Source organism: Luteibacter sp. UNC138MFCol5.1, from assembly GCF_900110505.1.
GTDB lineage: Bacteria > Pseudomonadota > Gammaproteobacteria > Xanthomonadales > Rhodanobacteraceae > Luteibacter.
This window is the reverse complement of the sequence record NZ_FODZ01000003.1, coordinates 105062-213120: the sequence shown is the minus strand read 5'-3', so window position 1 is coordinate 213120 and position 108059 is coordinate 105062. Positions and strand designations below refer to the sequence as shown.

Here is a 108059-nt window from a genome sequence, read left to right as displayed (position 1 = left end):
GTTATGGACGCGCATTATTCGGCACTCCCGTCGGTGGCCCACGACGCGATTTCCATCTTCTGGTCGCTGGTGAGCTGTTCCTTCGTTTCGATCATGGCGATGAGGTCGTTGACCGACTTGTTGCCGGTCTCCACGGCCATGCGCCACGCCGTCTTCTTCTTCTCGAACGTCTCGTCGCTGCAGGTCGGAAGCTCCTTGGCCCGCGCGGTCGTCTCGCCGCCGCTCGACTTGCCCGCCTGCTCGGCCTTGTTGTCCATGACGCTCTTCCACGAGGACTCGCCGTCGCGGATGGCGCCGTAGATGCCGCGCAGGTCCACGAGCTCGGCGGGGGAGCAGGTGTCGAGGGAGTGGCCGAGGTAGTTCGCGAGATCAGCGGCCTTCACGCCGATCTCGGCGAAGGCGTCCGCCATGCGCTTCCGCTCGGCGTCGGGATCGCGCGCCGCTTCGTCCAGGCGGATCGACTTGATGATCTCCTCGGCTTCGTCCTGAAGGTCGCCGGGGATGATGCGCAGACCGAGGGTGCGAATCGCCTTGGACACCTGGGCGGCACGCTTGTTGAGGATGTCGTCCTCGGTGCCCAGAACGGTGTAGACGTTCTTGCCGTAGCTGTTCTTGCGCATGCTGATGTAGCTGCCGTCGCTATCGGGCTTGGCGCGCTCCACCGTCTTCGTCACGCGAACGTCGAGCGGGTACGTGACGTTCGATTCCAGGTCGGTGACCGAGACGCGGTGCACTTCCTTGGATTCGTCCTCGAAGATCATGCTGGTTTCCACCAGCACGTTCGTCATGCAGCGCAGGGCCACCTCGACGAATCGAATGCCCAGCCCCTCGACGCCCTGGCCGATTGGCTTCCGGTAGTAGGCCGACTTGTTGTGCGCGAAGCTGGGGCGGCGGCACTCCTTGAGGAGGTCCTGCCGCACCTGATCCCACTGGCGCGGGCGGCGGAGCGCCATCACGTAGCGCGCCTCGACCATGGCCTTCGCCTGCGCGGCGACGGCGGACGATGCGGTTTCGGGGGCGGCGAGCGTCGTGCTGGAACCGCCGAAGTCTTCGCGAACGGCGATGGCGTTAGCCTGGGCGTTCATCTGTATTCCTTCGCCGGCGAGCACCGGCATGGTGTGAGAGGGGTAGGAGCGGTCAGCCTTCGAAGTCGACCCGGCGATACGGGTGCTTCTCGGTGGCGGGCTTGATGTGCTGCCCGAAGTGCTTGCCGATGGACTCGGCGTCACGGAACGCGGCGAAGTCGGCGGCGGTGAAGTTGCTGTAGTGGTAGAGCGAGGACGCCTCGCCCTTGTAGTTCTTGAAGCGGATCGCGAGGGTGTTCGTCGCGGCGTCGTGGCCGATGCTGTGGATCTGCGAGGACTCCACCGGGTTGAGGGCAATGCGGGTGTTCGTCGTCATGTCGAATTCCTTGCCGGCGCTGCCGGCGTTACGAGATCAGTGACCGGTCGCCAGCGCGATCAGCGCGGCGACGGCAACCAGGCCGAGGTAAACGCCGATGCACTGCAACTCGGCGCGCGTGAGAGGCTTCCGCGCATTCGCTGCCGCACGGATGTGCGCCATGTAGTCGTCGTAGTTGCTCATTCGGGAACCTGCTGAGACTTGAGCGCTTCCCGGATCGCAGTGACGATGCGTTCGAGGTAGCTCTCATCTTTCCGCTTAGGGCCGAAGCGACCGGTCAGGTAGTCGACATCGCAGGCGAGAAAGAACTGCTCCAACGTGCAGTTGCCCATCGCCCCCCAGTAGGCCGTCCACGCCTGGTCGTAGCACTGGACGATCACGCGCCCCTTGCCCAGTTCCTCGTTGATCCACACCACGACAACGGGGTCGAGGCGCGGGGCGTGGATGCGCATGCAGCGCACCGGCATCTTGTCGATGACGTCGCTCATGCCGCAGTGCTCCCCGTCGGCACGAAGTCGCGGAAGCGACGGCCGTACTCGTACGACACCGACTCGGGCGTGCGTTCCGTCAGAAGCGGAATGCCTGACTTAATCGCGGCGCGCATCTCGGCCTCCGTCACACCGTTCTGGCGGCCGTAGCGGCGGATGCGGCGGGCGTACTGCATGTGGGTGGGCGGGACGACGGTGCTCATGCGGCGTACTCCATGTGGATGGCGTGCTGGTGGTCGAGGAACATGTCGACGCGGCTGTGCGGCTGACCGGCCTGCGTGCGGTAGGCGAAGGCGCGGAAGGCGTCGCTGAACATCTCGCGCTGCGCGTCGTAGGCGTCAGCGAGTGCGTCGTCGCGGTGGTCGCGGGTGCGGAGCGGGAGGTCGCGCACCATCAGGAGGCTGACCAGCTGCGTCGGATCGGCTTCCCCTTCGAACAGGAAGTCCTCGACGTAGCGGTGCATGCCCATCATTTCCTCGATGGCATCCTCGCGCTGCTGGTCGGTATAGGCGCTCATGCGGCACCGCCGTTGTGGGCAGCATCGAGCATGCTGTCGAGGGGAAGCACGCCGCCGGCGGCTTCAGCGGCCATGGCCGTGTAGTGGCCCTTGGCGCGGGCGACGTCGATAGCGCGTTCGAAGAGGTGAAGCGAAGCCTGATTCAGCAGCTCGTAGGCCAAGCGCACGTTGACCAAGACGGAATCGGGCGTAGCCGTATCGGCCTCAAGCTCGGCGAGCAGGTCGTTGACCTTGACCGCCTGGCCGCCGATGCGCACGCCGGCGGCGAAGGCCGGGCTGTTGGCGCTGACGAAGGTGAGGGACATGGTGCTCTCCAAGCCGGGAGGTCCGGCGTTGGAGATAAAGTTACCTCGGAGGTATAACCATGTCAATACCCGGAAGGTAAATTTAAATTACCTCTTTGGTCGCGCGATCTGAGACGTCGCCACGGCATGCTTGGCTTCCACCTAGGAGGCAGCATGGAAACGCACTACATCGTTCAGGGCTTCACGGCGGGAAAGCGGGGCAGGGTTGAGGCACTCCCGCCAGCTGCATACAAGACGGAGGAGGAGGCGCGGCGCCGCGCGACCAAGCTCGGCGAGACGTGCCTAGGTGTAATTGCCTTCGCGCAGACGGCGGACCCTGAGGCAGGGGAGTACGCGGATCCAATTGTGCTTGAGCAGCACGGAACCGTTCCCGACCTCGCTTGAAAAAAAAGCCCCGCTCGGCGGGGCTCAGGTTCGCGGGATTCGGAGCATCAGCTTCCGATATGCGTTGCGAGCGCTCGTTGAACCTCGAGGATATTCGTGCCCGCGCTAAATGATCTCTCGAAGGGCAGTTCGCGCCCGCTGACCCAGATCTTCAATTCACCCTCCAGATCGAAATGTCCTGCGGTTTCGACGCTGAAGTGGGTCACGGATCGGTAGGGTACAGAGTGGTACTCCACCTTCTTTCCGGTGACGCCCTGCTTGTTCACCATGAGCAGCCGCCAGTTGGTGAACACGAAATAGTCGCGAACCATCTTGTAAGCGTGCGCGATCGTCTCGTTCGGGGACAGCACCGCTTCTAACTCCTTGGCGATGTCCTCGACTGCCGTCTTCGTGCTGATGTTGAGCAGGTCAAGCAGGCCCATGCCGGATCCTCGTCAGAACTCTCTGAGCGTCCACGCGGCAAGTGCGCGCCCGCCGATCTCGATCTCGTCGATTGGTGCATCGATCGAGGGATAGTCTGGATTCTTGCTGAGGATGCGCAGCATCCCGCGCCCTACGAATTGCAGCCGCTTCACCAGCACGCGGCCCTCCCAGCGAAAGCAATACGCGGAGTCCTGGTCGAAGGTGCGAATCCTGGTGTCGATGAAAATCAGATCGCCGTCGTTGTACTGGCCCCGCATGCTGTCGCCGCGGCCGGTGATGACGCGGATCGCTTCAGGGGGCACGCCGGGCAGCTTGCGCTCGACCCACTCGCGCGACACGCGGAGGCTCTCGACTACTTCGGGGTAGTCCGTTACGTAGTCGCCCTTTCCCATGCCTGCGAATCCCTCCAGAAGTGGGAATCGAACATAGCTCCCGTCAGTCTCAAATCTCGGTACTTGCTGAGATCGAGTCGACGGGTCTGGCTGGGTCGCGTCTTCGTCCGCAGGCCAGTGCGGCTGATCGAGCCATCCTTCTGGATGCCCAAACGCCGCATCGATCTCGCGGGCGATCTTCGGGCCGATGTTCTTGACGCGCTTCTCGCTGGCGAAGTGATTCACCTGCGCAGGCTGCTTGCCCAAGCGCTCTGCAAGCATCACGAGTCCGCCGGCGCGCGCGCCAGAACGGCCGGCCTCGCGCTCCATCTGCGCGATGAGCGATCTCAGGTTGCGGTAGCGAACTTCGTAGACGTCCATGACCGCAATGGTGAATGGAGTTACCACCACGGTAAATATCCGCCGGGGTATCTATACCCTTGCGGTAAGTATACCTTTGAGGTAAGTTTGCGCGCATGGACGCCAAAACCTACTTCGTGAAACAGGACGGCCGGCTCTCCCGCGAGGGGAAAGAGCTCCGCCGCGTCGCGGACTTCTGCGAGGTCTCTCCGTACTACCTCTACATGGTGGTGACGGGTCACAAGCATCCGAGCCCAGAGCTGGCGGCCAACCTGGAGCACGCGACGCACGGCCAGGTCGATCGTCGCGTCACCCTTCCGACGTTTCGCTGGGACGCCCCGACCCGCACGCGTCCCACGAAGAAGGCGGCCTAGCTTCGCTGCACCAGTTTTCCCCTGCGTCCCTGTCTCCATGGCGCACACCTTACCGGCGAATCACCGCCGAATCTTCATGAACACCAGGGCTGATCTCATGCACATCCTCGACGCCGCGCTCCAGACCGTCACCGACTACCCGGGCGGCGCCGCGTCGCTTGCACCGCGCGTAGGCCTGACGGCGGGCATCCTCAGCAACAAGGTCAATCCGAACTGCTCGACGAATCACCTCAGCCTCGTCGAGGCGAACAGGATCATGACGGTAACCGGCGATCACGCGGTGCTACAGGCGCTGGCGTCCGAGCACGGCTACGCGCTCGTGAAGATCGAAAACCCGGACCAGGCGAAGGGCGTGCTTCACGGCATGCTCGACCTGGGCGTAGCGGAAGGGGAGTTCTCGCGCGAGCTGCACGATGCGCTCCTCGATGGCGTGATCACCGACAACGAGATGTCCGGGCTTGGCAAGGCAGCGCTCGCCTACCAGGGGACGCTCATCGGACTGTTGCGTCGCCTGCGCGACGAGCATGCGAAGACCTCGCGGAACGCTGCCGGGGTCTGACGTGGTCGACGTAATTCGCCAAGAAGCATCGTGGGATCGCGCGGTCGCCCGCATTCCGGCCGCGCGTTCGAACGACCCCGAGACATCGCATATCGCTGCCGCTGAGCACACCGCGAGCGGCAAGCGCGGAACAAACGTCGGTCTCGTCATCGACCTCGTACGCCGACTCCCAGGGCTCACCAGCGCCGAACTCGCACGCCACTCGGCGCTGACGCGCCACGAGATCGCGCGCCGGCTGCCGGAGGCGGAAGAGGCAGGTGCGCTGCGCCGCGGCGAGAAGCGGCGTTGCGCGCAGAACGGAACGCTCGCCATGACGTGGTGGCCCTCTACGTGAGCACGGCGCTGATGGCCCTCTGCTGGCCCCTCCAGATGCCTCCGACGCCGAAGGCCGTACTGATCTCGCTCGCCGACAACGCGAACGATCACGGGTACTGCTGGCCGTCCCTCACGAAGATCTGCGAGCGCACCTGTTTCGGCCGTACCGCGGTCATCGAGGCCGTGAAGTGGCTCGAAGCGCACGGCGCCGTTCGCGGCGATCGGAGCGATCGATACCGCACCACGTACGTCGTCACACCCGCCAACTATGCGGCAGGAGAACTAGTTCGCGAGGCGAACCAGTCCGGCAGGCGTACTAGTTCGGATGACGGCGTACTAGTCCGTCTGGCGGACGACGAAGTCCGGCAGCCGGACGACGAAGTCCGGGAGGCGGACACTAACCGTCAAGAACCGTCAGTAACCGTCAAGAGAAGCAACCGTAAGGCCGCGCCGATGACCGCCGCGTCGCTCGACCTGAGCTCGTGGCCCGAGGCCCCCAACCCCGACCTCGTCAACGGCTGGTTGAAGGTCCGGAAGGCCAAGCGTGCCGACGTATCCGAGATCGTGATCTCAGCGATGGCGAAGCAGCTTCGGCTGGCCGCCGCGATGGGCTGGTCCGTCGACGAGTGCCTGACGGAGTGCGTCCTGCGGAACTGGCAGGCGCTGAAGGCCGAATGGCTAGAGCCGAAGCGGGCAGGGCACGGCGATCAGCCGCCGCCGAACGCACCGCAGTCCCGAACGAACCGCGCCGCCCAGAACATGCAGGAGACCGCCGATGCCCTCATCCAACGCGCCACCGCCCTGGCTCATCAGGGAAATCAACACGGGCCTGATGAAGCTCCTCACGCTGAGCTTGGATGGGCAGCCGGCGCATGACGTGACCGGTCCCACGCTAGCTACGTGGACCGAAGCTCTGTGCGTGGACCGCGTGTGGGACGAGAAGCGGGATGTGCCTCGTTTCCGCAAGGCGTTCCGTACGCTAATGACGACTTGTGAGCGCTGGCCTTCGCCGAAGAAGTTCCTCGATGCGCTGCCGAGCTCGGTGGTCCCGTTCCGTGCCGGACCGCGCCTTGAGCACGAGGGAACGCGTCAGGCACGCATGCAGTCCTTCGCCGAGGTCCGTCGGAAGCTCGGCATCCCCGAGCCCGACGACGAACCCGAACCGCCGAGGGCCGCGTGATGCGCGCCGAGAACATGCCTATCCGGATCCTCGCCGCGGTTCAGCTGCGGCCCATGACTGTGCGCGAGATCGCGTGCGCTCTCTCGGCGACGGACGAACGTGTCCGCCTGTCCGTGCTGAAGATGGAGGCCGACGGCCGCCTCATGCGCGCGGGCTTCGGTGCCAAGGCGTCGCGTCGCGGCACCACGCCGTATCTGTGGAGGGCCGCATGACGGGCGCGGTCGTGGTCAACAGCGTGGAGCGCTTGCAGTCCATCCTCGGTGACATTCGTGAGGCATGGGGGAAGCACCACTACCTGCGTGTCACCATCAAGACAGGGAAGGACCGCACGCTCGATCAGAACGCGATCTCGCACGCCTGGTACGAGCAGATCGCGCGTGAGCTTCGCGAAGACACCGCCGAGGGCGTCAAGGCGGAGTGCAAGCTCCGCTTCGGTGTTCCGATCCTGCGCGCTGGCGACGAAGAATTCCGCGAGATGTACGACGCCTCGATCCGTGGCCATTTGTCGTACGAGCAGAAGCTCAAGGCGATGCGATTCATCCCGGTGACGTCGCTGATGACGACTTCGCAGCTGAGCCAGTACCTCGAAGATGTCCAGCGCGAGTACGCGGGACGTGGCGTCATGCTCGAGTTCCCGGAAGACGCGCGGCCGCGCCGGAGGTTCGCATGAAGCGGGGCGGCGAGTTGCAGCGCGGTTCGGGGTTGGTCCGGCGATCGGCTCTCGGCCGTGTGCCGAAGATGGGCCGCGCCGACGGCGCGCGCGAGGCGATCGAGGCCATGGCCTTCCCGAAGCGCAAGTCGATGAAGCGGTCGCGCTCGGTGATGACCCCGCTGCGGAAGTCCGCACAGGGTGAGGGATGCACGATTCAAAAGGTCGGCGCGTGCCTGCATGACCCGAAGACCGTGGTTCTCGTGCACATGCGCTGGCTCGGCGACTGCGGCGGCTCGCTGAAGCCGACCGACCTGCAGGCCGTGTATGCCTGCTCCGGATGCAACCGCTGGACGGACTCCCCAACGCCGGCAGAGACGGCAGACCGCGCCGCCTACGAGGCGGAGCGGGATTTCTATTGCCTCCGTGCCCTCGTGCGCACGCAGCTGCGCATGGTGGCGAAGGGGCTCATTACGGTGAAGGGGATTGCGGTATGACGCACGACGAGTTGGTAGAGCGCGCGGGAGGCTGGCTGCGCCGCGTCGCCGGATGCAAGGTCGTCATGACCGAACTCTCGGCTGTGTGCCGGTCGGGCGAGATACCCGACGCCATCGGCTGGCGTGAGGCCGGAACGGTGCTTGTCGAAGCGAAGGCAAGCAGGGGCGACTTCCTCGCGGACCGCAACAAAGCCTTCCGTCGGGACCCTTCGCGGGGCATGGGCGCGCTGCGGTACTACATGGCGCCGGCTGGACTCATCAAGGTCGAGGAGCTTCCCGATCGTTGGGGGCTTCTCGAAGTGAATGGGCGCCGCGTCATGATGTCGGCGGGTCCCGATCCGCGCAGGTGGGACGCAAGCCGCAGCGAGTTCTGGCATGACCAGCGCGCCACCGACTGCGAGACCTCCATGTTGCTATCCGGCCTGAACCGGATTCGCATCAGCATGGGCGACGGCGAGTTCCGGCGCGTGCTGCACATGCGGTTCCAAGATCGTCAGGCCGAGCTTCTGGCCGGCCGCCAGGAGGCCGCGTGAGGTACGCCGCCCGCGTCGACGACAACCACGCCGAGATCGTGCGCGCGCTGACACGCATCGGCGCCTATGTGATCGACTGCTCGCACGTCGGCGCCGGCTTCCCGGACCTGCTCATTGCGTACCGCGGCCGCTGGACGCTGATCGAGATCAAGGACGGGGCGAAGCCGCCATCGCGCCGGAAGCTGACGCCGGCACAGACGATCTTCCATGCGGAGGCGGTCGCCAAGGGCTGCAAGGTCCACGTCATCGAGACGGTGGACCAGGCGATCAGGCTGGTCGGTAGCATCGGGACGGCGAGGGCAGCAGCATGATCCGCTTCCTGATGCTCGCGGTCGGGGTGTTTCTGAACTGGTTCGGATCGACGTCCGCTGACCGCGTCGCCGCAGCGGTGTACATCGTCGGCTTCTTCCTCCTCAACGAGATGCGGAGGCGCAATGGATGACCGTATACAACCACCTCTCGCACGCGCTGCGGATCATGCAGCAGGAGCCGGACTACAGGAAATGGGGGCCGCTGCTGGATGCGCTGACGGAGGAGCAACAGGCGGAGTGCCGCCCATGGCTCAGGGAGCATGCGCGCATGTTCCTCGCCCCCGCCCGCTCACCGGATTCGAGGGTGTCCCCACCGGCCTCCTCGGCGACCTCCTCACAAAAGCCAAGAACGACATCAAGGGCGCCCAGAGCCGCGCGGATCTGATCCGCCGCGAGTTGAAGCGTCGAAAGAAGCACACCACCCGTTGACCGAGAGAAGGGGAATCATGAATAAGGCAATCCAGAAAGACCGCGCCGGGTTCCTCGAGCGCCTCGGACAGCTGGCGGGCACCACGGCCTGGCGTGAGCCGGGCAAGGTGGGAGGCGGCACGCCGTACGCGGCACGCGGGATGACAACCGAGAACTCGCTCGCGCTCGCGCTGGCGATGGCCAGGAAGAACGAGCGAGACGTGGGCCCTTGGGTCGCGTACGCGATGGCCACGGGCGTCGAAGATCACGCCGGCGACATCATCACGTGGCTCGCGGACAAGCTCGTCGCCGGCACCCAGCACATCGGCGCGAGGAACAAGGACCGCATGCTGATCATCTCCGCGGTCTGCTACCGCAACGTGATCCGTAACGAGTCGCGGTACGACGCGCCGAAGAAGGGCGCGAAGGATTTCGACCTTCTGGTCAACATCGGGGTCGGTTGGTTGTGGATGACCATGGAGGCGGCGGTCGAGCGCGCGGAACATGCGCTGCGCGGACCGGCGCGAGTGGGATCGCGCGCGCACGCGAAAATGTCGCCACAAGCCGCTTGACGTCAAGGGGGTAAATGCGTAGATTTCGCTACACCTCGGAATCCCACCGAAGAAAAGCCCGGCCAACCGCCGGGCTTTTTTGTTTCCCCTGGTCAGGCCCGCTACATGCACTCGGACGCTCCGGCGTGAGCCGCTGCGGTGCTGCCGTCGTGCGCGCTACTCCCCTGGCGCGCCTCCACTCCATGGACACGGCCGGCCGTGCCTGACCACCTTACACAACGGGCCGCAGCGCATGGCGCGGGCCCATTTCGCACGTGATGCCGATGACCGCCTCGAACTTCCCCGCCAGCCTGAAGCTCACGCTGGCGTACGAGGGCGGCTACTCGAATCACCCGCTCGACCCGGGCGCCGCGACGATGCGCGGCGTGACCCAGGTCGTGTACGACGAGGATCGGCGCGATCGGCGGCTGCCGACACGCGACGTCCGGATGATCACTTCCGCCGAGATCGACGCCATCTACAGGCGCCGCTACTGGGACCTCGTGCACGGCGACGATCTGCCGATCGGCAGCGACTACGCGGTGTTCGACTTCGCAGTGAATTCCGGCGTCCGGACGGCGTCCCGCAAGCTGCAGGAGATCGTGCAGGCAAAGCCGGACGGCGTGATCGGTCCGAAGACAGTCGCGGCTGTGCAGGAGTTCGTCGCGGCCTACGGCGGCGTGATGCTCTCGGATTCGGTCTGCAACGCACGCATGGCTTTCCTCCGGAGCCTCGACACCTTTCCGACGTTCGGTAAGGGTTGGACGGCTCGCGTCATGGGCTTGCTCGCCGGTCGCCAGTTCGACGATACCGGTGTCATCGACCGCGCCGCGGCGATGGCGAAGGGCGGGGCGGTCGTCGCTCCCGCCATGGCGGTCTACACGCCGAAGACCTACAGCGCGGTGGTGGTGTGATGGGCCCGGAGGATCCGAACCAGGGATGGCTGCAGGGCGTGGCCTTCGCCGCGTTCGCGATGCTCGCCGGCGTGCTCGGCCGTGTCGTCCGCGACATGAACGAGAACCACCCCGTGAAATTCTGGCCGACGTGCGTGCAGGGGCTCGCGTCTGGCTTCGTAGGGCTCCTCGTGATGTGGCTATGCCAGATCGCGGGACTCAGCCTGCAGTGGACGGCCGTGACGGTCGGGGTCAGCGGGTGGCTCGGCGCGGAAGCGTCGATACAGGTCATCCAGCGCCTCGTCTGGAAGCAGCTGGGCCTCAACCGGAGTCGAGACAATGACAACCCTCCTGGCTAAGGGCTGGGCCTTCGTGACCTCGAAAGCGCGGCTGTTCTTGGAGTACGGGCTCATCATCGCCGTGGTGGCGCTGGGCAGCTGGTCGGTGGCCACCTGGTGGCAGAACCGGGCGACGGTGCAGGGCCTGACGGAGAACGTCACCGACCTTTCCGGGCGCCTCGGTGGTGTCAGCCACGACCTACAGGCCGCGGTGAACGCCAACAAGGACCAGGACGACGCGATCGCGGAGCTCAAGCGGCTTCGCGCGATCGACAGCAAGGCCCTCAACGAGTTGCAGGGCGAACTGGCGAAGGCCGATACCAAGGGCGAGACGGTTCGCCGGAAGCTCGCCGAGCTGGAGAAGAGCAATGCGGACGCAAAAGCCCTACTGGACACTGCTGTCCCTCCTGCTCTTGCCTGCGTGCTCGACGGCTCCCCGTGCGCCGGACCCGCAGGTGATCAGCCGGACCGTGGTGGAAACCGCCAAGCCAGGTGATGGCCTCCTGAAGCTGTGCGAGGCGCCGGTGTTCAAGCCCACCTTGGTGGTGGGAGATATCCAGGAGAACAAGCTCCGGGCCGAGGTCGCCTACGACAAGTGCGCGGCCCGAATGCGCTGCCTGGTCTGGTGGATCAGGACGGCGGGAAAAGAGGCTGCCCCCGGCGAATGCATGGCTCCAGGAGAAGCGGCGCCTGAGACACAGTCGGGGCCGTCGCGCGGACCTTAGATGGTACGAAGAGGGAACAAGCGCCAACGATCGCGCCAGCGACGAAGGCTAGGACTGCAAGGTATCCGGCTCCGTGCATGAGGCGATCCCTTGTCTTGTTGTCTACCCGGTTCGAGTCATTGCTAAGGAGCTCGTCTTCGTCGATTTCATCATCGAAGAAGCGACGAAGATCAGCGTTGTAGCCGAGGGCTAGGCCAGCGAAAAAGTGATATCGGATGATGGATAGCACGATAACCAGTGTTATACCCACCCCGAAGAACACCAGAGCCCACTTAGCCAGTAACAGCTCCCGTGCTTCGGGCGAAGCACCCATGAAGCTCAGCACTGCGACGGCTCCCCCCGCGTTCACCAAAAAGACCTGCTTGATAACGGCGTCCGTTGCTTCCTTGGTGAGGGCGATCAGCTGAGTCGATCTCGCTTGGCAAAAGTCATGCGTGAACTTGCGGTAGTCATCTGGCATCTCGCTGAACTTCATGTTCCTCTCCGGTCGCATGTCGGCTAGATCGGACGGGACGATAGCAGGCAGTGCACCGTAGAGCATCCGTAAATGGCTGGTGGTTTTGGCATGGCACAAGAAACTAGGAAGATGCCTGACTGGGAGCGCATCGAGTCCGACTACAGGGCGGGGCTCCTCTCGGTCCGAGAGATTGCAGGCGAGCACGGGATCAGCCACACGGCGATCAACAAGCGCGCCAGGACCTACGGATGGGAGCGGGACCTCTCGGCAGCCATCAAGGCCAAGGCCGACGCGCTGGTTTCCAAGCGTGAGGTTTCCAAGGAAGTTTCCACGGAGCGGGTGGCAACCGACCGGGCGATCATCGAGGCCAACGCCGAGGTCATCGCCAACGTCCGTATCCAGCACCGGCAGGACATTGGCCGGGCCCGGGCGCTCGCCATGGGCCTGCTGGCTGAGCTGGAAACTCAAACGGTGGACCGGGCGCTATTCGCCCACGTGGCCGACCTTCTGGCAGGGAAGGGTAGCGACGAGGACTCGTTGGCCCTGCCCGACAAGATGATCGAGGTGTACCGGGCGGTGACCAGCCTGCCGGGCCGCACCAAGACCATGAAGGATCTGGGCGACACGCTGCACAAGCTCATCGGGCTGGAGCGAGACGCCTACAACATAAGCTCCGCCGGCGATGCTCCGGCGGGTGGTGGTCAGGTGGTGGCAGTCGATGCGCAGCAAGTCGCTACCGCTCTCGCCCGGCTCCGATCCGAGTTCTGACGACCCGGTCTTCCGGGAGGTGCTCAAGCAGGAGTGTGAGCGCGACCACCTGATGTTCACCCGGGTGTTCTTCAAGCACCGGCAGGGCATCAAGTTCCGCGTGAACTGGCACCACGTGCTGCTGTCCGACGAGATCGAGAAGGTCATCACCGGCGAGACGCTGAACCTGGTCATCAACGTGCCTCCGGGCTCGTCGAAGACCGAGATGGTGGCGATCAACCTGATGGCGCGCGGCATCGCGCGGAACCATCGGGCGCGCTTCCTGCACATCTCCTACTCGGACGACCTGGCGCTGCTGAACTCGCAGACGGCCAAGGAGCTGGTCCAGTCGGATGAGTTCCAGGCGCTGTGGCCTCTGGCAATCGCCGACGACGCGAAGGCGAAGAAGCGCTGGAACGTGGTGGTCGATGGCAAGAAGGCCGGCGGCGTCTACGCGGTGAGCCTTGGCGGTCAGATCACCGGCTTCCGCGCCGGACATATGGATGACGGCTGGCAGGGCGCCATCGTCATCGACGATCCGCTGAAGCCGGAGGATGCCTACAGCAAGCCGAAGCGCAGCGCGGCCAACCGCCGCCTGCTATCCACGGTGAAGAGCCGAAAGGCGAACCCGCGCACGCCGATCATCGTGATCATGCAGCGCCTGGCCGATCAGGACGTCTCGGGCTTCATCGCCGCTGGCAACCTGCCGGGCGATTGGCGGCACGTGGTCATCCCGGCCCTGATCGACGACGCCTACGTCGCCGACCTGCCGGAGCACATCCGGGAGCTGGTCGACAGCAGCGAGCGCGACGAGAAGGGGCGCTTCAGCTACTGGCCCTACAAGGAGCCGCTGGCCGACCTGCTCGCGATGGAGAAGGGCACAGGCGCGGACCAGGACGGCGCGAAGGTCTCGCGCTTCGTCTTCAATGCGCAGTACCAGCAGCGGCCCACCGCGCTGGGTGGCGACATCATCAAGACGTCCGGGTTCGGGCGCTGGACGGTCCTGCCCCGGATCGTCTCCCGCAAGATCTTCGCCGACACGGCGCAGAAGACGGCGGAGCGGAACGACTTCAGCGTGTTCCTCTGCGTTGGGCTCGGCGACGACGGGAAGCTGTACCTGCTCGACCTGATACGCGGCAAGTGGGAGGCGCCGGAGCTTCGGCGTCGCGCCTTCGACTTCTGGGCCAAGCACAAGCCCTATGACCACAAGGTCGGCGCGCCGCTGCGCGAGATGATGATCGAGGACAAGGCCAGCGGCACCGGCCTCATTCAGGACATCAAGAAGGGCGAGCCGGGCAAGGGTCCGATCCCGGTCGAGGGCATTCAGCGCGCGAAAGACAAGCTGACCCGCGTCATGGACGTGGTGTCCTACATCGACTCGGGGTTCGTGCTGGTGCCCGCTGACGCGGAGTGGGTTAGCGACTTCCTCGCCGAGTGCGAGGCATTCACCGCCGACGACACGCACGAGCACGACGACCAGATCGACCCGCTGGCCGACGCGATCAACGACATGCTGGCAAACGGCAGCAAGAACTGGAGTTGGGTATGAGCCGACGCAACCGCCGTGGCGGACAGAAAGCCGCTGCGGCGCCGTCGGCATCGACGACGGACAAGCGCCGGACTTCAGCTGCGGACAGCCTGCAGAACCTTGTGGCCGGCCTCGGCGACGCGCGCGACAAGGCGAGCTACAGCCGCTACGTCATGGGTCGGGTCATCGACCAGTCCGAGCTGGAGACGCTCTACCGGACGAACTGGCTCGCCGGCAAGGTCGTGGACATCCCGGCGTCTGACATGACGCGGGCGTGGGTTACGCGCAAAACCGCGCTGACCGACGAGCAGATGAAGCCGTTCTACGCCTTGGAGAAGAAGCTCAAGCTGAAGGCGAAGGTCAGGGACGCGCTGGCTTGGGGCAGGCTCTACGGTGGTGCCGCGATCTTCATTCACGTGAAGGGGCAGGATCCGAAGTTGCCTTTGGACCCGGCAACCGTCCAGCAGCGTGCGCAGATATCGCTGCACGTCTTCGATCGCTACCGCGCACCGCGTGGCGCGGGCGCCGTGGTGCAGGATCCTATCAGCGAGATGTTCGGCCAGCCGGATAACTTCCAGATCGCTGGCACTCCGCTGCAGGTCCACCACACCCGCATGATCCAGTTCAGCGGCGCGGAATTGCCGTGGCAGCAGTTTGTCAGCAACGGTTACTGGCACGACTCGGTCCTGCAGCGCCTCTACGACTCGCTGACGCGCTACGACACCGTCACGCAGGGCACGGCCTCGATGTTCTTCGAGGCGGTGGTCGACGTGCTGAAGGTGGCCGGTCTGGGCAACATGCTCGCGACCGACGAGGGCACCGAGCTCGTCAAGAAGCGCTTCGGCCTCGCGGCAGTGATGAAGTCCTTCAACCGCGTGCTGCTGCTCGACGGCGACGACGACCACAGCCAGAAGACGAACAGCTTCTCGGGTGTCAAGGACGTCATCCAGCAATTCATGAGCGACATCGCTGGCGGCGCAGATATCCCGGCAACCCGCTTGTTCGGCAAGTCGCCGGACGGCATGAATGCCTCCGGCGACAGCGACACGCGCAACTACTACGACCGGATCAGCTCCGATCAGGAGGACCAGGTGCGGCCGCCATTGGAACGGCTCGACGAGATCCTGATGCGGGCCAGCATCGGCACGTACCCGGACGATCTCGAACTGACGTTCAACCCGCTCTGGCAGATGTCGGACCCGGAAAAGGCGGCCCTGGAGAAGACGCGCGCGGAGCGCGACGCCGTCTACCTGACGAACGGCGTCGTCACCGAGGGCGTGGTCGCTGCCGAGCTGATGGAAAACGGCACGTACTCGAAGATGACCGCGAAGGATGTGGAGCTGGCCAAGCAGTTGGCCGGCCCGCTGGATGATCCCCATGCTGACCCTGCCGCAACTGCTGAAGTATCGGGGGCGCAGGATCCGCCGTCGCAAGTTGCGGCCGACCCGACCCAATCGGGCGGCGGAGGCGGCTTACCGGGATGACCTCCTCGCGCTCGTCGCGCAGATGCGTACGGCAGTTGACGCGGAGGTGCTCCCAGTGCTCCGCGCGGAGCCCGCGCTAACGCGCGACGCTCCAGCGGATGGTGGCGGAACCTTCGGGATCAGCTTTGCCGAGGCGGTCGAGAGATCGCTCACCGCGGCGTCGCGCCGGTTCGGCGGCATCGACCAGTGGGCCTCGCGCGTAGCCGCTGCGGCGGCTGGCCGGGTGGACAAGCAGACCACCGGGACGATCGTCAGCTCCGTGCGTAGCGCGTTCGGCATCGACATCGGCCCGATGATGGCCATGTCAGACGTGCGCGCCACGATCAACCTGGCGAAGGCGGCGAACGTCCAGCTGATCAAGTCGGTGCAGAGCACGTATTTCGACCGGATCGGCAGCGCGGTGCTGTCGGGTGTAACGCAGGGCAGGCGGGCGTCAGACCTCGCCGACGAGATCCAGCGGATCACCGACGTCACGGAGTCCCGGGCGAAGTTCATCGCCCGGGATCAGACGGCGAAGATGAATAGCGCCATCACCAAGGCGCGGCACGTTGAGCTGGGGCTGACGGAGTACACGTGGCAGACGTCCGGCGATGAGCGCGTGCGCGCTTCTCATGCCGAGCACGACGGCAAGGTTTACCGGTGGGACGACCCGCCGAAGGAAACGGGACACCCCGGCGAAGACTTCAACTGCCGGTGCGTGGCGATTCCCTACGTGAAGATCGAAGACGACGAATGAAGCTGACCCTCGATCTTCTCAGCGCTCGCCGGATGACGGCCGAGGGCTACCTGGTCGTGCCGGCGCGCGTCGCGCGCGTGGGCATTCAGGAGTACCTCGCCGGCGAGATCGGGCTCGAAGGTGACCCGGACCGGCTGGTCCTCGTCTACCGCTCCGAGGCCGAGGTCTTCAACCCCGCCGCCATGGCGTCGTTCGATGGCATGCCCATCACCGACGACCATCCCGGCGAGTCGGTCACGGCTGAGAACTGGGGGCAGTACGCCGTCGGCTTCGTGCGCAACCCGCGCCGCGAGGGCGACTACCTCGTCTGCGACCTCTACATCACGCGCCGGAGCGCGATCGACAAGATCAAGGCGGGCAAGGCCGAGCTCTCCGCTGGCTACAGCGCCGCCTATATCGACGAGCCTGGCGTCACGCCGGACGGGAAGCCGTTCGACGCGCAGCAGGCGGACATCCGCGGCAACCACGTCGCCATCGTGGACGCCGGTCGCTGCGGCCCTGCTTGCCGGGTGTCGGACAGCAAACCACAACCCCGAACGGGAGAACCACCCATGGCAAAGCGCCGCATTACCGTGGACGGCATCAACCTCGAGCTCGAAGAGACCGAGGCCAGCGCCGTCGAAAGCATCGCCAGCAAGCTTCAGGCCGCCAACGCGCAGGTGGGCCAGCTGGAGTCCGACCTCGAGACGGCCACCGCGCCGACGGATGTCGACGGCACGCAGATGACCCCGCAGCAGATGGCGGCGGAGATCACGAAGCTTCGTGCCGAACTGGCCAAGGCCAACGCGACCGACGAAGACCCGGCCATGCGCGACGCCGCGATCGCGGCCGCTGCCAAGGTGATCGGCGACGCCAAGCGCCTGCTGCCCGCGGTCGTCACCGATGGGAAGCCCCTGGCGGCGATCCGCCGTGAGGTGGTCGTCGGCGCCTACGGCACGCAGAAGCCGATGCTCGACGCACTGCTCGGCGGCAAGGCGCCGGCCGACGCCGACCAGGCGCATATCGACACCGCGTTCAACGTGCTCGCGGCAGCCGCTCCGGCCTCGGCGGCGCACACGGACGACGCCGGTGACGCCGTCGCCCGGGCTCTCGCCAGCCAGCAGCACGCCACCGCCGATGCGGAAGACCCGCGCGCGGCGTATGCCAACCGCCTGACCACCGCCTACAAGGGCAAGTAAGGAGCAACCACCATGGCTCGTCCCGATCTCAACACCTACGGCGGTCGCCTCCTCGACGAGGGCTACGCCGGTCAGGTCCTCGACCTCAACACGCACAGCATCTTCAACTACCGGAACGAAGGCGCCGCAGGCATCGACTTCGGCCTGTTCGTCGCTCGCGGTGCCGCTGCCGATACCTGCAAGCTGCCCGGCTCCGCTGCCGACAAGATCGTTGGCGTCAGCGTCCGTCATTCGGTGGGCGTCGCCGACATCTCGGGCAACGTGCTCTATCTCCAGAACGCCATGGTTCCGGCGCTGGAGATCGGCCGCATCCGCGTGGTCTGCGAGAACGGCTGCAACCCGGGCGATCCGGTGTTCGTCCGCTACGCGGGCACCGGCACGCTCGGCGCGGCCCGATCGGTCACCGTCGCCAACGAAACCGTCGCCTTCACCAACGCGGAGTGGGTCAGCACGACCGCCGCCGGTGGCCTCGGCGTCATCCGCATCCTGAAGTAAGGAAAACCTGCCCATGAACCACCTCGAACTCCGCCGCCGGCAGGTGACCGATGCGGTCGCGCGTGCTCTCGCTGGCTCGCCTGGCCTGACCAATGACGCGCCGGAGGCCATGGCCTTCGTCGTTTCGCAGCTCGCGCACGTCGAGTCCACCGTCTACAAGCGGGAACACCAGCCGCTCCAGTACGAAGAGCTCGTGCCGATCGACACGTCGGCCGGCGACTACGCGACCTCCGTGGTCTACGAGATGTACGACTACGCCGGCCGCGGCAAGCGCCATAGCGGCCGTGGCAAGGACATCCCGAAGGTCGACGTCGCCTACGCGCAGAAGACCGTTCCGGTCGTGCTGGGTGTCATCGGCTACGACTACTCGACCGAAGAGCTGCGGCAGTCGGCGTTCCTCCGCAAGCCGCTCGACACCGCTCGCGCCGAAGCCGCGATGGACGCCTACGAGCGACACATCAACGACGTGGCGCTGTTCGGCGAGAATGAGCTGACGGGTCTCTTCAACAACCCGTACGTCCCCGTCGTGGCGCCGAGCGTGACCGGATGGATCGGCAAGGATCCGGATGTGGTCAACGCCGCGTTCAGTGCTCTCATCACGCAGGTCTGGACGAACAGCAAGTACGTCGAGATGCCCACCACGGTCCTCCTGCCGGGCACGGTGATGGCGTGGATGGTGTCGACCCGCGTGCCGAACACCACGATGAACCTGCTCCAGTACATCAAGGCCAACAACATCGCGAAGTCCGAGAAGAACATCGATCTCGACATCCGCACCGGCTACGACCTGGACACGGCAGGCGCCGGTGGTACGAAGCGCGCGATGGTCTACACGAAGAACCCGAGCAAGCTGAAGATGCACCTGCCGATGCCGATCAAGTTCCTCCCGCCGCAGGCGAACGGCCTGCTGTTCGAGGTGCCCGGCGAGTACAAGTACAGCGGCGTCGAGTTCATCTACCCGAAGTCCGCGCTCTACGCCGACGGCCTGTAAACCCACCACAACGATGCGACGAAAGGCGGCTCCGGCCGCCTTCGTCGTCTCTGGAGCATCGAAATGGCAACTGTGACCCTGCGTAACAACCGCCTCGGCGATCTGATCGTCGGCGACGTGATCATCCCGCGAGACGGAGGCACCGCCGAGATCGACGTCGAAGCGCTGAAGGAAGCCAAGAAGAACCCGGCGGTCAAGGAGTGGTTCAAGTACGGCTGGCTCGTCTCCTCGAAGGAAGACAAGCCCGAAACCGGTGGCGGCGCTTCGGGTGCTGGCGCCGGTAGCAGCTCCGGCAGCTCGGGCAGCCACTCGAATTCCGGGGCCGGCTCGAACGGCGGGTCCGGTAGCGGCTCGAGCACCTGACCATGGCGACGCTGACGGTGGAGGCGTTCCGGGCCCGATACCCCGAGTTCGCCCCGCCGGCGGCGTCGGATACCCAGGTGCAGACTGCGATCGATGACGCCGTCCCATGGCTATCGGTCACGCGCTGGGGCGCGTTCTACACGCAAGGCCTGGCCGCGCTGGCGGCGCACTTCCTGAAGGGCTCGGTTGCGTCGGGCCGCGGTCAGTCGGGCGCGGCCGGCGCGGTCACCTCGAAAAGGGCGGGCGACATCCAGCTGACGTATGCGACGCCGGCGGCTGGCGACGCCGCTGACGTATGGCTGGCATCCAGCGCTTACGGCCAGCGTTTCCTCGCGCTGCGCCGGCTCGCTGGCATGGGCGCGGTGGTCGCGCCATGAAGCCGGTCACGATCCTTCGGGACATCGACCCGAAGAAGTTCGAGGCGCTTACGCGTCGCTTCGCGGAGCTGGCCGGGCACTCGGTGATGGTCGGGATTCCGGAGGCCGAGAATGGCCGCACGGACGAGGGAGAGATCGGCTCCGCCGGGATCCTCGCCGTCCACGAGTTCGGCGCGCCGGAGATGGGTATCCCTGAGCGGTCAGTCGTGCGGCGGTCGATCCGCGAGAACGTCGGCAAGTACCGGAAGCTCAACCTGCAGAACCTGCGGAAGGTCGTCCGGGGCGAGATGTCAGTCGCGCAAGCGCTCGGCATCCTCGGCGCGGTCGCGGCTGGCGATGTGCAGCTCACCATCCGCAACGCCGACCTCGCGCCGCTGAAGCCGGAGACGATCCGGCGGAAGGGATCGAGCAAACCGCTGATCGATACCGGTCAGGTGATCCAGTCCATCACGTTCGAGGTTCGCGATGCTTGATGTAAGCGAGATCTTCGCGGACCCGGAGTTCGCTCAGGCCGTCTCCGTACAGCGAGGGCAGGGCGCCTACCTTGCGGACGGCACGTGGTCGCAGGGATATCTGGCGGGAACGCTCACCGCGATCGTGCATCCCGTGAAGCCGGACGACCTCCAGCTCCTCCCGGAGGGTGAGCGGCATCTGCCCTGCAAGAAGGTCATGAGCCAGGACCCGGTCGCGATCGGCGACCTCATCGAGTACCAGGGCCACACCTGGCGGCTCTCGCAGTTATCCGACTGGTCCGAATATGGCTACTACAACGGTATCGCGGTTCGACATGAAGGAACTGCGCAACCTGGTGCGCCGTCTTTTGGCGTTACCTGACGGCGTTGTCCGTCCGGCGAATCAGCCAGCGCCGACGGGCCGCGAGCCCTTCGTCACGGTGAATCGAACTCGAACCACTGCGGCCGGCGCCGAGACGCGCGCCTTCGACGGCGGCATCGAGAAGGAGTTCATCCACAGCTCCTACCTTTCCACCGTGAGCATCAACGCCTTCGGCACTGAGGCGTACGAGCTTCTCCTCAAGCTTCGCTCCGTGCTGGCTTCGTCGGCCGGTATCGCCGGCATGAAGGCGCTGGGTGCCGGCGTTGTCGTCGCCGGCGAGGTCATCGACCTGAGCGCGATCGTCGGCGCTGGCTACGAGGAGCGAGCGCGCGTCGAACTGCAGATTTCCCACACGCACACCGTGGTCACCGACCAGCCCCGTATCGACGAGGTCGAGGTCGACACCACCACCAACACCGGGCTCACCCGCTCGGTGGACATCATCCCCATGGAGAGCACGTAATGTCGCTGCCCCTTTCCAAGATCGTCAACGTGCAGTTGAACGTCCCGCCCGTGTCTGCGGCGCGGCGTGACTTCGGACTGCTCGCGCTCTTCACGCCCGACATCAGTAGCCCGTTCGCCGGCGCCACCGGCCGATATGTCTACGCTGCCTCGCAGGCCGAGGTCGAGAGCCTGTTCGGCACGAACTCACAGACCGCGGCGGCGGCTCGCCGGTTCTGGGCGCAGACGCCGAAGCCGAAACAGATGCTCATCGCGCGGTGGAACAAGGCCGAGCGCAACATCGCTGCCACGGCATCGGTCCTGCGCGGCGGCATCGTCACCGCGACGCTCGCTGCCTTCAAGGCGATCACGGACGGCCGGTTCCGCATCACCGTCGGCGCCAACACGGTGAACGCGAGCGCCATCGACTTCTCCGGTGCTGCTGACATGGCCGCCGTCGCCGCGCTGATCTCGGCCAAGGTCGCCGGCACCACGATCACGTGGGATGCCGTCGGTAAGCGCTTCGTGGTCACCGCGACCGCGGCGGGAACCGCCAGCAACATCGGTTTCGCCACCGACCAGGGTGGCGCCGGCACGTACATCGGCTCCACGGCCATGCTGCAGGACGGGCAGGCGTCGGCGACGCCGGGAAGTGCCGCCGTCACGATCGCCGCAGAAACCCTGCCGGCGGCCTTTGCCGCCCTGCAGGACGTTGTGCCGGGCTGGTACGCGGCCGCTGTCGCGGATCCGGGCCTGACCGACGACGAGATCGAAGCGGCCTCGGACTGGATTCAGGCCGCGGCTGGGAAGGTGATCGGTTTCACCATCACCAACGCGGACCAGATCGAGGATGTTCCGGCGAACGTCTATCGGCAGCTCTTCGACAAGCGCAACGACCGTACGGTAGCGATCTACGACAAGACGGATTCCTACGGGATCCTCTCGTACCTCGCCCGCGCGCTGTCGGTGAATTTCGCGGCGAACAACTCGACGATCACGATGAAGTTCAAGCAGCTGCCCGGTGTGGCAGCCGACGAGCTCACGTCGACCGAGGCGGCGAAGTGCACGGCGCTCGGCATCAACTACTACGCCTATTTCGACGAGTCGCCGATGGTGGCCGAGGGAACGGTCATCGGCGGCCGCTTCTTCGACGAGGTGCACATCCTCGACTGGTTCGTGGACGCGGCACAGAAGGAGGTCTTCTCGGCGCTCTATGCGAGTCCCACGAAGGTGCCCCTGACCGATGCAGGCAACCACGTGCTGATCGCTCGTGTCCAGAAGGTCTGCCGGGAAGGCGTCAAGAACGGTGCGTTCGCACCCGGCGTCTGGAACGGCGACGGCTTCGGCGCGCTCGCCACCGGTGATCGCCTGGAAGACGGCTTCTACGTATGGGCGAACACCGTCGACAACCTCTCCACGTCGGACCGCGAGGCCCGCCGCACGACCCCGATTCAGGTCGCCCTGAAACTTGCCAGCGCCATCCACTCGGTGGACGTGCTGGTGAACTTCGACCGCTAAGGAGCACCGCATGTCTCGTTTCGACCCCAAGCAGGTCTCGGTGCTGATCAATGGCGTGCTGATCGACGACTGGGCCGACGGCTCCGACGTGATCGACGTCAAGAACGCCACCGACGCCGGCGCCCTCACGGTGGGCGCCAACGGAACCGGCGTGTTCGTCGCCAACCCCGACAAGTCGGGCACGGCCGCGCTGAAGATCAAGCAGCACTCCGCCAACAACAAGTACCTCGCCGGCCTCATGGCGCAGCAGCGTAACTCGCTGAAGGCCTTCACGCCGCTCACGCTGGAAATCCGCGACCTGCTCAACGAAGACGTCGTGACAGGCGCGGAAGGCTACTTCACGACCCCGCCTGGCTACACCCGAGGCAACGGCCACAACCCGGAAGTCTGGACGATGGTTTTCGTCCAGCTGGACATCAAGCTCGAGAGGGGGCTCGGTAACTGATGGATCGCGAACTGAAGTTCAGCATCGACGGCGTGCAGTACGTGATGACGCCGGCCAACGCGATGGCGTCGTGGAAGGCCCTGAAGGGCGCGGCCTCGCTGTTCAAGGGCGTGGATATCGAGGAGGTGAAGAGCGGCGGTAAGGAAGGCCGAACCTCCATCGCGATCGGCACGCTCCTCTCGAACCTTGGCGAGCCGGCCGTCGCCGACATCGAGGCGATCGTGTTCTCCAGCACCGCCGTGCAGGTGACCGGTCAGCCGCCATTCCGCCTGTCCGACAGCCTCGACGCCCATTTCAACCAGCACCGTGCGCACCTCCTCAAGGTGCTGGTGGAGGGGGTGAAGTACCAGTACGCCGATTTTTTCGGTGGCGCCATGGCGGCGCTCAAGGCTCTTTCGCCGGCGCAGGCCTGACGACCGAGCACGACACCGACTGGTTCATCTGGGCGCCCGTGATGCGGCGCCACTGTACGCCGCACGAGCTGCGGACCGTCTACAGCCTTTCCGACCTCTGCGACTTCCACACGGCGATGGCCGAGTGGGACGAGATGCAGCGCGTAGCGAGCGAGAAGCCCCATGATCATCGATGAGTTTCTCGTTCGGCTGGGTGCGCTGGTCGACGACTCCGGCATCGCGAAGTTCGCCGGTGGTCTGGCCGGTCTCGGCGGCGTCGCTGCCGCGGCGAGCGCGGCGATCGGCGGCGCGCTGGCGAAGATCAACGACTTCGTCGGCGACGCTCTGGGTGGACTCGACGACCTCAACGACCTGGCCGACAGGACCGGGCAGAGCCTGGAGTTCGTGCAGGAGTTCGGCTACGCCGCGCAGCTGAACGGCTCCTCGGTAGAAAAGGCCAACGCCTCGATCGAGGGCCTTTCGCAGGTGATCGGTGAGGCGGCAAACGGCCTTGGCCGCGGCGCCATGACCTTCGAAAAGCTCGGCATGTCGGCCCGCAACGCCGATGGATCGGTCAAGACCGTGCGCCAGGTGATCGGCGAGGTGCAGGACAAGATCAAGGCCTTGTCCGCGCAGCAGCAGCTGTCGATCCTCTCGAAGCTGGGCATCGACCAGTCGATGATCCAGACGCTGCGCCTCGGGCGCGACGAGTTGGCGAAGTTCTATCAGGAAGCGCACGACCTCGGCCTGATAACGGCCGAGGGTGCCGACGCCGCCGGCGATTACAACGACGCCATGGACCGGCTGCGGATGGTGCAGAGCGCGCTGCGCACGAACATCGCCGTCGGCCTGGCGCCGACCTTTATCCACCTGATCGACACCCTGAAGGCGTTCCTGATCACCAACAAGGACGTGATCAGGGATGGCGTCAGCCGACTGGTTGCGATCCTCGTGTCGGCAGGGACGGCGCTCTGGAACTTCTTCCGGGCAATCGACCGGGTGATCTCGAAAACGGTGGGATGGAAGGCCGCTCTGACCGCGCTGGCGGTCACGCTGGGCCTTATCTTCGCCACCAACCCCGTGGTGCTGTTCGCAGCGGCGCTGGCCGGGATCGTGGCGCTCGTCGACGACTTCATGACGTACATGGACGGCGGCGAGTCCCAGTTCGGGCCGTTCTGGCAGAAACTGATCGCCTTCGCCCGCGAGGCAAAGGACCTCATCGACGGCAACGCGGGCGCCTTCAAGGCCTTGGGCGTCGTCCTCGCGGGTCTCGCGCTGGGCAAGGTGGTGGCCGGCTACCAGGCGATCATCATCGTCGTGGCGAAGCTCATCGGCGTGCTTACTGGACCCCTGATCGCCGCCATCCGCACGGCTGCACTCGTGTTCCGCGCCGCCTTCGCGTCGAACCCGATCGGCCTGATCATCTCGCTGGTGGCGCTGCTCGCCTACGTCATCTACGAGAACTTCGACAAGATCAAGGAGTGGATCGGCGCGGCGTGGGACTGGATATCAGAGCGCACACAGGCGGCGTTCGACGCCATGCTCGCGGTGTTCGCGCCCACCATCGACTACTTCAAAACGCTCTTCGGTGTCGTCGCAGACGTCCTGACCGGGAACTTCTCGGGCGCCTTCGAGAAGATCGAGGCGTTCTGGCAGCGCACGGTTGGCCGGATCATGGCTGGCGTCGAGCGCGTGAAGGGCTTCTTCCGGTCGATCGGCAAGACGCTCGGCGTGGTGAATGAGGATGTCGCTGGCGTCACCCAGGCGGTCAACGACAAGGTCGCCGGCGCGTCCACGGTGGCGACTCAAGCCGCGGCGAACGGCGCCGTGCCAGTGGGCGGAAACACGACAGTGACCGTCCAGCAGGACGTCAAGATGGACGTTCGCACGGACGACCCCACGCTCGCCGGCAACACAGCGGCGAACAACCTCAAGCGCGAGGCGCAGTTCGCCTCCAGAAACGCACGCGGCGCGGTGGCATACTGATATGGCGACGACCCTCACCAGCCGACGGATCGGCACCATCACGCTGGACGCTGTGACGGAAGAGACCCACCAGTCGGACCTGGCGGTAACGGAGAACCCCGTGGAGTCAGGCGCGCTTGTGGCCGATCACGCGGTGCTCGATCCGCAGCAGATCACGGTCGCCGGCGTCGTCGTCGACTACGAGCCCCCCGTCCTGTCTCCTGTTCCGGGGGATGACTCGTTGATCGGGGAGGCGGATGCGCTCATTGATCGCGCGGATCTCCCGGGGCCCGTGGCGGCGTTCACTCCGCAGACGCTGGTGAGGGCGCAGCGGGAGCTGAGTTCCTACGTCGATCAGGCGAGGATTCTTCAGTACCGCGCCCAGAGCGCGGCGCGCGCGATCGCGGAGTGGCTACCAGGCGGCGGCGCCGGTGCCGCTGATGCATCGTCGAGCGAAGACCGCGTGAGCCGCATCCACGCGCAGCTGAAGGCCCTGCAGAAGGCCGGCGGCACCATCGACGTACAGACCGGCCTGCAGCTGTACGAGAGCATGCTGATCACCTCTATCGCGGCGCGGCAGACCATGGACGGCTCCGCCGAGTTCGTCATCACGCTGCGGGAGCTGTTCGTCGTCGAGACGAAGACGATCAAGGGTGTCTCGCTACCGGCGAAGAAGAGGGGCAGGGCATCAGCCCAGGGCGATGCGAAGTCCCAGAAGGGCAAGACGTCGCCCGAGGATGCTGGGGAGAAGAACCAGTCGTTGCTGAAAAGGTTGGGAGGGCTGTTCTGATGTGGCTAATCCCGACCGATCAGGCGTCGCTGCAGGAGCAGACGTTCGACGTGGGCGATCAGTCCCTCCGGCTGACGTTGCGCTGGAACTCGGTGGGTCAGCATTGGGCTGCCGACGTTTACAGCGTCACGGACGGTGCGTGGGTCGCCCAAGGCGTGGCCCTCTGCGTGGGCGTGCCCATCCTGTGGCGCTCGCCGGTCCCGTTCTTCTTCTGGCTCACGGACGAGAGCGGCGTCGACCTCGACCCCATGGTCCAGACGGACCTCGGGACGCGCTGTTTGGTGTACGTCGGGCCCAAGGCTGAGGTGGTTCCATGAAGCAGTTCGGTCGCCGGTTCCGCCTGGAATTGGGGACGGCCTCGGCGGGGATCGAGATCGATGCCCTACGCGTTGCGTGGGACATCAAGAAGACCAGCGACGCAAAGCCGAACCCCGGAAAGATTCGGGTCTGGAACCTGTCCCGAGAGCATATGAACTTGCTCGTGAGCAAGCAGTACACGCGCGCACGTCTCTTCGTCGGATACAGCGAGCTACGACAGATCTTCGTCGGCGACATCATTCATGCGTCGGCGGTGCGGGACAACCTCGATTTCATCACCGAGCTGGAATGCGGTGATGGCGACGCCGCCTACAAGAACTCCCACGTCTCGCTGTCGCTCGCGGCAGGCGCGACCGACCAGCAGGTCTTCGGCGAGCTCGCGAAGACGATGCAGGGAGTTGGGCCCGGCACCGCGGGGTTCAGCAGGAAGCGGGCGCTGCCGAGGGGAAAGGTTCTCTCTGGCAACACGCGTGACCACCTCGGCGCGCTCGCCGCCAACCACGATGCAGAGTGGTCGATTCAGGACGGCGAGCTCGTGATGCTACCGGCGAGCCAGGTCCTCTCTGATGAAGCCGTCGTTCTCTCGGAAGACACGGGCATGATCGGATCGCCCGAGGCGACCGACGATGGACTGGAAATCACCTCGCTGGTGAATCCCGACCTGCGTATCGGTGGGCTGGTCAAGGTCGACTCCATCGTCTCCGCATACAACGGCGTCTTCAAGGTGACGTCCATCGAATACAGCGGCGACCTCGCCGGCAGCGAATGGTTCAGCAAGGTGACCTGCGTTGGCGGGGCCTTCCAGAAGGTGAAGCGCGATGGCGAATGAATGGAACAACGCTGACCTAGGCAACGCCGCCGCGGCGTTCGCCGACGAGTCGGCGAAGCGGCTTCGTGTCGCCATGCCGGGCGTCATCGTGTCCTTCGACAAGGACGCGCAGACGGCGACGGTCCAGCCGCTGATCAAGCAGGTAATGGCGGACGGAACGACGCGGCTGCTGCCGGTGCTGCAAGACGTTCCGGTGAGCTTCCCGCGTGGCGGTGGGTTCGTCCTGACGTTTCCGGTGGCCGAGGGCGATGAGTGCGAGCTGACGTTTCACGACCGCTGCATTGATGGATGGTGGGCTTCCGGCGACGCCTCCGAGCCGCTCGACTATCGAATCCACGACCTCTCCGACGCGACGGCAAGGGTGGGCATCTCATCCCTGCCGAACGTTGTGCCCGCCTTCGACGGTGGCGCGACAGCGCTTCGCAAGCTCGACGGGTCGGCATTCGTGAAGATCGACGCCGCCGGCGTGGTTCGTATCGCGGGCACGAAGCTCGTCGTCGACTGCCCCATCGAGTATGCGGGCGGGATTACTGGCATCGGCGACGTGGTGGCTGACACCGTCAGCCTGAAGCATCACAAGCACGGCGGGGTCGCGGCCGGCTCGACGACGACACAGGAGCCGGTGCCATGAGGGTCCGTCGAATCGACAGCGATGGCGACTGGACCTTCGGCGCCGGCCGGGCCAGCTATGCCGACCGCACGGAGTCGGTAGCGCAGCGGGTCAAGACCCGTCTGCTCTCGCTGCAGGGCGACTGGTTCCTCGACCTGTCGCATGGCCTGCCGTGGTTCGACCTCATCGAGCGACCGGCCGACCTCGCGAAGGTGGAGCGGGCCGTGAAAGCGCAAATCCTGCGGACCGACGGCGTTCGCCGCATTACCGCTTTCTCCATGTCAGTCGACCCCGGCACGCGAGCCATGGCCATCACCACCTCGATCGTCGACATCTACGGCATCGAAACACAAATCAGCACCGGAGCCTGACCATGGGACAAGTAACGGCGGCCGGCTATGTCGCCGACCGGCTGGACGCCATCAAGGCGAAGCTGGACGACGGCTTCCGGAGCATCTACGGAAACGACATCGACATCGCGCCGGACAGCCCGGACGGGCAGATGATCGGACTTCTGGTACAGATTCGAACGGACATCGAGGAGCTCGGCGAGCAGGTCTACCGGGCACTCGATCCCGACTATGCCGCCGGAGCTTGGCTCGAGCAGCGGGCGGCCTACGCCGGGCTTCTCCGCCGGCTGGCCAGCTACAGCTATCTTCGCGACGTGATCCTCAGTGGCCGTCCGGGATCGATCATCCCGGCGGGCTCGATCGTCGCTGACGCCAACGGAATTCGTTGGCGCGCCGTGTCCGACGCGGTGCTGAACAGCGACGGCTCGGCGCGGGCCGACTTCCGAAGCGAGGATCTGGGTGCCTTTGCGGTGCCCGAGGCGACGATTCTCGCGATCCAGACGGTCGTGCTCGGCTGGCAATCGGCAACCACCCTCACGGCGGCGGAGATCGGCACGGAGGAAGAGACGGATCCGCAACTGCGCGCACGGTTCTTCCGCAGTCGCGCACGGCCGGCCACGGCCAGCGCTGAAGCGATCGAGGCGCGGGTCGGGGAGCTCCCGGACGTTCGCGAGGTGGTCTGCCTTGAGAACTACACCGACGTCGTCGATGCAGACGGCGTACCGGCGCACGGCATCAATGTGGTGGTCGACGGCGGCGACGAGGATGCGATTGCGCTGGTGATTCGCCAGAACAAGCCGGCGGGCACGAACATGCGCGGCCTGGTGGTGGTGAACGTTCCGGTAGGCACCGGAACGCGGCCGATTCGATTCGATCGGCCGACGATCAAGGCATGCGCGGCGAAAGTGACGGTGAAGCGTGCCGCCAACTTCACCGCCATCGACGCGGAAGGCATCAAGGCGGCCATCGCGGCCGAGCCGTTCGTCATAGGCGAGGACGTCCTCCTGAGCCGCCTGTACACGCCGATCAACACGGTTCCCGGCTTCTGGGTGCAGGAGTTGCTGATCGGTCCTGTCGGAGGGGCGCTCAGTACGGCAAACATCGATGTCGACGCCCGCGGTCTGGCACGGTTCGGCGTTGAAGATATCGAGGTGGTGATCGCGCCATGAGTTACCGCGACCTCCTTATCTGGCAATACCAGGGCAAGCCGCGCGCGACCGCTACGGCCGATCTCCTCGCCTCGACGTTCGGGGACGGTTGGGCGGGACTTTCCGCCCTTCGCGGTGTGCTCGACATCGACACCGCCGCCGGTATCAACCTCGACTTGGTCGGCAAGCACGTCGGCCAGTCGCGGATACTGCCCATGATCACGCCGCGTGGTCTGTTCGGGTTTGAAGGGGCGGAAGGTGCGAAGGGTTTCAGCCTCGGCGGCGATGGTGGCGGCCGATGGTATCGGCTCGGTGACCCGATCGCGGACTCGGTCGTGCTGAACGACGACGACTATCGCTTCCTCATCCGGTGCCGTGTCACGCGGAATTACACCGTCGGCACAATGCCGAACGTCGAGGACGCGCTTGCCTTCATCTTCGGTCAGGGCGCCGAGGCATACGACCAGTTCGACATGTCGTTCACCGTGGTGCTTCGCGACGTCGCCATCACCGACTTCAAGCGGCACGCCATCACAACGCTGGACATCCTGCCGAGGCCGGCAGGGGTCCGGATCCGATTCGTCCTCGCCGCCGACGCCAACCCGTTCGGGTTCTACGGCGTGCCCGGTGCGCGCGGTTTCAACAGCGGCAAATTCGCGAGGTTCCTATGACGATTTACGACCGCCCCGACGAGAAGGTCACGGCGGAAGGCGCCCATGCGGGTGAAGTTCTGGACTTTCCCGACATCTTGCGTGGATGGGGAATTGCGTTCGACCAGACTGGCGGCATTCCGCCGGTCGAGTGGGTCAACGGCCTGCATCGCCGTGCCGACCGAGCGATTCGATACTTCATGCAGCGCGGACTTCCGGAGTGGTCGGATACCGAGGATTACCCGCAGGGTGCTTACGTTCAATATGCAGGGGGCGCGTACCTCTCGAAGCGAGCGAACACGAATAAGGCACCGAATGCGAACGCAAACGACTGGGGTCGCTGGTCGGTCACTCGCGACGAATTCGACGCCAGCACGACGGGACGTCTGCTGAGTATCCAAACGTTCGCAGCCGCTGGTACGTTCACCTTCAACCCTGGGGCCAGCACCAAGCGGGTGCGGGTTACTGTCGTAGGCGGCGGCGGTGGTGGTGGGGGCGTAAGCGCCACTGGATCCGGGCAGGTGGCGTCCGCGTCTGGTGGATCGGGAGGCGGCTTCGCACAAAGCCTTCTGTCCGCTGGATTCGCAGGTGCAACGGTAGTCGTCGGAGCCGGCGGATCGGGAGGGGCCGCTGGCACCAACAGTGGATCGGCCGGTGGGACCTCGTCGTTCGGTGCCGCGCTATCTGCAACTGGTGGTCCGGGCGGTCTGGCATCCGCTGCGGCAGCCTCTGGCATCGTCGGCGGCCTGCGCGGCGGCGTCGGCGTCGGCGGCAATGTTGTGAACGGCGAGGGCGGAACAGGCGGGTTCGCGTTCTCCGTTACATCGATTGCCGTCATTGCTGGGTACGGTGGATCGTCGATCTTCTGCGGAAACACTCAGGGTAAAGGTGCGGTGGCAAGTGGAACGAGCTTCGCTGGCATCGCCGGAGCGTCCGCCGGCGGCGGCGGCGGCGGTGCAGTCGCGTCGAACAGTGCCGCAGCGCAAGCGGGTGGTAATGGCGCATCGGGAATCGTCATTGTGGAGGAGTTTGCTTGATGAAGACGTATGCGCGAATCGACAGCGAGCAGGTCGTCGAGATCATCACTACCGACGGGGACATCTCCGAAATGTTCCACCCTTCGATCACGTGGGTGGACGTGACGTCTATGGAGCCGGAGCCCGTTGAGGGCTGGTCTGCAACGAATGATAGCGGCGAGTGGATACTCTCGCCGCCGGTTCCATATCAGCCCACTCACGAGGAGATTCGAGCGGCAAACATTGCTCGCCGGAACGAACTTCTCGCGCGAGCGGCCCTGGCGATGGCACCTCTTCAGGATGCCGTGGAATTGGGCGAGGCAACCGAAGCCGAAAGCGCGCTTTTGACCCGCTGGAGGCAGTTTCGAGTCGCCGTTAGTCGTGTGCCCCTTGATGCTGCAGACCCGGAATGGCCGGCGTTTCCGGACCCGTCGTATGCGATGAACACGCTCCCCGAACAATCAGCGTGAGGGGTGATCCCGAAGTCGAACAGATCCGGCAGGATGTGGCTCTCTGAGGTGCCAGGCGTTCGGCTCTCGGTATACTCTGCCGAAGCTCGGGAGCCAGAAATGCAGAAGGACAAAGCAGCCGATGGCCTTCGTGGCATAGCCGCACTTAACGTGCTGCTGTGCCACATGCTCATCGCGATCTTCCCCTTGGGGTTCGCCGCCATGTATCCGGGAACGGCTTTGCCGGGCGCGCCGAACGGTCGCGCCGAGCATATTCTTGCGATGCCGATCGTTCCGATTTTCCTTAACGGGCACTTCGCGGTTTGTGTGTTCTTCGTGCTCAGCGGCTACGTTCTGACGAAGAAGTTCCTGGTAACTGGCGACCTCAATATTCTCAAGCTGCGAGCGGCGCGCCGCTATGTCCGTCTCGGTGTGCCGATATTGGGAAGCGTACTATTTGCCTATGCATGCATGTCGATTCATGCATCGTGGGGGCATGTCGCTTCCGAGCTGACGCGGTCGTCGTGGTTGGGTTTCTTCTGGCACTTCGATCCGCACTTTCCATCAGCGATAGCTGACGGCGCCTACGGTGCGATCCTCACCGGAACGTCGTTGTACAACATGTCGCTCTGGACTATGAAGATCGAGCTCATCGGCTCCATGATTGTCTTTGCCTATGTGGCGCTCCGACTTTCGGGTATCGGCGGATGGATCTGGTTCGCGGTGGTGTCAGCGCTTCTTTTTCAAGTTTTCCCAGCCGACTGGCCCTACTACATGGCGTTCCTGATCGGCAGTCACGTCGGCGTGGCGCAAACGACACGCTCGCCTTGGGTGATCGCGCTATGCCTGTTGGGAGTGGTCATCGGCGGCTCGTTCGATCTGTCGCCGCTGTACGACTGGACGTTGATCATCCCGTTGGACGTCGTGCCGCGTGAGTCGGTGTTCCATGTGGCCGCCGGCGCGCTGCTGCTGTATGTGGTGCGATGTGGCTTTTTCGACGCCGTGTTTCTAAGTCGTGGCGCCCAGTTCCTTGGGCGGATCTCCTATTCGGTGTACCTCGTGCACCTACCGATTCTTCTGACCGTGTATTCGGCGTTGATCGTAGGGCTGTGGCATGCCGGACTTCCGCGAGTCGCCGTAGCGGCCATCGCTATGGCCATCACGATCCCGGTCGTGCTTCTGGTGGCGATGGCCTTTGATCGCTACGTGGACCGGCTTGGGATTCGGCTGTCGAAGCTCATCGGGGCGAACAGTTCCGCGGCAAGGCGTGAGGCGCCGGTCGAGCAGACGGCCTGACGCCGCCGTCACGGCGCGGCGGTATGCTGCGCCCATGTGCGGCCGCTACGCCACCTTCGGACCCGTCAGCCTGAGCCGTGAGGCTCGCGAGGTGCTGGACCAGCTCGAACTGGACATCATGAGCGAGATCCACCTACGCGAGGACCAGTTCAACATCGCGCCGACCCAGAAGGCGCTGGTGGTCGCGCACGGCCGGCACGGCTACGAGGCGAAGGCGTTCCGCTGGGGCCTCGTCCCGTCCTGGGCGAAGGACCTGAAGCTCGGCGCGAAGACGATCAACGCGCGCGCCGAGACGGTGGCCACAAAGCCCTCGTTCCGGAACGCGTTCAAGAAGCGCCGGTGCCTGGTGCCGGCGAGCGGCTACTTCGAGTGGAAAGGGGAGTCGCCGAACAAGCAGCCGTACTTCATCCACGACCCCGCCGGCCACCTGCTGATGTTCGCCGGGCTGTGGGAGGGCTGGCGCGCCTCGGACGCCGAGGACTGGTCCCACACCTTCACCATCATCACCGGCGAGCCTGGAAAGGTCTCCGGCGACATCCACGACCGGCAGCCCGTGATCCTCCCGCCCGACCTCTGGGAGGTGTGGATGGACGGCTCGCCTGAGGATGCCAGCGCAACGCTGGCTGCGGCCCCTGAGGCCGACCTCGTCTACTACCCCGTGCCGAAGGCCGTGGGCTCCCCGAAGAACAAAGGTCCGGAGTTGGTAAGGCCAGTCAACCTTTAGAAAACTTTCGCGAAGAGTCGACGGCTGGATCGGGACGCTCAGGACCACTACGGGAGAGGTCATCATGAGCGACGACAAGAGTAACCGCGGGCCCGCCGACGCGCAGCGCATCAACGTGAACGAGGACTACGAGGTCCAGTACTGGACCCGCGTGCTCGACGTATCGGGAGAGGAGCTTCGCGCGGTCGTGAAGCGGGTCGGAGTCATGGCTGCGGACGTGCGGAAGGCGCTCGGCAAGGCATGACGGACGTAGTCATCTACGTGGCTCGTCCCACGACGGATCGAGGGTTATGGCGGGTGACGATGAACAAGCGCGCCGAGCACTTCTACGCGTCCGAGGACGACGCGATCACCGCGGCCGTGGTTCTCGCGCAGTTCTTCGAGAGCGCGGGCGAGGAAGTGATCGTGAAGTCGGAGCAGGCGGACGGCTCCTGGAGCGTCCTGCGCTCCTGACGGTCGTCAGAGCGGATCGAAGCCGACCGCGTCGAGAGCGATCGCGAGGCGGTTCATGGCCTCCCCGTACCCTGGTTCTGGAATGCTGCCTGGATCACCCAAGGCCTCAAGGAGAAGCGCAGCGGCGAAGGCTACGCCAGCCAATCCGGCACGGTCAGCCTTCGCTGCAGCCAGCTGGGTGCGGAATCGAGCCTCTTCGAAGTCGCGCGCGAGAGCGGCGTCGCCCGCGGCGACTGCGTCGCGAACGATCTCGGCGATGGTGAGGGCGTGTTCTTCCCGCAGCGTCATTCGCGAAGTGTAGCCGCCGTCAGGCCTTACGGCCGAGTCCTCGCGTAGCCGGTGCGCGCCGTCCACATTTCTGAGATTCGGCCGGCGTATCGTCCCGCGCCATGTCCTCCGTCACCTGGTACAAGCCGTCCGACGCCCTAAGTGCGCCGCTGCCGCAGATCTACGGCGCGGCGGAGAACGGCGTGCCGTTCGTGATGATCCGCGAGCTGGCGCATGGGACGCAGTGGCGCGTGAGCCTTTTCCCGGACGGGGATCGGGACGCGTCGATCGAGGCGCGGGTGGGCTCGGAGCGGCAAGCAAAACGCATGGTGGAGCGGTGGGCCGCCTGCCGGCGGATCGAGCCTAAGGCGATGGACCGGACGCGCCGTGTGACGCCTCAGGGGCTGCCGCCGCGGAAGCCGAAGGGAGCGGAAGACCGCTCCTGAAAAAGGGATATTTCCGCGTGACCAAATGTTGACCAAACCCAGCCCAAAACAGACCAATCCAGACCAACATACAAAAAAGCCACCTAAGCCTTTTCAGTGACTTAGATGGCCATATTGGTGGAGGTGGCGGGAGTCGAACCCGCGTCCGAAGGCGCTTGATCCCCGGATCTACATGCTTAGCTCACCGTTGGATCTCGTTTGCCGACAGCACGGCGTGCTAAGCGCGCCGACAAACCAGCCTGTTAGGTCTAGTCGTAGGCTGAGAGGCGACAGCCATTGACGATCTCGTGATAGTGACCCTACACCGACGAGCACGAGCACAAGTCGGTTCGGGGCTTACGCCTTAAGCGGCGAGAGCGTAGTTGTCGTCGTTGGCAACTATGAGTTTGCTGCTGGATTAACGAGGAAAGCGGCCCCCTCGGCATGCACCAAGCAATCGCACTACCCCCGTCGAAACCAGTACACCCCCGGGGAAAACGTTGTGTGACTACCTTCCCAGTATAGGGTCGGGGGCAGGGCGCCACAATGGGCGGCCTGCCCGGTGTTCAGGTCAGCCGAGCTTGTTGTGGGCGCGCATGACGCGCTGCTTGTCGACGGCCCACTCGCGCTCCTTCTCGGCGTTGCGCTTGTCGTGATCCTGCTTGCCCTTGGCCAGGCCGATTTCGCATTTGACCTTGTTGTTCTTCCAGTAGAGGGCGGTCGGCACCAGGGTGTAACCCTTGCGCTCGACGGCGCCGATCAGCCGGTCGATCTCCTCGCGGTGGAGCAGCAGCTTGCGCGTGCGCCGGTCGTTGGCCACCACGTGGGTGGAGGCGCTGATCAGCGGCGGGATCTGGGCGCCGACGAGGAACACCTCGCCGTGCTGGATGATCGCGTAGCAGCCTTCGCCGAAGTTGATCCGGCCGGCACGCAGCGATTTCAGCTCCCAGCCCTGCAGGGCCATGCCGGCCTCGAAGCGCTGGTCGATGTGGTATTCGTGGCGCGCGCGCTTGTTCAGCGCGATGGTGCCGCGACCTTCCTTTTCCGTGTCCTTTGCTTTCGGTTTTGCCATGTCCGTTAAAATCGGTCTATCGGGTCCCTGATACAAGCCCGGCGTATCCATGCGCCGGCGAGATGAGACGAGGTCTTCACGTGATTGAAATCCGCCGCAGTGCGATCGTGCCGTTCACGCCCGCGCAGATGTTCGACCTGGTCAACGATGTGGAAGCATACCCAAAGCGGTTCGGCTGGTGTGACGCCGCCACGGTGGTGGAGCGGACCGACGACGAACTGGTCGCGCGGCTGGATCTGAAATTCGCGGGCATGAAGCAGCATTTCACCACCCGCAACACGATGCAGCGGCCGGAACGGCTCACGATGAAGTTCGTGGAGGGGCCGTTCCGCTCGCTCGATGGCGTCTTCACCTTCCAGGCCCTCGGCGACATCGGCTGCAAGATCGCCCTCGCGCTGGATTTCGACTACGCGGGCCTGGGCGGCAGCGTGCTGAAGATGGGCTTCCAGCAGCTGGCCAACCGCATGGTCGACGACTTCTGCGACGAGGCGCGCCGCCAGTATGGCTGATGTCGCGATCGAGGTGGCTTACGCCGGGCCGGAAGGGCAGGTGGTGCTGCCGTTGACGGTGCCCGCGGGCACGACGGCCTGGCAGGCCGTGGAGCTGGCGTTGCCCGCGCTGCCGGCGGGCGTGTCCCCTGATCCGGCGCGGCTGGGCGTCTTCGCGAAGAAGGTGGCGGCCGACCGGGTGATGGAGGAGGGCGATCGTCTGGAGCTCTACCGCCCGTTGATCCTCGATCCCATGGAGGCCAGGCGGCGCCGCGCGGCGCGCGGTGCCTGATTGCCCGTTCTTACTTCTTGTCGTCGGACGAGCCGCCACCGAAGATGCCGCCGTCGTCGGCGTCCTTCTTCGGGCTGGTGTTCTTGTCGCCTTCGGCGCCGCCCGTCGGATTGGCCTTGTACTTCTCCGAATCCTTCAGCAGCTCCTTGGCGTCCTCGGCGAAGAAATCGCCTTCGGTGCGGACCAGGGTGTCGTTGTTGAAGGTCAGGGTCAGCGTGCGGGTGGTCATCTTCTTGCCGCGATGGGAGAAGGTGGACACGTAGTCCCAGCGATCCTGGTCGAAGGGCGAGATGACGGACGGGGTACCCAGCAGCACGAGCACCTGGCGCTTGGTCATGCCGGGCTGCAGCTGGTCGACGTTCTTCTTGTCGAGCAGGTTGCCCTGCTGCACGTCGGGGGTATAGACGAGGCCACAGCCCGCGATGGCGGTCGCCATCATGGCCAAACCCAGCGTGCGGATGAGCTTATGCATGCGTAGTAACGTCCGGATCGTGAAGCCTGTGATGATACACTAAGCGCCTTATGGCACCGCGAGGGGTCTGACATGGACCAGGAAACCAAAGAGCTCCGCAAGGCGGGCCTGAAAGTCACGCATCCGCGGATGCGCATCCTCCAGATCTTCGAGGAGGCCGACCAGCCCCACCTTACGGCTGAAGACATCTACAAGCGGCTGCTCGCCCATCAGGAAGACATCGGGCTGGCCACCGTGTACCGCGTGCTGACCCAGTTCGAAGCCGCCGGCATCGTCATGAAGCACAACTTCGAGGGCGGGCAGGCCGTTTACGAGCTCGACCGCGGCAAGCACCACGACCACATGATCGACGTGGACAGCGGAAAGGTGATCGAGTTCATCAGCGAGGAGATCGAGCGTCTCCAGCACGAGATCGCCGACCGGCACGGGTATGTGATCGAGGATCACAGCCTGGTGCTCTACGTGCGGCCGAAGAAGAAGCGCTGAGCGCTGGAATCATTGAAGACGAGAGGGCCCTTCGGGGCCTTTTTTGTGGGCCGAGCCGGTCCGGGGAGCGGGTCGCGAGAAGATGTCGCGCGCAGGGCGCGCTCCTACTGGTAGCGCACATAAAAACGCCGCCGGTGGACTCCTGTCCACCGGCGGCTTGATCCGGCGTTTCCATGGCCCGTGGACCGCGAGTTGCTCGCTGGTACACGGGGTGCCATGTCGCACCGGCGAGGCCGACATCCTGTCGCCTCATCAGGCCGATCGTCCCCACGACCGACCTGGGCTCACCGTCTCTCGACGGCGGCTCCCCCACATCGATAATGGGATGCTAACGAAGCGTTCATGCCCCCGGTATCGGAAAATTTCCTATGTCAGAACCGATACTTGTGCTGCGCAGCAGCACCCGCAGGTGAAGCCCCACGGGCTCCGGGCGGATTCTGAACAGCCCGCCGAGGGCGGTGATCCGGTCGCTCATTCCCTGCAGTCCCCGGCCTCCGCCATCGGTTCTGACGGGTCGGGGCGTTGACGGAAGGCCTGCGCCGTCGTCACGAATGTCGAGGATGGCGACGGGCCCGCTGTCGCGTAGCCCGATGCGCAGGCGCAACATCATCCGACGCGCACCCGAGTGGCGGACGACGTTCGTCGCGCTCTCCTGGACCACACGGTAGATCGCCGTGAGAGTGTCGTCGTCGAGCAGGCGGGGGTCCCCGCGCAGGTCGGTCACGTAGTGGATACCTGCGGCGGTGAGCATGTCGCGGATCGGGCCCTCGTCGAGCGCGCGCAGCAGGCCGAACTCGTCCAGCACCGAGGGGCGCAGGCTGTCGAGCATCTTGTGGAGCGCCCGGCGCATATGGCCGAGGATGCCGTTGATGGACGTGCCGATGTCGTCCAGGCCCGCGTTGCCCAGGCGATTCTGCGCGAGCTTCAGATGGGTCTGGATGGCGGTGAGGTTCTGGCCGAGCTCGTCGTGCAGCTCCGCCGCCATGTGTCTGCGCAGGTTTTCCTCGGCCTGGAGGTTGCCTCGCGCGGCATCGCGCAGCTGGCGCGCCAGCTGGTCGAGGCGCTGGTTGGCGGCGGCCAGGTGGGTGTTCTGCTGGGCCACGCGCTCGCTGCTGCGGCGGAGGGCGTCGGTGGCGGCGCCGAGCATCAGCGTGCCGGTGCCGGCCACGGCGAGGAACAGGTGGGCGGCGGCCGTGGGCGCGCCCCGGCCGATCATGTCCTCGGTGACGTTGAGGCCCACGCTGGTGATCAGCATCGCCAGGCCCGCGCCGCGCCAGCCGTGACGGAAGGCGAAGAACAGCACGGGGGCCAGCGAGAGCACACGGGCGAACTGCGGTTGCGGCGAATACTCGGCCAGCGTGATGAGGATCGCCAGCGAGGGCAGCATCACCAGCAGGCCGTCGAGCAGCAGTTCCGCCATGGCCGTCTGCGTCGGCCGCTCGCGGAACACCAGCACCATGACCGGCACGACGAGCAGCACGCCGAGATAGTCGCCGAGCAGGTCGCTGCCGAAGGTGGTGCCGAGCATCTCCACCGGGGCGGCCGGGTGCATCGAGGCCATCATCGCGGCGTTGCCCGCGGTGGCGACCGTGGCCGTGACCATCGCCGAGAGCAGCAGGCGCGCGACGTCCTCGGGGGTGTTGAGGCTGGCGTGCAGGTGGGCGCGCCGCAGCAGCCAGAGGCAGGCGGCCACCATCAGCGGCTCCGGCGCGTCGCCGAGCACGAAACCCGCGCCGCCGATGGGCAGGCCGCTGCGCCATTCGCAGAACGCGCTGGCGAACATCTCGGCGCCGAGGATCCAGAACCAGTCCCGCGTGCGCATCAGCAGCAGGGCGCCGAAGCGAAGGCCGAACGGCAGCACCCAGTAGGGCTGCTCGGTCGGCCAGAGCATCACCCAGGCGAGCGCATAGGCGATGGCGAAGAGGGGGCCGGCGAAGCGGGAGGGGCCGAGTAAGCGCATTCCAGAATGTTACACGGCGCATGAGGCGGGCTGACGCATCGGGCGAGCCCATACGCACGCGTCGGGAGAGCCTGCTACATTCTGTCCATGCCAAGAATCGTCCTTGTAGATGACCATGCCATCGTTCGAGAGGGTTTCAAGCGGCTCATCGAGCTGGAACCCGATCTGGACGTCGTCGCCGAAGCCCGCAACGCCGACGAGGCGGTCGACGCGGTCACCCAGCACCGGCCGGATCTGGTCGCGGTGGATCTCTCGTTGCCGGACGGCAGCGGCCTCCCGCTGATCGAGCATCTGGGCAGCATCGCGCCGGGCATGAAGATCGTCGTGCTGAGCATGCACGACGGCGAGCCTTACGTGTCCGAGGCCTTGCGTCGCGGCGCGCGCGGTTACGTGACCAAGGGCGTCGCGCCGGAGGAACTCGTGGCGGCCGTACGCTCGGTGCTCGGGGGCGATCAGTACCTGAGTTCGGACCTGCGGGAGCGTCGTTCGGGCCGCACCACCGCCGACCTCGATCCGTTCAACCGGCTCACGGCGCGCGAGCGCGAGGTGTTCCTGCTGCTGGCGGCCGGCCGCGCGCCGAAGCAGGTGGCGGCCGAACTCGGGATCGGCCAGAAGACGATCTACATCCACCGTGCGGCGGTGATGAACAAGCTCAACGCCGGGTCGGAGCTGGATCTGTACCGGATGGCGCAGGAGCGCGGCCTGATCCGCGCCTGACCACCATGTGGGAGCGGACCTGGCCGCGACCGCTCTTCGCCGAACGGAACAGGCCCTGAAGCGCTCCGCGAAAAGCTGTCGCGGCCAAGGCCGCTCCCACAAGGGAGGGGCTTCAGCCTTGCGCCTTGTCCAGCATCTTCTTCGCGTGCGCGCGGGTTTCCTTCGTGATTTCCACGCCACCGAGCATCCGGCTGAGTTCGTCGCGGCGGCCGGCGGCGTCCAGCGAATGGATGCGCGTGCGGGTGGCTTCGCCGTCGCTCTCCTTGGCGACCTTCAGGTGCGAATGACCCTGCGCGGCGACCTGTGGCAGGTGCGTGACGCACAGCACCTGCACGCGCTCGCCGAGCGCCCGCAGTTTCTGGCCGACCACTTCGGCCACGGCGCCGCCGATGCCGGTGTCGACCTCGTCGAAGATCATGCAGCCGATGTTGTCGTTGCCCAGCGTGGCGACTTCGATCGCGAGGCTGATGCGGGCGAGTTCGCCGCCGGAGGCCACCTTGCGCAGCGGACGCGGAGGCTGGCCGGGATTGGCGCTGACCAGAAGCTCGCAACGCTCGCGGCCCTGCGGATCCGGATCGTCGGCTTCGGCCGGTTCCAGCGAGACCTCCAGGCGGCCGCCGGCCATGCCGAGTTCGCCCATCAGCGATGCGACGGCCGTGCCGAGGCGCGAGGCGGCGTCGCGGCGGGCGGTCGACAGGGCGGTGGCGGCGGTGTCCCACGCCGTGCGCAGGCGGTCGCGCTCGCGCCCGAGGCGTTCGAGCGCGTCGCCCGCGCCTTCGAGCTCGGTCAGGCGCCCGCGCAGTTCCTCGGCCTTCGCCGTCAGTTCCTCGATCGGCAGCCGGTAGCGGCGCGAGAGATCGTGCAGATGGGTGAGGTGGGTGTCGACCTCGGCGAGGCGCTCGGGGTCGAGTTCGACGTCCTGCGCGTAGCGGCTGAGGCCGTCGACCGCTTCGCCGACCTGGATCTGCGCGCTGTCGAGCAGTTCCAGCGTCGGGGCGAGCGTGGCATCGAGCTCGGCCAGCCGCGAGAGCTCGGCGTGGGCGCGGAGCAGGGCGCGGCCGATGGCGAACTCGCTTTCGCCGTCGAGCATCTCGACCACGCCGTTCGCGCCCTCGGCCAGGCGACCCGCGTTGGCGAGGCGGCGATGCTGCGTCTCGAGGTCTTCCAGCGCGGCGGGCGCGAGCGCCCAGCGGTCCAGTTCCTCGAGTTCGTGGCTGAGCAGGTCGATCTGGTGCTCGCGATCGTCGCCACCCGACAGCGCGCGGATGCGCGACACGGCCTCGCGCCAGGCGCGCGCGGTCTCGCGCACGTCGGCGAGCAGGGCCTCGTTACCCGCGTAGGCGTCGAGCAGCGCCATCTGGTGCTGGCGCGAGAGCAGCGCCTGGTGTTCGTGCTGGCCGTGGATCTCGACGATCAGCGCCGCCAGTGCCGACATCTGCGCGAGGCTCGCCGGGCGGCCGTTGATCCAGCCGCGCGAGCTGCCCTCGGTGCGGATCACGCGGCGCAGCTGGCAGGTCTCGCCGTCGTCCAGTTCTTCCTGGCGCAGCCAGTCGAGCGCTTCGGGCAGGCCGGCGAGGTCGAATTCGGCGGCCAGCTCGGCGCGATCGGAGCCCGCGCGGACCATGCCGCTGTCGGCGCGCGCGCCCGCGAGCAGCATCAGGGCGTCCACCAGCAGCGACTTGCCGGCGCCGGTCTCGCCGCTGACCACGGTGAGGCCCGGGCCGAAGGCCACCTCGGCTTCTTCGACGACGGCGAACTGGCGGACGTAGAGCGAGGTGAGCATGGGCACCGGTGGTGGCGGATGGAATCGCGCCGATTGTAGCGGCAGCGGCGTCGCAGAAGCCGAGACTTGCAAGCCGGAGCCCCAGACCTTATTGATAGCGCGACGATCCGATCCCTCCACCACCCGCCCAGGCGCATGAATCCGTTCTCCGGTCACGACATCGATGCTCGCGCGCGCCGGCTGCTGCGGACCCTGATCTCCCAATACCTGTCCGACGGCGAACCCGTCGGCTCGCGCACGCTGGCGCGGTCCTCCGGCCTGGAAGTCAGCCCGGCGACCATCCGCAACATCATGGCCGACCTCGAGGACGCCGGGTTGGTCGCGTCGCCGCACACGTCGGCGGGCCGCATCCCGACGCCGCGCGGCCTGCGCCTGTTCGTCGACAGTCTGCTGGAACTGAAGCCGCTGCCGCGCGACGAGATGGCCCGGCTGCAGGGCGGACTGCCGCCGCACCAGACGACCACGCGCGACCTGCTCGGCAACGTCTCCAACCTCCTTTCGGCGATGACCCACTTCGCCGGCGTGGTCACCGTGCCGCGCCAGGGCGACTTCCCGCTGCGCCACATCGATTTCGTCTCGTTGCCCGACGCCCGCGTGCTGGTGATCCTGGTGTTCTCCGACAACCAGGTCCAGAACCGCGTGGTCCAGCTCGCCCGGCCGATCGACGCCAGCGAGCTCGAGCAGGCGGCCAACTACCTCAATGCGCAGTTCGCCGGCTTCCGCCTGGCGGACATCCGCGCCCACCTGGCCTCCGAACTGCGCGAGGCGGGTGGCGAGCTGAACCGCATGCTGGCGGCCGCCGTCGAACTGGCCACCGCCTCGTTCGCGAGCGATGACGCCGACGACGTCCTCGTCAGCGGGCAGACGAACCTGATGGGCTATTCCGAGCTGGCCGACATCGACCGGCTCCGCGACCTCTTCGACGCCTTCCAGCAGAAGCGCGACCTGCTCCAGCTGATGGAAATGTGCGTCAAGGCGCCCGGCGTGCGCCTGTTCATCGGCGAGGAGTCCGGTTTCTCCGCCCTCGACGGATGCAGCATCGTCACCGCCACCTACGGCACGAACGGCCGCATGCTCGGCGCGATCGGAGTTATTGGACCGACGCGTATGGCATATGAGCGGGTGATTCCGGTGGTCCAGGCCACGGCGGGATTGCTCAGCGACGCCTTGAATCGCGCCGCGGCGACCTCATAAACCGCCTCGGGAGGCGGGTTTAGTAATTTCCCGCGAATGTTCGGCCGCTCCATGGAGCGGCCGGTAAGCTGACATTTGGAGTAAGCATGCAGAACAACGATCCCCACGTGCCGGATCCGGCGCAGGACGGCGGCGCGGCCGAAGGCATGAATGCCGATCTCGACGCGCTCACCGCGAAGCTTGGCGCCCTCGAGTCCGAGCTCGCCAGCGCGCGCGAGACCGTGCTGCGCGAGCGGGCGGAGATCGAGAACCAGCGCCGTCGCCTGCAGCGCGACCTCGACCAGGCCCGTCGCTTCGCCAACGAGAAGCTGCTCGGCGAGCTGCTGCCGGTGTACGACGGCATCGCGCTCGGCCTGACCAACGAGTCGGCCGATGCGAAGACGCTGCGCGAAGGCCTGGAGCTGACGCTCAAGCAGCTGGAGAAGGTCACGCAGGGCAACGGCCTGAGCGTGGTCGATCCGCTGCACCAGCCGTTCAACCCGGAACACCACCAGGCGATCAGCTCGGTCGAGTCGAACGAGCACGCGCCGGGCACCGTGGTGGCCGTCGTCCAGAAGGGGTTCGTGCTCAACGATCGTCTGCTGCGTCCGGCGCTCGTCGCCGTGGTGCGCGACAACTGAACGAAGTCCCGCGCGTCGCGTGTTCCGCGCCGCCGGGGAGTCTCACAAGGTATTGAATCGATGGGGCCGGGCCCCACTTCACAAACAGCCGCGGCCGCGGGGGCCGCTTAGGAATACGGAGTAACTTCAATGGCCAAGATCATCGGCATCGACCTCGGTACGACCAACTCCTGCGTCGCAGTGATGGAAGGTACGACCGCGCGCGTCATCGAAAACGCGGAAGGCGATCGCACCACGCCGTCCATCGTCGCGTTCACCAAGGACAACGAGGTCCTGGTCGGTGCGCCGGCCAAGCGCCAGAGCGTCACCAATCCGAAGAACACCTTCTACGCGGTGAAGCGCCTCATCGGCCGCAAGTTCACCGACGCCGAAGTGCAGAAGGACATCAAGCTCGTCCCGTACGCGATCGTCGCGCATGAGAACGGCGACGCGTGGGTGCAGACGGCCGACGGCAAGAAGATGGCGCCGCAGGAGATCTCCTCGAAGGTGCTGATGAAGATGAAGAAGACGGCCGAGGATTTCCTCGGTGAGGCCGTCACCGAGGCGGTCATCACCGTCCCGGCGTACTTCAACGACAGCCAGCGCCAGGCGACCAAGGACGCCGGCAAGATCGCCGGTCTCGACGTCAAGCGCATCATCAACGAGCCGACCGCGGCCGCGCTGGCCTACGGTCTCGACAAGACCGCCACGGGCGATCGCAAGATCGCGGTGTACGACCTCGGCGGCGGTACGTTCGACGTCTCGATCATCGAGATCGCCAACGTCGACGGCGAGAAGCAGTTCGAAGTGCTCTCGACCAACGGCAACACCTTCCTGGGTGGCGAAGACTTCGACAACCGCGTCATCGACTACCTCGTCGAAGAGTTCAAGAAGGAGCAGGGCATCGACCTGCGCCAGGACCAGCTCGCGCTGCAGCGTCTGAAGGACGCCGCCGAGCGCGCGAAGATCGAGCTGTCGTCGGCGCACCAGACGGACGTCAACCTGCCGTACGTGACGGCCGATGCCTCGGGTCCGAAGCACCTCAACATCAAGCTGACCCGCGCCAAGCTCGAGTCGCTGGTGGAAGACCTCGTCAAGGGCACGATCGAACCCTGCCGCACCGCGCTGAACGACGCCGGCCTGCGCGTATCGGACATCAACGAGGTGATCCTCGTCGGTGGCCAGACCCGCATGCCCAAGGTGCAGGAAGCCGTGAAGGACTTCTTCGGCAAGGAAGCGCGCAAGGACGTCAACCCGGATGAAGCCGTCGCCGTCGGCGCCGCGATCCAGGGTGGCGTGCTGGGCGGTTCGGTCAAGGACGTCCTCCTCCTCGACGTGACCCCGCTGTCGCTCGGTATCGAGACGATGGGCGGCGTGATGACCAAGCTCATCGAGAAGAACACCACGGTGCCGACCAAGGCCTCGCAGGTCTTCTCCACGGCCGATGACAACCAGACCGCGGTCACCGTGCACGTGCTGCAGGGCGAGCGCGAGCGCGCCAACGCCAACAAGTCGCTCGGCAAGTTCGACCTGCAGGGCATCCGCCCGGCGCCGCGCGGCACGCCGCAGATCGAAGTGACCTTCGACATCGACGCCAACGGCATCCTGCACGTGTCGGCGAAGGACAAGGACACCGGCAAGGAACAGAAGATCGAGATCAAGGCCGGTTCGGGCCTCTCGGAAGACGAGATCCAGCGCATGGTCGCGGACGCCGAGGCGAATCGCGAGGAAGACAAGAAGTTCCACGACCTCGTGCAGGTGCGCAACCGTGGCGACCAGCTCGTCCACGCCACGCGTAGCCAGCTGAAGGAGCACGGCGGCAAGATTCCCGCCGACCAGCTCGCCACCATCGACGGCGCCGTGTCCGACCTGGAGAAGGCGCTGACGGGCGAGGACAAGGAGGCCATCGAGTCGAAGATCGCGAACCTCGAGCAGGCGGCCCAGTCGCTCGCGGCGGCAGCCCAGTCGGGCGGCGCGCAGGACACCGCGCAGCAGTCGGCGCCGGGCGGCGGTTCGGCCCAGCCGGACGACGTGGTCGATGCCGAGTTCACCGAGGTCAAGGACGACCACAAGTAAGTCGTCCGATCAGCAACGAAGCGCCGCGGGTGGATGCCCGCGGCGCGTGGCCAACAGTTGACCGGACCGATCGCGCCGAGGGGTTTCCCGTCGGCGCGTTCGTCCGTCCAGGGAAAGCACACCCGCGATGAGCAAGCGCGACTACTACGAAGTCCTCGGTGTCGAACGCACCGTGACGGAGGGCGACCTCAAGAAGACCTTTCGTCGCGTCGCGATGAAGTACCACCCCGACCGCAACCCGGACGATCCGGAAGCGATCGACAAATTCAAGGAAGCCAAAGAGGCCTACGACGTGCTGTCCGATGCGCAGAAGCGCGCGGCGTACGACCAGTATGGCCATGCCGCCTTCGAGAACGGCGGTTTTGGCGGTCGCGGCAATCGCGCCGGATTCGGCGACGTCGGCGACATCTTCGGTGACATTTTCGGCGACATCTTCGGCGGTGCGGGCGGCGGACGCCAGCGCGCGCGCCGCGGCGCCGACCTGCGCTACATGATGGACCTCGATCTCGAGGAAGCCGTGTTCGGCGTCGAGAAGAAGATCGAGGTGCCCACGCAGGTCAACTGCCACCACTGCAACGGCACGGGTTCGGAAGACGGCAAGGTGTCCACGTGCACGACGTGCGCGGGCCATGGCCGCGTGCGCATGCAGAACGGCATCTTCTCCATCCAGCAGGCGTGCCCGACATGCCACGGTTCGGGGCAGAAGATCGACAAGCCCTGCAAGAAGTGCCACGGCGAAGGCCGCCTCGAGGAAGAACGCACGCTGTCCGTGCGCATTCCGGCGGGCGTCGACAACGGCGACCGCATCCGCCTCACGGGGCAGGGCGAAGCCGGTCCGGCCGGTGCGCCGGCGGGCGACCTCTACGTCGAAGTGCGCGTGCGCGAGCATGCGATCTTCCAGCGCGACGGGTCCGACCTCTACTGCGAAATGCCCATCCGCTTCGCCCAGGCCGCGCTCGGCACGGAGCTCCAGGTGCCGACGCTGGAAGGCGAGGTCGCGGTGAACGTGCCGCCGGAAACGCAGACGGGGCAGCAGTTCCGCCTGCGCGGACGCGGCGTCAAATCCGTTCGCGGCGGCCGTACCGGCGACCTGATCTGCACGGTGGTGGTGGAGACACCGGTGCGCCTGACGAAGGAGCAGCGCGAGATCCTCACGCAGCTCGAAGCGACGTTCGTGGGCGAGGAAGCCGCGAAGCACACGCCGCGCTCGAACACCTTCATGGACGGCGTCAAGGAATTCTGGTCGCGCGTCACCTCCTGAGCCCGCCCCCGTAGGAGCGCGCCCTGCGCGCGACATCTCTTGGGGCCGTGAGCAGCAGGGCCTGTCGCTCACGGCGCAAAGATGTCGCGCGCAGGGCGCGCTCCTACGTGTGGCGCGCCTGCTACGATCCTCGTTCATCCTGATCGGAAGGCCACCGCATGACCCGCCCCATCCGTCTCGCCATCAGCGGCGCCTCCGGCCGCATGGGCCTCGCGTTGCTCGACCTCTTGCGCGGCGACGATCGCTTCGAACTGGTGCAGGCGATCGTCTCGAGTGGCTCGCCGCGTCTGGGCAAGTCGGCGTACGGCGACGTTTCGGCGCTGCGCTTTTCCGACTGGAGCGAGTCCCAGTCCGCCGACGTGGTCATCGATTTCAGCGGTCCCGACGGGCTCGGCGCCGCGCTCGCGTACTGCGAATCCAGCGGGGCATCGCTCGTCACCGGCACCACGGGTCTGTCGGCGGAGATCGAGGACCACCTGGCGAAGGCCGCCGAGCGCATCGCCGTGCTGCGTGCGGCCAACTTCAGCCTCGGCGTGGCCGTCCTCACCCGTCTGTTGCGCGAAGCCGCCGCGGCGTTGCCCGGCTGGGATCTCGACATCGTGGAAGCGCATCACGGCCGCAAGGAAGACGCGCCGTCCGGCACCGCGCTGGCGCTCGGCCACGCCGCGGCGGCGGGACGCGGCGCCACCCTCGACGAACTGGCCGTCTACACGCGCGAAGGCCGGCCGGGCGCGCGCAAGGCGGGCACGATCGGCTTCGCCGTCGTGCGCGGCGGCGACATCGTCGGCGAGCACCAGGCGTGGCTGATGGGGCAGGGCGAGCGCGTCGAACTCGGTCACCGCGCGACGGATCGCTCGATCTTCGCCCGTGGCGCGCTCGAAGCGGCCGCGTGGATCGCCGGCCGGGCGCCGGGCGCGTGGACGATCGAGGATGTGATCGCCGCGAAGGTGTGAGCCTTCCGCGAACGGACCCGCTCCCGCGGGATCGCCGATGCGATCGGCTCCCACGGCGTTGCGAACGCGTCTCACGGCATCCTGCAACCCGTGCTACCATCCGCGCCGATGTCATTGGGGAGTAGCCATCCTCGTTCCCCCTGAGGAGTTCGCGTCAACAGACTTGGCGGCCTTGTGCCCCATGGCGCGAACAGCAGCGTCGCACGATCCGTGCGGCGCCGGCCCGGCGAGACCTTTGGCCATCGACACGCTTACCCGGGCCGGGCGAGCGGTGTCGTTGTGCCATCGGTTCTGCGCGCTCGCCCGGCCTCGAAGCTGAACATGCTGCTGACGTGTTTCCTGTTCCTGGTGTCCGCCGGGGCCATCTATTTCGCCTGCGAGTACTTCGTCAACGGTGTCGAATGGTTCGGGCGCAAGCTCAGCCTCGGCGCCACCACCACCGGCACGGTGCTCGCCGCGTTCGGCACGGCGCTGCCCGAGAGCGCGGTGACCTTCGTCGCCGTCATCTTCGGCAAGACGCCCGAGGCGCGCGACATCGGCGTCGGTGCCGCGCTGGGTGGTCCGCTGGTGCTCGCCACCATCGCCTATGCGGTGGTCGGATTCGCTTTATATGCGGGTCGTAAGCGGCTGAAGCGCAAGGACACGCGGGTGCGCGTGGACAACCGCCGCCTCGCCCGCGACCAGTCCTGGTTCCTGGCGATCTTCGTGGTGAAGGTCGGCCTGGGCCTCGTGGCGTTCGCGTGGAAGCCGTGGCTCGGCGTGCTCTTTCTCGCCGCGTACGCGTTCTACGTATGGCGCGAGATGCGCGACGACACCAGCGGCCCGGAGGACGAGGAGCTCGAACCCCTGACGTTCCGGCCGCGCGATGCGGACCCGGCCATGAGCTGGGTCGTCCTGCAGACCGTCCTCGCGCTGCTGGTCATCGCCATCGCCTCGCGCACCTTCGTCTGGCAGCTGGAGGCGCTCGGCACGCACTTCGCCCTGTCGCCGCATCTGATCGCGCTGGTGCTCAGCCCGGTGGCCACCGAGTTGCCGGAGACCGTCAACGCGCTGATCTGGGTGCGCCAGGGCAAGGAGCGGCTGGCGCTGGCCAACATCTCCGGCGCCATGATGATCCAGGCCACCATTCCGAGTTCGCTCGCCCTGTTCGCGACGCCGTGGCTGTTCGACACGCCGCTGATCGTGGCCGGTGCCGTGACGATGGTGGCGGTGATCGCCCTGTGGACGATGTTCCGCCGCGGCGCGGTCGAGGCCCGCTGGCTGATGCCGATCGGGCTGCTCTACGGCGTCTTCGCGGTGTTCGTGGGGTGGTACTTCGGGGTGCGCTGAGGGACTCCGGATCGCCGATACGATCGGCTCCCACCCGTTGGTAGCTACCGGAGGGTGGGAGCCGATCGTATCGGCGATCCCGCGTCAGCGGGAAACCCGCGACGACGCTCAATCCGGATGCGAGGCGTTCCGGTCGCGGTCGGCGCCGACCCTGCGATCGAGCTTGCCGAAGATCTTCTTGAACACCCGCGAGAACTTGCCGCGCTTGGTCTTGCGGGCCTTTTCCTCCTCGGAGGTGAGCCAGGCCACCTGGATCACCCGGCGCTCGCCCTCGTAGGGCAGGTGCCCGTGGAAGGAGTTCTCGGCCCGGCGGAAGACGGCGAACTCGCCGTACAGCGGCTTCAACTCGGGCGCGACGATGTCGTCGATGTCGTTGATCGACTTGAGGAATCGCAGGCAGCCATCGCTGGTGTCGGGCCACATCGGGTTGAGGTAGATCAGCGCGGTGGCGATCTTCGACTTGCTGTCGGTGTGGATCGTGCCGTGCCGGCGGTTGAGCAGGCGGCAGAGGGTCACGAGGGTGGGGTAGTTCTCGAGCCCGTCGATGCCCAGGTGGCGGCCGATCGCGGCGGAGAACTCCCGCGAGGTCATCTGTTCGACCAGCTCGTTGACCGACGGCCCGCAGTCGCTCGCATCGTACGGGAAGAAGCCGGCGCTGCTGTACTGGGGGAAGTCCCGGTCAAGGTCGCCGCGGGCGTCGTCCGGCAACTGCCCATGGGCGATCATGAACGAAAACGGCTCGTGCCTGATGTCGGTGTCGGGACGTTCCAGGCGGGCGGGGTCCAGCAGCATGCGGGCGGTTCTCGGATGGGCTACCACGGCGGGCATTGTATCGTGTCAGGCCGGGTTCCCCGCGACATTCGCGCACGTTTCATTCAGCGATTCCCGGTGGACAGGAAGGGCGTTCGCACCTATCATTCTTACCCGCCCTACGATTCCTTATCCCCAAGGCCCACGAGCCGCATTCCTGCTGGCTTGCGGGCTTTGCTGCACCTGAAGGCGGCCATCCCATGCGTACTCCTGCTCTGCTTGCTCTCGAAGACGGCAGCGTTTTTCACGGCCACGCGGTCGGTGCCCGCGGTGAGACGGTTGGCGAGGTGGTGTTCAACACCGCCATGACCGGTTACCAGGAAATCCTGACCGACCCGTCGTACTCCCGCCAGATCGTCACCCTGACGTATCCGCACATCGGCAACACCGGCACCAACGAGGTCGACGTCGAAGCCGACCGCGTCCACGCCGCCGGCCTGATCGTGCGCGACGTGCCCCGACTGGCGAGCAACTGGCGCAGCGTCGAACCGCTGCCGCAGTACCTCGAACGCCACGGCATCGTCGCCATCGCCGGCATCGACACGCGCCGCCTCACGCGCATCCTGCGCGAGAAGGGCGCCCTCAACGGCTGCATCGTCGCGGGCGACGCGATCGACGCCGACGCGGCGGTGGCGAAGGCGAAGGCCTTCCCGGGCCTCAACGGCATGGACCTGGCCAAGGTCGTCAGCACCACGAAGACCTACCAGTGGTCCGAGGGCGTCTACGACCTCGACAAGCAGGCCTTCTACAACGCGCCGAAGAAATTCCGCGTGGTGGCTTTCGACTACGGCGTGAAGCAGAACATCCTGCGCCTGCTCGCCGGCCGCGGTGTCGACATCACGGTGGTGCCGGCGCAGACGCCCGCCTCCGAGGTGCTCGCGATGAATCCGGACGGCATCTTCCTGGCGAACGGCCCGGGCGATCCGGCCGCGTGCGATTACGCGATCGAAGCGACGAAGCAGATCCTGGAAACGAAGATCCCGACCTTCGGCATCTGCCTCGGCCACCAGATCATGGCGCTCGCGATCGGCGCGAAGACGCTGAAGATGAAGTTCGGCCACCACGGCGCGAACCACCCGGTGAAGGACCACGACACCGGCCGCGTGCTGATCAGCTCGCAGAACCACGGTTTCGCGGTCGATCCGGCGACGCTGCCGGGCAACGTGCGCATCACGCACACCTCGCTGTTCGACGGCTCGCTGCAGGGCTTCGCCCTGACGGATCGCCCGGCGTTCTGCTTCCAGGGCCACCCGGAAGCGAGCCCCGGTCCGGAAGACGTCGGTTACCTGTTCGACACGTTCATCGCCTCGATGGAAGAGCACAAGGCGAAGCGCGCGTCCTGACGCGCCGCTCGTCCCGTACCGCTCATCCATCCGCATAAGCACGCGAGAGAAACCATGCCAAAGCGCAGCGACATCAAGACCATCCTCGTCATCGGTGCCGGCCCGATCGTCATCGGCCAGGCCTGCGAGTTCGATTACTCCGGCGCCCAGGCCTGCAAGGCGCTGAAGGAAGAGGGTTACCGCGTCGTCCTGGTCAATTCGAACCCGGCGACGATCATGACCGACCCCGAGACGGCCGACGCCGTCTACATCGAGCCGATCAACTGGCAGACGGTGGAACGCATCATCGCGAAGGAGCGCCCGGACGCCGTGCTGCCCACCATGGGCGGCCAGACGGGCCTCAACTGCGCGCTCGACCTCGCCGACCACGGCGTGCTCGACACCTACGGCGTCGAGCTGATCGGCGCGTCGCGCGAAGCCATCCGCATGGCGGAAGACCGCGACCTGTTCCGCAAGGCCATGGCCGACATCGGCCTGGAATGCCCGAAGGCCGAAGTGGCCCGTTCGATGGAGCAGGCGCTGGAGATCCAGCAGACCGTCGGCTTCCCGACCATCATCCGCCCGAGCTTCACGCTCGGCGGTTCGGGCGGCGGCATCGCCTACAACAAGGAAGAATTCGTCGAGATCGTCGGTCGCGGCCTCGAGCTCTCGCCCGTGCACGAAGTGCTGGTGGAAGAGTCGGTGCTGGGCTGGAAGGAGTTCGAGATGGAAGTGGTCCGCGACAAGGCGGACAACTGCATCATCGTCTGCTCGATCGAGAACTTCGATCCGATGGGCGTGCACACCGGCGACTCGATCACCGTGGCGCCGGCGCAGACGCTCACCGACAAGGAATACCAGCGCCTGCGCAACGCCTCGATCGCCGTGCTGCGCAAGATCGGCGTGGACACCGGCGGTTCGAACGTCCAGTTCGGCATCAACGCCGAGGACGGCCGCGTCGTCGTCATCGAGATGAACCCGCGCGTCTCGCGTTCGTCGGCGCTGGCGTCCAAGGCCACCGGCTTCCCGATCGCGAAGGTCGCGGCGAAGCTCGCCGTCGGCTACACGCTCGACGAGCTCAAGAACGACATCACCGGCGGCCTGACCCCGGCGTCGTTCGAGCCGTCGATCGACTACGTCGTCACCAAGATCCCGCGTTTCGCGTTCGAGAAGTTCCCGGCCGCGGACGCCCGCCTCACCACGCAGATGAAGTCGGTGGGCGAGGTGATGGCGATGGGCCGCACCTTCCACGAATCCATGCAGAAGGCGCTCCGCGGCCTCGAGATCGGCAAGACGGGCCTCAATCCGACCGGCCTCGACATCGGCAGCGAGGAAGGCTTCCTGACGCTCAAGCGCGAACTGCGCGAGCCGCGTCCCGACCGCGTGTTCCACGTCGCCGACGCCTTCCGCGCGGGCCTCTCGCTGCAGGAAGTGCATGACCTGACCCGCATCGATCCCTGGTTCCTCGCCGCGTTCGAGGACATCGTGATGACGGAAGGCGAAGTGCAGCGCCAGGGCCTCACGGCGCTGGACGAAGGCCGCATGCGCGAACTCAAGCGCATGGGCTTCGCCGATGCGCGCCTGGCCGAACTGGTCGGCACCGACGAAGGCGCCGTGCGCCACCTGCGCCGCACGCTCGGCGTGCGCCCGGTGTACAAGCGCGTCGACTCCTGCGCCGCGGAATTCGCCACGACCACCGCGTACATGTATTCCACGTACGAGGAAGAGTGCGAGGCGAATCCGACGGACAAGGACAAGATCATCGTCCTCGGCGGTGGCCCGAACCGCATCGGCCAGGGCATCGAGTTCGACTACTGCTGCGTGCACGCGGCGCTCGCCCTGCGCGAGGATGGTTTCGAGACCATCATGGTCAACTGCAATCCGGAAACGGTCTCGACCGACTACGACACCTCCGACCGCCTGTACTTCGAGCCGCTGACGCTGGAAGACGTGCTGGAGATCGTCGACCTGGAGAAGCCGAAGGGCGTGATCGTGCAGTACGGCGGCCAGACGCCGCTGAAGCTCGCGCGCGCGCTCGAAGCCGCCGGCGTGCCGGTGATCGGCACCAGCGCCGACTCGATCGACCTTGCGGAAGATCGTGAGCGTTTCCAGAAGATGATCCAGAAGCTCGAACTCAAGCAGCCGCCGAACCGCACCGCCCGCAACGCGGACGAAGCGCTCGCGCTGGCGCGCGAGATCGGCTACCCGCTGGTCGTGCGTCCGAGCTACGTGCTCGGCGGACGTGCGATGGAAATCGTCTACGCCGATGCCGACCTCTCGCGCTACATCCGCGAGGCGGTGCAGGTGTCGAACGAATCGCCGGTGCTGCTCGACCGCTTCCTCGACCACGCGGTCGAGGTCGATGTCGACATCGTCGCCGACGCCGACGGCAACGTGCTCGTCGGCGGCATCATGGAGCACATCGAGGAGGCCGGCGTGCACTCGGGCGACAGCTCGTGCTCGCTCCCGCCGTACTCGCTCAGCCAGGAAGTCCAGGACGAGATGCGCCGCCAGGTGAAGCTGATGGCGCAGGAGCTGAAGGTCGTCGGCCTGATGAACACGCAGTTCGCCATCCAGGGCGACGACGTCTTCATCCTCGAGGTGAACCCGCGTGCGTCGCGCACCGTGCCGTTCGTCTGCAAGGCCACGGGCATGTCCCTGGCGAAGATCGCCGCGCGCGCCATGGCCGGTCGCTCGCTCGTCGAGCAGGGCGCGACGAAGGAGGTCATCCCGTCGTACTACTCGGTGAAGGAAGCCATCTTCCCGTTCCTGAAGTTCCAGAACGTCGATCCGATCCTCGGTCCCGAGATGCGTTCGACGGGCGAAGTGATGGGCGTGGGCCGTACCTTCGGCGCCGCGTTCGCGCGCGGCCACGAGGCGGCAGGCATCAAGGCGCCGCCGAAGGGCAAGGTGTTCATGTCGGTGCGCGACGCCGACAAGGATCGCCTGCTGCCGATCGCGAAGGACGTCGCCGAACGCGGTTACGTCGTCGTCGCCACGGCCGGTACGGCGAAGTTCCTGCAGGACAACGGCGTGCCGTGCGAGCGCATCAACAAGGTGCTCGAAGGCCGTCCGCACATCGTCGACCTGATCAAGAACGGCGAGGTGGTCTACATCGTCAACACGACGGAGGGCAAGCAGGCCATCTCCGATTCGTTCTCGATCCGCCGCGAAGCGCTGCAGCAGCGTGTCACGTATTCCACCACGGTCGCCGGCGCGCGTGCCCTCGTGCACTCGCTCGACTTCCATGCGGATCCGGAAGTGAACAGCCTGCAGGAACTGCACAAGGAGCTGAAGGCATGAGCGCGACCCGTCCTCCCATGACCCAGAAGGGTGCCGATCGCCTGCGCGACGAACTCGAGTACCTGAAGCGCGTGAAGCGCCCCGAAATCGTCGCTGCGGTGGCGGAAGCCCGCGCGCACGGCGACCTCAAGGAAAACGCGGAATACCACGCCGCGCGCGAGATGCACGGTTTCAACGAAGGCCGTATCGCCGAGCTGGAAGCCGCGCTGTCGAACTCGGAAGTCATCGACACCGAGCGGCTCAGCGTGGGCAAGCGCATCGTGTTCGGCGCCATCGTCGAGCTCGTCGATCTCGACACGGATGCCGAGGTCACCTACCAGATCGTTGGCGACCTGGAAGCGGACATCAAGCAGAACCTCATCGCGGTGTCCTCGCCGATCGCCCGTGCGCTGATCGGCAAGAGCGAGGGCGACGAGTTCGACTTCAAGGCGCCCAACGGCGTGAAGACGTACGAGATCAAGGGCGTGCGGTACGTCTGATCCGCACGCCTGGCGGCATCGTGAAAAGACGCCCCTTCGCGGGGCGTTTTTTTTGCGTGCCTCAGTCGCCCAGCGGCGTGAACCCCTGCAGCCCGCGCACGATGCGCTCCAGTTTGTCCGGATTGCGCTGCACGTGGATGCTGTGGATCGTCTCGCCGTCGGTGACGTACGTCTGCGCGGATTCCAGGACGCCGTCGATGTAGCGCAGCAGCGACCATTCGCCATTGATGCGCACCACACGCACCTGCACGCCCGCGCCGAATCGCAGGTGCGCCGCGTAGAAGAGCTGGGCGATGCGCTGTCCGCCGAGCAGCGGCTTCGGGAAACTGACGACCTTGCCTCCGCCGTCGCCGGAGAGCTCGGCATCCGCCGCCAGCATCGAGCGGATCGCCGGGAAATCGCCGCTGGCCATCGCCTCGGCGAACCGCCGCATCAGCGACAGGTGCTGTTCCGTGGGAACGCGCTGGCGCGCTCGCTCGTTGCGTAGCTGGTCCTTTGCTCGATGCACGAGCTGGCGACACGCCGCTTCGCTCTTGCCGATCGTCGCGGCGAGTTCCGGATAGTCGACGTCGAACACCTCGCGAAGCAGGAACGCCGCGCGCGCCTCCGGCGACAGCCGCTCGAGCAGCAGCAGGAACGCCACGGAGACGTCGTCGGCGAGCTCCCGGATGTCCTCGGGCGAAGCGCCCTCGTCGGTCAGGACGGGCTCCGGCAGCCAGATGCCCACGTACTCCTCGCGGCGCGCCTTGGCGGCCCGGAGGCGATCGATGGACCGCCTCGTCGTCGCGGCGACGAGCCACGCCTCGGGATTGTCCACGCTGCCCGGACACACGCCGTTCCAGCTCAGCCAGATGTCCTGCACGACATCTTCGGCTTCCGCGACGGATCCGAGCATGCGATAGGCGATACCGTGCAGGCGGGGACGCAGCGCGGAGAAAGTGGCCGTGGCTTCTGTCATTCCCATCAGGACGATCCTGATGGGAACTTTGTGACATGTCTTGTGAAAAAAGTACTGGCCAGCCGCCGGCAAGGGGTTACTTGTCCGTCAGCGTGAGGATCGGCGCGCCCTTGTCCTTCAGGAAGAACACGACGAACTTCGCCGGCCTGGTGGCGCTGGCGTTGCGGCCGACGGTATGCAGGTCGTCGGGGCCCTCGTAGTAGACGTCGCCCGGGTTCAGGGTCTTGTTGGGCTGGCCCTTCACACCCATCACGATCTGGCCCTCGATCACATAGACGATGGCCTGGGCGTCGTGCCGGTGAACGGGGTCCACCGCGCCCGGCGGGTATTCGACCGTAATCAGCTCGAGTTCCTTCTTCGGGTTGTCGGCGGCCACCTTGGTGAACAGCTCGGTGACCTTCGCCATCGGCGCGCCGCCGTTGCCGTGTTCGTCGCCGTGGGCGAACGCGCCGAGCGGCGCGAGGGCCAGCAACATCGCGATTGTCTTCATCGTACGCATCGGTTCGATCCTTCTTGCGGTTGGGGAGTCAGGCCAGGTTGGCTCTGTCGAGGTGCCATTCCTTGTCGAGACCGCCCGGCACCGGACGGAAGGCGACGTTCGCGCGGTTCCACGCGTTGATGATCATGATTGAAAAGGTCAGTTCGGCGAGTTCGGCTTCCGAGAACTGACCGCGCACCCGTTCGTAGATGTCGTCCGGCACGCCGTTGACCGGAATCTGCGTGAGCACCTCGGTCCACGCCAGCGCCGCGCGTTCCTTCGGAACGAAAAGGTTCGATTCGCGCCACGCGGCCACATGGTGCAGGCGCAGGGCGCGCTCGCCGTGGATCGTCGCCTCCTTCACGTGCATGTCGATGCAGAAGCTGCAGCCGTTGAGCTGTGAGGCACGGATCTTGACCAGATCCAGGATCGTGTCGCCGAGCGCGCTCTTCGCGGCGACCATGCTCAGTTCCATCAGCTTCTTGGTCAGCGCCGGCGCTTCCTTCATGTAGTCGAGACGCGTCTTCGGCACTACGGGCTGCTGGACGGAGTCGTCGCTCTGCGACGGGGCGGTCTGGGCGTTCATGTCGTCATCCTTCGTCAGGGGTGAGGGTTCCCGCCGCAGGGGGCGGGGCGAGTACAGGCTAGGTTCGCGCCATCGCCGCCGGTAGATCCGTGGGCGTGACCACGGTGTTGCGCAACGGGAACCAATCGGAGGCGTCACAGATCGACCGGCTGCTTCGTCTGATCGATATGGACCCGATGCATTCCACGTACGAGCGGCTGCGACGAGAGCTGGCGAGCCGCCAGCCGGAACCGGCCGTGTGGCTAGGGCTCCTCGATGCGCTCGACCGGCTCCCGGCGGATGCCCGCCTGGCGCTGCTGTTGAGCGACGTGTTCGAAGCGAGCATCGACGACGTGGCGGCTTTGCTGCACAGGGACGCGGCCGCCTGCCGGCGACTGGTCGACGAGGCGCACGAACGAATCCATGCGGCTGCCGCGACGAGGAAGTAAGACATGTCCATCCACCCCATCCATCCCTCGCGGCCGAATGCCCCGGATGCGCTCGCCTCCTCGTTTTCAGCCAGTTATGCCGGTGTGATCGCGTTCATCGCCGTGGTCACGGAAGGCAGTTTCGCCCGCGCCGCGGATCGTCTCGGCATCGGCCGGTCGGCGGTGAGCCGAAGCGTGCAGAAGCTGGAACAGCAGGTGGGTGCGCGCCTCTTTTCGCGCACCACGCGCAGCACCGCGCTGACCGCCGAGGGCGCGATCTTCTTCGAGAATTGCAACCCGGGTGTCGAGCGCATCGCGCAGGCGCTCGACGACATGCGCGAACTGCGCGACGGGCCGCCGCGAGGCCAGTTGCGCATCGGCGCGCCGGTCGGATTCGGCCGCCAGGTGGTGGCGCCGCTGTTGCACAGGTTTCGCGACGCGTTTCCCGAGATCGGCATCGACCTGGTGCTCGACGACCGTCCGGTCGATTTCACGGGTGACCGCATCGATGTCGCGTTCCGCGACGGTCGCATGGAGGACAGTCAGGTGATCGCGCGGCAGATCGTCCCCATGCAGATGTTCGTCGTGGCGACGCCCACGTACCTGCGCGATCGCGGCGACATCGACCAGATCGACGACCTCCTCGCGCGGCCGGCGGTGCATTACCGCACGGCGTCCGGCCGCATCGCGGACTGGGAGTTCAAGGTCGAGGGTCGCCTGCGCAAGGTGCTGCCGCCGTCGATGGAGGTGTTCAACGATGCCGACCTCGTCCTGCAGGCGGTGCTGGAGCATCGAGGCGTCGCCCAGCTCGCCGGTTACCAGGTGTGCGAGCACCTGCGTGCGGGACGGATCGTCGCCTGCCTGCCGGAGTACGCGCCCGACGATCGTGGCCACTACCTCTGTTACCAGAGCCGGCAGCAGCTGCCATCGCGCATCCGCGTGTTCATCGATTTCATGATCGCCGCCATTCGGGAGCTCGATCTCGAATGCGGAACCACGCTTCCGATTGTTGCCACTTCGGCAACACGGTGAGCCATGCGCCGGGGCTACTGGCTACAAGCCACCGGTCCTAGCATTCCTGTACGCCAGTCAAGAAAGGTGATCCACCATGAAGATCCTCGTCATCGGAGGCACGGGCCTCATCGGTTCCAAGGTAGTCAACCGTCTGCGCGACGCGGGCCATGACGTGACGCCTGCCGCGCCTTCGACGGGCGTGAACACGCTCACGGGCGAAGGGCTCGACGCCGCCATGGCCGGCGTCGATACGGTCGTCGATCTCTCCAACTCGCCGTCGTTCGCGAAAGACGACGTCATCGCGTTCTTTACCACCGCGGGCAGGAACATCGCGGAAGCCGAGAAGAGGGCCGGCGTGACGCACCATGTCGCGCTGTCGGTCGTCGGCACCGACGATCTCGATCGCCTCGGCAGCGGTTACTTCGCCGGCAAGGTCGCGCAGGAGAAACTCATACGCGCCGCCGGCGTGCCTTACACCATCGTCCATTCCACGCAGTTCATGGAGTTCGTGCCAGGCATCGTCGCATCGGGCGAGAAGGGCGCGGACGTCCACATGCCGACGGCCAACATCCAGCCGATCGCTGCCGACGATGTCGCCAGGCTGGTCGCGGACGCGACGCTCGAGCCGCCGACGACGCAGGTCGTCGAGATCGCGGGCCCTGCGAGGTTCAGCATGGCCGACCTCGTGGCCACGTATCTGACGAAGACGGGCGATGCTCGCCGCGTGATCGGTTCCGCGGGGACACCGTACTTCGGTGCGGTGCTGGAGCCGGACACTCTTGTGCCCCGTGGGGACGCGCGCCTCGGCACGATCGGGTTCGACGAGTGGTTCGCCGCGCGAACGCCCGCGGCCGCGGCCTGAGGAAGGACGTCCACGGTGAAGCCGACACCCCCGCCGCTTTCCTTCCTCGACAGGTATGGCGGCCCGGACTTCCAGCCGCTGTACACCGCGAGCGTACGCGTCACCGGCGGCGAGGCGCGGCACGGTCGCGCCTCCGGAAGCGCACGCTCGACCGACGGCCACCTGGACGTGGCCTTGCGCCTGCCGACGGAGCTCGGCGGACCGGGCGGCGGCACCAACCCGGAGCAACTGTTCGCGGCGGGCTTCGCCGCCTGCTTCCACGGTGCCCTGAACCTGCTGGCGGCGCGCGAGCGGGTAGACATTCCGGATGCCGAGGTGACCGCTGAGGTGACGTTCGGCCGCGATCCGATGGACGGCCTGTTCACCCTGGCCGCCAGGGTCCGTATCGCGCTGCCGGGCGTCGAGCGGCGCGTCGCCGCCGCGCTGGTTCGCAACACGGAACGCCTTTGTCCTTACGCGAAGATGGCCCGTCAGGGTATCGACTGCGTCGTCTACCTCGACGCCTAACGCGTGCCTCGGACGATGCCTGTCGTGCCAGGTATCTGATCCGCCATCACATTTCCTTTCGTCCCCGGCCGAGTGGCCTACTACTCGACGCGCTCTCATGGGGCTATGATCCGTGCGCGGGCGGCCTCGAGGGGAGGCTGGCAGGGTGGGCCGGGCGCGCTCCCGGCTCAAGGGGCGGGTAGATGTCGAAACTGATCGAATTCCTCGAGCGCGTCGGCAGCGATGCGACGCTTCGCCATGCCGATGCGGAAGCGCTCGAAGCAGCCCTTGCCGACATCGACATCGACGATGAAACGCGGACCGCCTTGCGAAACGGCGATCGCGACGCGCTGCATCGCCTCATCGGCGAACGACCCTTCATCGTCGCGCAGATGCAGATCGGTCCGGACAGCGTGGAGACGCCGGACGACGAGACGGACGGCGACAACGACAAGGACGACGATGGCACCTCGATTTCACGCACGCCGGTCTCGGGCGAGACGCTCTGACGCCGTGATGCGCCTCGCGCGCCATGCGCTGCTCCTGATGGCTGCCGCGGCGCTCGCGCTGGCGACGGCGGCGCAGGCGGACGAAACCGAAGCGAACCCTTCCTCGCCGGCGGCGATCCTTTCCCGCGCCGATGCGATCAAAGGCTCCGATCCCGCGACCGCCGGGAAACTGATCGACCAGCTGCTGCCCATCGAAGCCAAGCTCGCGCCGGAGGAGCGCTGGCGGCTGCACTACATCCAGGGGTGGCGCGCCACGTGGCTCGGCGATTACGACCTGGGCAGGAAGGCGCTCGAAGACGTCGCCGACAACGCGAACAACCTCGTATTGCGCTTCCGCGCGACGGCGACGCTCATCAACCTGCTCGGCATCGCGCATCGCTACGAGGAGGCGTTCAAGCGCCTCAACCAGCTGCAGGAAATGATGCCCTCGATACGCGATCGCAAGGCGCGTTTCATGGGGCTGGGGGAGGCGTCGCAGTTGCTCAGCTCGGCCGGCCAGTTCGAGCAGGCGGAAGCGTACGCGCAGGAGATGGTGGACAACCCGCCGCCCGGCGACACGATCTGCAAGGGCGCGGAGCACCTCCTTCGCGCGCGCCGTGAAGCCAACCGCTTGCAGTCCATCGATCCGATGTTCGAACGCGCCATCGAGGTCTGCATGAACGTCGGCGACGACGTGTTCGGCCAGACGATGCGCGCGGACATCGCCGCGTTCCACCTCGACAAGGGGCGTCCCGAGGAGGCGGTGAAGTTGCTCACCGCGAATCGCGAGGCCATGCGCGCGCTGAGCTATCCAGTGCTGCTCGCCGAATTCGACGCCACACTCGCGAAGGCCTATCTCCAGCTCGGCGACCTCGTCAACGCGCGCCGGTACGGGCTTTCCGCCGTGGCCAACGCGAGCCAGGAGGAATTCATGGATTCGCGGCGGATCGGCTACGAGGTGCTGTACGAGGTGGAGCAACGCGTGGGCAACGCCGCCGCCGCGCTCGCGTACCACAAGCAGTACATGGCGGCCGACAAGGCCCATCTCGACGACGTGAGCGCGCGTAGCCTGGCCTTCCAGATCGTCGACCAGCAGCTCGTCGCGCGCCGTGCCGAAGTCGAAGCGCTCAACCGCCAGAACGAGATCCTGCGTCTGACCGGCGCGCTCGATCGCAAGGAGGCCGAAACGAGCCGGCTGTACATCGTGGTGCTGCTTGCCAGCCTGGCCGCCATCGTCTGGCTCGTGCTGTGGCTGCGCCGTTCGCAGCTGCGTTTCATGAAGCTGGCGCGCCGCGATGGCCTCACGGGGATCTGCAATCGCGAGCACTTCGTCGAGCAATCGGAGCGCGTGCTCGCGTACGGCGCGAGGTCCGATCGCGGCGCATGCCTGATCCTGTTCGACCTCGATCACTTCAAGAACGTCAACGACACCTACGGCCACGCGACGGGCGATGAAGTACTCAAGCGCGCGGTGGACGTCTGCCGTCGCGCTCTGCACGCATGCGACGTGTTCGGGCGGCTGGGCGGCGAGGAATTCGCGGTGCTGCTCCCGGACTGCAGCCCGGCGCAGGCGCGTGCGCGCGCGGAACAGCTGCGGCTGTCCATCGCGGCGACATCCGCCACGCAGGCGAAGCCGGACCTCGTCGTGACGGCGAGCTTCGGCATCGCCAGCACCATGCCCTGCGGCTTCGAACTCCATCGCCTGCTGGTCGTCGCCGACGCGGCGCTCTACCGCGCCAAGCGCGCGGGCCGCAACTGCGTGTTCATGGGCGACACCGGCGACATTCCGGATTCCCCGTATCTGACGGAAGCGCGGGGGTAGGCGACACATCGCGACCGATCGCCCCGCCGTGACGCACCGTCATACCGGCGCACGCCGGTATCCACGTCCTCGGTGCACGGCCTTCGCGAGGCGCCACACGCCGGAAGCGTCATCGCGAAAACCGATCGCCTCGCCGTGGACCCCGGCGTACGCCGGGGCGACGAGCCGTCGTACCGCCGGTATCCACCGCCCTGGTGTACGGATGTCGCGAGGCGCCGCACATTGAGCACATCGTCGCGAAATCGACCGCCCCGCCGCAGACCCCGGGGTGACGAGCCGTCATACCGGCGCACGCCGGTATCCACGTCCTCGGTGCACGGTTTTCGCGAGGCGCCACACGCCGGAAACGTCATCGCGGAACCCGATCACCTCGCCGTGGACCCCGGTGTGCGCCGGGGTGACGCGCCGGAGAGTCGCGGCACCCCTTGCCGTCATACCGGCGCACGCCGGTATCCACGGCCTCGGTCTGCGATTTTCGCGAGGTGCCACACATAGAGCGCGCATCGCGAAAACCGATCCTCTCGCCGTGGACCCCGGCGTGCGCCGGGGTGACGAGCCCGGTATCGACAGCAGCGATCCCGGAATTCAGGCGAAAAAAAAGGCCGCTTTCGCGGCCTTTTCTTCAGAACCCGTCGCAGCCGATCAGCGCTGACGAGCCTTGAAACGCGGGTTGCTCTTGCAGATCACGAACACTTTGCCGCGACGGCGAACGACTTTGCAGTCACGGTGACGCGACTTCGCGGACTTCAAAGAGGAAAGCACCTTCACGGCCAGCTCCTGAAACTTTAAGGACAAGGAAAAACGGGATTGTAACGACCTGGACGGGCTAGCGCAAGCGCCCGTCGCCATTCGTCTTTCAGCCGAGCCCGAGCTTGGCGCGGGCCTCGCGGACCGTGCGCAGGAAGCTCTCCAGCACGGGGGACGTATTGTCCACGCGCGAGGCCGCCGCGAGCAACAGGTGGGCCTCCGGATCGTCCACGGGAACGAACGCGACGCCGTCGAGCTTCACGGCGCGAAGCGACGCGGGCACGAGCGCGACGCCGATCTCCGCCGCGACCAGCGGCAGCAGGGAAGGGATCTGCTGGGCCTCCTGGCGGATGTTCGGGCGAAACCCGGCCTTGTCCGCGAGCAGTCCAAGGCGGTCGGTCAGGGTGACAGCGTGCGCGCGGGGCGGGGCGACGAAGCGCTCGGTGGCGAGCTCCGTCATCCGGATGGCGTCACGCTTCGCCAGGCGATGGCCGGCGGGCAGGGCGATGACGAGGGGCTCGTGGTCGATCACTTCCACGTTGAGCTGGCGGGCGTTGGCCACCCCTTCCGGACGGGCGCGCAGGAGGCCGACGTGGATCTGCCCCGAGAGCAGGGCGTCGTACTGGGCCCCGGTGAGCATTTCGCCCAGGTGCAGGCTCACTCCGGGTGCCGCATGTGAGAACCGCAGCAAGGTTTCCGGCAGCGCGCGATGGAATGATACGGAGACGGCGTACGCGAGCCGCAGCTGCCCGGTGAAGCCGGCGGCGGCCTCGGTCACTACGGTCCGGGCGCTTTCGGCGCGGGCGAGGATGGCCTTCGCTTCCGCGAGGAACAGGCGTCCCGGCTCGGTCAGCGCGACTCGGCGGCGATTCCGGTCGAGCAGCCTGACGCCCAGGTCGGCCTCGAGCGACTGGATCTGCTGCGACAACGGTGGCTGCGAAATATGCAGGCGCTGCGCGGCCTGGGTGAAACTCAGGGTTTCCGCCACTTCGACGAAGTAGCGCAGCTGGCGCAGGTCGAACATAGTCGTTTTTCGTATAAGTGGTCGCTGAAAGATATATTGGCCGGAAATTCCTAGGAAATCTAATATCGATCCTGACCTACCACCAACCCCTCCCCCTGGGTCGGTAGGTCCCTCGCCCCGCATCGACGCTAACTACCGGCATCTGGCCTACCTCCCCCCCCGAGGCCCATGCTGAGGCGTCCTCTGCGGGGCGACTTTATTTCCGGGCCCCGGTCGCCAGACCGGGGCCTTGTCGTTTCAGCGGGGCGAAGAGCATCGCCGATGCGATCGGCTCCCACCCTTCGGTAGCATGTGCGACGTACTTAATGCAGGCGCGTCTCGAACCGGCAGCCCGTCTTCTCCCGGACGCTGGCCTCGTCCACGCCCGGCGCGAGTTCGATCAGCACGAGGCCCTCAGGAGTCACGTCGAACACGGCCAGCTCGGTGATGATGCGGTTGACGACGCCCTTGCCGGTGAGCGGCAGGGTGCATTCGGTGAGGATCTTGGGCGAGCCGTCCTTCGCGGCGTGCTCCATCACGACCACGACGCGCTTCACGCCGGCCACGAGGTCCATCGCGCCACCCATGCCCTTGACCATCTTGCCGGGCACCATCCAGTTGGCGATGTCGCCCTCGCAGGTGACCTGCATCGCGCCGAGAATCGAAATGTCGATGTGGCCGCCGCGAATCATCGCGAAGGAGTCGGCGCTCGAAAAGAACGACGCGCCGGCGCGGGCCGTGACGGTCTGCTTGCCGGCGTTGATGAGGTCGGCGTCCACCTCGTCCTCGGTCGGGAACGGGCCGATGCCGAGCAGGCCGTTCTCGGACTGCAGCCACACGTCGACGCCGTCCGGAAGGTGGTTGGCCACCAGGGTCGGCAAGCCGATACCGAGGTTCACGTAGTCGCCGTCGGAGAGTTCCAGGGCGGCGCGCTGCGCCATCTGATCGCGGGTCCAGGCCATGGGAGTCTCCTTCAGGCGCGCACGGTGCGCTGTTCGATGCGCTTAGACGGCGCGGGATTGTGCACGATGCGGTCGACGTAGATGCCGGGGGTGTGGATCTGGTCCGGATCGAGTTCGCCGATCTCCACCATGATCTCGACCTCGGCGACGCAGACCTTGCCCGCGGTGGCGGCCATCGGATTGAAGTTGCGCGCGGTCTTGCGGTACACGAGGTTGCCGGAGGGGTCGGCCTTCCAGGCCTTGACCAGCGCCACGTCGGCGACGATCGAGCGCTCCATCACGTACATGTGGCCGTCGAATTCGCGGGTTTCCTTGCCTTCGGCCACCTGCGTGCCGTAACCCGTGCGCGTGAAGAAGGCCGGGATGCCCGCGCCGCCGGCGCGCAGCTTCTCCGCGAGCGTGCCCTGCGGGGTGAACTCGACCTCGAGCTCGCCCGCGAGGTACTGGCGCTCGAATTCCTTGTTCTCGCCGACGTACGACGAGACCATCTTGCGGATCTGCCGCGTCGCGAGCAGCTGGCCCAGGCCGACGCCGTCGATGCCCGCGTTGTTGGAGACCGCGGTGAGGCCCTTCACGCCCGAATCCCGCAACGCCTCGATGAGGAGCTCCGGGATGCCGCAGAGGCCGAAGCCGCCGACGGCGATCGTCTGTCCGTCGGCCACGAGGCCTGCCAGGGCCTCACCGGCCGAAGCGACACGTTTGTCGCGGGAGTGCGACTTCACCTGGTTCATGCGTCATCGATCCTTCCGGACGGTCCGGCCGCCGGTTCGCCCCTCATGATAGCGGAGGGCGGGGCGGCCCCGCGGGTGCCCTTTGGTCCAATCGCATCCGTGCACGATTCCGCCAAGAACTCGCCCGTGGACGGCGCTTTGATGGGCGGCGTTCCATCCTCGGCACCTTAGTCATTGGGAGAACCCACGTGAGCAAGCAGAAGATCGGTGTGATCGGCATGGCCGTGATGGGCCGCAACCTGGCATGGAACATCGAGAGCCGCGGGCACGCGGTGTCGATCTTCAATCGCAGCAAGGAGAAGACCGACGAGGTGATGGCCGAGAGCTCGGGCAAGAAGCTCGTGCCGACGTACACCCTCGAGGAATTCGTCGACTCGCTGGAGAAACCGCGCCGCATCCTGCTCATGGTGCAGGCCGGCAAGGGCACCGATGCCGTGATCGAGCAGCTGCGTCCCCTGCTGGACAAGGGCGACATCCTGATCGACGGCGGCAACACGTTCTACAAGGACACCGTGCGGCGTGGCGACGAGCTGGCCGCCGACGGCCTGCACTTCATCGGCACAGGCGTGTCCGGCGGCGAGGAGGGCGCGTTGAAAGGGCCGTCCATCATGCCGGGCGGACCGCGCGACGCGTACGATCTCGTGGCGCCGATCCTCACCGAGATCGCGGCCCGCGCACCCGACGGCGAGCCCTGCGTCACCTACATCGGCCCGGGTGGCTCGGGTCACTACGTGAAGATGGTTCACAACGGCATCGAGTACGGCGACATGCAGCTGATCGCCGAAAGCTACGCCGTGCTCAAGCACGTGCTGGGGCTGTCGAACGAGGAACTGGCCGACGTCTACCGCGAGTGGAACGAGGGCGAACTGGACAGCTTCCTCATCGAGATCACCTGGAAGATCTTCCGCCGCAAGGACGAGAAGACCGGCAAGATGCTGGTCGACGTGATCCTCGACCGCGCGGCCCAGAAGGGCACCGGCAAGTGGACGAGCCAGAGCGCCCTCGACCTCGGCGTGCCGCTGACGCTGATCACCGAATCCGTGTTCGCCCGCGTGCTTTCGTCGATGAAGGACGAGCGCGTGGCGGCGAGCAAGGTGCTCGCGGGACCGGCGGCGAAGCCATTCGGTGGCGACCGCAAGGCGTTCATCGAATCGGTGCGCCGCGCGCTTTATATGAGCAAGATCATTTCTTACGCCCAGGGCTTCGCCCAGCTGCGTGCCGCCTCCGACGAGAACCAGTGGAACCTCCACTACGGCGCCATCGCCAAGATCTTCCGGGCGGGTTGCATCATCCGGGCGCGCTTCCTGCAGAAGATCACCGAAGCGTACGACCGCGACGGCGCGCTGAAGAACCTGCTCCTCGATCCATACTTCCGCGACATCGCGCAGGATTACCAGGCGGCGCTGCGCGAGGTCGTCGCGGCGGCCGTGGGTACCGGGGTGCCGGTACCGGGTTTCTCGGCGGCCGTGGCTTATTACGACAGCTACCGGGCGGACACGCTGCCGGCGAACCTGATCCAGGCCCAGCGCGACTTCTTTGGCGCCCATACCTTCGAACGCGTCGACGAGAAGGGCAGCTTCCACGCCGAATGGGCGGAATGAGATCCTGAACGGCCGTCCGGAAAGCCCGCCCGCGGCGGGCTTTCCGGGTTCGCGCCGTGTCGTGGTGCGAATTGCGCCACACCGTCTTCACGCGACGCTGGCGCTGTAACAACCCTCCCTTTAGAGTTGGCGCATTCGGCGGCACCCCAGGGTGTGCCGACCGGGTCCAACGAGGGAGTACGTTGTTTCATGTTGAGAAGTTCGCTGATCGGCGCCACGGCGCTCGCGGTCGCTCTTGCCGGATGCACGACGCTGCCGCAGCCCCGCGACGATGGGTCGCTGCAGCGCGAGGCGCTCGCAGGCACCGAAAAGCCCGTTCCCCGGCCGCTCACGGTCGGCACGACCAATCCGCCGGTTCCGCCGGCCGCCCAGCCCGACGTCACGACGGGCACGGGTGAATTCGTCAAGGCCGTCGGCCTGCCGAAGGCGAAGCCGGTCGACGCGGGCGCGGGCACGGTCACCTTCAATTTCGAGAACCAGCCGGTCGAGTCGGTGGTCAAGGCCATCCTCGGCGACCTGCTGCACGAGAATTATTCGATCGTGCCCGGCGTGCAGGGCAACGTGTCGTTCTCCACGTCGCAGCCGGTCACCGCCGAGCAGGCGCTGCCGATCCTCGAGACGCTGCTCTCGTGGACCGGCAACGCGCTCGTCCGCTCGGGCGACCGTTACGTGGTGCTGCCCGCGAAGGACGCGGTCGCGGGCAACCTCGTGCCGAGCATCGGCGCGTCGGCACCGCCCGGCGGTCTGCAGGCGCGGCTGTTCCCGCTGCACTTCATCTCCGCCACCGAGATGCAGAAGCTGATCAAGCCGTTCGCGCGGCCGGACGCCACGCTGCTGGCGGACCCGACGCGCAACGTGCTTGTGATGGCCGGCACCCCGAGCGAACTGGAGAATTACCAGCGGACCATCGCGACGTTCGACGTCGACTGGCTGCGCGGCATGTCCGTAGGTGTGTTCAGCCTGCAGCGCGCGGAAGTGAAGGACCTCACGCCGACGCTCGACAAGCTGTTCGGCGAGAAGGGCAACACGCCGATGGCGGGCCTGCTGCGCTTCATTCCGATCGAGCGCACCAATTCGCTCGTCGTCATCAGCCCTCAGCCGGCCTACCTCGACGAGGTGAAGAGCTGGATCGACCGCATCGACCGCGGCGGCGGCAACGAGCCGCAGCTGTATGTCTACGACGTGCGCAACGTGCAGGCGGCGGATCTGGCCGATTACCTCTCCGACATCTATGGCGGCGGATCGGGCGGCGGCCGTTCGGGCGATCGCGGCGGCCGCGTGGGTCCCGGCCTCACCTCGGGCACGCTCGGCGGCGGCGACAGCGACCTGGGCAACCGCGGCGGCTCCGGTCTCGGCAGCACCACCGGTTCGTTCGGCAACAGCACGTCGAATTCGTCGGGGCTGCTCAACACCACGAACAACAGCGGTTTCGGTAGCGGTTCCTACGGTTCGAACGGAAGCATGGGCTCGTCGTTCGGCGCGGGCGGCTCGTCGGGGGGCGGCTTCGGCGACGACGACTCGTCGCGCCGGCAGCACAGCGGTCCGGTCACCACCGATGAAGGCGTGCGCATCACCTCGGTGGATGCGAACAACCAGCTGATGGTCCGCGCGCGTCCGTCGCAGTGGGCCGAGATCGAACAGGCGATCAAGCGTCTCGACGCCGTGCCGCTGCAGGTGCAGATCGAGACCCGCATCCTCGAGGTCGCGCTCACCGGCAGTTTCGAGTTCGGCGTGCAGTGGTACCTCGAAGGCCTGGTCGGCGGCACGAACGGCTCGGTCGGCCAACCCGGCAACAAGCAGCAGTGGGCGCTGGGCGACGGCGGCAACGTCTTCACGCAGGGGAAAGATGCGTTCTTCTATTCGTTCGTGAACAACAACCTCGCCGTCGCGCTGCGTGCGATCGAGAAGAGCGGCAATACGAAGACGCTGTCCGCGCCGTCGCTGGTGGTGCTGAACAACCAGAAGGCGCACATCCAGGTCGGCGACCAGATTCCCATCACGCAGACGTTCGTGAACACGAACGCGAACTCGGACAACACGATCGGCCAGGTGGAATACAAGGACACCGGCGTGATCCTCAACGTGCGTCCGCGCGTCAATCCGGGCGGCCTCGTGTACCTCAACATCAACCAGGTCGTGAGCGCGCCGGGCCCGAGGGACATCAACACGACCAACTTCCCCATCCAGCAGCGCGAGGTCTCCACGCAGGTGGCGGTGCAGAGCGGGCAGACGGTCCTGCTCGGCGGCCTCATCAAGCAGCAGGAAGGCACGTCGGATACCGGCATTCCGGGACTGAACCGCATCCCGGTGTTCGGCCGCCTGTTCGGCTCGACGGTGCGCAACCGCGACCGCACGGAGCTGATCGTGCTGATCACCCCGCGCGTGATCAGCAATGGCGACGAAGCGAAGCAGGTCACCGACGAGTACCAGCAGAAGTTCGAATCGCTGCGGCCGTTCCGTGCCGAGGCGCCGGCCGGCACCCGTCCGGCGACGGTCGTGTTGCCGCTCAACAAGCCCTGAGGCGGCGGCGGGCGCACGTCAGCGCGCTCCCACCCGAAGGCACGCGGGTGGGGGCGGCCCCGGTCGGGGAGGATGCTCGCGGCAGGGCCGTGGCTTGCCGGAGCCACCGTCACACAAATTCGGCAGCGTCGAACCGTGACGCAGGCCGCACACGCCGTACTCACGGAAGCCGTCGCAGATTGGGCCAGCGACTCCTGTGGGGAGAATCCGGTGATCCAAGACCTGGCTGGCTGGTCGAAGGTGCTCGAACTGATGCCGACCGCGATGTTCATTCGCGACGCCAGGCACCGCTGGGTGCTGGTCAACCGGATGGGCTGCGAGTATTTCGGCATCCATCCCGACGAAGTGATCGGGCGCAGCGACAGCGAACTCTTCCCGCCGGACCAGGCCGCGCGTTTCGCCGCCGGGGACGATGCCGTGCTGCGCAGCCACGAGGTGGTCGAGACCGAGGAAACGGTGACCGACATGCAGGGGCGGGTCCGCACCCTGCTCACGCGCAAGACCTGCGTCGAACTCGAGGGCACGCCGCATGTGCTGGCGTCGGTCACCGACATCACCGAACTGCGCGAGTCCGAAGCGCATGTGCGCTGGCTCGCCTGTCACGACGCGTTGACCGGCCTGTCGAACCGCACGGCGCTGTTCAGCCGTCTGGATGCCGCGATCGCACGAGCCGCCGGGGGCGGTGGCAAGGCCGCGCTGTTCTACCTCGACCTCGACGGCTTCAAGCGCGTGAACGACACCTACGGCCACCTCGCAGGCGACGAGTTGCTCGTGCAGTTCGGCACGCGCCTGCGTAATCTCGTCGCGCCGGGCGACACCGTCGCGCGCATCGGCGGCGACGAGTTCGCGCTGCTGGTGGAAGACGGGGGCGACCTCGACATCGAAGCCGTCGCCGAGAAGATCCTCGTCCTCGCCAGCATGCCGTTCGACGTGCCGGCCAACACCGCATTCATCGGAACCTCCGTCGGCGTGGTGCCCATCGACACGGATGCCGTCGCGGCCGGCGAAATGGCACGCAAGGCCGACAGCGCGCTCTACGAGGCGAAACGCGCGCGCAACCGCCATGTGATCTACACCAACGAACTCGACAACGCGCTCGCCCATCGGCGCAAGGTCGAGATCGCCCTGCGCCAGGCCCTGCGCACGGGCGAGGGCCTCGACTGCTACTACCAGCCGCTCGTGCGCGCGAGCGACGGCAAGGTGATCGGATTCGAAGCCCTCGCGCGCTGGCGGCATGCCGAGCTCGGCGCGGTGCCGCCGGTGCAGTTCATCGGGGTGGCGGAAGAGACCGGGCTGATCGGTGCGCTTGGCGAGTGGATCCTGCGTACCGCCTGCATGCGGCTGGCGCCGATGGGCGACATGTTCGTGGCGGTGAACGTCAGCGCGGTGCAGTTGCGCGATGACCGTTTCGCCTCGATGGTGCTCAACGCGCTGGCCGAGTCCGGCCTGCCGCCGCACCGCCTCGAGCTCGAGATCACCGAAACGGCGATCGTCAACGCGGACAGCACGACGGTGCGCCTGCTGAAGAACCTCCGCCGCGACGGCGTGCGGATATCGCTGGACGACTTCGGCACGGGTTATTCGAGCCTGACGCTGCTGAAGGACCTCGACGTCGACAAGGTCAAGATCGACCGCTCGTTCGTGCAGATGGCGCCGTTCGCCGACGATTCCGCCGCGATCGTGCGCGCCGTGTCGAACCTCGGCGCGGCGCTGGGCCTGTGCGTGGTGGCGGAGGGCGTGGAGACGGAACAGCAGCGCGCGTTCCTGCGCGAGGCCGGCTGCGACGAACTGCAGGGGTACCTCTTTTCCGCCGCGGTGCCGCAGGAGGGGATCGACCGGGTCCTCGGTTTCTTCCCTGCGAACGAGCCGGTCTATTCGGCGGGGTAAGCCTCGGCCGGCATCGGCCAGGTGCGGCGCAGGTCGGGCATGCCGGGCACGGTGGTCGGCTGCGGGAGCGGCAACGGCATGCGCATGCCGAGGATGCCGCCGGTGGCGTCGCCGACGATGGCGATCACGCAGCCGCCGCTGTCCTGCGACGTGCCGAACGACAGGCGCCCCCAGGGCATCTGCATCACGAGATAGCGGTTGGGCAGCATCGACGGGGCGGCGGGCAGCTTCGTCTCGGACGACGGCGCGTGGAAGGCTTCGTCCACCTCGGCGCGCTGGAAGCAGGGGCGCTGTTCGAGCTGGATCGAGGTGAAACGGACCATCGGGACGTCGCCGCCTTCGTTGAAACCTCGGGCTTCGAACGCCGTGATCCGGTAGCCGTCGCGGGTGACGAAGGGCTGGCTGCGCACGATCTGCGGCGGGGCGTCGGCGGTCGCGTGCAGGCCCCCGGGCAACTTGTTCGCGAGCGCGTCGACCGCGTTGGGTAACGTGCCCATGGTCCCGTTGATGATCTCCACCAGGGTCTTGTCGCTGCGGGGCACGCTCACCGGCACGGCGCCGACGGACATCGCCAGCGGCGCGACGAGCAGGGGAGCCAGGAAGCGGAGGTGGCGCATGGAGTCCGGAGCGGCGGGTTCGGGGGCGCTAGTGTGCACGAGTTGGCGATTTTCTACGCAGGGCGGATGGCATGGCGCGCCGCGCGGCCTTGCACTTGGCCCGATCGCCCGGATATTCCCCATAACGCCCCCAGCCCCGCCCCGATGACATCCCTGCGCTTCGACAACGCCTTCGTCCGTGAGTTGCCCGCCGACCCCGATCACCGGAACGTGCCGCGTCAGGTCGCCGGCGCGGCCTATTCGTTGGTCGACCCGACGCCGGTCTCCGACCCGCGGACGATCGCGATCTCGGACGAGGTGGCGGCGATGCTGGGCATCGCGCCGGAAGCGCCGGACTTCGCGCAGGTGTTTTCGGGCAACGTGCGCTGGCCGGGCATGACCGGGTACGCGATGGCGTACGGCGGGCACCAGTTCGGACACTGGGCCGGGCAGCTCGGAGACGGCCGGGCGATCGGGCTGGGCGAGGTGGTCACCGCGCAGCACGGGCGGCAGGAGCTCCAGCTGAAGGGGGCCGGGCGGACGCCTTATTCGCGAGGCGCGGACGGGCGCGCCGTCCTCCGCTCGTCCATCCGCGAGTTCCTCTGCAGCGAGGCGATGCATCACCTGGGCGTGCCCACCACGCGTGCGCTGTCGCTGGTCGCGACGGGTGACAGCGTGGTGCGCGACATGCTTTACGACGGCCATCCCGCGCCTGAACCCGGCGCCATCGTGTGCCGTGTCGCTCCGTCGTTCGTGCGCTTCGGCTCGTTCGAGCTGCCGTCCTCGCGCGGCGACGTGGCGCTCCTGCGACAGCTCGTGGACTTCACCATCGTCCATCACTACCCGCAGTTCGCCGATCTTCCGGGAGAGGAGGGCTACGCCGCGTTCTTCGCCGAGGTCTGCGAACGTACCGCGCGGCTCATGGCGCACTGGATGCGCGTGGGCTTCGTGCACGGCGTGATGAACACGGACAACATGTCGATCCTCGGGCTGACCATCGATTATGGCCCGTATGGCTGGATCGACGATTTCGATCCGGACTGGACGCCGAACACGACCGACCGGCAGCAGAAGCGCTACCGTTTCGGCCAGCAGCCGCAGGTCGGCTACTGGAACGTGCAGCGGCTCGCGCAGGCGTTGTCGCCGCTCTTCAGCGGCGTCGAGGCGCTGCACGCGGGCCTGGCCCGTTACGTCGAGGTGTTCGAGGCGTCGGACGCGGCGTTTTCCGCCGCGAAGCTCGGGCTCGCGCAGCCCGACGCGGGTGACGATGCCCTGATCGCCGATCTCCGCGGGTTGCTCCGTGCGGGCGGCATGGACATGACGATCTTCTATCGCGACCTGGCGGCGCTCGATCCGCACGCGCCGCACGTGGACACGGTCGGAGCGTCGTTCTACGACGACGCGGGGCGCGTCGCGGTCGAGGACGCGCTGCAGGCGTGGCTGCGGCGTTACGCGGAGCGCGTGCGTGCCGACGGCGCCGCGGAGAGCGGGCGCCTGGCATTGATGCACGCGGCCAATCCACGGTACGTGGTGCGCAACTACCTCGCCCAGCAGGCGATCGATCGCGCGGAGCAGGGCGACGAAACCGGCGTGCACGAGTTGCTCGATGTCCTGCGCCGGCCGTACGACCTGCAGCCCGGCAAGGAACACCTAGGCGGTCGCCGTCCCGACTGGGCGCGCGAGCGTGTCGGCTGTTCGATGTTGTCGTGCAGCAGCTGAGTCGGTGGGACTGTCGCTCTTCCGGGCGCCTCGCCGTGGGCACCGGCGTACGCCGGTGTGACGGGTAGGCGGGCGCGACGTTCCCGAACTACCCACGCACCCTCATCGTCGCACCGGTGCAACGGGCTAAGGGGGCGCGACGTTCCCGAACCACCTAAGGGCCCTCACCGTCGCACCGGCGTACGCCGGTGCCCACGGCGGGGCCTACGTCCGGGCGACGGCGCCTCACGCGCCAGCGCTTCTCGCGCAGCGTCTGGCGAACGTCAACGACCGGGGGTCGCGTTATCCGGCGGTAGTTCGGGCGTCGCCTTCCTCAGCGACTGCTTCACCGTGCCGACGTCGGCGGTGTCGTCGCTCATGTCGCTGGCGGTGGCGTGGTCCTGGCTCATGCCGTCCGCGCCGGTCATCTTGATCGAGCGTGTGCCGGTGAAGCGCATGGCGTCGTTCGCGGCTTGCTGGTTCGCCGCCGCCTTCGCGGGGGCGGACGGTGCCTCCTGCGCGAACACGCTACTGGCCAGCAGGCAGCCCGCGAGAAGGACAAGGATGGGTGTCGTGCCGCGCATGATCTGTCTCCCCGGGCGGTGAGGGCCGCCGTGTCGTCGCTGCCAGGGAAGAACGTATGCCGATGCGCCCCACGTTTCTTGTAGATAGCCCCAATTTTGGCCGGAAAGCGCGCCCATGAAAAAACCCGGCGCCTCGCGGCACCGGGTTTCCTGTCATGCGCTGCGCATTACATGCCGGAGGTGGAGGACTTCGCCGGCTCGGCCGTCTTCTTGTGCTTCTTGTGGGTCGACTTCATCGACTGGTTTTCCATCGAGTCGTTACCCATGGAGCTCTTGGAGGCGTGATCCTGGCTCATGCCGTCGGCGCCGCTCTGCTTCATCGAATCGGTGCCCGCATGTTTCATCGAATCGCTGGTGGAATGCGTCGGGGTGGCGGCGGTCGAAGCCGGCGTGGGAGCCTTCGAAGCGTCCTGTGCGAGAGCGGCACCGCTCACGGCCATACAGCCGGCCAGCATCGCGACGATCAGTTTCGTGTTGCGCATGACGAGTCTCCTGAAAAACTTATGGCGCCTGGGTAGCAGAGCGATGCACGGCGCAGAGGCATCGCTTACCGGTAGACCGGTCGGGTGGGCAAAACCTATCGCTTTTCGATGACGGACGCTCCTGCATAGCAGCAATTTTCGCAGCCACCGTTCAGGCAGAAATTAGGCGTGGTTCAGTGATGCCGCGGCGGGAGATGCGTGACGGCAGGCATCACTAGTGGAAGTCCCGCGAGACGGAACCCAGCGCGGGCAGCAGGTCGCTGAAATCGTGCAGTCGGCTGGCGACGAGGTGGCGGACGCCGTCGATCGATTGCCACTGTCCGTCCACGGCGAGAAGCACGGCGTCGAGGAGCGCATGGCGGCAGGCTTCGGCGACCCTGGGCCGTACGATCACGTTGACCTGCCCGGTTTCGTCTTCGATCGTGACGAACGTGATGCCGCTGGCGGTCTGCGGGCGCTGGCGCACGGTGACCAGCCCGGCATGGCGCAGCCACGTGCCGTTGCGTTCGTGTTCGAGGTCGGCGGCGCGACGCGCCCGGCGCGCCTGCAAGTTCTTGCGAATCAGTTGCAGGGGGTGCGCGGTGAGCGACAGGCCGTGCGTGGCGTAATCGGCGAACACGTTCTCGGCGAGCGTGGGCGGGCGCAGGGTGGGACGTTCCTCGGCGACCGCGTCGATCAACGGCAAGCCGCGTTCGATGCCGGAGCTTTCCCAGCGGGCGCGGTGGCGGTGGCCGCTGAGCACGCGCAGGGCGCCGGCGTCGGCGAGACGTTCGCGCTCGAAGCGGTTCATGCCGGCGCGGCGCGACAGATCGGCGAGGTCGCGCAGTGGCGCGGCGGCGCGCGCGGCGACGATGCGTGCGCCGAGATCGGCCGAGAGGCCGCCGACGAGGCGCAGTCCCAGCCGTAGCGCGTACCCGCCATGGGTCTTCGGCTGGGGTTCGAGCGTGCAGTCCCAGTCGCTGGCGGTCACGTCGGGCGGGCGCACTTCGACGCCATGCCGGCGCAGGTCCGCGACCAGCTGCGCCGGCGCGTAGAAACCCATCGGCTGGCTGTTGAGCAGGGCGCAGGTGAAGATCGCCGGGTAATGGCACTTCATGTACGACGACGCATAGGCGATGAGCGCGAAGCCGGCGGCATGCGATTCGGGGAAGCCGTAACTGCCGAAGCCCTTGATCTGGTCGATGATCTGCTGGATGAATTCGGTGGAGTAGCCGTTCTTCGCCATGTTGCGGCGGATGCGCGGCTCGAACTTCTCCAGCCCCCCGCGACGCTTCCAGGCGGCCATCGAGCGGCGCAGGTCGTCGGCCTCGCCGGCGCTGAAATCCGCCACGACCTGCAGCAGCTTCATCACCTGTTCCTGGAAGATCGGCACGCCGAGCGTGCGCTCGAGCACGGGTCGCACGCCCTTCTCGTAGACGATGTCTTCCTTCGGCATGCGCCGCCGCTCGAGATAGGGATGCACCATGCCGCCCTGGATCGGGCCGGGGCGGACGATCGCGACCTGGATCACGAGGTCGTAATACTCCTTCGGCAGCAGGCGCGGGAGCATGGACATCTGCGCGCGCGATTCGATCTGGAAGACGCCGGTGGTATCGGCCTTCTGGATCATCGCGTACGTCCGCGGATCCTTGTCCGGGATGTCCGCGAGCCGGCGGAAATCCGGACCGCCCTGGGCGCGCAGCATGTCGATCGCCTTGCGCATGCAGGTGAGCATGCCGAGCGCGAGGCAGTCGACCTTGAGCAGCTTCATCGTTTCCAGGTCGTCCTTGTCCCACTGGATGATCGTGCGATCGGCCATCGCCGCGTTCTCCACCGGCACGAGGTGGTGCAGCGGCGTGTCGGAGATGACGAAGCCGCCGACGTGCTGCGACAGATGGCGCGGCATGCCGGACAGCTGGTCGACCAGCAGCATGAGCAGGCGGACCGTGCGGCTGCCGGTGTCGAAGCCGCGCTCGCGCAGGCGTTCGACGATGGAGACCTCGCCATGCGCGTGGGAATACGCGCGGCTGAGCTGGTCGAGCTGGTCCTCGGACAGGCCGAGCGCGCGACCGACGTCGCGCGCGGCGCTCTTGTGCCGGTAGCTGATGACGGTGGCGGCGAGCGCGGCGCGTTCGCGGCCGTACTTGTTGAACACGTATTGCAGCACTTCCTCGCGGCGTTCGTGCTCGAAGTCGACGTCGATGTCGGGCGGCTCGTCGCGCTCGATGGAGATGAAACGCTCGAACAGCGTCGATATCTGCGAAGGGTTGACCTCGGTGATGCCGAGGCAGAAGCACACCACGGAGTTGGCCGCCGAGCCGCGACCCTGGCAGAGGATGTCCTTCGAGCGCGCGAAATGGACGATGTCCTGCACGGTGAGGAAGAACGCTTCGTATTCTTTTTGCGCGATGAGGGCCAGCTCGTGCTCGATGCGATCGACGAGGGTGGCCGGCGTGCCTTCCGGGAAACGCCGCGCGGCCCCTTCGTAGGTCAGGCGGCGCAGGTGCGTGGGAGGATCGAGGCCTTCGGGCACCAGCTCGTTGGGGTAGACGTAGTTGATCCGGCGGATGTCGAAGCCGGTGCAGCGGGCGGCGACGACGAGCGTCTCGTCGATGATGTCGCGCGGGTAGATGCGCGCGATCGTCTCGCGCGGGCGCAGATGGCGTTCGCCATTGGGGAAGAGCGCGTGGCCCGCCTCGGCGACGGACGTGTTCAGGCGGATCGCCGTCATGACATCCTGCAGCGCGCGGCGATGGCGCACGTGCATGTGCACGTCGCCCGCCGCGACGCAGGGCAGGTCGTGGCGGGCGGCGAGGTCGCGCAGCGCGGCGAGGTCGGCGCCGTCGTGCTGGCCGCGATGCAACTCCACGGCGAGCCATGCCCGCCCGGCGAAATGGGCGGCGATCCAGGCGGCGCGGTCCTCGTGCGTCGCGGGCTCGGTGTCGGTGTACGCGCCCGGCGCCCAGAGCACGCTCAGTCCGTCGCCGAGGGCCTCGATGTCGCGCCGGTGCAGTTCGTACGTTCCCTTCGGTGCGCGGCGGCGTGCCAGCGTGATGAGGCGGCAGAGTTCGGTGTAACCGGCCTGGTCTTCCACCAGCAGCACGACGACGGTGCCGTCGGACAGGTGGAACTCGCTGCCGACGATCAGCGGCACGCCGGTCTCGATCGAGGCTTCGAGGCCGCGCACGATTCCGGAGAGCGAGCACTCGTCGGTGATGGCCAGCGCGCCGTAACCGAGGACCTTCGCGCGCTCGAACAGCTCGCGCGCGCAGGAGGCGCCGCGCTGGAAGCTGAAATCGCTGAGGACGTGCAGCTCGGCGTAGGCCGGAACCTCGCTGTCCTCGTCGTTGGCGGGGACGAGGTGGGACGGGTCGAGGCGCATGTCAGGCGAACCAGCCGTGGAGCATCCAGCCGTCGAGGGTGCCCGGGGGGAGATAGGCCCATGCCTGCTGGCCCTGCGCGGTACGGACGATGTAGTAATCGCGGCGCGCGTCCTCGCCGTCCCACCAGCCGCTTTCGATACGTTCGGGGCCGGCCAGCACCATCGCGGGCTCGGGGCGCATGGGGATCGGTCGCGGCAGCAGCCACAGCGGACGGCGCCGGCGCGGCGGCGAGACGACGTTGCCGGGGGTGCCGTAACGCGAGGCGCGCTCGGGACGGTGATCGGCGACCAGCGCGATCTGCCGCAGCGCCGCGTCGCCGAGCCGTGCGCGCAGGCGTTCGTCGAGCGTGGGCCAGTCCAGTCCGTCGCCGCGGATGGGCTCGAAGAGATCGCGCAGCGGCGGGCGGAACGTCGGCAGCTCGGCGGCGTCGATCTCGATCGAGCGGGCGGGCGCGGGCAGCGTGGCCCGCTCCAGTCGCGTGCGCGCCAGTTCGAACAGGCGCTCCGCGTCGCGCTGCGGTGCCGCCATGGCGACGACGATGCGCGTGGATTCGCCGCGCGCATGCTCCAGCGTGAGCGTGAACCGCTGCACGCCGCCGTCGCGCGCCGCCAGCAGGTTGGCGAGCGAGCGAGTAAGGCGGCGCAACGGGAAGAGCAGCGGCTGGCTGCCGTCGAGTTCCATGTCGAACTCGATCTTCTGCACGAAGTTGGCCGGCGGTTGCCAGGCGGGCAGGGCGTCGGCGGCGTCGCCGCGCAGACGGTCGAGCCAGTTCACGCCGTCACGCCCGATGCGTCGCGTGAGTTCGGGGCGGGGCAGGCGGAAGATCTCGCCGAGACGGCGAAACCCCATGGCCTGCAGCGACGTCACCGTGGCGGCGGGCAACCCGGCCTGTGCCAGCGGCAGTTCGCCGAGCATGCGGCGCACGCCCTCGCGTTCGCCGATGACCATGCCGTCGGCGCTGGCGGCGAAGACCCAGGACGCGGCGGCGAACGGCGTGGCGGCCATCGTGTGCGCGTGGCCCTGTTCGGCCAGGCCCGCGCGCAGGCGTTCGGCGAGCACGGGCCAGCCATCGAACAGGCGCAGGCTGGCGCCGACCTCCATCAGGATCGCGTTGTAAGGCACCAGGCTCACGTGGCCGCTGAACTGGTAGCACCACGCGGCCAGCTCGGTCAGCAGGCGGTTCTCCGCCGCGGGATCGCGGGGGCGTACCTCGAGCGAGGGACACAGCGCCCGCGCGGCGGCGAGGCTCTGTCCGCGACGAACGCCCTGCGCGCTGGCATCGGCGTTCGCGGCGGCGATCAGGCGCTGGCGCGCCTTGTGATCGAGAAGAGCGGAGGGGCCTGCCTCCGGGCTCGCGGCGAAGGCGGCGGAGAACGCCAGGCCGGGAAAACGGAGACAGGCCCAAAGCATGGCTGTGCAGGAATGGCGAAGACGACGCGTCCGTCATGACGGCGTGGGACACGCATCGTCACGACGACGTCCATCAGGCCCGCATGCGCAGCAGCGGAGCGGTGGTGGTCAGCAGACCGCGCGACTTGAGCACCTCGACATAGGTGGCCTCGTCGCTGTTGCTGACCTTCAGGCGGAGAGCCGCGGGGCTGTTCTGCGCGGCGTGTCCGGCGGGGCGGAAGATCATGGCGCAGGCGTCGCCGCTTTCCGCGGCCAGCTGCAGGCGGCGCAGGCTGCGGTAGTCGATCTCGGGCAGCCAGCCGACCACGGCGCCGCAGCAGCCGGAGCGCAGGCACTGCTCCATGCTCCAGGCGGCCTCGGTGCTGCCGGCATGGATCTCGTGCAGGAAGCGCAGGTCGACGCCGGCCGCGGTGAGCGCGGGCGCGTAGGGAAGGTAAGGCGGCGCCACGAAGATCACGCGGCGGTGTTCCTGCGTCAGCGCGGCGAGCGCGGGCATGACCAGATCCAGCTCGCCCAGGCCATCGTGTTCGAACAGGATCTCGCTCAGCGCGCCCTGCGGCCAGCCGCCGCCGGGAAGTTTGGCATCCAGCGAGGTCCAGCCCGTGGACAACGCGCGCACGCGCGGCTGCCGATCGGCGGAACGGCGCCAGATACCGGGATGGTCGAGCACCTGGGCGAGGTTCGGGGAGGCGATGGCGTTCATGGTCAGGTCCTGCGGATGATGCCGACGTAACGCCCTTCGATGGCGAACGCGTGGCGACGGGGGTCGACTTCGATCGGCGAGAAGTCGGGGTTTTCGGGCAGCAACAGGAGGCGGTCGCGTTCGTGCTTCAACCGCTTCACGGTGACTTCGTCGTCGAGGCGGGCGACGACGATCTGGCCGTCGTTCGCGGTGGCGGTCTTGTGCACGGCGAGCAGGTCGCCGTCGAGGATGCCGGCGTCGCGCATGCTCATGCCCACCACGCGCAGCAGGTAGTCGGCGCGCGGGCGGAACAGCGCGGGATCGACCTCGAGCTGCGACTCGATGTTTTCCTCGGCGAGGATCGGCGAACCGGCGGCGACGCGGCCGATCAGCGGAAGATCGTTCGCGGCGCCGCGCAGGAGCGCCGCGTTGCCGGCCGGGAGGCGCAGGCCGCGATGCTGCGGCGAACGCTCCAGCACGCCCTTGCGGACCAGCGACTCGACGCAGGCCTGCGCGGAACTGTGGCTGGAGAAGCCCAGCGCGTCGGCGATTTCGCGTAGCGTAGGCGGCAGGCCCTGGGCCTGCAGGTATTCCTGCAGGAAGGCCAAGGTCTTTTGCTGACGCTCTGTAAGGGTTGGGCTCGACATGTGTACATTTGTACAGCGGTCGGCGCGGCGGTGCAAGCGGGATTCGTGATTGCACGTTTATGCACGATTGCGTACATTGGTGCGCATTCCGATGCCCGATGGAGCACGCATGCGGCCCGCACGAGCCACCCGACTGATCTTCCTGTTATCCGGCATCGGCATGGCCAGCTGGGCGCCCATGGTTCCGTATGCGAAGGCCCGCCTCGGCCTCGACGACGCCACGCTCGGCCTGGTGCTCCTGTGCATGGGCTGCGGCGCGGTGGCGGCGATGCCGCTCGCCGGCTTCCTCACCCATCGTTTCGGCAATCGCGACGTCATCGGCGTCAGCGGCCTGCTCGTGTGCGTGGCGTTGCCGCTGCTGACGATCGCGCCGGACGTCTACTGGCTCGGCGCGGCGCTGCTGTTCTTCGGCGCGTCGCTCGGCGTGGTCGACGTCGCCATGAACGCGCACGCGGTGGACGTCGAGAAACACGCGGGCAAACCCATGATGTCCGGCTTCCACGGACTCTTCAGCGTGGGTGGCCTGGTCGGTTCCGCCGGCATGGCCGCGCTGCTGAAGGCCGGTGCGCCGCTCACCGGCAGCGCGCTGGCCGTGTCGGCCGGGTTGCTCGCGATCGTCGCGACGCAGTGGCGGCACTTCATGGTTCGCCTCGAGGAAGGCGAGCATGCGTCCACCGGGTTCCGCATGCCGTCGGCCACGGTGTTCCTGCTCGGGTTCCTGTGCCTCGTCGTCTTCCTCGCGGAAGGTTCGATGCTCGACTGGAGCGCGGTCTTCCTGCGTTTCTCGCGTGGTTTCGACGCGTCGTCGGCGGGGTTCGGTTACGCCGCGTTCTCCGTCGCGATGGCCGTTGGCCGCCTGCTGGGCGACCGCATCACGGCGCACGTCGGACCCGTCACCATCGTCCGTGGCGGCGCCTTCATCGCGGCCCTGGGATTCTTCGTCGCCACGCTCGTGCCATGGGGACCGGCCGCGATGGCGGGTTTCGTCCTCGTGGGCCTCGGCGCGTCGAACATCGTGCCGGTGCTGTTCAGCGCGGCGGGTCGCCAGCCGGGCACGTCGGCCGGCATCGGCATCGCCACCGTCACCTCGCTGGGCTACGCGGGCATGCTCGCCGGACCCGCGGCCATCGGTTTCGCCGCCCACCTGAGCAGCCTGTCGGCGGCGCTGTTCGGCGTGGCCGTGCTGCTCGTCGTCGTTTCCGCCTGCGCTTCCATCGTTCGCCGCTGAGGGCCTGACCATGCACAACAAACGCGATGTCGTGATCTTCGATTTCGGCGGTGTCCTGATCGACTGGAACCCGCGTTACCTCTATCGCAAGCTGTTCGGCGACGACGAGGAGGCGATGGAAACCTTCCTCGCCGAAGTCACCACGCCGGAGTGGAACCTGCAGCAGGATGCCGGCCGTTCGTGGGACGAAGCGGTGCGCCTGCTCACCGCGGAGCATCCCACCAAGGCCGACCTCATCGCCGCCTACCAGCACCGCTGGGAGGAGACGCTGGGCGGCCCCATCGACGACAGCCTGCACATCCTGCGCGATCTCAAGGCGGCGGGGCATCCGCTCTACGGCCTCACCAACTGGTCGCAGGAAACCTTTCCCTTCGCGCGCGAACGGTTCGATTTCCTGGCCCTGTTCGACGGCATCGTGGTGTCGGGCGAGGAGGGGATGATCAAGCCGGATCCGCGCCTGTACCGGACGCTGCTCGAGCGCTACGACATCGATCCGTCCCGCGCGGTGTTCATCGACGACAACCGGGCGAACGTCGATGCCGCCAACGCGCTGGGCATCCACGGCATCCACTTCCACGATCCGGCGCAGCTGCGCAGGGATCTCGCGGACCTCGGTTTCCTGCCGTGAACGGCATGCCCGACACCACGCTTCCGCGCGAGCGGCAGCAGCTGATCCTCGATCGGCTCCGCCGCGACGGGAAGGTCGTCGCCGCGGACCTGGCGCAGGAGTTCCGTGTGTCGGAGGACTCCATCCGTCGCGACCTGCGCGACCTCGCCGCCCAGGGACTGTGTCGCCGCGTCTACGGTGGCGCGCTCCTGGCCGCGCAGGTCGCGCCGCTGGACGAGCGCCACCATGAGCGCGCCGAGCTGAAGCGATCGCTGGCGAGGGTCGCCGCCGGACTGGTGGGCGAGGAGCAGATCCTCTTCATCGACGCGGGCTCGACGAATACCGCGCTGGCGCGCGCGTTGCCCGAGCATCGCGGGCTGACGGTGGTGACGAACGCGCCGGACGTCGCCATGGCCGTGCTCGGCCGGCCCGGGTTCGACGTGATCCTGCTGGGTGGCCGGGTCGATCCGCGCATCGGCGGCGCGATCGGATCGCGCACGGTACGGCAGGCGCAGGACATCCGCGCCGATCTGTGCTTCCCCGGGGTGTGCGCCATCGACCCGGAGCGCGGGTTGTGGACCTTCGACGAGGAAGAGACCGTCTTCAAGCAGGCGATCATCGAGGCCAGCGGCGAGACGGTGGCGATCGCCACGCCGGACAAGCTCGTGGCGTCGGCGACGCATCACACGGCGCCGATCGGGGCGATCACGCATCTGGTGGTCGCGGCAGATACCGACGGGGCGATGCTGACGCCGTATCGCGAGGCGGGCGTGTCGGTAAATATGCCGTAGGAGCGCGCCTTGCGCGCGACAGCTTTTCGCGGTGAGCAACGGATCCTGTCACTCACGGCCTCAAAAGATGTCGCGCGCAAGGCGCGCTCCTACGATGGATGGAGCAGCAGCGGGCGTCAGCCCGCCTTCTTCTTCGCCAGGCGCAGCCAGGTATCGACCACGGTGTCCGGGTTCAGCGACATCGACTCGATGCCCTGTTCCATCAGCCACTCGGCGAGGTCCGGATGGTCCGACGGGCCCTGGCCGCAGATGCCGACGTACTTGCCCTTTTCGCGCGCGGTGCGGATCGCCATCGACAGCAGCTTCTTGACCGCGGCGTCGCGCTCGTCGAACAGGTGCGCGACGATGCTCGAATCGCGGTCGAGACCGAGGGTGAGCTGGGTCAGGTCGTTCGAGCCGATGGAGAAGCCGTCGAAGATGTCGAGGAACTCGTCCGCGAGGAGCGCGTTGGACGGCACCTCGCACATCATGATGACCTTCAGGTCGTGCTCGCCCTGCACGAGGCCGTTTCCGCGCAGTACCTCGATCACCCGGCGACCTTCGTCCAGCGTGCGCACGAACGGGATCATCACCCAGACGTTGGTGAGGCCCATCGTCTCGCGCACGTACTTCACCGCCTTGCATTCCAGCGCGAAGGATTCGGCGAAGCCCGGGTCGACGTAACGGCTGGCGCCGCGGTAGCCGATCATCGGGTTCTCTTCGTGCGGCTCGTAGCGCGAACCGCCGAGCAGGCCGGCGTACTCGTTCGACTTGAAGTCCGACAGGCGCACGATCACCGGCTTCGGGAACACCGAGGCCGCGATGGTGGCGATGCCTTCGCCGAGGCGATCGACGTAGAACGACACCGGATCCTTGTAGCCGGCGATGCGCGTGTCGATGCGGGCCTTCGTCTCGGCGTCCTGCTTCGCGTACTCGAGCAGGGCCTTCGGATGCACGCCGATATGGCTGGCGATGATCATCTCGAGGCGGGCCAGGCCGATGCCTTCGTTCGGCAGCATGCCGAAGTCGAACGCGCGCTCGGGATTGGCCACGTTCATCATGATCTTCAGCGGCGCCTCGGGCATGGCGCCGAGGTCGGCCGTGATGCGCTCGAACTTCAGGATGCCCTCGTAGATGCTGCCGGTGTCGCCTTCGGCGCACGAGACGGTGACGTCGGCGCCATCGGGGATCGCGTCCAGCGCGTTGCCGCAGCCGACGACGGCGGGCACGCCGAGTTCGCGCGCGATGATCGCCGCGTGGCAGGTACGGCCGCCGCGGTTGGTCACGATCGCCGCGGCGCGCTTCATCACCGGCTCCCAGTCGGGATCGGTCATGTCGGCCACGAGCACGTCGCCCGGCTGCACCTTGTTCATGTCGGCGAGCGAACGGATGACACGCGCCTTGCCGGCGCCGATCTTCTGGCCGATGGCGCGGCCCTCGGTGAGTACCTTGCCCTTTTCGCCGAGCTGGAAGCGCTCGAGCGTCGTCGCATGCGCGCGCGACTTCACGGTTTCCGGGCGGGCCTGCACGATGTAGAGCTTGCCGGTGTTGCCGTCCTTCGCCCACTCGACGTCCATCGGACGGCCGTAATGCTTTTCGATCACCAGCGCCTGGCGCGAGAGCTCCTCGACGTCGGCGTCGGTGATGCAGAAGCGGTGGCGGTCGGCCTGCGGCGTTTCCTCGATGCGCACGCGCTCGCCGGGCTGATCCGAATAGACCATGCGCTGCTGCTTCGCGCCGAGGCTGCGACGGAGCACCGACGGCTTGCCGTCGCGCAGGGTGGGCTTGAACACGTAGAACTCGTCCGGGTTCACGGCCCCCTGGACGACCATCTCGCCGAGGCCGTACGAGCCGGTGACGAACACGACGTCGCGGAAGCCGGATTCGGTGTCGAGGGTGAAGAGCACGCCCGACGCGCCGACGTCCGAGCGGACCATCAGCTGCACGCCGGCGGAGAGGAACACGTCCTCGTGCTTGAAGCCCTGGTGCACGCGGTAGGCGATGGCGCGGTCGTTGTACAGGGAGGCGAACACCTCCTTGACCTTGTGCAGCACGTCGTCGATGCCGACGACGTTGAGGAACGTTTCCTGCTGGCCGGCGAACGACGCGTCCGGGAGGTCTTCCGCCGTGGCGGAGGAGCGGACCGCGACGGCGATGTCCTTCGCGCCGGCGTCGTCGCACAGCTTGGCGTAGGCATCGCGGATGGCCTGCTCGAGGTTGGCGGGCAGGGCGGTGTCGACGATCCAGCCGCGGATCTCCTTGCCGCCGCGGGTGAGTTCGTCCACGTCGTCCACGTCGAGCGTGGCGAGGCGTTCGGCGATGCGCTTCGCCAGGCCGCTTTTCTCGAGGTAGGTCTGGAAGGCATCGGCCGTCGTGGCGAAGCCACCCGGTACGGAGACACCCAGTTTCGCGAGGTTGCCGATCATCTCGCCGAGGGAGGCGTTCTTGCCGCCCACCTTGCCCAGATCGGTCATGCGTAGCGCGTCGAGCCAGAGAACCAGGTCGCTCAAAGGAAAATCCTCACATCGGTTGGGCGGCGGGCCGCGCTGGGGAAAAACCGGCGCATTGTCGTAGTGGTATTGCACACGGGCAAGCGGCAATGCACAAGAACGGCCCGACATTCTGGGAGGTGGATGGTTATGCCGGCGTATTGGTCTTAGGGCCATGCAAACAGTGTGAATAGGCCCTAAGGTAAGGCCATGGACTCCATGCAGGGAAACCGTTCCATGCGGCGCACCGTCTTCTTCATTTCCGATTCCACCGGCATCACGGCCGAGACCATCGGCAACAGCATGCTGGCCCAGTTCGAGGGGGTGCAGTTCGACACCCACCGGCTGCCCTTCATCGACAACGCGGCCAAGGCGGAAGCGGCCTCGCTGCGGATCAAGACGAAATACGCCCAGGACGGCCAGCGCCCCATCGTGGTCAATACCATGACCTCACGAAGCCTGTGCGACATCGTCGCCGGTAGCGGCGCCCTGATGCTTGACGTGTTCGCCCCCTTCATCGAGCCGCTGGAGGCCGAGCTGGGCGCCAAGCAGTCGGGCGCGGTGAACCGCTCGCACGGCCTGGTGGATTTCGAACGCTACGAAGCCCGCATCGAGGCGACCAATTACGCCCTGGCGCACGACGACGGGCTGGACGTCGACTACAACCAGGCCGACGTGGTGCTGGTGGGGGTGTCGCGGTCGGGCAAGACGCCGACCTGCCTGTACATGGCCTTGCATTACGGCGTCTGTGCCGCCAATTATCCGCTCACGGACGACGACCTCGACAAGCTCGAGCTGCCGACGCGTCTACGCCCTTATCGCAGCCGGCTGTTCGGCCTCACCATCGACCCGAACCGCCTGGCGCAGATCCGCGAGCAGCGCCGCCCCGGCAGCCGCTACGCCACGCTCAAGCAGTGCCGCTGGGAACTCGAACAAGCCGATCGCCTGATGCGCCGGGAGAACCTCCCGGTCCTGAACACGACGCATACGTCGATCGAGGAAATATCGAGCAAGATCTTCGAATACCTCGGTATCGAACGCCATATGTACTGATGTGACGCACACCGGAGAAACGTGACACCCATGACCGCCGTGATCGAACGCCCCATCGCCCTCATTCCGGGACGCTTCGAGTTCCTGATGGGCCTTTACGCCGAGAACTACCATCGGCTGGCGCGTCTGTTCGCTCCGCAGCGGCTGTCCGCCGGGCGCTACGTCTCCGACGTGGACGACGGCCTCAAGGTCCGGCTCGACGTCCAGGAGAAGCATCCTTACACCCTGGAACTGGAACTCACCTACGACTTCGTCGACGAGGCCACCGGCCAGCCGTCGCCTTCGGCGCAGCTGCGCATGTACACCGACGCGCACGTCGCGGAGGCCATGCATTGCCAGCCGGGCCGCAAGCTGTCCGAGGTGCTGGGCCCGTTCCCGCCGGCCCATACGGTGCTGCAGCACCGCCTGCGCATGAACGGCTTCCTCAGCCGCTGGCTGGAGTACCTGGCGGAGCAGGGGCATTCGATCGGGACGCTGGAGCGGGTGGGCGGGTAATGCTGGGCGAGGCGGTCGTCTGGACCGCATCGGGAGTCGGGCGGTGGGAATCGGGGGCGGCACGGCCGGCGTTCGTCTGACGACGCGGGTGAGTCCGCGCTGGCGATGAGGCATCCGCAGCGCTACCGGCGTCCGCATGCTTTCGCCGGGAAATGCACCCCCATTTCCCATCCCCCGTCTCCCGCGGCGTAAAGCGCGCAAAATCGTCAGGCAAAAAAAAATCCGCCAATCGGCGGATTCTTCTTTGAAGTAATGGCGGAGCGGACGGGACTCGAACCCGCGACCTCCGGCGTGACAGGCCAGCATTCTAACCGACTGAACTACCGCTCCACACTACGTTCAACTTCCAACTACTACCAACTTCCTTCTTCTTCCTTGACACTCTCCGGCGGACCGGAAAGTGGCGTCCCCACGGGGATTCGAACCCCGGTCGCCACCGTGAAAGGGTGATGTCCTAGGCCTCTAGACGATGGGGACGTACTAGAAGTTGGTGGAGCCAGCCGGGATCGAACCGGCGACCTCCTGCATGCCATGCAGGCGCTCTCCCAGCTGAGCTATGGCCCCCTGCTGGAAGCCGCAAAGATTACGTCCGACCCGCGATTCCGTCAAGCATTCATTACACTTTTTTTGAATTTATTTTCGACGAATCGAGAATGACGAGTCGTGGCGCGTACTTGCGCGAGCGACGCTTCCGACGCCTGGCCACGCGTCGCGTGTCGATGGCGGTGTCCGCGGGTTAACCTGTCCGTCCATACATACAGGGACAGGCATGCACGGCATCGTTTTCATCCAGGACCTGGCCACGGTGATGCTCGTCGCCGGCCTCACGACGGTGCTCTTCCAGCGCCTCAGGCAGCCGGTCGTGCTCGGTTACATCATCGCGGGGCTGATCGTCGGTCCGCATACGTTGCCGGTGATCTTCATCCACGACGAGGAGACGATCCGCACGCTGTCCGAGCTGGGCATGATCCTGCTGCTGTTCGCGCTCGGCCTCGAATTCAGCCTGAAGAAACTGCGTGCGGTGGGAGGCGCGGCGCTCGTCGCCGCGTTCGCGGAAATCGTGCTGATGGTATGGATCGGCTACGAGATGGGCCGCTTCTTCGGCTGGACGGCGATGGATTCGCTGTTCCTCGGCGCGATGCTGTCCATCTCGTCCACCACCATCATCATGAAGGCGCTGGAAGATCTCGGTCTCAAGCGCGAGCGCTTCGCGCAGCTGATGTTCGGCATCCTGATCGTCGAAGACGTGCTCGCGATCGTGCTCATGGCCTTGCTCACCGGTATCGCCGGCACGGGCGATCTCGAAGCGGGCGAGGCGTTCGCCGCCATCGGCCGCCTCGGCCTGTTCATGGCGGTGTCGCTGGTGGTGGGCCTGCTGCTGGTGCCTCGGGTGGTCGATTACATCGCGCGCGTCAGCCGCAACGACGTGCTGCTCGTCGCCGTGCTGGGCATCTGCTTCGGCTTTTGCCTGCTCGTCACCGAAATGGGTTACAGCGTGGCGCTGGGCGCCTTCATGATCGGCGCCATCGTGGCCGAATCCGAAAGCGTCGCGCGAATCGAGCGCATCGTGATGCCCGTCCGCGACATGTTCAGCGCGGTGTTCTTCGTCGCGATCGGCATGCTGATCGACCCGCGCCTGCTGGTGCAGTACGCGCTGCCGATCACCGTGGTGACGATCGCCGTCGTGGTCGGCAAGGTCGTCACCTGCAGTTTCGGCAGCTTCGTCGCGGGCAACGACGGACGCACGTCGTTGCGCGTCGGCATGGGCCTGGCGCAGATCGGCGAGTTCTCGTTCGTGATCGCCTCGCTGGGCCTGACACTGAAGGTGACCAGCGGCTTCCTCTACCCCGTGGCGGTGGCGGTTTCGGCGATCACCACCTTCCTCACTCCCTATCTGATCCGTTCGTCCGACCCGCTGGCGCGTTTCCTCGGGCGCGTGCTGCCGACGCGCGTCACGGGCGTATTCGGCGCCTATACGGAGTGGATGGGCAGCCTGGGCCTGCAGGGGCAGGGCGCGATCGTGATGAAGATGATCCGTCGCCTCGTCTGGCACGTCGTCATCAACACCGCGCTGGTCGTGGCCGTCTTCATCGGCATGGCGTTCGCGTACCGCCGCGGCTTCCTGCACCTGGACCTCTTCAGCGACGAGCCCGCGGTGCGGCGCACGCTGGCCTGGTCGCTCGCCGCGCTGCTCTCGCTGCCCATGGTGGTGGCGACGTACCGCAAGGCGGCGGCCCTGGGCATGCTGCTGGCGGAGCTCTCGATCCCCGATCGCTTCGGTGCGCGGACGTGGCAGATCCGCTCGGTTCTGGGCCGGATCATTCCCCTGGCCTCGATGCTGATCCTCGGCCTGCTGGTGGCGGCGCTGGCTTCCACGATCCTCCCGCCGCGGGAGGTGGCGCTGGTGCTGGTGCTCATCGGGATCGGGCTGACCTGGCTGCTCTGGCGGGTGCTGGTTCAGGTCCATGCCCGGCTGCAGGCGGCCATTCGGGACACCCTCGAGAAGCCCGGCCAGGATCCCCATGAGTGACGGGTTCCTCGATTTCACGAAAGGTTGATGAACTTTTGGTGTGAAACCCTGTCTCTCGCCACGTCATTGCAAGCAGGGCGCGAACCACCGCACAATGGCGTTTCCGCCTCCACAAGGAGGTGTACCGGCGGCGTCGCCGAATCTTTCCAAGAGAGGGAGTATCGAATGAAGCACTTTTTGCGTCCCACGATGACGGCCGTCGCCCTGGCGGTTGCGCTGGGTACGGCCGCGGGCGCATCCGCCCAGGCCGCCAAGCCGGCCGCCGCCCCCGCGGGCGCGGTCGATAAGCAGAAGGCCAGCTATGTCGTGGGTTGGGACCTTGCCAGCTCGCTTCCGCCGCTCGTGGCGAAGGAAGTCGACGCGGCCACGGTCGCCAAGGCGCTTCAGGCCGCCCTGTCGGGCCAGAAGCCGACCATGAGCGAAGCCGAAGCCAAGACCGTCCGCGAGGCCTTCGTGGCCCAGCTGAAGGTCAAGGCCGAGGCCGAGTACAACAAGGTCGCCGCCCAGAACAAGAGCGAAGGCGACGCCTTCCTGGCCAAGAACAAGTCGGCCGCCGGCGTGAAGACGACGGCTTCGGGCCTGCAGTACCAGGTCGTCCAGGCCGGTACCGGTCAGCGTCCGGGTCCGAACGACACGGTCACCATCAACTACACCGGCACGTTCGTGAACGGCGAGAAGTTCGACTCCTCGGCCGACCACCAGCCGGCCGGCCCGGCCCAGATTCCGCTCGCCGCGGTGATCCCGGGCTTCCGTGAAGGCCTGCAGCTGATGCAGACGGGTGGCAAGTACAAGCTGTTCATCCCGTCGAACATCGCCTACGGCGCCAAGCCGGAAAACGGCTTCCCGCCGAACGCGACGATCATCTTCGACGTCGAGCTGATCAAGACCGGTCCGACCCCGGCGGGTCAGGGTCCGGGCGCCGGCGCGGCGCCGCAGGGCGGCGGCAAGTAAGCCTCCCGCGACACGCGTTACATCCGCAGAAGGGCCGCGAGCGATCGCGGCCCTTCTTTTTTGGGTGGAGCGACCCGGCTCGACCCTTCGTCGACGCCACTTGCCGCGCATCCGCCACTACAATAGGCGGCTACGGACATGCCGGGAGCACCATGAAAGTCACCATCTTTGGAACCGGTTACGTCGGCCTCGTCACCGGCACCTGTCTGGCCGAAATGGGCAACCACGTGGTCTGCGTCGACGTGGACGCCGGCAAGGTCGAGCGCCTGAAGAACGGCGACGTGCCCATCTACGAGCCCGGCCTGGAGCCGATGGTCGTGCGTAACCACGCCGAGGGCCGACTGGACTTCACGACCGACGCCGCACCGGCGATCGCCCATGGCGACATCGTGTTCATCGCCGTCGGCACGCCGCCCGACGAGGACGGCAGCGCCGACCTCCAGTACGTGCTGGCCGTGGCGAAGACGATCGGCGACCACATCGACCGATACACCGTGGTGGTGAACAAATCGACCGTGCCGGTGGGCACCGCCGACCGCGTTCGCGAAGCGGTGGCTGCGCGCCTCGAAGCGCGTGGCGTGGACGTGCCGTTCGACATCGTCTCCAATCCTGAATTCCTCAAGGAAGGCGACGCGGTCGAGGACTGCATGCGTCCGGACCGCATCATCGTCGGCGCGTCGAGCCCGAAGGCGATCGGCCTGCTGCGCAAGCTGTACGCGCCGTTCAACCGCAACCACGATCGCATGGTGGTGATGGACGTGCGCTCGGCGGAGCTGACGAAGTACGCGGCGAACGCGATGCTCGCGACGAAGATCAGCTTCATGAACGAGATCGCCAACATCGCCGAGCACGTCGGCGCTGACGTCGAACTCGTGCGCCAGGGCATCGGCGCCGATCCACGCATCGGCTACCACTTCATCTACCCCGGTGCCGGCTACGGCGGGTCGTGCTTCCCGAAGGACGTCCAGGCGCTCGCGCGCACCGCGCATTCGGTAGGTTACGACGCACGGCTGCTCGACGCGGTGGAAGCGGTGAACGACGCGCAGAAGTCGCGCCTGTTCGCGCTGCTCTCGAAGCACTTCGGCGGCAAGCTCGCCGGCCGCACGATCGCCGTCTGGGGACTGGCCTTCAAGGCGAACACGGACGACATGCGCGAGGCCTCGAGCCGACGTCTCATGGAGCAGCTGTGGGACGCCGGTGCGAAGGTGCGCGCCTTCGATCCCGAGGCGGCGCACGAAACCCGTCGCATCTATGGCGACCGCGACGACCTCGTGCTCGTGGAGCGCCCGTACGACGCGCTCGAGGGCGCGGACGCCCTGGTGATCGTGACCGAGTGGAAAGCCTTCCGCAGCCCGGATTTCGCGCGCGTGAAGTCGATGCTCGGCACGCCCGTCATCTTCGACGGCCGCAACATCTACGATCCGGCGCTCGTCGAGGAAGCCGGCATCGCGTACTACGGCATCGGCCGCGGTCGCAGCCTCGCGGGGAGCGATCATGGGTGATGTCGAGGAACGCGTCACCGAACTCGAGGTGCGCCTCGCGTTCGTGGACGATACGGTCAACGGTCTTTCGTCGGCGGACGTGGAAATCGCGCGCCGGCTGGACCTGCTGGAACGAGCCGTGCGCGATCTGCGCTCGGACCTCGTGAACATGCGCGCGGGCCTCGGTGGCGACACCGCCAACGAGCCGCCGCCGCCGCACTACTGAAGCATTCGAACGAGCCTTACCGAACATGGCAGAGTCCCTGCGCGACCAGTTGTTGAAGAGCGGCCTCGTCAAGGAGATCCGCGAAGAGAAACGGACGTCCACGCCGCCGCGGCAGGGCGGTGGATCGTCGGCGAGCGGCCAGCCCTATGCGGGCAACCGGCCGAAGCAGGGCGGCAAGCCCCAGGGCGGTGGCGGAAATCGCCATGGCGGCCGGCCCGCGCAGCACGCGGGTAAGCCGGGCCAGGGCGGACAGCGTCCGCAGAAGCGCAACGATGGCGAGATAGATCTGGCGAAGGCCTATGCCATTCGTGCGCAGACCGACGCGAACGAACGCCGCAAGGCCGAGGCCGAAGCCGCCGAGCAGGCGAGGCTGCGCAAGGAGAAGAAGCGCAAGGTCGAGGAGCTGCTCAAGGGCAAGGCGCTCAACCTCGCCGAAGCCGACCAGGTGCGGCATTTTCCTTATGGCGACAAGATCCGTCGCGTCCACGTCGACGCGGCGCAGTTGGCGGCGATCAACGCGGGCGAACTGGGTGTCGTGCAACAGGGTGGCCGGTATCTCGTCGTGCAGAAGGCTGTGATCGACGAACTGCGCGGCATCGCGCCCGAGTTCATCGCGTTGCTGGTCGATCCGAACGCCGTGAGCGAATCGGACGATGGGGTGCCTGACGATCTGATGTGGTGACGCCGCGCGCTTCGGTCGTGCTCCCGTAGGAGCGCGCCCTGCGCGCGACATCTTTTCGCGAAGAGCGACAGGTCCTGTTGCTCAGGGCCCCAAAACATGTCGCGCGCAGGGCGCGCTCCTACGCGGCAGGCGCCGATCGCCGATCGCATCGGCGATGGGTGCTCGCCCCGGTTCGCGTTTCGTCAGGCGGCAGGCGCCGAAAGCTCGGGGTTCTCCCAGCCTTCCTTCTTCGCGAAGCGCGCGCCGTGCTTCTGCTCGAGTTTCGCCAGGCGTTCGCGCACGACGGCCACGCCCTCGGTTCGCACGTACTGGATCGGACCGCCGCGGAAGGGCGCGAAGCCCGTCCCGAAGATGACGCCCGCGTCGAGCAGGTCGGCGTCGTCGACCACGTTTTCCGCGAGGCAGGCGATCGCCTCGTTGACCATGGGCAGGATCATGCGATCCGTGATGTCCGCCGGCGGGACGTAATCCGGATCGACCTCGGGCTTCTCCGGCTTGCCGTCCTTCCACACGTAGAGGCCTTCGCCGTCCTTCTTGCCGCGCTTGTTCGCCGCGAGCTTCTCCTCAAGCCCCTGCGGGACCTCGAGGCCGAGGAACGGTGCGAGTTCCTTGCCCACCGAGGCGCACACGTCGAGGCCGACGGTGTCGGCCAGTTCGATCGGGCCCATCGGCATGCCGAACTTCTTCGCTTCGCGATCGAGCACGGGCCCCGGCACGCCTTCGTTGTACAGGCGCATCGCTTCCATCAGGTACGGCATGAGGATGCGGTTGACGAGGAAGCCGGGCGTGCCCTTCACCGGCACCGGGAGCTTGCCGATCGCCTTGCAGAAGGCCAGGGCGCGCTTCTCGATCGCCGGATCGAGCGCGTCGTGGCGCACGACTTCGACCAGCGGCATCTGCGCCACGGGGTTGAAGAAATGCAGGCCGAGGAAGCGCTGGGGCGCCTTCAGTCCCTGGCGCAGTTCGTCGAGCGGAATCGACGAGGTATTGCTGGCGAGGATCTCGTCCGCCTGGAACTGCGGTTCGATGGCCGCGTACAGGGCGTGCTTCGCTTCCGGATTCTCGAAGATGGCCTCGATCGCGAGATCGGCGTCGGCCACGCCCTTGCCTTCCACGTCCGCGCGCAGGCGCGCCACCGCGGCGTCGACCTTCGCCGGCGCCTTGAGCTTCTTCTCGAACAGCGTGCGGGCGCGCTTGATCGCGGGCTCGACGAAGCGGGCCTCGCGGTCCTGCAGCGTCACCTGGAATCCCTTCAGCGCCGACCAGGCCGCGATGTCGCCGCCCATGGTGCCGGCGCCGACGACGTGGACATGAGAAATGCCGTGGTCGGTGCCGCCGCCGAGGCCCTTCAGGCGCTCCTGCAGGAAGAAGATGCGGATGAGGTTGCGGGCGGTCGGCGTCGTGGCGAGCTTCGCCACCGACTTCGCCTCGAGCTTCAGGCGCTGCTGGATGGACGGGCCGCCGCGCGCCCATGTGTCGATGAGCGCGAATGGCGCCGGATAGTGCTCCCGGCGGACCTTGGCGGCCGTCTGCTTGCGCACCATCGGCGCGAGGATCGCGCGGGCCAGCAGCGTGTTGGTGGCCCAGCCCTTCGCGCGCTGCGCGAACGGGCGGGCGGCCGGCCGGCGCGCGAGGGCGCGTGCTTCGGCGAGCAGTTCGTCGGGGCGCGCGAGACGGTCGACCAGGCCGACCGCCTTCGCGCGGCGGGCATTGAACGCCTTGCCGGTCAGCATCGCCGGCAAGGCGTCCGGCGCACCGATCAGGCGCGGCAGGCGGGCGCTACCGCCCCAGCCTGGATGGATGCCGAGCATGACCTCGGGCAGGGCGATCTTCGTCGCGTCGTCGTCGGCGGCGATGCGCAGGCGGCAGGCGAGGGCGAGTTCGGTGCCGCCGCCCATGCAGGCGCCGTGGATGGCGGCGACGGTCGGGAAGGGCAGGCGGGCGAGGTTCTCGAAGACGCGCTGGCCGTTCTCGATGTTCTCGAGGACGGTGCCGGTCTGCGCGTATTCGACGAATTCGCGGATGTCCGCACCGACGGCGAAACCCATCGGCTTGGCGGAGTGGATGACCACGCCCTTCGGTCCTTCGATGGCCAGGCGCTCCACGAGCGTGTCCAGCTCGTCGAGCACCTCGCGCGACAGCGCGTTCGCGCTGGCGCCCTCGCGGTCGAGCGTGAGGACGACGATCCCGTCGTCGCCTTCGCTGGTCTTCCAGTGCTTGAATCGGAGTCCTTCGAACATGGCTGGTCGTGCGGTGGCGAATGAGCGCATCACCATACCGTTCCCCCGTGCCGAATGCGATACCCGCGCGTACGGTTCCGGCCGCCGGGGGTGTCTGGCGTACGCCCCCGTATTGGGCGGATACTGCCCGCCAGCCAAGCCGCGCGACCGCCCATGGATCACCACGTAGGAAACGACGTCTTCGACCGCATCCTGTCGGCGTCCGGGCCGCTGGTCGCCCTCAAGACAAGCGAACCGGCCGTCCTTGTCGAGCAGTTCCGGCTCGTCGCCCGGCGCACCGGCCAGGCCGCCTACCTGTGGCGCCATGGCGAAGGACTGGTAAGCCTGCGTGACGCCCAGATGCGGGTGCCCGGATGCCAGCGGCTGGGCGACGCGCTGCGCTACATCCTGCAGAGCCTGCACTTCGGCGTGTACCTGATCGACATGCCGCCGGGCGTGCCGAGCGCGACGGACGGTGCGCTTTTGCGGCAACTCTCGCGTACCCAGACGGGCCATGTGCGTCGCGTCGTCCTGCTTGGTGCCGGCCCCACGCTGCTGGCCACGTTCGAGAACGACGTCAGCGTCGTCGAGGCCGACTGGCAGGCCCGGGCGGCCGCGCCGCGCCTGCGCGACGGTCGTTGGGTCGTCTGATGGCGCCCGCGAACGGCCCGGACGGCGTCCTCATCTTCACGGCGCGGCGCGACGTGCGCCGCGCGGTTTTCGACGCGCTCGACATGGACGGCGACTTCGTCCTCCTCAGCGCGCGCGACGCGGCGCAGCTCGAGGCGCTGCTCGCCGACGCGCCGCCCCTGCATGTCGCGGTGATCGGCGCCGACGCCGGTCCGGACATGGCCCAGGGCCTTCGCATCCTCCGCGCGTCGCCGGCCTACGCGTCGCTGCCGCTGGTATACGTGGTCGACGACGTACCGGGCATCGCGCCGGATGACGCGATCGCGTGGTTGCGCCAGGGAGCGATCGGCGCGGAACTGGCGCAGCGAGTGCGCGCCGCGATCCGCATGCCGGCGACGCCTTCCGTGCCGGCGCCGCAGGACTGGCGCTTCGCCTTCGACGCGGGAGCCGCGTGGGTCGTGGCAACCACTCCCGACGGCTGCATCGTGGAAAGCGGCGCGGCGATGGAGCGGCTGTGCGCTGGCGATGGCCCGGTGCAGGGCAGGCTGCTTTCCGAATGCTTCATCCTCGCCAGCGGTGCCACGTGGCCCGTGCCCGATGGCGACGGCATGCCGTGCCGCGTGCGCCTGCGCGACGGTCGGGAGATCGTCGGCGAGATCGATGTCCGCCACCTCGCAGTGGCCGGTCGGCACCGGATCGCGGTGGCTTTCCGCGACCTGCGCGCCGTGGAAACGGCGGGTCGCGCGCTGTCGCTGCTCGCGGTGCTCGACGCGTGCCCCAGCGACGACGAGGGCCTCGGCGAGGCCGCGGCCATGCTTGCCGACGCACTGGAACTCGACGTCGTCGGCGTGTGGTCGGCGCTGCCGGAGAGCGACAGCGGTCCCGAGGTCGTCGCCAGGATATGGAACGGGGACGGCACGGTCTCGTGGCCCGCCGCGGACGACCTGCCGCTGCTGAAGCTCTGCCTCGGCGGCGAGGTGCTGCTGCGGCTTGGCGACGCCCACGACTCGCCGCCGGGCGATCCGTTGGTGGACTCACTCGGCCTGGCGTCCTATGCGTGGCTGCCGTTGCTGGACGAACGGCGCAGCGTCCTCGGCGCGCTTTTCGCGGGTCGGCGGCGCCCATCCGGCGACACCGCCGTGCTCGGCGCGGCGCTGCGCGCCGCGACCTCCCGTTTCGCGGCGGCGCTGGAACTGCGCCGGGCGCGCGAGCAGGGACGCGAACGCGGGCTCGTCGACGCGCTCACGGGCTTGCCGAACCGACTCCTGTTCAACGACCGGCTCGACACGACGATCCGCGAGGCCGCGCGCACCGGCGAGCTGTTCGCGACGCTGCTGGTGGATCTCGACCGGTTCAAGACGATCAACGAGACGCTCGGCCACGCGGTGGGCGACCAGGTGCTCACGTCGGTGGCGAAGCGCCTTCGCGCCAGCGTCCGTGCGTCCGACACGGTGGCGCGCTACGCGGGGGACGAGTTCACGCTGATCCTCCGCCACATCATCAAGCGCGACGACGTGCTGCGCATCGCCGAAAAGATCGTGCAGGCGATGGAGGTGCCCCTGGCGCTGGCCGACGGCTCGGAACTGCAGGCCACCGTGTCGGTCGGCATTTCGTTCTTTCCCGACGACGCGGTCGAGGGCGAGCTGCTGCTGCGCCACGCCGACGAGGCCATGTATGGCGCGAAGAGCCTGGGCCGGAACAACTACCAGGTGTACGCGGCCAACGTGGACACCGCGCAGCAGCAACAGGCCGAGCTGAAAGCGCGCCTGCGCCATGCGGTGCGCAACGACGAGCTGCGCGTCTTCTACCAGCCGCAGGTGGACGCGGGGAGCGAGGACATCGTCGGTATGGAGGCGCTGGTCCGCTGGGAGCATCCCGAACTCGGGATGATCAGCCCCGGGTTCTTCATCCCGCTGGCCGAGGCGAGTGGCCTGATCGTGCCGATCGGCGAATGGGTGCTCCGCACGGCCTGCTCCCAGGCGAAGGTCTGGGAAGACCGCTATGGCCTCGGATTGCGCCTGGGCGTGAACCTCTCCGCCGTGCAGCTCATGCAGCCGAACCTCGCGGCCGTGGTCGCCGGCGCGCTGCGCGATTCGGGACTGCAGGCGAGCCAGCTGGAGCTCGAGGTGACGGAAAGCATCAGCGTGAAGACCGTGCCGCACCTGGTCGAAACGCTCGACGCGCTGCATGCCATGGGCTGCCGCATCGCGATCGACGACTTCGGCACCGGGGCGGCGTCGCTGGATTACCTGCGCCGCCTCCCCGCCGACCGGATCAAGATCGACCAGAGCTTCGTGCGCAACATCGGCGTCGACCCCGACGATGAAGCCATCGTCCGCGCGACGATCGACATGGCCCATCGGCTCAAGCGCGGCGTGGTGGCCGAGGGCGTGGAGATCGAGCAGCACCTGCATTTCCTGCGCGCCAACGGCTGCGACGAGCTCCAGGGGTACCTGTTCTGTCGCCCGTTGCCGACCGCCGCGTTCGAGAAACTGCTGGGCGAGCGGGAGCGGCTGGTTTCCGAGGGTCAGGCCGTCCCCGCCTGACCCGAGCTTGAGGTCCGCCCGCATGCCCCGCATAGTCATAAGCGGCAGGACGATCGGCGGGCGCGGGTGAACTTGCGTCCGGCCCGCTTGTCTCAGCTGCGCCCGCGACTGGCCCCGTAAGAGTTGAGGAGACGGCCCGGATGGGCGAAAACGAATTGGATCAGGCACTTGTCGAGCGTGTGCAGCAAGGGGATCGCCGCGCGTTCGACCTGCTTGTCCGCAAGTACCAGCACAAGGTGGTCGCGCTGATCTCGCGCTACGTCCACGACTGGACGGAATGCGAGGACATCGCCCAGGAGGCCTTCGTGCGCGCCTGGCGCGCGCTGGGCTCGTTCCGCGGCGAAAGCGCCTTCTACACCTGGCTCTACAAGATCGCGGTGAACACCGCGAAGAACCACCTGGTGGCCATGGGCCGCCGTCCGCCCACCGGCGACATCGACATCGAAGATGCCGTTTACGTGCCTGGCGCCACCCGCATGCACGAGAGCGCCACCCCCGAGCGCGAAATGATGCGGGAGCAGGTGGAACAAACGGTGTTTTCCACTGTCCAATCCCTGCCCGAAGAACTTCGGGCCGCGATCACCCTGCGCGAAGTGGACGGCAAGAGCTACGAAGAGATCGCCGCCATCATGGATTGCCCCATCGGGACGGTCCGTTCGCGTATTTTCAGGGCTCGCGAAGCCATCGACCAGAAACTGCGGCCGCTGTTGTCCGACCGCGAGGACCACACCCCATGAGCGAAGCCAATCGGGAAATTCTCTCCGCCGGCATGGACGGCGAGTTGTCTCGGGAGGAAATCCGTTTCCTGCTGCGTCGTCTCGAGGCCGATCCGGTGCTCGCCGATACCTGGGAACGCCTCCACGTCGCACGCGACGGCCTGCGCCGGCAGGGCGCTCCGCTGGTGTCGGGCGACTTCGCCAGCCGCGTCATGGCGGCCATAGACGCCGAGCCCGCGGCTTCGGCGGCGCCGCGTCGTCGCTGGCTGCACTGGTCCGCGGGCGGCGCCATCGCCGCGAGCGTGGCCGTGGCGGCGCTGATGCTCGCGCAGCCGGCCGGTAACGGTTCGGTTCCCGCGGACGTCGCACAGCGTGCCGTCGCCGGTGGCGACACCGAAGTCGCGGAGGTGTCGGTTCCGGCCGCCGCGCCGGTCGCGCCGCAGTGGCTCACCGGCAGCAACGCGTCGCAGTTCACCCAGAAGGCCGCCTTCGACAGCAGCGGCGATGCGGGTGCGGCCTACCTGCCGCGCTCGACGCCGTATCAGATCCATCGCGCCCGGGCGGCGGCGTCCACGTCGGATGGCAACGGTTACATGCTGCTCATCCGTCCGGACGGCAGTCGCTATGTCCAGCCGGTCGCCGCGCCGCAGGCTCGCTGAGCCCTCCGCGTTTCGCGCGCCGGCGGCTCGCCGGTGCGATTTATCCCATTCGTAAATCCCCGTGCGGCGTAGGCCGCACGGGCAGCCATGTCCAGGTAAAAAGGAGGAAATCGATGGCTTTGTGGCATGCACGCGCACTGTTGGGCGGTGCGTTCGTCGTGGCGGCGGCCGGCGCGCAGGCGCAGTCGCTGCCGGACTTCACCGGCATCGTCGAAAAGAACGCGCCGGCGGTGGTCCACGTCGAAGCGAAGACGACGGGCGCGGCGCGCAAGGCGCGCGGTCCCGGCGGCGGTCAGGACGACCAGGAAGAACTGCTACGCCGCTTCTTCGGCATGCCCGGCATGCCCATGCAGCCGCGAGAGTCCACCTCGCTCGGCTCCGGCTTCATCATCTCGGCCGACGGCTACGTCCTCACGAACGATCACGTGGTCGACGATGCCGACGAGGTGAAGATCCGCCTGCAGGACCGCCGCACCTTCACCGCGAAAGTCGTCGGCAAGGATCCCCAGTACGACATCGCGCTGCTGAAGATCGACGGCTCGGCGCTGCCGACGGTGACCATCGGCGACTCGCGCGGCGTCAAGCGCGGCCAGTGGGCGCTCGCCATCGGCTCCCCGTTCGGCCTCGACGCCACGGTGACCCACGGCATCATCAGCGCCGTGGGACGCAACCTCGGCAGCGGCGACCAGCCCTACACCTCGTTCATCCAGACCGACGTGCCGATCAACCGCGGCAATTCCGGCGGCCCGCTGTTCAACCTGCAAGGCCAGGTCATCGGCGTGAACTCGCAGATCTACTCGACCTCGGGCGGTTACCAGGGCCTGTCGTTCTCCATTCCGATCGACGTGGCGATGAACGTCGTCCAGCAGATCAAGGAGAAGGGCTACGTGTCTCGCGGCATGCTCGGCGTCACGGTGCAGCCGGTCGACCAGTTCGTGAAGAACCTCGACCTGCCGGACGCGAACGGCGCCCTCGTGGCGCAGGTCACGCCCGGCAGCGGCGCCGACAAGGCGGGGCTGAAGCAGGGCGACGTCATCCTCTCGTTCAACGGCACGCCCGTGACCCAGTCGGCGGACCTGCCGCCGCTGGTCGGCATCACGAAGCCGGGCTCGATGGCGAAGGTCGAGCTCCTTCGCGATCACAAGAAGCAGACCGTCGACGTCAAGGTGGGCGAGCTGCCCCGGGACAAGAACGCCCTGGCCGCCGCGGCTGGCGGCGACGAGGCGACTCCCGGCGGATCCGCCGCCGCGCTGGGCATGTCGGTGCAGGACATCGACGCGTCGGCGCGTGCCGAGCTCGGGCTCAAGGCCGGGGAGGGCGTCGTCGTCAGCCGGATCACCGGCGGTGGCGCGGCGAGTGCCGGCCTGCAGGCGGGCGACGTCATCCTGATGGTCAACCAGAAGCGCGTGGGCACCTCCGCGGCCTTCCGCGACGCGGTCAAGGGCATCAAGCCGGGTGATACGGCCATGCTGCTGGTGCGCCGCGACGACTCGACCCGCTTCGTCGGCGTGACGGTCCCCAGCGACCGCTGATCGCCGTGGGCCGGCCGTCGCTCGGCGGCGGTCGGCCTTCCATGCGATAATCCCCCGATTCGCGCGGGCCAAATGAGCTTCGCGCGCGTCGTTCGCGCCGCGAGCGATGGTGAACGTGACCACGGCGCTCCATGGAACTCATCCGCAACTTCTCCATCATTGCCCATATCGACCACGGCAAGTCGACCCTGGCCGACCGCATCATCCAGCTTTGCGGCGGCTTGTCCGAGCGCGAAATGGAAGCGCAGGTCCTCGACAACAACCCGATCGAGCGCGAGCGCGGCATCACGATCAAGGCCCAGTCCGTGTCGCTGCCGTACAAGGCGCGCGACGGGAAGACCTACCAGCTGAACTTCATCGACACGCCGGGACACGTCGACTTCTCGTACGAGGTCAGCCGCTCTCTCTCCGCGTGCGAAGGCGCGCTGCTCGTGGTCGACGCGGCGCAGGGCGTCGAGGCGCAGTCGGTCGCCAACTGCTACACGGCGATCGAGCAGGGCCTCGAAGTCATTCCCGTGCTGAACAAGATCGACCTGCCCACCGCCGACATCGACAAGGCCAAGGCCGAGATCGAGGCCGTGATCGGTCTGGACGCGAGCGATGCGATTCCCGTCAGCGCCAAGACCGGCCAGAACGTGGTCGAGGTGCTGGAAGCCATCATCCATCGCATTCCGCCGCCCAAGCCGCGCGACACCGACAAGCTGCAGGCGCTGATCATCGATTCGTGGTTCGACAACTACCTCGGCGTGGTGTCGCTCGTGCGCGTCATGCAGGGCGAGATCCGTCCGGGCGACAAGATCCTGGTGATGTCGACGGGCCGCACGCACCTGGTGGACGACGTCGGCGTGTTCACGCCCAAGCGCAAGAAGCTCGACAAGCTTTCGGCGGGCGAGGTGGGCTGGATCAACGCGTCCATCAAGGACGTCCACGGCGCTCCGGTCGGCGACACCCTGACCCACGCCGGCAAGCCGGCGGAAGAACCGCTGCCGGGCTTCCAGACGATGCAGCCGCGCGTCTTCGCGGGTCTGTTCCCGGTTTCGGCCGACGATTACCCGGCGCTGCGCGAGGCCCTCGACAAGCTGCGTCTGAACGACGCGGCCATGTTCTTCGAGCCGGAGAGCTCCGAGGCGATGGGCTTCGGCTTCCGCTGCGGCTTCCTCGGCATGCTGCACATGGAGATCGTGCAGGAGCGCCTCGAGCGCGAGTACGACCTCGACCTCATCACCACCGCCCCGACCGTCGTGTACGAGGTCGTGAAGACGGACGGCACGATCATCCAGATGGACAACCCGGCCAAGCTGCCTCCACCGCAGCAGATCGCGGAGATCCGCGAGCCGGTCATCGTGGCCAACATCCTCACGCCGTCGGACTACGTCGGCAACGTGATCAAGCTGTGCGAGGAAAAGCGCGGCGTGCAGCGGTCGATCCAGTACCTCGCCACGCAGGTGCAGGTGACCTACGAGCTGCCGCTGGCGGAGGTGGTGCTCGACTTCTTCGATCGCCTGAAGTCGGTGTCGCGTGGCTACGCATCCATGGACTACCACCTCGACCGCTTCGACGCCGGTCCGTTCGTCCGCGTGGACGTCCTGATCAACGGCGATCGCGTCGACGCCCTGAGCCTGATCGTGCACCGCTCGCATGCCGAACGGCGCGGCCGCGAGCTCGTGGAGCGGATGAAGGACCTCATCCCGCGCCAGCAGTTCGACGTGGCGATCCAGGCCGCCATCGGCGCCGCCATCATCGCGCGCTCGACCGTGAAGGCGCTGCGCAAGAACGTGCTGGCCAAGTGCTACGGCGGCGACGTCTCGCGCAAGAAGAAGCTGCTGGAGAAGCAGAAGGAAGGCAAGAAGCGCATGAAGCAGGTCGGCAGCGTGGAAATCCCGCAGGAAGCCTTCCTCGCCGTGCTCAAGGTCGACAAGTAAACCCGGCCACGGTCGTGGCATGACGTTTCACCCATGGATTCCCGGCGCCGGATGCGCCGGAATGGGCCCTAAGGGCCCCTCACTACTGATGGAGTTGGTATGGCGGCATTTGATTTCTCGGCGATCCTTCTCGGCCTGACGGTCCTCTTCGGCGTCGTCTGGCTGTTCGATCGCCTGTTCCTCGCGAAGGCGCGCCGCGCCCGGTCGGAAGCGGCCGGCACCGAGCAGCCCGAGCCGTGGCCGGTCGACTGGGCCCGTTCGCTGTTCCCGGTGATCCTCGTCGTGCTCATCCTGCGCTCGTTCGTCGCGGAGCCGTTCCGGATCCCGTCGGGCTCGATGATGCCCACGCTCGACGTCGGCGATTTCATCCTGGTCAACAAGTTCGCCTATGGCCTGCGCATGCCGGCCTTCAACAACAAGCTGCTCGCCAATGGCGAACCGCGCCGCGGCGACGTGGTCGTGTTCCGCTTTCCGGGCTACCTGTGCAAGGACGAAAACGGCAAAACGGTCCGCAGCGGCGACCTGACCTGCCAGGATCCGAACGCGCCGGTGCCCAGCGAGAACTGGATCAAGCGCGTCATCGGCCTTCCCGGTGATCGCATCGAGACCCGGGGCAGCGAGCTGTACATCAACGGCGAGCGCGTCACGGCCGACGAGATCGGCCCGTTCAAGGGCAGCATGAGCCGTCCCGAGGACCGTCTGCTCATGACCTTCGGCTCGAAGCTCTACACGGAACACCTGGGCAGCATCAACCACACGATCGCGCTCACGCCGGCCTACAACATGCCGCTGGACATCCCCAACGCGATGGTCCCCTCGGAAGTGCCGAAGGGCTGCTACATCGTGATGGGCGACAACCGCATGAACAGCACGGACAGCCGCTGGTGGGGCTGCATGCCGGAGCAGAACCTGGTCGGCAAGGCGTTCTTCGTCTGGCTCGCCTGGCGCGGCCCGGGCAACGGCTGGCTCGATTTCTCGAAGATGGGCCGGGTCATCCATTGATGTCGTGGTGCGTCCGTGACGCCCTGGGCGTTGCGGATGCCTCCGGACAAGGTAATCTCCGCTGCGGGGCGCACAGGGCGCCCCGTACGCATTCCACGTCTTGCACAGGGGGCCGCCACGGCGGCGGGACACGATCATGAAATCCAGGCAATCGGGCATCACCCTCATCGGCTTCGTCATCGTGCTGCTCGTGCTCGGCTTCTTCGCCTTCATGGCCATGAAGCTCGTGCCTTCCTATATCGAGTACTTCGGCGTGAAGAAGGCCATGTCGCAGGTCGCGACGAGCGGCAGCGCGCAGGACCTCGACAGCATCCGTCGCGATCTCATCTTCAAGATGGGCTTCCAGTACGTGGACGATGCGACGATCCAGCCCAAGGACATCACGCTGGACCGCGCCGGCAACGGCGCCACGCTGAAGATCGCCTACGACAAGAAGATCCCCTTCCTCTACAACATCGACTTCCTCCTGCACTTCTCCAACGCGGTGCAGTTGAGGAATGCGCCCATGTAACGAGACATCGTGCCGTTTCCTCATTCCTTCCGTAACCCGGACCTGGCCCAGCTGGCGCTGACTCATCGCAGCGCCGGGAAGCCGAACAACGAGCGCCTGGAGTTCCTCGGCGATGCCCTGCTGGGCGCCACGGTCGCGGAGCTGCTCTTCGAGGCGCACCCGAAGGCGAGCGAAGGCGAACTCTCCCGGCTCCGCGCGCAGCTCGTGAACGGGCAGGCGCTCGCGGTGATCGCCCGGGAGCTCGAACTCGGCGATCAGCTGAAGCTCGGCCCGGGCGAGCTGAAGAGCGGCGGTTTCCGTCGCGATTCCATCCTCGCCGACGCCTTCGAGGCCCTGGTGGCCGCGGTCTACCTGGACGACGGCTACGACGCCTGCCGCCAGGTCGTGCGCAGGTTGTTCACGCCCCGCGTGGCAGAAATCAAGCGTTCCAGCAAGGACGCCAAGACGCGCCTGCAGGAATGGTTGCAGGGCAGGGGCATGCCCTTGCCCGTTTACGAACTCATCGACAGCTACGGCGAAGATCACGAGAAGATCTTCGACGTGAGCTGCGCCATCGAGGAGCCGGAGCCGATCCGCGTCGAAGGACGCGGGGGCAGCCGGCGCTCAGCCGAGCAGGACGCAGCCGAAGCGGTGCTTCGCCGTCTGCTGGAAGAAAAGACATGAACGACATCGATACCCCCGAAAACGACACCCTGGTCGACGACGACTTCCGCTGCGGTTACGTGGCGCTGACCGGCCGCCCGAACGTCGGCAAGTCGACGCTGCTCAACGCCCTCATCGGCGTGCGACTGAGCATCGTCAGCCACCGTCCGCAGACCACCCGCCACCGGATCCTCGGCATCTCGAGCAAGCCCGAGGGCCAGATCCTCTACGTCGACACGCCGGGCCTGCACCGTGGCGGCAAGCGCGCGATGAACCGCAGCCTCAACCGCGCCGCGCGGGCGGCGATCACCGAAGTGGACCTCGCGGTCCAGGTGATCGAAGCCGGCCGCTGGACGGACGAGGACATGGCGATGTACGCGGCCCTGTCCGAGCAGAAGGACATGCCGAAGCTGCTCGCGATCAACAAGGTCGACCTGCAGAAGGACAAGGCGGCCATGCTGCCGTTCGTCGCGGACCTGATGCAGAAGCATCCGTTCGACGACGTCTATTACGTCAGCGCGCTGAAGTCGAAGGGGCTGGCGGGGCTCGAGAAGGGCATCCTGAAGCGCCTGCCGGAGCAGCCGGCGATCTACGGCGAAGACGAGATCACCGATCGCAGCGAGCGCTTCCTCGCGGCGGAGATGGTGCGCGAGCAGCTGATGCTGCGTCTCGACCAGGAGCTTCCGTACGCCACCACCGTCGAGATCGAGCGCTTCGAGGATCGCCCCGACGGCATCGCCGAGGTCCATGCCGTGATCTGGGTGGAGCGCGACGGCCAGAAGGCCATCGTCATCGGCGACGGCGGCGCGCAGCTCAAGGCCATCGGCACGTCCGCCCGCAAGCAGATGGAGCACCTGTTCGAACGCAAGGTGTTCCTCAAGCTCTGGGTGAAGGTGCGCGAAGGCTGGGCCGACGACGAGAACCTGCTCAAGCGCTTCGGCTACGAGTAAGCCCTCCGGGCGCCGTTGCCGATGCGCGTCGAACAGCAGCCCGCGTTCGTCCTGCACGCCCGGCCGTACCGGGAGACGTCGCTGCTCGTCGAATGCCTCACGCCGGATCTCGGCCGGATCGGCGTGGTCGCGCGTGGCGTGCGCAACGAACGCGCGCGCCTGCAGCGGGCCCAGCTCGAACCGTTCCAGCGTCTGGCGATGGACCTGATCACGAAGGGCGAACTGGCGACGCTGCGCGGCGCGGAGCCGTCGGGCGCGGTGATGCGACTCACCGGCGACGCCGGGCTGGCCGGCCTCTACCTCAACGAGCTGGTCGTGCGCCTGACCGGTCGCCAGGATCCGAACCCCGAACTCTTCGCCCTTTACGAGCGAACGCTGCGCCGGATGGCGGCCAGCGAGCCTCTGGCATGGACGCTGCGCCGGTTCGAGCGCGACATGCTCGATTCGCTGGGTTACGCGTTGCAGCTCGACGTCGACGCGTCGTCCGGCGAAGCGGTCGATCCGGCAGCTGCGTATTTCTACGATCCCGAATCCGGCGTCATGCCCGGACGCATGGGCGATCCGCACGCGATCCGTGGCGCCGACCTGCTGGCACTCGCCGCCGATGAAGCGCCGGATACGGCCGGCCTCGCATCGCTGCGGCGGATGATGCGCCAGGTGATCGCGTTCCATCTCGGCGGCGGCGAACTACGCGCCTGGCGCGTGTTGCGCTGAGGCGGCCCTTGCCGCGACGCCGTTGGGGCCGTGAGCC

At 66.8% G+C, this 108059-nt stretch carries 123 protein-coding genes, 3 tRNA genes, 1 other RNA gene and 1 riboswitch (1 of these 128 cut by a window edge); of the genes, 90 read left to right on the top strand and 37 right to left on the bottom strand.

Going from position 1 to position 108059, the window contains the following annotated elements; genetic code table 11:
- The 8 genes in view from BMY69_RS09380 to BMY69_RS09350 are tightly spaced (at most 52 nt apart) and all read right to left on the bottom strand, a layout consistent with a single transcriptional unit that may run on beyond the window.
- Window positions 1-15, bottom strand: partial view of a YqaJ viral recombinase family protein gene (locus BMY69_RS09380; RefSeq protein WP_090177464.1) — the 5' end (the start) only. The gene continues 1743 nt to the left of window position 1, outside the view; 15 of the gene's 1758 nt are visible here — the first part of the coding sequence; the start codon lies at window positions 13-15; the stop codon falls past the left edge of the window.
- Window positions 15-1085: a hypothetical protein gene (locus tag BMY69_RS09375; protein WP_218143153.1), complete on the bottom strand. Its 1071-nt coding sequence runs from the start codon at window positions 1083-1085 to the stop codon at window positions 15-17. The genes BMY69_RS09380 and BMY69_RS09375 overlap by 1 nt, the downstream gene beginning before the upstream one ends.
- Window positions 1086-1137: 52 nt before the next feature.
- Window positions 1138-1401: a KTSC domain-containing protein gene (locus BMY69_RS09370; protein WP_090177462.1), complete on the bottom strand. Its 264-nt coding sequence runs from the start codon at window positions 1399-1401 to the stop codon at window positions 1138-1140.
- Between the two features lie 36 nt (window positions 1402-1437).
- Entirely contained in the window at window positions 1438-1584 is a 147-nt protein-coding gene (locus BMY69_RS19650; protein ID WP_177191131.1) for a hypothetical protein, read from the bottom strand.
- Window positions 1581-1889, bottom strand: a complete 309-nt coding sequence (locus BMY69_RS09365) for a phiTE_072 family protein (RefSeq protein ID WP_090177460.1) — start codon at window positions 1887-1889, stop codon at window positions 1581-1583. The genes BMY69_RS19650 and BMY69_RS09365 overlap by 4 nt, the downstream gene beginning before the upstream one ends.
- Window positions 1886-2092, bottom strand: a complete 207-nt coding sequence (locus BMY69_RS09360) for a hypothetical protein (RefSeq protein ID WP_090177457.1) — start codon at window positions 2090-2092, stop codon at window positions 1886-1888. Before BMY69_RS09360 ends, BMY69_RS09365 begins: the two co-directional genes overlap by 4 nt.
- Window positions 2089-2406: a hypothetical protein gene (locus BMY69_RS09355; RefSeq protein ID WP_090177455.1), complete on the bottom strand. Its 318-nt coding sequence runs from the start codon at window positions 2404-2406 to the stop codon at window positions 2089-2091. The genes BMY69_RS09360 and BMY69_RS09355 overlap by 4 nt, the downstream gene beginning before the upstream one ends.
- Window positions 2403-2711 (bottom strand): hypothetical protein, encoded by a 309-nt coding sequence (locus BMY69_RS09350; RefSeq protein ID WP_090177452.1) that lies wholly within the window; start codon window positions 2709-2711, stop codon window positions 2403-2405. The genes BMY69_RS09355 and BMY69_RS09350 overlap by 4 nt, the downstream gene beginning before the upstream one ends.
- Before the next feature lie 153 nt (window positions 2712-2864).
- Between BMY69_RS09350 and BMY69_RS09345 the strand changes: the two genes are divergently transcribed.
- Window positions 2865-3095 (top strand): hypothetical protein, encoded by a 231-nt coding sequence (locus BMY69_RS09345; protein ID WP_090177450.1) that lies wholly within the window; start codon window positions 2865-2867, stop codon window positions 3093-3095.
- Between the two features lie 47 nt (window positions 3096-3142).
- Here the strand turns inward: BMY69_RS09345 and BMY69_RS09340 are convergent, their stop codons facing one another.
- Complete coding sequence (locus tag BMY69_RS09340) at window positions 3143-3517, bottom strand: PH domain-containing protein (protein WP_090177447.1); 375 nt, start codon at window positions 3515-3517, stop codon at window positions 3143-3145.
- A 12-nt stretch (window positions 3518-3529) separates the two neighbouring features.
- Window positions 3530-4270, bottom strand: a complete 741-nt coding sequence (locus BMY69_RS09335) for a S24 family peptidase (RefSeq protein ID WP_143070444.1) — start codon at window positions 4268-4270, stop codon at window positions 3530-3532.
- A 95-nt stretch (window positions 4271-4365) separates the two neighbouring features.
- Between BMY69_RS09335 and BMY69_RS09330 the strand changes: the two genes are divergently transcribed.
- The 15 genes from BMY69_RS09330 to BMY69_RS09260 all read left to right on the top strand — a co-directional run bounded on the left by BMY69_RS09330 (window position 4366) and on the right by BMY69_RS09260 (window position 11353).
- Window positions 4366-4623, top strand: a complete 258-nt coding sequence (locus tag BMY69_RS09330) for a hypothetical protein (RefSeq protein ID WP_090177442.1) — start codon at window positions 4366-4368, stop codon at window positions 4621-4623.
- A gap of 76 nt (window positions 4624-4699) precedes the next feature.
- On the top strand, window positions 4700-5182 hold the full coding sequence (locus BMY69_RS09325; RefSeq protein WP_218143152.1) for a phage regulatory CII family protein: 483 nt from the start codon (window positions 4700-4702) through the stop codon (window positions 5180-5182).
- A gap of 1 nt (window position 5183) precedes the next feature.
- Window positions 5184-5516: a winged helix-turn-helix domain-containing protein gene (locus tag BMY69_RS09320; protein WP_218143151.1), complete on the top strand. Its 333-nt coding sequence runs from the start codon at window positions 5184-5186 to the stop codon at window positions 5514-5516.
- Window positions 5498-6373: a helix-turn-helix domain-containing protein gene (locus BMY69_RS09315; protein WP_255364514.1), complete on the top strand. Its 876-nt coding sequence runs from the start codon at window positions 5498-5500 to the stop codon at window positions 6371-6373. The genes BMY69_RS09320 and BMY69_RS09315 overlap by 19 nt, the downstream gene beginning before the upstream one ends.
- Window positions 6330-6677, top strand: a complete 348-nt coding sequence (locus tag BMY69_RS09310; RefSeq protein WP_090177436.1) for a hypothetical protein — start codon at window positions 6330-6332, stop codon at window positions 6675-6677. The genes BMY69_RS09315 and BMY69_RS09310 overlap by 44 nt, the downstream gene beginning before the upstream one ends.
- 14 nt (window positions 6678-6691) lie before the next feature.
- Entirely contained in the window at window positions 6692-6889 is a 198-nt protein-coding gene (locus tag BMY69_RS09305) for a hypothetical protein (protein WP_143070443.1), read from the top strand.
- Window positions 6886-7347, top strand: a complete 462-nt coding sequence (locus tag BMY69_RS09300; protein ID WP_090177433.1) for a NinB/YbcN family protein — start codon at window positions 6886-6888, stop codon at window positions 7345-7347. Before BMY69_RS09305 ends, BMY69_RS09300 begins: the two co-directional genes overlap by 4 nt.
- Complete coding sequence (locus BMY69_RS09295) at window positions 7344-7823, top strand: nuclease domain-containing protein (protein WP_090177430.1); 480 nt, start codon at window positions 7344-7346, stop codon at window positions 7821-7823. The genes BMY69_RS09300 and BMY69_RS09295 overlap by 4 nt, the downstream gene beginning before the upstream one ends.
- The gene (locus BMY69_RS09290) at window positions 7820-8356 is read left to right on the top strand and encodes a hypothetical protein (RefSeq protein ID WP_090177429.1); all 537 of its coding nucleotides are present in this window, start codon (window positions 7820-7822) and stop codon (window positions 8354-8356) included. The genes BMY69_RS09295 and BMY69_RS09290 overlap by 4 nt, the downstream gene beginning before the upstream one ends.
- Window positions 8353-8667 carry a VRR-NUC domain-containing protein gene (locus BMY69_RS09285; protein ID WP_090177426.1) on the top strand — a complete coding sequence of 105 codons (315 nt, stop codon included), beginning with the start codon at window positions 8353-8355 and terminating at the stop codon, window positions 8665-8667. The genes BMY69_RS09290 and BMY69_RS09285 overlap by 4 nt, the downstream gene beginning before the upstream one ends.
- Entirely contained in the window at window positions 8664-8798 is a 135-nt protein-coding gene (locus BMY69_RS19915; protein ID WP_255364513.1) for a hypothetical protein, read from the top strand. Before BMY69_RS09285 ends, BMY69_RS19915 begins: the two co-directional genes overlap by 4 nt.
- 315 nt (window positions 8799-9113) lie before the next feature.
- On the top strand, window positions 9114-9647 hold the full coding sequence (locus BMY69_RS09275; RefSeq protein ID WP_090177420.1) for a hypothetical protein: 534 nt from the start codon (window positions 9114-9116) through the stop codon (window positions 9645-9647).
- A gap of 263 nt (window positions 9648-9910) precedes the next feature.
- A complete protein-coding gene (locus tag BMY69_RS09270; protein WP_177191130.1) occupies window positions 9911-10540 on the top strand; it encodes a glycoside hydrolase family 108 protein in 630 nt (209 codons plus the stop codon).
- Window positions 10540-10878: a phage holin family protein gene (locus BMY69_RS09265; RefSeq protein WP_090177415.1), complete on the top strand. Its 339-nt coding sequence runs from the start codon at window positions 10540-10542 to the stop codon at window positions 10876-10878. The genes BMY69_RS09270 and BMY69_RS09265 overlap by 1 nt, the downstream gene beginning before the upstream one ends.
- Window positions 10859-11353, top strand: a complete 495-nt coding sequence (locus tag BMY69_RS09260) for a hypothetical protein (RefSeq protein WP_090177412.1) — start codon at window positions 10859-10861, stop codon at window positions 11351-11353. Before BMY69_RS09265 ends, BMY69_RS09260 begins: the two co-directional genes overlap by 20 nt.
- A gap of 134 nt (window positions 11354-11487) precedes the next feature.
- Here BMY69_RS09260 and BMY69_RS09255 read toward each other — a convergent pair whose 3' ends face one another.
- Window positions 11488-12057, bottom strand: a complete 570-nt coding sequence (locus tag BMY69_RS09255; protein WP_090177410.1) for a hypothetical protein — start codon at window positions 12055-12057, stop codon at window positions 11488-11490.
- A 90-nt stretch (window positions 12058-12147) separates the two neighbouring features.
- Between BMY69_RS09255 and BMY69_RS09250 the strand changes: the two genes are divergently transcribed.
- The 29 genes from BMY69_RS09250 (at window position 12148) to BMY69_RS19640 (ending at window position 34166) form a co-directional block, all read left to right on the top strand.
- A complete protein-coding gene (locus BMY69_RS09250; RefSeq protein WP_255364512.1) occupies window positions 12148-12807 on the top strand; it encodes a hypothetical protein in 660 nt (219 codons plus the stop codon).
- Window positions 12758-14335 (top strand): phage terminase large subunit, encoded by a 1578-nt coding sequence (gene terL, locus BMY69_RS09245; RefSeq protein WP_090177404.1) that lies wholly within the window; start codon window positions 12758-12760, stop codon window positions 14333-14335. Before BMY69_RS09250 ends, terL begins: the two co-directional genes overlap by 50 nt.
- The gene (locus BMY69_RS09240; RefSeq protein ID WP_090177402.1) at window positions 14332-15798 is read left to right on the top strand and encodes an anti-CBASS protein Acb1 family protein; all 1467 of its coding nucleotides are present in this window, start codon (window positions 14332-14334) and stop codon (window positions 15796-15798) included. Before terL ends, BMY69_RS09240 begins: the two co-directional genes overlap by 4 nt.
- A complete protein-coding gene (locus BMY69_RS09235) occupies window positions 15692-16534 on the top strand; it encodes a phage head morphogenesis protein (RefSeq protein WP_090177399.1) in 843 nt (280 codons plus the stop codon). Before BMY69_RS09240 ends, BMY69_RS09235 begins: the two co-directional genes overlap by 107 nt.
- On the top strand, window positions 16531-17712 hold the full coding sequence (locus BMY69_RS09230; protein WP_090177397.1) for a DUF2213 domain-containing protein: 1182 nt from the start codon (window positions 16531-16533) through the stop codon (window positions 17710-17712). Before BMY69_RS09235 ends, BMY69_RS09230 begins: the two co-directional genes overlap by 4 nt.
- 12 nt (window positions 17713-17724) lie before the next feature.
- The gene (locus BMY69_RS09225) at window positions 17725-18207 is read left to right on the top strand and encodes a structural cement protein Gp24 (protein ID WP_090177394.1); all 483 of its coding nucleotides are present in this window, start codon (window positions 17725-17727) and stop codon (window positions 18205-18207) included.
- Window positions 18208-18220: 13 nt separating this feature from the next.
- The gene (locus BMY69_RS09220) at window positions 18221-19198 is read left to right on the top strand and encodes a DUF2184 domain-containing protein (protein WP_090177391.1); all 978 of its coding nucleotides are present in this window, start codon (window positions 18221-18223) and stop codon (window positions 19196-19198) included.
- Window positions 19199-19261: 63 nt separating this feature from the next.
- On the top strand, window positions 19262-19561 hold the full coding sequence (locus tag BMY69_RS09215; RefSeq protein WP_143070440.1) for a hypothetical protein: 300 nt from the start codon (window positions 19262-19264) through the stop codon (window positions 19559-19561).
- Between the two features lie 2 nt (window positions 19562-19563).
- Window positions 19564-19938, top strand: a complete 375-nt coding sequence (locus BMY69_RS09210) for a DUF4054 domain-containing protein (protein WP_090177386.1) — start codon at window positions 19564-19566, stop codon at window positions 19936-19938.
- Window positions 19935-20411, top strand: coding sequence for a hypothetical protein (locus BMY69_RS09205; protein WP_090177382.1), 477 nt, complete (start codon window positions 19935-19937; stop codon window positions 20409-20411). The genes BMY69_RS09210 and BMY69_RS09205 overlap by 4 nt, the downstream gene beginning before the upstream one ends.
- A complete protein-coding gene (locus BMY69_RS09200; RefSeq protein ID WP_090177380.1) occupies window positions 20404-20772 on the top strand; it encodes a hypothetical protein in 369 nt (122 codons plus the stop codon). The genes BMY69_RS09205 and BMY69_RS09200 overlap by 8 nt, the downstream gene beginning before the upstream one ends.
- Window positions 20726-21235 carry a phage neck terminator protein gene (locus tag BMY69_RS09195; RefSeq protein ID WP_143070439.1) on the top strand — a complete coding sequence of 170 codons (510 nt, stop codon included), beginning with the start codon at window positions 20726-20728 and terminating at the stop codon, window positions 21233-21235. Before BMY69_RS09200 ends, BMY69_RS09195 begins: the two co-directional genes overlap by 47 nt.
- Window positions 21235-22731: a DUF3383 domain-containing protein gene (locus tag BMY69_RS09190; RefSeq protein ID WP_090177376.1), complete on the top strand. Its 1497-nt coding sequence runs from the start codon at window positions 21235-21237 to the stop codon at window positions 22729-22731. The genes BMY69_RS09195 and BMY69_RS09190 overlap by 1 nt, the downstream gene beginning before the upstream one ends.
- A gap of 10 nt (window positions 22732-22741) precedes the next feature.
- Entirely contained in the window at window positions 22742-23176 is a 435-nt protein-coding gene (locus BMY69_RS09185; RefSeq protein WP_090177374.1) for a phage structural protein, read from the top strand.
- Window positions 23176-23589 (top strand): phage tail assembly chaperone, encoded by a 414-nt coding sequence (locus BMY69_RS09180; RefSeq protein WP_090177371.1) that lies wholly within the window; start codon window positions 23176-23178, stop codon window positions 23587-23589. Before BMY69_RS09185 ends, BMY69_RS09180 begins: the two co-directional genes overlap by 1 nt.
- Before the next feature lie 162 nt (window positions 23590-23751).
- A complete protein-coding gene (locus tag BMY69_RS09175) occupies window positions 23752-25554 on the top strand; it encodes a phage tail tape measure protein (protein WP_090177369.1) in 1803 nt (600 codons plus the stop codon).
- A gap of 1 nt (window position 25555) precedes the next feature.
- Window positions 25556-26323: a phage baseplate protein gene (locus tag BMY69_RS09170; RefSeq protein ID WP_090177366.1), complete on the top strand. Its 768-nt coding sequence runs from the start codon at window positions 25556-25558 to the stop codon at window positions 26321-26323.
- Window positions 26323-26640: a phage baseplate plug family protein gene (locus BMY69_RS09165; protein WP_090177364.1), complete on the top strand. Its 318-nt coding sequence runs from the start codon at window positions 26323-26325 to the stop codon at window positions 26638-26640. The genes BMY69_RS09170 and BMY69_RS09165 overlap by 1 nt, the downstream gene beginning before the upstream one ends.
- Window positions 26637-27470: a phage protein gene (locus tag BMY69_RS09160; protein ID WP_090177362.1), complete on the top strand. Its 834-nt coding sequence runs from the start codon at window positions 26637-26639 to the stop codon at window positions 27468-27470. Before BMY69_RS09165 ends, BMY69_RS09160 begins: the two co-directional genes overlap by 4 nt.
- Entirely contained in the window at window positions 27460-28101 is a 642-nt protein-coding gene (locus BMY69_RS19645) for a Gp138 family membrane-puncturing spike protein (protein WP_177191129.1), read from the top strand. The genes BMY69_RS09160 and BMY69_RS19645 overlap by 11 nt, the downstream gene beginning before the upstream one ends.
- A complete protein-coding gene (locus BMY69_RS09150; protein WP_090177359.1) occupies window positions 28098-28451 on the top strand; it encodes a contractile injection system sheath initiator in 354 nt (117 codons plus the stop codon). The genes BMY69_RS19645 and BMY69_RS09150 overlap by 4 nt, the downstream gene beginning before the upstream one ends.
- Before the next feature lie 2 nt (window positions 28452-28453).
- A complete protein-coding gene (locus BMY69_RS09145; protein ID WP_090177356.1) occupies window positions 28454-29599 on the top strand; it encodes a baseplate J/gp47 family protein in 1146 nt (381 codons plus the stop codon).
- Window positions 29596-30249 carry a baseplate wedge 1 family protein gene (locus BMY69_RS09140; RefSeq protein ID WP_090177354.1) on the top strand — a complete coding sequence of 218 codons (654 nt, stop codon included), beginning with the start codon at window positions 29596-29598 and terminating at the stop codon, window positions 30247-30249. The genes BMY69_RS09145 and BMY69_RS09140 overlap by 4 nt, the downstream gene beginning before the upstream one ends.
- A complete protein-coding gene (locus BMY69_RS19325) occupies window positions 30246-31265 on the top strand; it encodes a glycine-rich domain-containing protein (RefSeq protein WP_143070438.1) in 1020 nt (339 codons plus the stop codon). Before BMY69_RS09140 ends, BMY69_RS19325 begins: the two co-directional genes overlap by 4 nt.
- The gene (locus BMY69_RS09135) at window positions 31265-31714 is read left to right on the top strand and encodes a tail fiber assembly protein (RefSeq protein ID WP_090177351.1); all 450 of its coding nucleotides are present in this window, start codon (window positions 31265-31267) and stop codon (window positions 31712-31714) included. Before BMY69_RS19325 ends, BMY69_RS09135 begins: the two co-directional genes overlap by 1 nt.
- Window positions 31715-31813: 99 nt before the next feature.
- Window positions 31814-32989: an acyltransferase family protein gene (locus tag BMY69_RS09130; protein WP_177191128.1), complete on the top strand. Its 1176-nt coding sequence runs from the start codon at window positions 31814-31816 to the stop codon at window positions 32987-32989.
- A 34-nt stretch (window positions 32990-33023) separates the two neighbouring features.
- The gene (locus BMY69_RS09125; RefSeq protein WP_090177345.1) at window positions 33024-33713 is read left to right on the top strand and encodes an SOS response-associated peptidase; all 690 of its coding nucleotides are present in this window, start codon (window positions 33024-33026) and stop codon (window positions 33711-33713) included.
- A 64-nt stretch (window positions 33714-33777) separates the two neighbouring features.
- Window positions 33778-33957, top strand: a complete 180-nt coding sequence (locus BMY69_RS09120) for a DUF3606 domain-containing protein (protein ID WP_090177343.1) — start codon at window positions 33778-33780, stop codon at window positions 33955-33957.
- A 59-nt stretch (window positions 33958-34016) separates the two neighbouring features.
- Complete coding sequence (locus BMY69_RS19640; RefSeq protein WP_177191127.1) at window positions 34017-34166, top strand: hypothetical protein; 150 nt, start codon at window positions 34017-34019, stop codon at window positions 34164-34166.
- 6 nt (window positions 34167-34172) lie between these two features.
- Here BMY69_RS19640 and BMY69_RS09115 read toward each other — a convergent pair whose 3' ends face one another.
- Window positions 34173-34454: a hypothetical protein gene (locus BMY69_RS09115; protein ID WP_090177340.1), complete on the bottom strand. Its 282-nt coding sequence runs from the start codon at window positions 34452-34454 to the stop codon at window positions 34173-34175.
- Window positions 34455-34555: 101 nt separating this feature from the next.
- Between BMY69_RS09115 and BMY69_RS09110 the strand changes: the two genes are divergently transcribed.
- Window positions 34556-34879: a hypothetical protein gene (locus BMY69_RS09110; RefSeq protein ID WP_090177337.1), complete on the top strand. Its 324-nt coding sequence runs from the start codon at window positions 34556-34558 to the stop codon at window positions 34877-34879.
- A gap of 115 nt (window positions 34880-34994) precedes the next feature.
- Here the strand turns inward: BMY69_RS09110 and ssrA are convergent.
- Window positions 34995-35348, bottom strand: a transfer-messenger RNA (tmRNA) gene (gene ssrA, locus BMY69_RS09105).
- 81 nt (window positions 35349-35429) lie between these two features.
- Window positions 35430-35930 carry an SsrA-binding protein SmpB gene (smpB, locus tag BMY69_RS09100; RefSeq protein WP_090053994.1) on the bottom strand — a complete coding sequence of 167 codons (501 nt, stop codon included), beginning with the start codon at window positions 35928-35930 and terminating at the stop codon, window positions 35430-35432.
- 80 nt (window positions 35931-36010) lie between these two features.
- On the opposite strand from smpB, the gene BMY69_RS09095 reads away from it, so the two are divergent.
- Together BMY69_RS09095 and BMY69_RS09090 are read left to right on the top strand one after the other, a co-directional pair.
- Entirely contained in the window at window positions 36011-36439 is a 429-nt protein-coding gene (locus tag BMY69_RS09095) for a type II toxin-antitoxin system RatA family toxin (RefSeq protein ID WP_090177334.1), read from the top strand.
- The gene (locus BMY69_RS09090; RefSeq protein ID WP_090177332.1) at window positions 36432-36710 is read left to right on the top strand and encodes an RnfH family protein; all 279 of its coding nucleotides are present in this window, start codon (window positions 36432-36434) and stop codon (window positions 36708-36710) included. The genes BMY69_RS09095 and BMY69_RS09090 overlap by 8 nt, the downstream gene beginning before the upstream one ends.
- Before the next feature lie 10 nt (window positions 36711-36720).
- On the opposite strand, the gene bamE is transcribed toward BMY69_RS09090, so the two are convergent.
- Window positions 36721-37182 carry an outer membrane protein assembly factor BamE gene (gene bamE / locus BMY69_RS09085; protein ID WP_090053988.1) on the bottom strand — a complete coding sequence of 154 codons (462 nt, stop codon included), beginning with the start codon at window positions 37180-37182 and terminating at the stop codon, window positions 36721-36723.
- Window positions 37183-37254: 72 nt separating this feature from the next.
- Between bamE and fur the strand changes: the two genes are divergently transcribed.
- Window positions 37255-37668, top strand: a complete 414-nt coding sequence (fur, locus tag BMY69_RS09080; protein ID WP_090053987.1) for a ferric iron uptake transcriptional regulator — start codon at window positions 37255-37257, stop codon at window positions 37666-37668.
- Between the two features lie 340 nt (window positions 37669-38008).
- Here the strand turns inward: fur and BMY69_RS09075 are convergent, their stop codons facing one another.
- Entirely contained in the window at window positions 38009-39628 is a 1620-nt protein-coding gene (locus BMY69_RS09075; protein ID WP_090177329.1) for an MASE1 domain-containing sensor histidine kinase, read from the bottom strand.
- 87 nt (window positions 39629-39715) lie between these two features.
- On the opposite strand from BMY69_RS09075, the gene BMY69_RS09070 reads away from it, so the two are divergent.
- Complete coding sequence (locus BMY69_RS09070) at window positions 39716-40345, top strand: response regulator transcription factor (RefSeq protein WP_090053981.1); 630 nt, start codon at window positions 39716-39718, stop codon at window positions 40343-40345.
- Window positions 40346-40457: 112 nt separating this feature from the next.
- Here BMY69_RS09070 and recN read toward each other — a convergent pair whose 3' ends face one another.
- Window positions 40458-42128, bottom strand: a complete 1671-nt coding sequence (recN, locus tag BMY69_RS09065) for a DNA repair protein RecN (RefSeq protein ID WP_090177328.1) — start codon at window positions 42126-42128, stop codon at window positions 40458-40460.
- 135 nt (window positions 42129-42263) lie between these two features.
- On the opposite strand from recN, the gene hrcA reads away from it, so the two are divergent.
- The 6 genes from hrcA (at window position 42264) to BMY69_RS09035 (ending at window position 49540) form a co-directional block, all read left to right on the top strand.
- Window positions 42264-43322, top strand: a complete 1059-nt coding sequence (hrcA, locus tag BMY69_RS09060) for a heat-inducible transcriptional repressor HrcA (protein ID WP_090177325.1) — start codon at window positions 42264-42266, stop codon at window positions 43320-43322.
- 86 nt (window positions 43323-43408) lie between these two features.
- Complete coding sequence (gene grpE / locus BMY69_RS09055; RefSeq protein WP_090053974.1) at window positions 43409-43942, top strand: nucleotide exchange factor GrpE; 534 nt, start codon at window positions 43409-43411, stop codon at window positions 43940-43942.
- Window positions 43943-44071: 129 nt separating this feature from the next.
- Window positions 44072-45997: a molecular chaperone DnaK gene (gene dnaK / locus BMY69_RS09050; protein ID WP_090177323.1), complete on the top strand. Its 1926-nt coding sequence runs from the start codon at window positions 44072-44074 to the stop codon at window positions 45995-45997.
- Window positions 45998-46124: 127 nt separating this feature from the next.
- Window positions 46125-47258, top strand: a complete 1134-nt coding sequence (gene dnaJ, locus BMY69_RS09045) for a molecular chaperone DnaJ (RefSeq protein WP_090177320.1) — start codon at window positions 46125-46127, stop codon at window positions 47256-47258.
- Window positions 47259-47416: 158 nt separating this feature from the next.
- Window positions 47417-48211 (top strand): 4-hydroxy-tetrahydrodipicolinate reductase, encoded by a 795-nt coding sequence (dapB, locus tag BMY69_RS09040; protein WP_090177317.1) that lies wholly within the window; start codon window positions 47417-47419, stop codon window positions 48209-48211.
- A 104-nt stretch (window positions 48212-48315) separates the two neighbouring features.
- Window positions 48316-48511, top strand: a riboswitch (yybP-ykoY riboswitch).
- Between the two features lie 21 nt (window positions 48512-48532).
- Entirely contained in the window at window positions 48533-49540 is a 1008-nt protein-coding gene (locus tag BMY69_RS09035) for a sodium:calcium antiporter (RefSeq protein ID WP_090177314.1), read from the top strand.
- Between the two features lie 108 nt (window positions 49541-49648).
- Here the strand turns inward: BMY69_RS09035 and BMY69_RS09030 are convergent, their stop codons facing one another.
- Window positions 49649-50332, bottom strand: a complete 684-nt coding sequence (locus BMY69_RS09030) for a 2OG-Fe(II) oxygenase family protein (protein ID WP_255364511.1) — start codon at window positions 50330-50332, stop codon at window positions 49649-49651.
- Between the two features lie 218 nt (window positions 50333-50550).
- On the opposite strand from BMY69_RS09030, the gene carA reads away from it, so the two are divergent.
- From carA to greA, 3 genes are read left to right on the top strand one after another with little or no spacing between them, the layout of a single operon-like run.
- On the top strand, window positions 50551-51693 hold the full coding sequence (carA, locus tag BMY69_RS09025; RefSeq protein WP_090053961.1) for a glutamine-hydrolyzing carbamoyl-phosphate synthase small subunit: 1143 nt from the start codon (window positions 50551-50553) through the stop codon (window positions 51691-51693).
- 54 nt (window positions 51694-51747) lie between these two features.
- Window positions 51748-54975 (top strand): carbamoyl-phosphate synthase large subunit, encoded by a 3228-nt coding sequence (carB, locus tag BMY69_RS09020; protein WP_090177310.1) that lies wholly within the window; start codon window positions 51748-51750, stop codon window positions 54973-54975.
- The gene (greA, locus tag BMY69_RS09015; protein ID WP_090053957.1) at window positions 54972-55454 is read left to right on the top strand and encodes a transcription elongation factor GreA; all 483 of its coding nucleotides are present in this window, start codon (window positions 54972-54974) and stop codon (window positions 55452-55454) included. Before carB ends, greA begins: the two co-directional genes overlap by 4 nt.
- A 61-nt stretch (window positions 55455-55515) precedes the next feature.
- On the opposite strand, the gene BMY69_RS09010 is transcribed toward greA, so the two are convergent.
- The 3 genes from BMY69_RS09010 to BMY69_RS09000 form a co-directional block, all read right to left on the bottom strand.
- Window positions 55516-56418 (bottom strand): RNA polymerase sigma-70 factor, encoded by a 903-nt coding sequence (locus BMY69_RS09010; protein ID WP_343124097.1) that lies wholly within the window; start codon window positions 56416-56418, stop codon window positions 55516-55518.
- Window positions 56419-56488: 70 nt separating this feature from the next.
- A complete protein-coding gene (locus BMY69_RS09005) occupies window positions 56489-56911 on the bottom strand; it encodes a cupin domain-containing protein (protein WP_255364510.1) in 423 nt (140 codons plus the stop codon).
- Between the two features lie 28 nt (window positions 56912-56939).
- Window positions 56940-57476: a carboxymuconolactone decarboxylase family protein gene (locus BMY69_RS09000; protein ID WP_090177307.1), complete on the bottom strand. Its 537-nt coding sequence runs from the start codon at window positions 57474-57476 to the stop codon at window positions 56940-56942.
- 89 nt (window positions 57477-57565) lie between these two features.
- Here BMY69_RS09000 and BMY69_RS08995 point away from each other — a divergent pair, with 89 nt between their 5' ends.
- From BMY69_RS08995 to BMY69_RS08980, 6 genes are all read left to right on the top strand, one after another.
- Window positions 57566-57904: a sigma factor-like helix-turn-helix DNA-binding protein gene (locus tag BMY69_RS08995; protein WP_090053951.1), complete on the top strand. Its 339-nt coding sequence runs from the start codon at window positions 57566-57568 to the stop codon at window positions 57902-57904.
- A 3-nt stretch (window positions 57905-57907) separates the two neighbouring features.
- Window positions 57908-58915, top strand: coding sequence for a LysR family transcriptional regulator (locus tag BMY69_RS08990; protein WP_090177304.1), 1008 nt, complete (start codon window positions 57908-57910; stop codon window positions 58913-58915).
- Between the two features lie 76 nt (window positions 58916-58991).
- Window positions 58992-59759 (top strand): SDR family oxidoreductase, encoded by a 768-nt coding sequence (locus BMY69_RS19635; RefSeq protein ID WP_177191126.1) that lies wholly within the window; start codon window positions 58992-58994, stop codon window positions 59757-59759.
- 15 nt (window positions 59760-59774) lie between these two features.
- Window positions 59775-60266 carry an Ohr family peroxiredoxin gene (locus tag BMY69_RS19630; RefSeq protein ID WP_177191125.1) on the top strand — a complete coding sequence of 164 codons (492 nt, stop codon included), beginning with the start codon at window positions 59775-59777 and terminating at the stop codon, window positions 60264-60266.
- A 182-nt stretch (window positions 60267-60448) separates the two neighbouring features.
- Window positions 60449-60754 carry a hypothetical protein gene (locus tag BMY69_RS19625; RefSeq protein WP_177191124.1) on the top strand — a complete coding sequence of 102 codons (306 nt, stop codon included), beginning with the start codon at window positions 60449-60451 and terminating at the stop codon, window positions 60752-60754.
- A gap of 7 nt (window positions 60755-60761) precedes the next feature.
- Complete coding sequence (locus BMY69_RS08980) at window positions 60762-62555, top strand: GGDEF domain-containing protein (protein ID WP_177191123.1); 1794 nt, start codon at window positions 60762-60764, stop codon at window positions 62553-62555.
- A gap of 642 nt (window positions 62556-63197) precedes the next feature.
- Here BMY69_RS08980 and ykgO read toward each other — a convergent pair.
- From ykgO to BMY69_RS08960, 4 genes are all read right to left on the bottom strand, one after another.
- A complete protein-coding gene (ykgO, locus tag BMY69_RS08975; protein ID WP_029213509.1) occupies window positions 63198-63323 on the bottom strand; it encodes a type B 50S ribosomal protein L36 in 126 nt (41 codons plus the stop codon).
- Window positions 63324-63411: 88 nt separating this feature from the next.
- A complete protein-coding gene (locus BMY69_RS08970; RefSeq protein WP_090177300.1) occupies window positions 63412-64326 on the bottom strand; it encodes a LysR substrate-binding domain-containing protein in 915 nt (304 codons plus the stop codon).
- 302 nt (window positions 64327-64628) lie between these two features.
- On the bottom strand, window positions 64629-65267 hold the full coding sequence (locus tag BMY69_RS08965) for a CoA transferase subunit B (protein ID WP_090177297.1): 639 nt from the start codon (window positions 65265-65267) through the stop codon (window positions 64629-64631).
- A gap of 11 nt (window positions 65268-65278) precedes the next feature.
- Window positions 65279-65998, bottom strand: coding sequence for a CoA transferase subunit A (locus BMY69_RS08960; protein WP_090177295.1), 720 nt, complete (start codon window positions 65996-65998; stop codon window positions 65279-65281).
- Between the two features lie 188 nt (window positions 65999-66186).
- On the opposite strand from BMY69_RS08960, the gene gndA reads away from it, so the two are divergent.
- The 3 genes from gndA to BMY69_RS08945 all read left to right on the top strand — a co-directional run bounded on the left by gndA (window position 66187) and on the right by BMY69_RS08945 (window position 72006).
- A complete protein-coding gene (gene gndA, locus BMY69_RS08955) occupies window positions 66187-67599 on the top strand; it encodes an NADP-dependent phosphogluconate dehydrogenase (RefSeq protein WP_090177292.1) in 1413 nt (470 codons plus the stop codon).
- A 189-nt stretch (window positions 67600-67788) separates the two neighbouring features.
- A complete protein-coding gene (gene gspD / locus BMY69_RS08950) occupies window positions 67789-70119 on the top strand; it encodes a type II secretion system secretin GspD (RefSeq protein ID WP_090177290.1) in 2331 nt (776 codons plus the stop codon).
- A 210-nt stretch (window positions 70120-70329) separates the two neighbouring features.
- Window positions 70330-72006, top strand: coding sequence for a putative bifunctional diguanylate cyclase/phosphodiesterase (locus BMY69_RS08945; protein WP_177191122.1), 1677 nt, complete (start codon window positions 70330-70332; stop codon window positions 72004-72006).
- On the opposite strand, the gene BMY69_RS08940 is transcribed toward BMY69_RS08945, so the two are convergent.
- Entirely contained in the window at window positions 71991-72623 is a 633-nt protein-coding gene (locus BMY69_RS08940; RefSeq protein WP_090177284.1) for a hypothetical protein, read from the bottom strand. The genes BMY69_RS08945 and BMY69_RS08940 overlap by 16 nt on opposite strands.
- Before the next feature lie 144 nt (window positions 72624-72767).
- Here BMY69_RS08940 and BMY69_RS08935 point away from each other — a divergent pair, with 144 nt between their 5' ends.
- Window positions 72768-74321, top strand: coding sequence for a protein adenylyltransferase SelO (locus tag BMY69_RS08935; protein ID WP_090177281.1), 1554 nt, complete (start codon window positions 72768-72770; stop codon window positions 74319-74321).
- A gap of 263 nt (window positions 74322-74584) precedes the next feature.
- Here the strand turns inward: BMY69_RS08935 and BMY69_RS08930 are convergent, their stop codons facing one another.
- The 6 genes from BMY69_RS08930 to lexA all read right to left on the bottom strand — a co-directional run bounded on the left by BMY69_RS08930 (window position 74585) and on the right by lexA (window position 81467).
- Window positions 74585-74884, bottom strand: coding sequence for a hypothetical protein (locus tag BMY69_RS08930; RefSeq protein ID WP_090177278.1), 300 nt, complete (start codon window positions 74882-74884; stop codon window positions 74585-74587).
- Between the two features lie 167 nt (window positions 74885-75051).
- Window positions 75052-75366, bottom strand: a complete 315-nt coding sequence (locus BMY69_RS08925; protein WP_090177276.1) for a hypothetical protein — start codon at window positions 75364-75366, stop codon at window positions 75052-75054.
- 214 nt (window positions 75367-75580) lie between these two features.
- Complete coding sequence (locus BMY69_RS08920) at window positions 75581-78727, bottom strand: error-prone DNA polymerase (RefSeq protein WP_090177273.1); 3147 nt, start codon at window positions 78725-78727, stop codon at window positions 75581-75583.
- Window position 78728: 1 nt separating this feature from the next.
- A complete protein-coding gene (locus tag BMY69_RS08915) occupies window positions 78729-80138 on the bottom strand; it encodes a Y-family DNA polymerase (RefSeq protein ID WP_090053922.1) in 1410 nt (469 codons plus the stop codon).
- 73 nt (window positions 80139-80211) lie between these two features.
- The gene (imuA, locus tag BMY69_RS08910; protein WP_090053920.1) at window positions 80212-80841 is read right to left on the bottom strand and encodes a translesion DNA synthesis-associated protein ImuA; all 630 of its coding nucleotides are present in this window, start codon (window positions 80839-80841) and stop codon (window positions 80212-80214) included.
- A gap of 2 nt (window positions 80842-80843) precedes the next feature.
- Entirely contained in the window at window positions 80844-81467 is a 624-nt protein-coding gene (gene lexA / locus BMY69_RS08905) for a transcriptional repressor LexA (protein WP_090053918.1), read from the bottom strand.
- Window positions 81468-81576: 109 nt separating this feature from the next.
- Here lexA and BMY69_RS08900 point away from each other — a divergent pair, with 109 nt between their 5' ends.
- The 3 genes from BMY69_RS08900 to BMY69_RS08890 are packed head-to-tail and all read left to right on the top strand — an operon-like array spanning window position 81577 to window position 84093.
- A complete protein-coding gene (locus tag BMY69_RS08900) occupies window positions 81577-82695 on the top strand; it encodes an MFS transporter (protein ID WP_090177271.1) in 1119 nt (372 codons plus the stop codon).
- Window positions 82696-82705: 10 nt separating this feature from the next.
- A complete protein-coding gene (locus BMY69_RS08895) occupies window positions 82706-83323 on the top strand; it encodes an HAD family hydrolase (protein WP_090053914.1) in 618 nt (205 codons plus the stop codon).
- A 5-nt stretch (window positions 83324-83328) separates the two neighbouring features.
- The gene (locus BMY69_RS08890) at window positions 83329-84093 is read left to right on the top strand and encodes a DeoR/GlpR family DNA-binding transcription regulator (RefSeq protein ID WP_090178389.1); all 765 of its coding nucleotides are present in this window, start codon (window positions 83329-83331) and stop codon (window positions 84091-84093) included.
- 116 nt (window positions 84094-84209) lie between these two features.
- On the opposite strand, the gene ppsA is transcribed toward BMY69_RS08890, so the two are convergent.
- Window positions 84210-86582 carry a phosphoenolpyruvate synthase gene (ppsA, locus tag BMY69_RS08885; protein ID WP_090177269.1) on the bottom strand — a complete coding sequence of 791 codons (2373 nt, stop codon included), beginning with the start codon at window positions 86580-86582 and terminating at the stop codon, window positions 84210-84212.
- A gap of 216 nt (window positions 86583-86798) precedes the next feature.
- Between ppsA and BMY69_RS08880 the strand changes: the two genes are divergently transcribed.
- Window positions 86799-87614: a posphoenolpyruvate synthetase regulatory kinase/phosphorylase PpsR gene (locus BMY69_RS08880; protein ID WP_090178386.1), complete on the top strand. Its 816-nt coding sequence runs from the start codon at window positions 86799-86801 to the stop codon at window positions 87612-87614.
- 30 nt (window positions 87615-87644) lie between these two features.
- Complete coding sequence (locus BMY69_RS08875; protein ID WP_090053910.1) at window positions 87645-88109, top strand: DUF1249 domain-containing protein; 465 nt, start codon at window positions 87645-87647, stop codon at window positions 88107-88109.
- Between the two features lie 253 nt (window positions 88110-88362).
- Here BMY69_RS08875 and BMY69_RS08870 read toward each other — a convergent pair.
- From BMY69_RS08870 to BMY69_RS08860, 3 genes are all read right to left on the bottom strand, one after another.
- Window positions 88363-88439, bottom strand: a tRNA-Asp gene (locus tag BMY69_RS08870).
- Window positions 88440-88510: 71 nt separating this feature from the next.
- Window positions 88511-88586 (bottom strand) — tRNA-Glu (locus BMY69_RS08865).
- An 11-nt stretch (window positions 88587-88597) separates the two neighbouring features.
- Window positions 88598-88673, bottom strand: a tRNA-Ala gene (locus tag BMY69_RS08860).
- Between the two features lie 205 nt (window positions 88674-88878).
- Between BMY69_RS08860 and BMY69_RS08855 the strand changes: the two genes are divergently transcribed.
- The 5 genes from BMY69_RS08855 to BMY69_RS08835 all read left to right on the top strand — a co-directional run bounded on the left by BMY69_RS08855 (window position 88879) and on the right by BMY69_RS08835 (window position 93979).
- A complete protein-coding gene (locus tag BMY69_RS08855; protein ID WP_090177267.1) occupies window positions 88879-90639 on the top strand; it encodes a cation:proton antiporter in 1761 nt (586 codons plus the stop codon).
- 165 nt (window positions 90640-90804) lie between these two features.
- Window positions 90805-91590 (top strand): FKBP-type peptidyl-prolyl cis-trans isomerase, encoded by a 786-nt coding sequence (locus tag BMY69_RS08850; protein ID WP_090177264.1) that lies wholly within the window; start codon window positions 90805-90807, stop codon window positions 91588-91590.
- Between the two features lie 152 nt (window positions 91591-91742).
- Window positions 91743-93092, top strand: a complete 1350-nt coding sequence (locus BMY69_RS08845) for a UDP-glucose dehydrogenase family protein (RefSeq protein WP_090177262.1) — start codon at window positions 91743-91745, stop codon at window positions 93090-93092.
- Entirely contained in the window at window positions 93085-93297 is a 213-nt protein-coding gene (locus tag BMY69_RS08840; RefSeq protein WP_090053903.1) for a SlyX family protein, read from the top strand. The genes BMY69_RS08845 and BMY69_RS08840 overlap by 8 nt, the downstream gene beginning before the upstream one ends.
- 25 nt (window positions 93298-93322) lie before the next feature.
- Window positions 93323-93979 carry a DUF2058 family protein gene (locus BMY69_RS08835; RefSeq protein ID WP_090177259.1) on the top strand — a complete coding sequence of 219 codons (657 nt, stop codon included), beginning with the start codon at window positions 93323-93325 and terminating at the stop codon, window positions 93977-93979.
- A 182-nt stretch (window positions 93980-94161) separates the two neighbouring features.
- Here the strand turns inward: BMY69_RS08835 and BMY69_RS08830 are convergent, their stop codons facing one another.
- Window positions 94162-96219, bottom strand: coding sequence for a 3-hydroxyacyl-CoA dehydrogenase NAD-binding domain-containing protein (locus tag BMY69_RS08830; RefSeq protein WP_090177257.1), 2058 nt, complete (start codon window positions 96217-96219; stop codon window positions 94162-94164).
- 153 nt (window positions 96220-96372) lie between these two features.
- Between BMY69_RS08830 and BMY69_RS08825 the strand changes: the two genes are divergently transcribed.
- The 11 genes from BMY69_RS08825 to recO all read left to right on the top strand — a co-directional run bounded on the left by BMY69_RS08825 (window position 96373) and on the right by recO (window position 108022).
- Entirely contained in the window at window positions 96373-96849 is a 477-nt protein-coding gene (locus tag BMY69_RS08825) for a hypothetical protein (RefSeq protein ID WP_090177255.1), read from the top strand.
- Window positions 96849-99374 carry a putative bifunctional diguanylate cyclase/phosphodiesterase gene (locus BMY69_RS08820; protein WP_090177252.1) on the top strand — a complete coding sequence of 842 codons (2526 nt, stop codon included), beginning with the start codon at window positions 96849-96851 and terminating at the stop codon, window positions 99372-99374. The genes BMY69_RS08825 and BMY69_RS08820 overlap by 1 nt, the downstream gene beginning before the upstream one ends.
- Window positions 99375-99514: 140 nt before the next feature.
- Window positions 99515-100111: an RNA polymerase sigma factor RpoE gene (rpoE, locus tag BMY69_RS08815; protein WP_090053892.1), complete on the top strand. Its 597-nt coding sequence runs from the start codon at window positions 99515-99517 to the stop codon at window positions 100109-100111.
- Window positions 100108-100749 carry a sigma-E factor negative regulatory protein gene (locus tag BMY69_RS08810; protein ID WP_090177249.1) on the top strand — a complete coding sequence of 214 codons (642 nt, stop codon included), beginning with the start codon at window positions 100108-100110 and terminating at the stop codon, window positions 100747-100749. Before rpoE ends, BMY69_RS08810 begins: the two co-directional genes overlap by 4 nt.
- 113 nt (window positions 100750-100862) lie before the next feature.
- Complete coding sequence (locus tag BMY69_RS08805) at window positions 100863-102281, top strand: DegQ family serine endoprotease (protein WP_090177246.1); 1419 nt, start codon at window positions 100863-100865, stop codon at window positions 102279-102281.
- A 131-nt stretch (window positions 102282-102412) separates the two neighbouring features.
- Window positions 102413-104203, top strand: a complete 1791-nt coding sequence (gene lepA / locus BMY69_RS08800) for a translation elongation factor 4 (RefSeq protein WP_090177244.1) — start codon at window positions 102413-102415, stop codon at window positions 104201-104203.
- 99 nt (window positions 104204-104302) lie between these two features.
- Entirely contained in the window at window positions 104303-105205 is a 903-nt protein-coding gene (lepB, locus tag BMY69_RS08795; RefSeq protein ID WP_090053885.1) for a signal peptidase I, read from the top strand.
- 136 nt (window positions 105206-105341) lie between these two features.
- Entirely contained in the window at window positions 105342-105716 is a 375-nt protein-coding gene (locus BMY69_RS08790) for a DUF4845 domain-containing protein (protein WP_090053883.1), read from the top strand.
- 9 nt (window positions 105717-105725) lie between these two features.
- Entirely contained in the window at window positions 105726-106379 is a 654-nt protein-coding gene (gene rnc, locus BMY69_RS08785; RefSeq protein WP_090053882.1) for a ribonuclease III, read from the top strand.
- The gene (gene era / locus BMY69_RS08780) at window positions 106376-107308 is read left to right on the top strand and encodes a GTPase Era (protein WP_090053880.1); all 933 of its coding nucleotides are present in this window, start codon (window positions 106376-106378) and stop codon (window positions 107306-107308) included. The genes rnc and era overlap by 4 nt, the downstream gene beginning before the upstream one ends.
- 21 nt (window positions 107309-107329) lie before the next feature.
- The gene (gene recO / locus BMY69_RS08775; RefSeq protein ID WP_090177242.1) at window positions 107330-108022 is read left to right on the top strand and encodes a DNA repair protein RecO; all 693 of its coding nucleotides are present in this window, start codon (window positions 107330-107332) and stop codon (window positions 108020-108022) included.
- Window positions 108023-108059: the final 37 nt, after the last annotated feature.

Bases quoted from the DNA above. Each gene is read 5' to 3' on its own strand.
- BMY69_RS09375 (WP_218143153.1), bottom strand. From the start codon at position 1,085: ATGAACGCCCAGGCTAACGCCATCGCCGTTCGCGAAGACTTCGGCGGT.
- BMY69_RS09370 (WP_090177462.1), bottom strand. From the start codon at position 1,401: ATGACGACGAACACCCGCATTGCCCTCAACCCGGTGGAGTCCTCGCAG.
- BMY69_RS19650 (WP_177191131.1), bottom strand. From the start codon at position 1,584: ATGAGCAACTACGACGACTACATGGCGCACATCCGTGCGGCAGCGAAT.
- BMY69_RS09365 (WP_090177460.1), bottom strand. From the start codon at position 1,889: ATGAGCGACGTCATCGACAAGATGCCGGTGCGCTGCATGCGCATCCAC.
- BMY69_RS09360 (WP_090177457.1), bottom strand. From the start codon at position 2,092: ATGAGCACCGTCGTCCCGCCCACCCACATGCAGTACGCCCGCCGCATC.
- BMY69_RS09355 (WP_090177455.1), bottom strand. From the start codon at position 2,406: ATGAGCGCCTATACCGACCAGCAGCGCGAGGATGCCATCGAGGAAATG.
- BMY69_RS09350 (WP_090177452.1), bottom strand. From the start codon at position 2,711: ATGTCCCTCACCTTCGTCAGCGCCAACAGCCCGGCCTTCGCCGCCGGC.
- BMY69_RS09345 (WP_090177450.1), top strand. From the start codon at position 2,865: ATGGAAACGCACTACATCGTTCAGGGCTTCACGGCGGGAAAGCGGGGC.
- BMY69_RS09340 (WP_090177447.1), bottom strand. From the start codon at position 3,517: ATGGGCCTGCTTGACCTGCTCAACATCAGCACGAAGACGGCAGTCGAG.
- BMY69_RS09335 (WP_143070444.1), bottom strand. From the start codon at position 4,270: ATGGACGTCTACGAAGTTCGCTACCGCAACCTGAGATCGCTCATCGCG.
- BMY69_RS09330 (WP_090177442.1), top strand. From the start codon at position 4,366: ATGGACGCCAAAACCTACTTCGTGAAACAGGACGGCCGGCTCTCCCGC.
- BMY69_RS09325 (WP_218143152.1), top strand. From the start codon at position 4,700: ATGAACACCAGGGCTGATCTCATGCACATCCTCGACGCCGCGCTCCAG.
- BMY69_RS09310 (WP_090177436.1), top strand. From the start codon at position 6,330: ATGAAGCTCCTCACGCTGAGCTTGGATGGGCAGCCGGCGCATGACGTG.
- BMY69_RS09305 (WP_143070443.1), top strand. From the start codon at position 6,692: ATGCCTATCCGGATCCTCGCCGCGGTTCAGCTGCGGCCCATGACTGTG.
- BMY69_RS09300 (WP_090177433.1), top strand. From the start codon at position 6,886: ATGACGGGCGCGGTCGTGGTCAACAGCGTGGAGCGCTTGCAGTCCATC.
- BMY69_RS09295 (WP_090177430.1), top strand. From the start codon at position 7,344: ATGAAGCGGGGCGGCGAGTTGCAGCGCGGTTCGGGGTTGGTCCGGCGA.
- BMY69_RS09290 (WP_090177429.1), top strand. From the start codon at position 7,820: ATGACGCACGACGAGTTGGTAGAGCGCGCGGGAGGCTGGCTGCGCCGC.
- BMY69_RS19915 (WP_255364513.1), top strand. From the start codon at position 8,664: ATGATCCGCTTCCTGATGCTCGCGGTCGGGGTGTTTCTGAACTGGTTC.
- BMY69_RS09275 (WP_090177420.1), top strand. From the start codon at position 9,114: ATGAATAAGGCAATCCAGAAAGACCGCGCCGGGTTCCTCGAGCGCCTC.
- BMY69_RS09270 (WP_177191130.1), top strand. From the start codon at position 9,911: ATGACCGCCTCGAACTTCCCCGCCAGCCTGAAGCTCACGCTGGCGTAC.
- BMY69_RS09265 (WP_090177415.1), top strand. From the start codon at position 10,540: ATGGGCCCGGAGGATCCGAACCAGGGATGGCTGCAGGGCGTGGCCTTC.
- BMY69_RS09260 (WP_090177412.1), top strand. From the start codon at position 10,859: ATGACAACCCTCCTGGCTAAGGGCTGGGCCTTCGTGACCTCGAAAGCG.
- BMY69_RS09255 (WP_090177410.1), bottom strand. From the start codon at position 12,057: ATGAAGTTCAGCGAGATGCCAGATGACTACCGCAAGTTCACGCATGAC.
- BMY69_RS09250 (WP_255364512.1), top strand. From the start codon at position 12,148: ATGGCACAAGAAACTAGGAAGATGCCTGACTGGGAGCGCATCGAGTCC.
- terL (WP_090177404.1), top strand. From the start codon at position 12,758: ATGCGCAGCAAGTCGCTACCGCTCTCGCCCGGCTCCGATCCGAGTTCT.
- BMY69_RS09240 (WP_090177402.1), top strand. From the start codon at position 14,332: ATGAGCCGACGCAACCGCCGTGGCGGACAGAAAGCCGCTGCGGCGCCG.
- BMY69_RS09235 (WP_090177399.1), top strand. From the start codon at position 15,692: ATGCTGACCCTGCCGCAACTGCTGAAGTATCGGGGGCGCAGGATCCGC.
- BMY69_RS09230 (WP_090177397.1), top strand. From the start codon at position 16,531: ATGAAGCTGACCCTCGATCTTCTCAGCGCTCGCCGGATGACGGCCGAG.
- BMY69_RS09225 (WP_090177394.1), top strand. From the start codon at position 17,725: ATGGCTCGTCCCGATCTCAACACCTACGGCGGTCGCCTCCTCGACGAG.
- BMY69_RS09220 (WP_090177391.1), top strand. From the start codon at position 18,221: ATGAACCACCTCGAACTCCGCCGCCGGCAGGTGACCGATGCGGTCGCG.
- BMY69_RS09215 (WP_143070440.1), top strand. From the start codon at position 19,262: ATGGCAACTGTGACCCTGCGTAACAACCGCCTCGGCGATCTGATCGTC.
- BMY69_RS09210 (WP_090177386.1), top strand. From the start codon at position 19,564: ATGGCGACGCTGACGGTGGAGGCGTTCCGGGCCCGATACCCCGAGTTC.
- BMY69_RS09205 (WP_090177382.1), top strand. From the start codon at position 19,935: ATGAAGCCGGTCACGATCCTTCGGGACATCGACCCGAAGAAGTTCGAG.
- BMY69_RS09200 (WP_090177380.1), top strand. From the start codon at position 20,404: ATGCTTGATGTAAGCGAGATCTTCGCGGACCCGGAGTTCGCTCAGGCC.
- BMY69_RS09195 (WP_143070439.1), top strand. From the start codon at position 20,726: ATGAAGGAACTGCGCAACCTGGTGCGCCGTCTTTTGGCGTTACCTGAC.
- BMY69_RS09190 (WP_090177376.1), top strand. From the start codon at position 21,235: ATGTCGCTGCCCCTTTCCAAGATCGTCAACGTGCAGTTGAACGTCCCG.
- BMY69_RS09185 (WP_090177374.1), top strand. From the start codon at position 22,742: ATGTCTCGTTTCGACCCCAAGCAGGTCTCGGTGCTGATCAATGGCGTG.
- BMY69_RS09180 (WP_090177371.1), top strand. From the start codon at position 23,176: ATGGATCGCGAACTGAAGTTCAGCATCGACGGCGTGCAGTACGTGATG.
- BMY69_RS09175 (WP_090177369.1), top strand. From the start codon at position 23,752: ATGATCATCGATGAGTTTCTCGTTCGGCTGGGTGCGCTGGTCGACGAC.
- BMY69_RS09170 (WP_090177366.1), top strand. From the start codon at position 25,556: ATGGCGACGACCCTCACCAGCCGACGGATCGGCACCATCACGCTGGAC.
- BMY69_RS09165 (WP_090177364.1), top strand. From the start codon at position 26,323: ATGTGGCTAATCCCGACCGATCAGGCGTCGCTGCAGGAGCAGACGTTC.
- BMY69_RS09160 (WP_090177362.1), top strand. From the start codon at position 26,637: ATGAAGCAGTTCGGTCGCCGGTTCCGCCTGGAATTGGGGACGGCCTCG.
- BMY69_RS19645 (WP_177191129.1), top strand. From the start codon at position 27,460: ATGGCGAATGAATGGAACAACGCTGACCTAGGCAACGCCGCCGCGGCG.
- BMY69_RS09150 (WP_090177359.1), top strand. From the start codon at position 28,098: ATGAGGGTCCGTCGAATCGACAGCGATGGCGACTGGACCTTCGGCGCC.
- BMY69_RS09145 (WP_090177356.1), top strand. From the start codon at position 28,454: ATGGGACAAGTAACGGCGGCCGGCTATGTCGCCGACCGGCTGGACGCC.
- BMY69_RS09140 (WP_090177354.1), top strand. From the start codon at position 29,596: ATGAGTTACCGCGACCTCCTTATCTGGCAATACCAGGGCAAGCCGCGC.
- BMY69_RS19325 (WP_143070438.1), top strand. From the start codon at position 30,246: ATGACGATTTACGACCGCCCCGACGAGAAGGTCACGGCGGAAGGCGCC.
- BMY69_RS09135 (WP_090177351.1), top strand. From the start codon at position 31,265: ATGAAGACGTATGCGCGAATCGACAGCGAGCAGGTCGTCGAGATCATC.
- BMY69_RS09130 (WP_177191128.1), top strand. From the start codon at position 31,814: ATGCAGAAGGACAAAGCAGCCGATGGCCTTCGTGGCATAGCCGCACTT.
- BMY69_RS09125 (WP_090177345.1), top strand. From the start codon at position 33,024: ATGTGCGGCCGCTACGCCACCTTCGGACCCGTCAGCCTGAGCCGTGAG.
- BMY69_RS09120 (WP_090177343.1), top strand. From the start codon at position 33,778: ATGAGCGACGACAAGAGTAACCGCGGGCCCGCCGACGCGCAGCGCATC.
- BMY69_RS19640 (WP_177191127.1), top strand. From the start codon at position 34,017: ATGAACAAGCGCGCCGAGCACTTCTACGCGTCCGAGGACGACGCGATC.
- BMY69_RS09115 (WP_090177340.1), bottom strand. From the start codon at position 34,454: ATGACGCTGCGGGAAGAACACGCCCTCACCATCGCCGAGATCGTTCGC.
- BMY69_RS09110 (WP_090177337.1), top strand. From the start codon at position 34,556: ATGTCCTCCGTCACCTGGTACAAGCCGTCCGACGCCCTAAGTGCGCCG.
- smpB (WP_090053994.1), bottom strand. From the start codon at position 35,930: ATGGCAAAACCGAAAGCAAAGGACACGGAAAAGGAAGGTCGCGGCACC.
- BMY69_RS09090 (WP_090177332.1), top strand. From the start codon at position 36,432: ATGGCTGATGTCGCGATCGAGGTGGCTTACGCCGGGCCGGAAGGGCAG.
- bamE (WP_090053988.1), bottom strand. From the start codon at position 37,182: ATGCATAAGCTCATCCGCACGCTGGGTTTGGCCATGATGGCGACCGCC.
- fur (WP_090053987.1), top strand. From the start codon at position 37,255: ATGGACCAGGAAACCAAAGAGCTCCGCAAGGCGGGCCTGAAAGTCACG.
- BMY69_RS09075 (WP_090177329.1), bottom strand. From the start codon at position 39,628: ATGCGCTTACTCGGCCCCTCCCGCTTCGCCGGCCCCCTCTTCGCCATC.
- BMY69_RS09070 (WP_090053981.1), top strand. From the start codon at position 39,716: ATGCCAAGAATCGTCCTTGTAGATGACCATGCCATCGTTCGAGAGGGT.
- recN (WP_090177328.1), bottom strand. From the start codon at position 42,128: ATGCTCACCTCGCTCTACGTCCGCCAGTTCGCCGTCGTCGAAGAAGCC.
- hrcA (WP_090177325.1), top strand. From the start codon at position 42,264: ATGAATCCGTTCTCCGGTCACGACATCGATGCTCGCGCGCGCCGGCTG.
- grpE (WP_090053974.1), top strand. From the start codon at position 43,409: ATGCAGAACAACGATCCCCACGTGCCGGATCCGGCGCAGGACGGCGGC.
- dnaK (WP_090177323.1), top strand. From the start codon at position 44,072: ATGGCCAAGATCATCGGCATCGACCTCGGTACGACCAACTCCTGCGTC.
- dnaJ (WP_090177320.1), top strand. From the start codon at position 46,125: ATGAGCAAGCGCGACTACTACGAAGTCCTCGGTGTCGAACGCACCGTG.
- dapB (WP_090177317.1), top strand. From the start codon at position 47,417: ATGACCCGCCCCATCCGTCTCGCCATCAGCGGCGCCTCCGGCCGCATG.
- BMY69_RS09035 (WP_090177314.1), top strand. From the start codon at position 48,533: ATGCTGCTGACGTGTTTCCTGTTCCTGGTGTCCGCCGGGGCCATCTAT.
- BMY69_RS09030 (WP_255364511.1), bottom strand. From the start codon at position 50,332: ATGCTGCTGGACCCCGCCCGCCTGGAACGTCCCGACACCGACATCAGG.
- carA (WP_090053961.1), top strand. From the start codon at position 50,551: ATGCGTACTCCTGCTCTGCTTGCTCTCGAAGACGGCAGCGTTTTTCAC.
- carB (WP_090177310.1), top strand. From the start codon at position 51,748: ATGCCAAAGCGCAGCGACATCAAGACCATCCTCGTCATCGGTGCCGGC.
- greA (WP_090053957.1), top strand. From the start codon at position 54,972: ATGAGCGCGACCCGTCCTCCCATGACCCAGAAGGGTGCCGATCGCCTG.
- BMY69_RS09010 (WP_343124097.1), bottom strand. From the start codon at position 56,418: ATGGGAATGACAGAAGCCACGGCCACTTTCTCCGCGCTGCGTCCCCGC.
- BMY69_RS09005 (WP_255364510.1), bottom strand. From the start codon at position 56,911: ATGCGTACGATGAAGACAATCGCGATGTTGCTGGCCCTCGCGCCGCTC.
- BMY69_RS09000 (WP_090177307.1), bottom strand. From the start codon at position 57,476: ATGAACGCCCAGACCGCCCCGTCGCAGAGCGACGACTCCGTCCAGCAG.
- BMY69_RS08990 (WP_090177304.1), top strand. From the start codon at position 57,908: ATGTCCATCCACCCCATCCATCCCTCGCGGCCGAATGCCCCGGATGCG.
- BMY69_RS19635 (WP_177191126.1), top strand. From the start codon at position 58,992: ATGAAGATCCTCGTCATCGGAGGCACGGGCCTCATCGGTTCCAAGGTA.
- BMY69_RS19625 (WP_177191124.1), top strand. From the start codon at position 60,449: ATGTCGAAACTGATCGAATTCCTCGAGCGCGTCGGCAGCGATGCGACG.
- BMY69_RS08980 (WP_177191123.1), top strand. From the start codon at position 60,762: ATGCGCCTCGCGCGCCATGCGCTGCTCCTGATGGCTGCCGCGGCGCTC.
- BMY69_RS08970 (WP_090177300.1), bottom strand. From the start codon at position 64,326: ATGTTCGACCTGCGCCAGCTGCGCTACTTCGTCGAAGTGGCGGAAACC.
- BMY69_RS08965 (WP_090177297.1), bottom strand. From the start codon at position 65,267: ATGGCCTGGACCCGCGATCAGATGGCGCAGCGCGCCGCCCTGGAACTC.
- BMY69_RS08960 (WP_090177295.1), bottom strand. From the start codon at position 65,998: ATGAACCAGGTGAAGTCGCACTCCCGCGACAAACGTGTCGCTTCGGCC.
- gspD (WP_090177290.1), top strand. From the start codon at position 67,789: ATGTTGAGAAGTTCGCTGATCGGCGCCACGGCGCTCGCGGTCGCTCTT.
- BMY69_RS08940 (WP_090177284.1), bottom strand. From the start codon at position 72,623: ATGCGCCACCTCCGCTTCCTGGCTCCCCTGCTCGTCGCGCCGCTGGCG.
- BMY69_RS08935 (WP_090177281.1), top strand. From the start codon at position 72,768: ATGACATCCCTGCGCTTCGACAACGCCTTCGTCCGTGAGTTGCCCGCC.
- BMY69_RS08930 (WP_090177278.1), bottom strand. From the start codon at position 74,884: ATGCGCGGCACGACACCCATCCTTGTCCTTCTCGCGGGCTGCCTGCTG.
- BMY69_RS08925 (WP_090177276.1), bottom strand. From the start codon at position 75,366: ATGCGCAACACGAAACTGATCGTCGCGATGCTGGCCGGCTGTATGGCC.
- BMY69_RS08920 (WP_090177273.1), bottom strand. From the start codon at position 78,727: ATGCGCCTCGACCCGTCCCACCTCGTCCCCGCCAACGACGAGGACAGC.
- BMY69_RS08915 (WP_090053922.1), bottom strand. From the start codon at position 80,138: ATGCTTTGGGCCTGTCTCCGTTTTCCCGGCCTGGCGTTCTCCGCCGCC.
- imuA (WP_090053920.1), bottom strand. From the start codon at position 80,841: ATGAACGCCATCGCCTCCCCGAACCTCGCCCAGGTGCTCGACCATCCC.
- lexA (WP_090053918.1), bottom strand. From the start codon at position 81,467: ATGTCGAGCCCAACCCTTACAGAGCGTCAGCAAAAGACCTTGGCCTTC.
- BMY69_RS08900 (WP_090177271.1), top strand. From the start codon at position 81,577: ATGCGGCCCGCACGAGCCACCCGACTGATCTTCCTGTTATCCGGCATC.
- BMY69_RS08895 (WP_090053914.1), top strand. From the start codon at position 82,706: ATGCACAACAAACGCGATGTCGTGATCTTCGATTTCGGCGGTGTCCTG.
- BMY69_RS08890 (WP_090178389.1), top strand. From the start codon at position 83,329: ATGCCCGACACCACGCTTCCGCGCGAGCGGCAGCAGCTGATCCTCGAT.
- BMY69_RS08880 (WP_090178386.1), top strand. From the start codon at position 86,799: ATGCGGCGCACCGTCTTCTTCATTTCCGATTCCACCGGCATCACGGCC.
- BMY69_RS08875 (WP_090053910.1), top strand. From the start codon at position 87,645: ATGACCGCCGTGATCGAACGCCCCATCGCCCTCATTCCGGGACGCTTC.
- BMY69_RS08855 (WP_090177267.1), top strand. From the start codon at position 88,879: ATGCACGGCATCGTTTTCATCCAGGACCTGGCCACGGTGATGCTCGTC.
- BMY69_RS08850 (WP_090177264.1), top strand. From the start codon at position 90,805: ATGAAGCACTTTTTGCGTCCCACGATGACGGCCGTCGCCCTGGCGGTT.
- BMY69_RS08845 (WP_090177262.1), top strand. From the start codon at position 91,743: ATGAAAGTCACCATCTTTGGAACCGGTTACGTCGGCCTCGTCACCGGC.
- BMY69_RS08840 (WP_090053903.1), top strand. From the start codon at position 93,085: ATGGGTGATGTCGAGGAACGCGTCACCGAACTCGAGGTGCGCCTCGCG.
- BMY69_RS08835 (WP_090177259.1), top strand. From the start codon at position 93,323: ATGGCAGAGTCCCTGCGCGACCAGTTGTTGAAGAGCGGCCTCGTCAAG.
- BMY69_RS08830 (WP_090177257.1), bottom strand. From the start codon at position 96,219: ATGTTCGAAGGACTCCGATTCAAGCACTGGAAGACCAGCGAAGGCGAC.
- BMY69_RS08825 (WP_090177255.1), top strand. From the start codon at position 96,373: ATGGATCACCACGTAGGAAACGACGTCTTCGACCGCATCCTGTCGGCG.
- BMY69_RS08820 (WP_090177252.1), top strand. From the start codon at position 96,849: ATGGCGCCCGCGAACGGCCCGGACGGCGTCCTCATCTTCACGGCGCGG.
- rpoE (WP_090053892.1), top strand. From the start codon at position 99,515: ATGGGCGAAAACGAATTGGATCAGGCACTTGTCGAGCGTGTGCAGCAA.
- BMY69_RS08810 (WP_090177249.1), top strand. From the start codon at position 100,108: ATGAGCGAAGCCAATCGGGAAATTCTCTCCGCCGGCATGGACGGCGAG.
- BMY69_RS08805 (WP_090177246.1), top strand. From the start codon at position 100,863: ATGGCTTTGTGGCATGCACGCGCACTGTTGGGCGGTGCGTTCGTCGTG.
- lepA (WP_090177244.1), top strand. From the start codon at position 102,413: ATGGAACTCATCCGCAACTTCTCCATCATTGCCCATATCGACCACGGC.
- lepB (WP_090053885.1), top strand. From the start codon at position 104,303: ATGGCGGCATTTGATTTCTCGGCGATCCTTCTCGGCCTGACGGTCCTC.
- BMY69_RS08790 (WP_090053883.1), top strand. From the start codon at position 105,342: ATGAAATCCAGGCAATCGGGCATCACCCTCATCGGCTTCGTCATCGTG.
- era (WP_090053880.1), top strand. From the start codon at position 106,376: ATGAACGACATCGATACCCCCGAAAACGACACCCTGGTCGACGACGAC.
- recO (WP_090177242.1), top strand. From the start codon at position 107,330: ATGCGCGTCGAACAGCAGCCCGCGTTCGTCCTGCACGCCCGGCCGTAC.